Source organism: Cellulosilyticum sp. I15G10I2 (assembly GCF_900095725.1).
Classification (GTDB): Bacteria; Bacillota; Clostridia; order Lachnospirales; family Cellulosilyticaceae; genus FMMP01.
Genome location: NZ_FMMP01000009.1, coordinates 403,700 through 519,042 on the forward strand (window position 1 = coordinate 403,700; position 115,343 = coordinate 519,042).

Annotated in this window: 107 protein-coding genes, 1 tRNA gene and 1 pseudogene (2 of these 109 running past the window's edge); 18 read left to right on the top strand and 91 right to left on the bottom strand. The window is 37.0% G+C overall.

The genetic code is table 11. From position 1 onward, the window contains the following. From BN3326_RS10455 to BN3326_RS10490, 8 genes are all read right to left on the bottom strand, one after another. On the bottom strand, window positions 1-355 hold the 5' end (the start) of the coding sequence (locus tag BN3326_RS10455; protein WP_069999130.1) for an FtsX-like permease family protein. 2,261 nt of this gene lie to the left of the window's left edge; 355 of the gene's 2,616 nt are visible here — the first part of the coding sequence; it begins with the start codon at window positions 353-355; the stop codon falls past the left edge of the window. Further along, the gene (locus BN3326_RS10460; protein WP_069999131.1) at window positions 355-1,035 is read right to left on the bottom strand and encodes an ABC transporter ATP-binding protein; all 681 of its coding nucleotides are present in this window, start codon (window positions 1,033-1,035) and stop codon (window positions 355-357) included. Before BN3326_RS10460 ends, BN3326_RS10455 begins: the two co-directional genes overlap by 1 nt. 103 nt (window positions 1,036-1,138) lie before the next feature. Then, complete coding sequence (locus BN3326_RS10465; RefSeq protein ID WP_069999132.1) at window positions 1,139-2,131, bottom strand: sensor histidine kinase; 993 nt, start codon at window positions 2,129-2,131, stop codon at window positions 1,139-1,141. Window position 2,132: 1 nt separating this feature from the next. After that, on the bottom strand, window positions 2,133-2,810 hold the full coding sequence (locus tag BN3326_RS10470; protein ID WP_069999133.1) for a response regulator transcription factor: 678 nt from the start codon (window positions 2,808-2,810) through the stop codon (window positions 2,133-2,135). 27 nt (window positions 2,811-2,837) lie between these two features. Continuing rightward, window positions 2,838-3,431 (bottom strand): GNAT family N-acetyltransferase, encoded by a 594-nt coding sequence (locus BN3326_RS10475; RefSeq protein WP_069999134.1) that lies wholly within the window; start codon window positions 3,429-3,431, stop codon window positions 2,838-2,840. Window positions 3,432-3,453: 22 nt separating this feature from the next. After that, entirely contained in the window at window positions 3,454-4,050 is a 597-nt protein-coding gene (locus BN3326_RS10480) for a TetR/AcrR family transcriptional regulator (protein WP_069999135.1), read from the bottom strand. Between the two features lie 292 nt (window positions 4,051-4,342). Further along, window positions 4,343-5,125 carry an AAC(3) family N-acetyltransferase gene (locus tag BN3326_RS10485; RefSeq protein WP_069999136.1) on the bottom strand — a complete coding sequence of 261 codons (783 nt, stop codon included), beginning with the start codon at window positions 5,123-5,125 and terminating at the stop codon, window positions 4,343-4,345. A 296-nt stretch (window positions 5,126-5,421) separates the two neighbouring features. Further along, the gene (locus tag BN3326_RS10490) at window positions 5,422-6,339 is read right to left on the bottom strand and encodes a DMT family transporter (protein ID WP_330389701.1); all 918 of its coding nucleotides are present in this window, start codon (window positions 6,337-6,339) and stop codon (window positions 5,422-5,424) included. Between the two features lie 104 nt (window positions 6,340-6,443). Between BN3326_RS10490 and BN3326_RS10495 the strand changes: the two genes are divergently transcribed. Beyond that, complete coding sequence (locus BN3326_RS10495; protein WP_069999138.1) at window positions 6,444-7,307, top strand: LysR family transcriptional regulator; 864 nt, start codon at window positions 6,444-6,446, stop codon at window positions 7,305-7,307. Between the two features lie 181 nt (window positions 7,308-7,488). On the opposite strand, the gene BN3326_RS10500 is transcribed toward BN3326_RS10495, so the two are convergent. From BN3326_RS10500 to BN3326_RS10550, 12 genes are all read right to left on the bottom strand, one after another. Then, window positions 7,489-8,352 (bottom strand): AraC family transcriptional regulator, encoded by an 864-nt coding sequence (locus BN3326_RS10500; protein WP_069999139.1) that lies wholly within the window; start codon window positions 8,350-8,352, stop codon window positions 7,489-7,491. 108 nt (window positions 8,353-8,460) lie between these two features. Further along, window positions 8,461-9,072: a TetR/AcrR family transcriptional regulator gene (locus BN3326_RS10505; protein ID WP_069999140.1), complete on the bottom strand. Its 612-nt coding sequence runs from the start codon at window positions 9,070-9,072 to the stop codon at window positions 8,461-8,463. 13 nt (window positions 9,073-9,085) lie between these two features. Further along, entirely contained in the window at window positions 9,086-9,934 is an 849-nt protein-coding gene (locus BN3326_RS10510) for a nitroreductase family protein (RefSeq protein WP_069999141.1), read from the bottom strand. A gap of 35 nt (window positions 9,935-9,969) precedes the next feature. Then, the gene (locus BN3326_RS21690) at window positions 9,970-10,158 is read right to left on the bottom strand and encodes a hypothetical protein (protein WP_141722894.1); all 189 of its coding nucleotides are present in this window, start codon (window positions 10,156-10,158) and stop codon (window positions 9,970-9,972) included. A gap of 160 nt (window positions 10,159-10,318) precedes the next feature. Further along, window positions 10,319-11,215, bottom strand: coding sequence for a macrolide 2'-phosphotransferase (locus tag BN3326_RS10515; RefSeq protein ID WP_069999142.1), 897 nt, complete (start codon window positions 11,213-11,215; stop codon window positions 10,319-10,321). 111 nt (window positions 11,216-11,326) lie between these two features. After that, window positions 11,327-12,580 carry an MFS transporter gene (locus tag BN3326_RS10520; protein WP_069999143.1) on the bottom strand — a complete coding sequence of 418 codons (1,254 nt, stop codon included), beginning with the start codon at window positions 12,578-12,580 and terminating at the stop codon, window positions 11,327-11,329. A gap of 404 nt (window positions 12,581-12,984) precedes the next feature. Then, complete coding sequence (locus tag BN3326_RS10525; RefSeq protein WP_069999144.1) at window positions 12,985-13,485, bottom strand: HD domain-containing protein; 501 nt, start codon at window positions 13,483-13,485, stop codon at window positions 12,985-12,987. A gap of 34 nt (window positions 13,486-13,519) precedes the next feature. Next, window positions 13,520-13,951: a hypothetical protein gene (locus BN3326_RS10530; RefSeq protein ID WP_069999145.1), complete on the bottom strand. Its 432-nt coding sequence runs from the start codon at window positions 13,949-13,951 to the stop codon at window positions 13,520-13,522. Beyond that, window positions 13,952-14,254 carry a DUF2089 family protein gene (locus tag BN3326_RS10535; RefSeq protein WP_069999146.1) on the bottom strand — a complete coding sequence of 101 codons (303 nt, stop codon included), beginning with the start codon at window positions 14,252-14,254 and terminating at the stop codon, window positions 13,952-13,954. A 226-nt stretch (window positions 14,255-14,480) separates the two neighbouring features. Then, a complete protein-coding gene (locus tag BN3326_RS10540; protein WP_069999147.1) occupies window positions 14,481-15,029 on the bottom strand; it encodes an NADPH-dependent FMN reductase in 549 nt (182 codons plus the stop codon). A gap of 57 nt (window positions 15,030-15,086) precedes the next feature. Next, entirely contained in the window at window positions 15,087-15,932 is an 846-nt protein-coding gene (locus BN3326_RS10545; RefSeq protein WP_330389704.1) for a 2-oxoacid:ferredoxin oxidoreductase subunit beta, read from the bottom strand. 11 nt (window positions 15,933-15,943) lie between these two features. Then, complete coding sequence (locus BN3326_RS10550; protein ID WP_069999149.1) at window positions 15,944-17,599, bottom strand: 2-oxoacid:acceptor oxidoreductase subunit alpha; 1,656 nt, start codon at window positions 17,597-17,599, stop codon at window positions 15,944-15,946. Between the two features lie 363 nt (window positions 17,600-17,962). Between BN3326_RS10550 and BN3326_RS10555 the strand changes: the two genes are divergently transcribed. Further along, window positions 17,963-18,430 carry a 3'-5' exonuclease family protein gene (locus tag BN3326_RS10555; protein ID WP_069999150.1) on the top strand — a complete coding sequence of 156 codons (468 nt, stop codon included), beginning with the start codon at window positions 17,963-17,965 and terminating at the stop codon, window positions 18,428-18,430. Window positions 18,431-18,452: 22 nt separating this feature from the next. On the opposite strand, the gene BN3326_RS10560 is transcribed toward BN3326_RS10555, so the two are convergent. From BN3326_RS10560 to BN3326_RS10570, 3 genes are all read right to left on the bottom strand, one after another. Next, complete coding sequence (locus BN3326_RS10560) at window positions 18,453-19,034, bottom strand: helix-turn-helix domain-containing protein (RefSeq protein WP_069999151.1); 582 nt, start codon at window positions 19,032-19,034, stop codon at window positions 18,453-18,455. 185 nt (window positions 19,035-19,219) lie between these two features. Continuing rightward, window positions 19,220-20,437 (bottom strand): hypothetical protein, encoded by a 1,218-nt coding sequence (locus BN3326_RS10565; protein ID WP_069999152.1) that lies wholly within the window; start codon window positions 20,435-20,437, stop codon window positions 19,220-19,222. A 113-nt stretch (window positions 20,438-20,550) separates the two neighbouring features. Continuing rightward, window positions 20,551-20,624: transfer RNA gene (locus BN3326_RS10570), tRNA-Pro, on the bottom strand. Window positions 20,625-20,826: 202 nt separating this feature from the next. Here BN3326_RS10570 and BN3326_RS10575 point away from each other — a divergent pair. After that, window positions 20,827-22,110: an amidohydrolase family protein gene (locus BN3326_RS10575; RefSeq protein ID WP_069999153.1), complete on the top strand. Its 1,284-nt coding sequence runs from the start codon at window positions 20,827-20,829 to the stop codon at window positions 22,108-22,110. 170 nt (window positions 22,111-22,280) lie between these two features. Beyond that, window positions 22,281-22,688, top strand: coding sequence for a GreA/GreB family elongation factor (locus BN3326_RS10580; RefSeq protein ID WP_069999154.1), 408 nt, complete (start codon window positions 22,281-22,283; stop codon window positions 22,686-22,688). Window positions 22,689-22,756: 68 nt separating this feature from the next. On the opposite strand, the gene BN3326_RS10585 is transcribed toward BN3326_RS10580, so the two are convergent. Continuing rightward, entirely contained in the window at window positions 22,757-23,689 is a 933-nt protein-coding gene (locus BN3326_RS10585) for an oxidoreductase (protein ID WP_069999155.1), read from the bottom strand. Between the two features lie 192 nt (window positions 23,690-23,881). Here BN3326_RS10585 and BN3326_RS10590 point away from each other — a divergent pair, with 192 nt between their 5' ends. The 4 genes from BN3326_RS10590 (at window position 23,882) to BN3326_RS10605 (ending at window position 27,058) form a co-directional block, all read left to right on the top strand. Further along, a complete protein-coding gene (locus BN3326_RS10590) occupies window positions 23,882-24,439 on the top strand; it encodes a TetR/AcrR family transcriptional regulator (RefSeq protein WP_069999156.1) in 558 nt (185 codons plus the stop codon). A gap of 143 nt (window positions 24,440-24,582) precedes the next feature. Continuing rightward, window positions 24,583-24,963: an RrF2 family transcriptional regulator gene (locus BN3326_RS10595; protein WP_069999157.1), complete on the top strand. Its 381-nt coding sequence runs from the start codon at window positions 24,583-24,585 to the stop codon at window positions 24,961-24,963. A gap of 97 nt (window positions 24,964-25,060) precedes the next feature. Next, on the top strand, window positions 25,061-25,663 hold the full coding sequence (locus BN3326_RS10600; protein ID WP_069999160.1) for a class I SAM-dependent methyltransferase: 603 nt from the start codon (window positions 25,061-25,063) through the stop codon (window positions 25,661-25,663). A 3-nt stretch (window positions 25,664-25,666) separates the two neighbouring features. After that, window positions 25,667-27,058, top strand: coding sequence for an MATE family efflux transporter (locus BN3326_RS10605; RefSeq protein WP_069999404.1), 1,392 nt, complete (start codon window positions 25,667-25,669; stop codon window positions 27,056-27,058). Between the two features lie 238 nt (window positions 27,059-27,296). Here BN3326_RS10605 and BN3326_RS21220 read toward each other — a convergent pair whose 3' ends face one another. After that, entirely contained in the window at window positions 27,297-27,605 is a 309-nt protein-coding gene (locus BN3326_RS21220; RefSeq protein ID WP_242875985.1) for a hypothetical protein, read from the bottom strand. Window positions 27,606-27,679: 74 nt separating this feature from the next. Beyond that, window positions 27,680-28,282, bottom strand: a pseudogene (locus BN3326_RS10610) (NAD(P)H-dependent oxidoreductase). A 139-nt stretch (window positions 28,283-28,421) separates the two neighbouring features. Between BN3326_RS10610 and BN3326_RS10615 the strand changes: the two are divergent. Then, a complete protein-coding gene (locus BN3326_RS10615; RefSeq protein WP_069999162.1) occupies window positions 28,422-28,769 on the top strand; it encodes a winged helix-turn-helix transcriptional regulator in 348 nt (115 codons plus the stop codon). A 546-nt stretch (window positions 28,770-29,315) separates the two neighbouring features. Here BN3326_RS10615 and BN3326_RS10620 read toward each other — a convergent pair. From BN3326_RS10620 to BN3326_RS10675, 12 genes are all read right to left on the bottom strand, one after another. Next, window positions 29,316-30,674: a YjiH family protein gene (locus BN3326_RS10620; protein ID WP_069999164.1), complete on the bottom strand. Its 1,359-nt coding sequence runs from the start codon at window positions 30,672-30,674 to the stop codon at window positions 29,316-29,318. A gap of 192 nt (window positions 30,675-30,866) precedes the next feature. Beyond that, entirely contained in the window at window positions 30,867-31,433 is a 567-nt protein-coding gene (locus BN3326_RS10625; protein WP_330389706.1) for a helix-turn-helix domain-containing protein, read from the bottom strand. A gap of 284 nt (window positions 31,434-31,717) precedes the next feature. After that, window positions 31,718-32,182 carry a DUF6530 family protein gene (locus BN3326_RS10630; protein ID WP_171903814.1) on the bottom strand — a complete coding sequence of 155 codons (465 nt, stop codon included), beginning with the start codon at window positions 32,180-32,182 and terminating at the stop codon, window positions 31,718-31,720. Beyond that, window positions 32,179-32,523 carry a GIY-YIG nuclease family protein gene (locus tag BN3326_RS10635; RefSeq protein ID WP_069999169.1) on the bottom strand — a complete coding sequence of 115 codons (345 nt, stop codon included), beginning with the start codon at window positions 32,521-32,523 and terminating at the stop codon, window positions 32,179-32,181. The genes BN3326_RS10630 and BN3326_RS10635 overlap by 4 nt, the downstream gene beginning before the upstream one ends. Window positions 32,524-32,703: 180 nt before the next feature. Next, window positions 32,704-33,405: a transglutaminase-like domain-containing protein gene (locus tag BN3326_RS10640; RefSeq protein ID WP_069999171.1), complete on the bottom strand. Its 702-nt coding sequence runs from the start codon at window positions 33,403-33,405 to the stop codon at window positions 32,704-32,706. A 33-nt stretch (window positions 33,406-33,438) separates the two neighbouring features. Then, the gene (locus BN3326_RS10645) at window positions 33,439-34,161 is read right to left on the bottom strand and encodes a helix-turn-helix transcriptional regulator (RefSeq protein ID WP_207646333.1); all 723 of its coding nucleotides are present in this window, start codon (window positions 34,159-34,161) and stop codon (window positions 33,439-33,441) included. Window positions 34,162-34,248: 87 nt separating this feature from the next. After that, window positions 34,249-35,586 (bottom strand): methyl-accepting chemotaxis protein, encoded by a 1,338-nt coding sequence (locus BN3326_RS10650; RefSeq protein ID WP_069999178.1) that lies wholly within the window; start codon window positions 35,584-35,586, stop codon window positions 34,249-34,251. A 633-nt stretch (window positions 35,587-36,219) separates the two neighbouring features. After that, a complete protein-coding gene (locus tag BN3326_RS10655) occupies window positions 36,220-37,395 on the bottom strand; it encodes an MBL fold metallo-hydrolase (RefSeq protein WP_069999179.1) in 1,176 nt (391 codons plus the stop codon). A gap of 48 nt (window positions 37,396-37,443) precedes the next feature. After that, entirely contained in the window at window positions 37,444-38,787 is a 1,344-nt protein-coding gene (dctP, locus tag BN3326_RS10660) for a TRAP transporter substrate-binding protein DctP (protein ID WP_069999183.1), read from the bottom strand. 71 nt (window positions 38,788-38,858) lie between these two features. Next, complete coding sequence (locus BN3326_RS10665) at window positions 38,859-39,557, bottom strand: TVP38/TMEM64 family protein (RefSeq protein WP_069999185.1); 699 nt, start codon at window positions 39,555-39,557, stop codon at window positions 38,859-38,861. Window positions 39,558-39,565: 8 nt separating this feature from the next. Beyond that, window positions 39,566-40,123 (bottom strand): CDP-diacylglycerol--serine O-phosphatidyltransferase, encoded by a 558-nt coding sequence (gene pssA, locus BN3326_RS10670; RefSeq protein ID WP_069999186.1) that lies wholly within the window; start codon window positions 40,121-40,123, stop codon window positions 39,566-39,568. After that, a complete protein-coding gene (locus BN3326_RS10675; protein WP_069999187.1) occupies window positions 40,120-40,752 on the bottom strand; it encodes a phosphatidylserine decarboxylase family protein in 633 nt (210 codons plus the stop codon). Before BN3326_RS10675 ends, pssA begins: the two co-directional genes overlap by 4 nt. A gap of 282 nt (window positions 40,753-41,034) precedes the next feature. On the opposite strand from BN3326_RS10675, the gene BN3326_RS10680 reads away from it, so the two are divergent. The 3 genes from BN3326_RS10680 to BN3326_RS10690 all read left to right on the top strand — a co-directional run bounded on the left by BN3326_RS10680 (window position 41,035) and on the right by BN3326_RS10690 (window position 44,134). Continuing rightward, window positions 41,035-41,718 carry a response regulator transcription factor gene (locus tag BN3326_RS10680; RefSeq protein ID WP_069999189.1) on the top strand — a complete coding sequence of 228 codons (684 nt, stop codon included), beginning with the start codon at window positions 41,035-41,037 and terminating at the stop codon, window positions 41,716-41,718. After that, window positions 41,696-43,084 carry a sensor histidine kinase gene (locus BN3326_RS10685; protein ID WP_069999191.1) on the top strand — a complete coding sequence of 463 codons (1,389 nt, stop codon included), beginning with the start codon at window positions 41,696-41,698 and terminating at the stop codon, window positions 43,082-43,084. The genes BN3326_RS10680 and BN3326_RS10685 overlap by 23 nt, the downstream gene beginning before the upstream one ends. Window positions 43,085-43,375: 291 nt before the next feature. After that, window positions 43,376-44,134 (top strand): SDR family NAD(P)-dependent oxidoreductase, encoded by a 759-nt coding sequence (locus tag BN3326_RS10690; RefSeq protein WP_069999193.1) that lies wholly within the window; start codon window positions 43,376-43,378, stop codon window positions 44,132-44,134. 129 nt (window positions 44,135-44,263) lie between these two features. On the opposite strand, the gene BN3326_RS10695 is transcribed toward BN3326_RS10690, so the two are convergent. After that, a complete protein-coding gene (locus BN3326_RS10695; protein ID WP_069999194.1) occupies window positions 44,264-44,827 on the bottom strand; it encodes a TetR/AcrR family transcriptional regulator in 564 nt (187 codons plus the stop codon). A 120-nt stretch (window positions 44,828-44,947) separates the two neighbouring features. Here BN3326_RS10695 and BN3326_RS10700 point away from each other — a divergent pair, with 120 nt between their 5' ends. Together BN3326_RS10700 and BN3326_RS10705 are read left to right on the top strand one after the other, a co-directional pair. Further along, the gene (locus tag BN3326_RS10700; protein WP_069999196.1) at window positions 44,948-46,195 is read left to right on the top strand and encodes a glycosyltransferase; all 1,248 of its coding nucleotides are present in this window, start codon (window positions 44,948-44,950) and stop codon (window positions 46,193-46,195) included. A 4-nt stretch (window positions 46,196-46,199) separates the two neighbouring features. Then, entirely contained in the window at window positions 46,200-47,438 is a 1,239-nt protein-coding gene (locus BN3326_RS10705) for an MFS transporter (RefSeq protein ID WP_069999198.1), read from the top strand. Window positions 47,439-47,840: 402 nt separating this feature from the next. Here the strand turns inward: BN3326_RS10705 and BN3326_RS10715 are convergent, their stop codons facing one another. The 17 genes from BN3326_RS10715 to BN3326_RS10795 form a co-directional block, all read right to left on the bottom strand. Continuing rightward, the gene (locus BN3326_RS10715) at window positions 47,841-50,090 is read right to left on the bottom strand and encodes a GH36-type glycosyl hydrolase domain-containing protein (RefSeq protein WP_074463606.1); all 2,250 of its coding nucleotides are present in this window, start codon (window positions 50,088-50,090) and stop codon (window positions 47,841-47,843) included. A 91-nt stretch (window positions 50,091-50,181) separates the two neighbouring features. Continuing rightward, window positions 50,182-51,924, bottom strand: coding sequence for a DUF2264 domain-containing protein (locus BN3326_RS10720; RefSeq protein ID WP_069999202.1), 1,743 nt, complete (start codon window positions 51,922-51,924; stop codon window positions 50,182-50,184). Window positions 51,925-51,938: 14 nt separating this feature from the next. Further along, on the bottom strand, window positions 51,939-53,054 hold the full coding sequence (locus tag BN3326_RS10725; RefSeq protein ID WP_083258637.1) for a glycoside hydrolase family protein: 1,116 nt from the start codon (window positions 53,052-53,054) through the stop codon (window positions 51,939-51,941). A gap of 27 nt (window positions 53,055-53,081) precedes the next feature. Beyond that, complete coding sequence (locus BN3326_RS10730; protein WP_069999206.1) at window positions 53,082-53,933, bottom strand: carbohydrate ABC transporter permease; 852 nt, start codon at window positions 53,931-53,933, stop codon at window positions 53,082-53,084. 47 nt (window positions 53,934-53,980) lie between these two features. Then, window positions 53,981-54,961 (bottom strand): carbohydrate ABC transporter permease, encoded by a 981-nt coding sequence (locus tag BN3326_RS10735; protein ID WP_083258638.1) that lies wholly within the window; start codon window positions 54,959-54,961, stop codon window positions 53,981-53,983. A gap of 94 nt (window positions 54,962-55,055) precedes the next feature. After that, window positions 55,056-56,540, bottom strand: a complete 1,485-nt coding sequence (locus BN3326_RS10740) for an ABC transporter substrate-binding protein (RefSeq protein WP_069999208.1) — start codon at window positions 56,538-56,540, stop codon at window positions 55,056-55,058. Window positions 56,541-56,752: 212 nt separating this feature from the next. Further along, a complete protein-coding gene (locus BN3326_RS10745; RefSeq protein WP_069999212.1) occupies window positions 56,753-58,369 on the bottom strand; it encodes a response regulator in 1,617 nt (538 codons plus the stop codon). Continuing rightward, window positions 58,350-60,176, bottom strand: a complete 1,827-nt coding sequence (locus BN3326_RS10750; protein ID WP_207646334.1) for a cache domain-containing sensor histidine kinase — start codon at window positions 60,174-60,176, stop codon at window positions 58,350-58,352. The genes BN3326_RS10745 and BN3326_RS10750 overlap by 20 nt, the downstream gene beginning before the upstream one ends. A 206-nt stretch (window positions 60,177-60,382) precedes the next feature. Continuing rightward, complete coding sequence (locus BN3326_RS10755) at window positions 60,383-61,174, bottom strand: polysaccharide deacetylase family protein (RefSeq protein WP_069999215.1); 792 nt, start codon at window positions 61,172-61,174, stop codon at window positions 60,383-60,385. A 17-nt stretch (window positions 61,175-61,191) separates the two neighbouring features. Continuing rightward, window positions 61,192-61,458, bottom strand: coding sequence for a DUF6171 family protein (locus tag BN3326_RS10760; RefSeq protein WP_069999216.1), 267 nt, complete (start codon window positions 61,456-61,458; stop codon window positions 61,192-61,194). 2 nt (window positions 61,459-61,460) lie between these two features. Next, the gene (locus tag BN3326_RS10765) at window positions 61,461-62,939 is read right to left on the bottom strand and encodes an alpha-N-arabinofuranosidase (protein ID WP_069999217.1); all 1,479 of its coding nucleotides are present in this window, start codon (window positions 62,937-62,939) and stop codon (window positions 61,461-61,463) included. Window positions 62,940-62,995: 56 nt separating this feature from the next. After that, window positions 62,996-63,850, bottom strand: coding sequence for a carbohydrate ABC transporter permease (locus BN3326_RS10770; RefSeq protein WP_069999219.1), 855 nt, complete (start codon window positions 63,848-63,850; stop codon window positions 62,996-62,998). Window positions 63,851-63,875: 25 nt separating this feature from the next. After that, window positions 63,876-64,745 carry a carbohydrate ABC transporter permease gene (locus tag BN3326_RS10775; RefSeq protein ID WP_069999221.1) on the bottom strand — a complete coding sequence of 290 codons (870 nt, stop codon included), beginning with the start codon at window positions 64,743-64,745 and terminating at the stop codon, window positions 63,876-63,878. An 85-nt stretch (window positions 64,746-64,830) separates the two neighbouring features. After that, window positions 64,831-66,177, bottom strand: coding sequence for an extracellular solute-binding protein (locus BN3326_RS10780; RefSeq protein ID WP_069999223.1), 1,347 nt, complete (start codon window positions 66,175-66,177; stop codon window positions 64,831-64,833). Window positions 66,178-66,293: 116 nt separating this feature from the next. Beyond that, on the bottom strand, window positions 66,294-67,892 hold the full coding sequence (locus BN3326_RS10785) for a response regulator (RefSeq protein WP_069999225.1): 1,599 nt from the start codon (window positions 67,890-67,892) through the stop codon (window positions 66,294-66,296). 3 nt (window positions 67,893-67,895) lie between these two features. After that, on the bottom strand, window positions 67,896-69,716 hold the full coding sequence (locus tag BN3326_RS10790; protein WP_069999227.1) for a cache domain-containing sensor histidine kinase: 1,821 nt from the start codon (window positions 69,714-69,716) through the stop codon (window positions 67,896-67,898). Window positions 69,717-70,048: 332 nt separating this feature from the next. Continuing rightward, entirely contained in the window at window positions 70,049-71,134 is a 1,086-nt protein-coding gene (locus BN3326_RS10795) for an AraC family transcriptional regulator (protein WP_069999229.1), read from the bottom strand. Here BN3326_RS10795 and BN3326_RS10800 point away from each other — a divergent pair. After that, on the top strand, window positions 71,118-72,338 hold the full coding sequence (locus BN3326_RS10800) for a glycoside hydrolase family 130 protein (RefSeq protein WP_069999230.1): 1,221 nt from the start codon (window positions 71,118-71,120) through the stop codon (window positions 72,336-72,338). The two genes, BN3326_RS10795 and BN3326_RS10800, sit on opposite strands and share 17 nt — an antisense overlap. A gap of 481 nt (window positions 72,339-72,819) precedes the next feature. On the opposite strand, the gene BN3326_RS10805 is transcribed toward BN3326_RS10800, so the two are convergent. The 5 genes from BN3326_RS10805 to BN3326_RS10825 form a co-directional block, all read right to left on the bottom strand. Further along, window positions 72,820-73,563 carry a hypothetical protein gene (locus tag BN3326_RS10805; protein WP_069999232.1) on the bottom strand — a complete coding sequence of 248 codons (744 nt, stop codon included), beginning with the start codon at window positions 73,561-73,563 and terminating at the stop codon, window positions 72,820-72,822. A gap of 566 nt (window positions 73,564-74,129) precedes the next feature. After that, window positions 74,130-74,720 carry a hypothetical protein gene (locus BN3326_RS10810; RefSeq protein WP_069999234.1) on the bottom strand — a complete coding sequence of 197 codons (591 nt, stop codon included), beginning with the start codon at window positions 74,718-74,720 and terminating at the stop codon, window positions 74,130-74,132. A gap of 635 nt (window positions 74,721-75,355) precedes the next feature. Further along, window positions 75,356-75,835, bottom strand: coding sequence for a 23S rRNA (pseudouridine(1915)-N(3))-methyltransferase RlmH (gene rlmH / locus BN3326_RS10815; protein WP_069999236.1), 480 nt, complete (start codon window positions 75,833-75,835; stop codon window positions 75,356-75,358). A 123-nt stretch (window positions 75,836-75,958) separates the two neighbouring features. Next, window positions 75,959-77,542 (bottom strand): sensor histidine kinase, encoded by a 1,584-nt coding sequence (locus BN3326_RS10820; RefSeq protein WP_069999238.1) that lies wholly within the window; start codon window positions 77,540-77,542, stop codon window positions 75,959-75,961. 211 nt (window positions 77,543-77,753) lie between these two features. Continuing rightward, on the bottom strand, window positions 77,754-79,796 hold the full coding sequence (locus BN3326_RS10825) for a methyl-accepting chemotaxis protein (RefSeq protein WP_069999239.1): 2,043 nt from the start codon (window positions 79,794-79,796) through the stop codon (window positions 77,754-77,756). Between the two features lie 339 nt (window positions 79,797-80,135). On the opposite strand from BN3326_RS10825, the gene BN3326_RS21995 reads away from it, so the two are divergent. Continuing rightward, complete coding sequence (locus BN3326_RS21995) at window positions 80,136-80,276, top strand: hypothetical protein (RefSeq protein ID WP_171903815.1); 141 nt, start codon at window positions 80,136-80,138, stop codon at window positions 80,274-80,276. An 82-nt stretch (window positions 80,277-80,358) separates the two neighbouring features. Here BN3326_RS21995 and BN3326_RS10830 read toward each other — a convergent pair whose 3' ends face one another. The 16 genes from BN3326_RS10830 to BN3326_RS10905 all read right to left on the bottom strand — a co-directional run bounded on the left by BN3326_RS10830 (window position 80,359) and on the right by BN3326_RS10905 (window position 97,578). Beyond that, window positions 80,359-81,639, bottom strand: coding sequence for a UDP-N-acetylglucosamine 1-carboxyvinyltransferase (locus tag BN3326_RS10830; protein ID WP_069999240.1), 1,281 nt, complete (start codon window positions 81,637-81,639; stop codon window positions 80,359-80,361). Window positions 81,640-81,727: 88 nt separating this feature from the next. Beyond that, a complete protein-coding gene (gene yycI, locus BN3326_RS10835) occupies window positions 81,728-82,615 on the bottom strand; it encodes a two-component system regulatory protein YycI (RefSeq protein WP_069999242.1) in 888 nt (295 codons plus the stop codon). Between the two features lie 54 nt (window positions 82,616-82,669). After that, a complete protein-coding gene (locus tag BN3326_RS10840) occupies window positions 82,670-84,034 on the bottom strand; it encodes a hypothetical protein (protein ID WP_069999244.1) in 1,365 nt (454 codons plus the stop codon). An 11-nt stretch (window positions 84,035-84,045) separates the two neighbouring features. Next, on the bottom strand, window positions 84,046-84,594 hold the full coding sequence (locus BN3326_RS10845; protein ID WP_069999246.1) for a hypothetical protein: 549 nt from the start codon (window positions 84,592-84,594) through the stop codon (window positions 84,046-84,048). 163 nt (window positions 84,595-84,757) lie between these two features. Beyond that, entirely contained in the window at window positions 84,758-86,524 is a 1,767-nt protein-coding gene (locus BN3326_RS10850; RefSeq protein WP_069999248.1) for an ATP-binding protein, read from the bottom strand. Between the two features lie 4 nt (window positions 86,525-86,528). After that, the gene (locus tag BN3326_RS10855; protein ID WP_069999250.1) at window positions 86,529-87,218 is read right to left on the bottom strand and encodes a response regulator; all 690 of its coding nucleotides are present in this window, start codon (window positions 87,216-87,218) and stop codon (window positions 86,529-86,531) included. Window position 87,219: 1 nt separating this feature from the next. Continuing rightward, the gene (locus tag BN3326_RS10860) at window positions 87,220-88,050 is read right to left on the bottom strand and encodes a LysM peptidoglycan-binding domain-containing protein (protein ID WP_069999251.1); all 831 of its coding nucleotides are present in this window, start codon (window positions 88,048-88,050) and stop codon (window positions 87,220-87,222) included. Between the two features lie 92 nt (window positions 88,051-88,142). After that, window positions 88,143-90,068: an S-layer homology domain-containing protein gene (locus tag BN3326_RS10865; protein ID WP_069999252.1), complete on the bottom strand. Its 1,926-nt coding sequence runs from the start codon at window positions 90,066-90,068 to the stop codon at window positions 88,143-88,145. A 159-nt stretch (window positions 90,069-90,227) separates the two neighbouring features. Continuing rightward, window positions 90,228-90,371 carry a YvrJ family protein gene (locus BN3326_RS10870; protein ID WP_069999253.1) on the bottom strand — a complete coding sequence of 48 codons (144 nt, stop codon included), beginning with the start codon at window positions 90,369-90,371 and terminating at the stop codon, window positions 90,228-90,230. A gap of 476 nt (window positions 90,372-90,847) precedes the next feature. After that, window positions 90,848-91,075 carry a DUF2922 domain-containing protein gene (locus tag BN3326_RS10875; RefSeq protein ID WP_069999254.1) on the bottom strand — a complete coding sequence of 76 codons (228 nt, stop codon included), beginning with the start codon at window positions 91,073-91,075 and terminating at the stop codon, window positions 90,848-90,850. Between the two features lie 37 nt (window positions 91,076-91,112). Beyond that, window positions 91,113-91,307: a DUF1659 domain-containing protein gene (locus BN3326_RS10880; protein ID WP_069999255.1), complete on the bottom strand. Its 195-nt coding sequence runs from the start codon at window positions 91,305-91,307 to the stop codon at window positions 91,113-91,115. Between the two features lie 194 nt (window positions 91,308-91,501). Continuing rightward, a complete protein-coding gene (locus BN3326_RS10885) occupies window positions 91,502-92,857 on the bottom strand; it encodes a GntP family permease (protein ID WP_069999256.1) in 1,356 nt (451 codons plus the stop codon). Between the two features lie 294 nt (window positions 92,858-93,151). Further along, on the bottom strand, window positions 93,152-94,873 hold the full coding sequence (ilvD, locus tag BN3326_RS10890; RefSeq protein WP_334292624.1) for a dihydroxy-acid dehydratase: 1,722 nt from the start codon (window positions 94,871-94,873) through the stop codon (window positions 93,152-93,154). A gap of 414 nt (window positions 94,874-95,287) precedes the next feature. Next, window positions 95,288-96,130, bottom strand: a complete 843-nt coding sequence (locus tag BN3326_RS10895) for a hypothetical protein (RefSeq protein WP_069999258.1) — start codon at window positions 96,128-96,130, stop codon at window positions 95,288-95,290. Between the two features lie 79 nt (window positions 96,131-96,209). Beyond that, window positions 96,210-96,908 (bottom strand): FadR/GntR family transcriptional regulator, encoded by a 699-nt coding sequence (locus BN3326_RS10900; RefSeq protein ID WP_069999259.1) that lies wholly within the window; start codon window positions 96,906-96,908, stop codon window positions 96,210-96,212. A gap of 46 nt (window positions 96,909-96,954) precedes the next feature. Next, the gene (locus BN3326_RS10905) at window positions 96,955-97,578 is read right to left on the bottom strand and encodes a sigma-70 family RNA polymerase sigma factor (protein WP_069999260.1); all 624 of its coding nucleotides are present in this window, start codon (window positions 97,576-97,578) and stop codon (window positions 96,955-96,957) included. Between the two features lie 157 nt (window positions 97,579-97,735). Between BN3326_RS10905 and BN3326_RS10910 the strand changes: the two genes are divergently transcribed. Beyond that, window positions 97,736-98,203, top strand: a complete 468-nt coding sequence (locus tag BN3326_RS10910; RefSeq protein ID WP_069999261.1) for a hypothetical protein — start codon at window positions 97,736-97,738, stop codon at window positions 98,201-98,203. A 552-nt stretch (window positions 98,204-98,755) separates the two neighbouring features. Here the strand turns inward: BN3326_RS10910 and BN3326_RS10915 are convergent. The 5 genes from BN3326_RS10915 to BN3326_RS21710 all read right to left on the bottom strand — a co-directional run bounded on the left by BN3326_RS10915 (window position 98,756) and on the right by BN3326_RS21710 (window position 101,890). After that, complete coding sequence (locus tag BN3326_RS10915) at window positions 98,756-99,010, bottom strand: hypothetical protein (protein ID WP_069999262.1); 255 nt, start codon at window positions 99,008-99,010, stop codon at window positions 98,756-98,758. A 422-nt stretch (window positions 99,011-99,432) separates the two neighbouring features. Then, the gene (locus BN3326_RS10920) at window positions 99,433-99,930 is read right to left on the bottom strand and encodes a hypothetical protein (protein WP_069999263.1); all 498 of its coding nucleotides are present in this window, start codon (window positions 99,928-99,930) and stop codon (window positions 99,433-99,435) included. A gap of 332 nt (window positions 99,931-100,262) precedes the next feature. Continuing rightward, complete coding sequence (locus BN3326_RS10925) at window positions 100,263-100,664, bottom strand: HEPN domain-containing protein (RefSeq protein WP_069999264.1); 402 nt, start codon at window positions 100,662-100,664, stop codon at window positions 100,263-100,265. Next, window positions 100,648-101,010 (bottom strand): nucleotidyltransferase family protein, encoded by a 363-nt coding sequence (locus BN3326_RS10930; protein WP_069999265.1) that lies wholly within the window; start codon window positions 101,008-101,010, stop codon window positions 100,648-100,650. Before BN3326_RS10930 ends, BN3326_RS10925 begins: the two co-directional genes overlap by 17 nt. Window positions 101,011-101,218: 208 nt before the next feature. Next, on the bottom strand, window positions 101,219-101,890 hold the full coding sequence (locus BN3326_RS21710; protein ID WP_069999266.1) for a tetratricopeptide repeat protein: 672 nt from the start codon (window positions 101,888-101,890) through the stop codon (window positions 101,219-101,221). 697 nt (window positions 101,891-102,587) lie between these two features. Between BN3326_RS21710 and BN3326_RS10940 the strand changes: the two genes are divergently transcribed. Continuing rightward, window positions 102,588-103,553, top strand: a complete 966-nt coding sequence (locus tag BN3326_RS10940) for a hypothetical protein (protein WP_069999267.1) — start codon at window positions 102,588-102,590, stop codon at window positions 103,551-103,553. A 46-nt stretch (window positions 103,554-103,599) separates the two neighbouring features. Here the strand turns inward: BN3326_RS10940 and BN3326_RS10945 are convergent, their stop codons facing one another. The 9 genes from BN3326_RS10945 to BN3326_RS10985 form a co-directional block, all read right to left on the bottom strand. Then, complete coding sequence (locus BN3326_RS10945) at window positions 103,600-104,064, bottom strand: hypothetical protein (protein ID WP_069999268.1); 465 nt, start codon at window positions 104,062-104,064, stop codon at window positions 103,600-103,602. A 53-nt stretch (window positions 104,065-104,117) separates the two neighbouring features. After that, a complete protein-coding gene (locus BN3326_RS10950) occupies window positions 104,118-105,509 on the bottom strand; it encodes a hypothetical protein (RefSeq protein WP_069999269.1) in 1,392 nt (463 codons plus the stop codon). A gap of 64 nt (window positions 105,510-105,573) precedes the next feature. Further along, window positions 105,574-106,455: an N-acetylmuramoyl-L-alanine amidase family protein gene (locus tag BN3326_RS10955; RefSeq protein WP_069999270.1), complete on the bottom strand. Its 882-nt coding sequence runs from the start codon at window positions 106,453-106,455 to the stop codon at window positions 105,574-105,576. A gap of 45 nt (window positions 106,456-106,500) precedes the next feature. Further along, the gene (locus BN3326_RS10960; protein ID WP_069999271.1) at window positions 106,501-108,360 is read right to left on the bottom strand and encodes a YARHG domain-containing protein; all 1,860 of its coding nucleotides are present in this window, start codon (window positions 108,358-108,360) and stop codon (window positions 106,501-106,503) included. 182 nt (window positions 108,361-108,542) lie between these two features. Then, complete coding sequence (locus tag BN3326_RS10965; RefSeq protein ID WP_069999272.1) at window positions 108,543-109,292, bottom strand: NADase-type glycan-binding domain-containing protein; 750 nt, start codon at window positions 109,290-109,292, stop codon at window positions 108,543-108,545. A gap of 127 nt (window positions 109,293-109,419) precedes the next feature. Then, the gene (locus BN3326_RS22895; RefSeq protein WP_442857206.1) at window positions 109,420-109,497 is read right to left on the bottom strand and encodes an SEC-C metal-binding domain-containing protein; all 78 of its coding nucleotides are present in this window, start codon (window positions 109,495-109,497) and stop codon (window positions 109,420-109,422) included. 287 nt (window positions 109,498-109,784) lie between these two features. Continuing rightward, window positions 109,785-112,808, bottom strand: a complete 3,024-nt coding sequence (locus BN3326_RS10970; RefSeq protein ID WP_069999273.1) for an S-layer homology domain-containing protein — start codon at window positions 112,806-112,808, stop codon at window positions 109,785-109,787. A gap of 555 nt (window positions 112,809-113,363) precedes the next feature. Further along, complete coding sequence (locus BN3326_RS10980) at window positions 113,364-114,458, bottom strand: copper amine oxidase N-terminal domain-containing protein (protein ID WP_069999275.1); 1,095 nt, start codon at window positions 114,456-114,458, stop codon at window positions 113,364-113,366. Window positions 114,459-114,953: 495 nt separating this feature from the next. Further along, window positions 114,954-115,343, bottom strand: the 3' end of a protein-coding gene (locus BN3326_RS10985) for a Wzz/FepE/Etk N-terminal domain-containing protein (RefSeq protein WP_083258643.1). It continues 645 nt past the right edge of the window; only the last 390 of its 1,035 coding nucleotides appear in the window; its start codon lies beyond the right edge, outside the window; its stop codon occupies window positions 114,954-114,956.

Consider the following 115,343-nt stretch of genomic DNA (forward strand, 5'->3'; position numbering starts at 1 on the left):
TAGGGAAGTTCTCAAATCCCGCAGGATTATAGGCCTTCATGAAAAGATACGGCTTATTTGGGTTCTCGCTGCCCTCTAAGGGCGCATAGCCTAGATCTTTTTCTAAAATCAAAGTCTTAGTTGCCTCGTCTTCTTGTATCGCTTCAAGCTGAGTCTTGTTAACATCGTTATAAAGGACGTGCCACTTCCCCTCATTGGCCATCGTCTGCCTTTGCATCAGATCCATAAACGAACTGCCAAGAGCTGCTACAGCGGTAATCATGGCTGTTGAAATAATAACACCAATAATGGTAATGAGGGTGCGTTTCTTATTAAGCTTTAATTGTCTGAGGGTCAGCTTGTTTACAATATTCATCAGCGGATCACCTCATTTTTTGCAATCTGTCCATCTTCTATCACGATCACCCGATCAGCCTGAAGCGCTATACGTTCATCATGGGTAATAACAATAAGGGTTTGGTGAAATGTTTTATTAAACATTTTTAAGAGTTCAATAATCTCAGTACTGTTTTTACTGTCTAGATTACCCGTAGGTTCGTCTGCCAGCATGATGGCTGGATTACTTATGAGTGCCCGTCCTATAGATACTCTTTGCTGCTGCCCGCCTGAGAGCTGGTTTGGCAAATGCCCAAGTCTATTCTTCAGGTTTAATATACCAGTAATATGATTAAACTGCTCCTCATCAACTTTATGCCCATCCAGTAGTAGCGGCAGTGTTATATTTTCTTCTACATTAAGTACAGGAATTAAGTTGTAAAATTGATAAATAAGACCAATTTGTCTACGTCTAAAGATGGCAAGCTGTGTTTCATTAAGCTTATAAATATCTGTATTATCTATAAAAACTTTGCCTTTAGTTGGCAGATCTACTCCGCCAAGCATATGCAATAGAGTTGATTTACCAGATCCTGACGGACCTACAATCGCTACAAATTCTCCCTTTTCTATAGAAAAAGAAATATCATCCAGTGCTTTTACCATCGTTTCACCGCTGCCATAATGTTTTGATAAATGTTCTACTCTTAATATTTCCATTGTAAAACCTCCAAATTTCATTTTGATAACCTAAGTATATCTGTCCGAAATGACTTTGCGGTGACTCGATTGTGACAGTTTAGTCACTTAAGTACTTGCTTGGTTATTTATAAAACTTCATACTAAATTGGGTTCCTTCACCTTTCTTACTCGTAACGCTCACGTCACCTTTTTGGCTCACTACAATGCTTTTTGCCATTGCAAGACCTATCCCTACACTATCTTCACTGGCGTTTTTACCTTTGTAGAAACGTTTGAAAACATAAGGCAGATCCTCTTTGTCTATACCAACTCCAGTATCTGAAATAAGGATTTCTGTATATAAAGGGTTTTCGCTAAAAGAAATCGAGATAACCCCGCCAATTGGTGTATGTTCAATACAATTTTTGACGATATTAATGATAGCTTCTGTGCTCCAGCTGAGGTCCCCAATGAATGCTGCTTTTTCACCGCCCTCTATCACCAGCTGCTGCTCTTTAATCTCCATCGGAATCAGAAGCGGCTGCATGGCTTTTTTGATCAGCTCTGAAACTAACAATTTCTCCTTTTTAAAAACCACTGTTCCGGCATCTATTTTGGAGAGTTTCAGTAAAGAGGTTAAAAGCCACTCCATCCGCTCAAGCTGAATCTCTATATTTTTGGTAAACTCTATTCTTTTTTCGCGCTGTAAACTATCTCCGCTTAAAAGATCTGTCATCACCATCATTGAAGTAAGGGGTGTCTTGAGCTGGTGAGATATATCTGCAAGGGCATTTGCAAGCTGCTTTTTTTCCTCTTTAAGCAGTTCCCCTTGTTTTGAAAGCATCAGCGTCACCTTATAAATCTCATTTTTGAGAATGCTAAGCTCTCCTTCTTCATTATCTCGAATATCAAGGGAATGATCCCCTGCACAAATACAGCGCAGATAACCTGAGAGCCGCTCGATTTCCTTATATCTTCTTAGCGTAAACCAAAAACTGTAGATAGTTATTAAAATAAAGGTAATAAAGGCAATAAGTCCAGCCGTGGTGTTTAAACTAAAAATAAAAACCACGCCCACAGCTGCTATCATAAGCATTACTACAAGAAAAATACGTATTTCTTTGTTGCGCAGCATATTAGTCACCTACCTTATAGCCAAGACCACGCACCGTCTTAATAATCATAGGATTTTGAGGATCATCCTCTAGCTTTTCCCTGAGCCTTTTGATGTATACCGTTAGTGTATTGTCATTTACAAAATTGCCTGCCACATCCCAAATCCCTTCTAGAATTTGATTTCTCGTTAAGACTTGTCCTTCATGGCTTATAAAAGTCAGTAATAAGCGGTATTCTAAAGCCGTCAGATTCACTTCCACACCTTTTTTATAAACCTTAGCATCCAGTGTATGAATGCGCACATCATTTAACTCAAAAATCGTCTTCTGGCTGCTGTCTTTATGATATCTGCGCAGTATAGACTTGATGCGTGAGAGAAGCTCTCTGATACGAAAAGGTTTTGTAATATAATCATCTGCTCCCATATCAAGCCCCATCACTACATTTACCTCATCATCACAAGCTGTTAAAAAAACAATGGGTATGTCCCATTTTTCCCTTGCTATTTTGCACAGCTCATAGCCACTGCCATCCGGTAATGAAAGGTCTAATAAGCACAAATCAAATTGATTTTTATTAAGTGCCTCTCTCCCCGATGCCACATCATTGCACAGCACTGTGGTATAGCCTTCTTGCTGCAAAGAATATTCAAGCCCTGCCCCAATTGTTTTATCATCCTCAACCAATAAGATTTTCAAAGTTTCACCCCGTTTATCCTGAATTTTTTATTTTTGCCATTCCATATAGATTCTTTCTTTAAAGCCTTTAATTTTAGAGTATTTTTCTCGTTTACGTTTAAAATCATTAAATCCCAGTTTTTTATATAAGCGATAAGCATTTTGATTACTATCTATAACCTCAAGCACATAGCGCCTATAGGGCAGTTCTTGCATAACATACTGAAACAGTGCTGTAGAAACTCCTTTTCCTCTTGCTTTTTCTTTTGTGGCAACACATTCAATATAGGCAGTATCATCCGAATAACTTAAGGGTGCATTGAATTCTCTTTTTAACCACCAATAAGCTAAACTCCCTTTTATAAAACCCAGGCTTTTTTTAAAGCTTGCTTTATCGATAACCATACCTCGCTGTTTGCGATTAGCACAAGCTAGCATGCCTACAATCTCCCCCTGTATTTCAGCCAAATAAAAAACCTCGTGACAAAATGCTTTTTTAAAAGCCTCTTTAAGTTTATTTCTATCTTTACTAAGAAATGATAAATCCCTATAATAAGCATCCGCAAAAACACTGGCTGCTTCAAGCCGAACATCTTGGCTATAGTTTAGCATTGGCTTGATGGTAACTATATTTCTTTCCATTTCGTCTTTCCCCCATTCTCTTCTACTTCAATAAAAATGCTAAAACATCTTGTACTTCTGGTGCCTTGTACTTTTCCTGCATAAATAGTTTCATATTGGCTATTCCCTGTATAACAGAATAGAAGAAAAGTGACATTGTATAGGGATCACCACTCTTAAACGCTCCTAGCGCCTGCCCTTTTTTAATGAGTTCTGCTGTGTGGTTAAATAAAAGCAAATCACTTCTTTGCAATTCTTCTGCCTGGGGCAAAGCTTCTCCTTCTAGTAACAAACGGGATACTAAAAGAAAGTAATAGGATATTTCCTTACTTGACTGAATATCTTGAATGACATTGCGAGTGATCTTTCTAAAAATATCAGCAGGTGCAATATCTGAATCAAAAAATTGTATAGTACCGGATAATTCATCAATAGTATTTGTTACTAACTGAGAAAAAAGCTCTTCCTTCGAAGAGAAATGCCGGTATATTAGGCCTGTGCTAATATTGGCATGTGCTGCAATGTCTTTTATGCTGGTCATGGCAAACCCTTTTTGTGCAAACAGTTTAAGAGCCACTGTCTCAATTTTGCCGCGTGTTAATAAGGACATTTTATCATTTTGTTCCTTGGTGCGAGCCACATAATCCCCTCCTTTAAAATGAATTGAACTTATATTCATTTTAAAGGAGGGGATATTATTTGTCAAGCTTACTCCCCTACATAATATCTAAAAAAGGTCGCCAAACACATGCTGAGATTGGCGGTAGTGAACGCTTCAGCCAATATTTCCGGTAATCTCGATATCAGTCCAATTCCACCGGATTTCCACTTCACTCTTAATAGTGGAAAAATTAAAGCCCTTAAGTGTCTATCCATACACTCAAGGGCTTTAATCGTTTCATAGTGTATTCTTAACTAGTTCCTAATACCAACTATGTCCACCATTCTTTTGGGATCTCATCTAATTCTATTAAACAATTAATCTGATGTGACAACACCTTTTTTGTAACCTCAAAGATACCATTGGCATCACATAAAATGCACTTCGCATCTCCAAACCTGACTTGATGTGCTACGTTATTATCATAGAATGCTTGCTCCAATTTACTATAGGCCTCTGATATATGAGCCGTCGTTTGATTGTAATGGCGATACATGTGGCTTTCTTTTAAGCTGCCATCTGGCATTACAATCTTAAAAAGTACTGGTTTTTCTGTAAAACGTTCTGGTACCTGTAAAATCTCTTCCACACCATGAATAAATGTGTTACGCATATGGTTTACGCCTAATAAAAGGATTTTCGCATTTCTTTCTCTTAAGCGATCATAGCATCCACCCACTGCACAGGGCGTTGTTACCTCTTCTTCCCCTTTTACGTATTCTATACTATCCTTGCCATAGGCAGCTACACTATGTGTTGGATGTAATGAACGAATGACGCCCTCTCTCTTCATAAATAAATTGGTTAATATGCCAACGCAGGAGGGTTCCCTCATTGGATCATACGCGTTATGAGCCTCACTCATATTCGCCCAAGTATGTGTAGGCATAATTAATAAGCCTTCGACTAAATATTCCATGAATGCATCAAGTACGGTGTCTGCGCCACCTAAAACTTCACCGATTGATTTCATGGATGAATGAATAAGTACGGTATCTGTAGACTCTATACCCATTTCTTGTACCATATTTTTTAGATCTTGTTTCGTATACATATCTTCCCCTCATTTTCTTAGCATTTATGATGAAATTTAAAACCCTTTAACCTAAGTAACACTAAGTTAAAGGGTTCTTCCTATTACTAAATATACACTGCACCTAAGCATATATAGGAGGACACTTTAATTGCTTCAGCATTGCAAAGTCTTCCATATCTTGAAGTGCCAAAATAAGTGCTTGTCTATCCCTACTCATAATCGACCATTCCTTATATTTATTCTTATAATTTATTATACCTTTAAAACCTAACCTAATCAAGAACAACGCCTTGTAAGAGCAGCACCCATTTTCATCATGCAGCATTGTCTTTACAATATCGTTTGCCGCAGCGAATAGAACGAAACAACTCTCCAAATGCTGCACCGCCTAAAATCAACACACCTCCAGCGATTTGCACAAAACTTAACTTTTCATTTAGTATAACCACTGAAAAAACAAGTGCCGAAAGCGGCTCGAGATAGCCACAAATTGATACAGTCTGCACAGGCAGGCTGCCAATGGAAGAGAAGTAAAAATAACAGCCAACCCCAGTATTGACAACGCCCAATAAAAGTATTGGGATAAAATCCCCCTGCATAATATGAACTGAAACTCCCTGCTTCAGACCTATAAACACTGCAACTGTTATAAAACTCATTATTAACTGATACATGGCATTTTCAAGTCCTGTTATGCTTGCAGCTTTTTTATTAAAAACGACCATAACCGCATATGTAATGGCGGAAAATATACCATAGATTAATCCCCAGGAGGTTCTTCCCTGTGAGAGCGCTTGCCCATTGACACAAACCATTCCAATGATTACAGTAAGAAATCCAAATAGCTTGACACTTGTCATCTTTTCTCTAAATATAAAGGGCGAAAGTATTATGACAATCACAGGACCGCAATAGTACGTAAGGGTGGCTATACTTACACCCATTTGTGCATAAGCTTCATATAAAAAGATCCAGCTTGCTCCCATTGCTATGCCGGAAATTACTAAATACAAACAATGTGATTTGTTTTTCAAAAACTTTACTTTTGGCTTAGACAGTGCAAAGACTAAAATCAGAAATAAACTGCCAATTAAAGTTCGCCAAAAGACGATTTCATAGCTAGTAAGTGAGATATAGCTTGCCACAATTCCATTAGAGCCAAACAAGAGCAATGCCGTTATGTATTTGAAATAGGCATTTTTCGTTTTAACCATCATTTCTTTTCCTTTCAATAGTTGAATTTTGAATGATAAAAGTATATCATATGCCTATATATTACAAAAGCGAATATTTTTCATGATTATCATAACAAAACCAAATAGAAAAGGAAAGATATATGAGTATCCAAAAATATATGGCGTTTGTCAAAACAGTAGAATATGGGAGTTTCACTAAGGCCGCCGATGCACTAAACTATACTCAGTCTGGCATCAGCCGTATGATTAAGGATTTAGAAAGGGAATGGTGCGTCTCTCTTCTCGAGCGAGGGCGCGCCGGTGTCAGTTTAACCTCTGATGGCTTGAAGTTATTGCCTCAGTTAAAGCGCATCTGCAATGAGCATGAAATCCTAATAGCGCAAATCGACGACTTACATGATATGCAGTCCGGCCTGATTCGTATTGGAACATTTTCAAGTGTAGCAACTCACTGGCTCCCTAATATGATTAAGATTTTTAAGAAGGACTATCCAAAAATTGATTTTGAATTATTGCTTGGTGATTATACAGAAATTGAAGACTGGATCTTAGAAGGACGTGTTGACTTCGGATTTTTACGGCTGCCGACAAAATCAGAACTTGAAACGATATTTTTGGAGCTGGACCGCTTGCTTGTAGTAATTCCCCAAGATCATCCGTTCGCTAATGCGGATAAGTTTCCAGTGAATGAGTTACTCACTAGTCCGTTTATGCTGCTCGAAAAGGGGGCCAAGGCAGAAATCTCTGAAATATTTGAGAAACATCATATCGTCCCGCAAGTTCATTTTACAACCTGGGATGACTATGCCATTATGTCCATGGTAGAAAACGGCCTTGGCATCAGCATATTGCCCGAACTCATTTTACAACGTATTCCTTATAAAATTGCAGCTAAAGAGCTTGAAACTCCTGCCTTTAGAAATATCGGCGTGGCTATGCGCGAACAAAAATTACTTTCTATTGCTGCAAAACGATTTTTAGAATATCTGCATTATAGGAAGTAGGAAGTGATACTTTGACATAATTTTCGTGACTTTTGAATTATCTCCGTAGATAATCTGATAGTTTCTTTTATCAAAAACATCAGCTCCCTCTCAGCAATAATCTTGCCGTGATAGGGAGCTGATGCAATATCTCTAATAGATACTTAGAAATATTATAAACTTATATTTGAGCTTACATACTTTATTTCTTACGAACAGGAATCCAAATTTCGCTATAAGCGTACTGCGCTTTATGCTCATTCATTTTCGTAAAAGAAAAGCTAGGCGCATTGATTACTTCGTAGTTTGAAGAAGGCAGCCATTCTGCGTAGATACTTGCCATTGTTTGCTGAAGCGTAGAAGGAAATGGTCCTTCGTTTGGAAAGATCGCCCAAGTATACGCTTCAACTGACACTTTTTCTAATAATTCACTCACCTCATCTTTGGTCGTTAAAACCCCTATTAAATGGGTTAAATCGCCTTCTTCTTTTAAGAAGTTAGCATCGGCATTATAAGAAGCATTAACAACCTCATAAGGTGCTATATCTTGCAGCGCATGCATCTCTTCTCTCTGTTTACTTGTTATGCTTTTTGCAAGCTCTACAATCGCATTATTAACCCCTTCAAATTGCATCGGTACTCGCCTAGTTACCCCAACTAAATTAAACGCGGGTTTGTCTTCAATTCTAAATTCCATAGAAACGCCTCCCTTAACGGTTATGATAAATGAAAGTTTGGGAAATGATTTGCTTATGCCTTTTTTGACTACATCTGAAGGTAAAAAGCCGCTCCACTTTTTAAATGCCCGAGTAAAGCCATCCATTGACTGATACCCGTATTTAAAAGCAACATCCGTTACTTTCTCCCCCTGTAATAAGTCCTTATTGGCTTCTGATAATCTTCTGTTTTTGATATACTCAGTAAGCGTCATGCCTGAAAGATAAAAGAATATCTTTCTAAAATGATAATCAGAAACCCCAGCATATTCAGAAATGATTTCAAGAGATAAATCATCTGTTAAATGCGCTTCAATGTAGTCAATCACATGATTTAATTCTTTTAACATGGTTTCCCTCCTTTTCATATCTCTATCCTATCAAAGAAGCTTTAAGGCTGCTCGACTTTCTTAATACAACAAATATCGTATTGTTGTATGCCATAATGAACCTCTTTCTTACTTTTCAATGCCAAATCGAATCATAGAAAGATAACTGTTTCTCTCTTCAATGAAATGCTGAAGATATGTTTCTTCCAAATCACTGCTGCCCTCCAGCTCTGCCAAATACTTTTCATCGAAATAATCCAGCGTAAGCATGATCAGTCTAAAAGCCTGCTCACGGTCCACACCTACTCTAAGGGGAACTTTGTTAAATAACCGTTTCCATTCTTTTTCATTAGCACTCATCAAAGCGCCGTACTTTTCTTGGATCTCTGCTTTGAGCTCACCAGGCGTGGTGTAAAAGGCTTCTTTGATGATTCTCATTAGGTCAGGATTTTTTTTATAATAATGAAATTTGGTGACACTAACTTTTTCTTTTGCTTCAAAAAAATCATGAGTTTCCATTAGAGTATCGAAATGCATAGCCACTCTTCCCTTTTCGAAACATCTGTCCAAAACACTCAGATACAAATCTTTCTTGCTATTAAAATGGTGAAAAATGAGGGCCTTGGATATACCGGCTGCCTCAGCCAGCATGGTGGTGGAAGTATTAGCATATCCATGACGGGCAAATACATTAAAACAGATGTCTAAAATTTTTTCTTTATCGTAACGTTGTAAAGGCACGGGGTTTATCTCCTTATTCTATTGAAAGTCTCCACACTGCTCTGTCTGAATCTTCATTTACGGTTACCTTTGGAGCATATCCCTTATCAATTAATCCAAGCCAAATATGACATGCACAAATGCCTATATCAACATTTGGGTGTTCCCATTTAAAATGCTTATAGCCAACTGGCATAGCAACAGTAATCGTTTTGAAATCATCCTCAAAGGCAAATTGCCACATTTGCGAGTTGCCAGCAGATGGTGCTTTTCTTCCTAAGTCAAGCGCATACAAAATATCATCTGAAAGTTTATCATAATCATTGGGATTTACAAGCAACTCTTTAACTTCTTTACGTTTAAAACTTGATGTTTTTTTCGTAATTCTGTCTACCAGGCGCAATCCTCCATCTTCATAATAGCCGATGGGTGTGATACATATTGCCCGCCTGCCGGTGGTTATACCTTTTGAATAGCCATAACCCATATTTGATTCTTTTAACTGCTCAGCAGATTGTAAATGAGGCAGCAAACGCTCAAGTTCCGATAGTTTATAGTGCCCGTACCAACAAGTTGAAATCCCTTTGCTCTCTGCAAAAAGAATAAGTAGCTCTCCAATAAAACCAACCTTTGAGATGGAGATACTATCGGTTTCTGCCACAAAGGCAACGTTATCCGGTGGGGATTTCATAATTGTATAAAGCGTTTTGGTTGGATCAGCAGTAAAAAATTTGATCTCAACACTGTGATCGAAAGGAACTGCCATTGCATTTGCAAAATCCTTTATGGATTCAATGATGTCCTTATTAACAGCAGTCATTTTGTAGCTGCGTGCTGATCGCCGTGCATCAATAGTACTTTTTAGGGGAAATGGGATATTCATATTTAGCACCTCCAAATATTATAGGACCTCATCACTTAATCTAACCATCGGTCAATATAATTATACCACTTAGCTGACCAAAGGTCATTATAGAGCCGATTATAAAATGAATGGTAATTCATATCGTTGTACGCGTTGTCTAGCTTTTTAATTTGTATGATATTTTCTTCCATTCTCTTTTCCTCATCTACAAATAAAGAGCCGATAACTGTGATTGCTTTCACATGTTATCGGCTCTGCGCCTTAGCGCCTTTACGCGCTCTGCTATTCCTTTACTTTCTTTTATCCATTATTTTTTTCATGGCCTTGTTAACTTCTTGGTTAGCAGTTTCTTGATAAATATCAGCATAAGTTTTTGAATCTTTGATTCACTAGTCCTATTCTCTAACAATCACTTGCAAGCATGTGTGCAGCTGTCTCATGCATGTCTTGCAGCCCCGACAACTCTGCATATTCAGCGACAGTGATCCCGCTTGTTGTTAGCAGCTGGGCAATATGCTCCTCCATTCTTACCCAAGTTTTACCTCCCGCATTGTCATAGGCGTCGATCAACTTTTTTAGTCCGTCTTTCCCAAAGAGCAGGTAATGGGACATGAAATCTACAGACACATCAGCTATCCCTACTTCTGTCCAATCAATTAATCCCGTAACACAATTATCCTTATTAATCAGGATGTGTCCTGGATGCAGGTCCCCATGTTTTACACCTACATGAGACGGCCAAAATGAGTCTTCGGATAACCACGCTTGCCAGCTGTCCCATAACTTCGGGTTGACCTGATATTTTTCCTTCACTCGTTCCATGCGTTGTTTCATAGCCACTCTTAACTCACTCGCCCCGATCACTTCAACACCAATATTTTTAAATTCATGTTGGGGTAATGCGTGTAAATTTGCCAGCACTTTACCCAATGAGTTATAGTACTCAGCTGGTACATTGGTTTCATCAAAACACCATACATAGGCTTGTTGTTGAGGATCAATAGTCGCAGCCGGAACACCCTTTAACTGCTTATACGCAATGAGCTCTTCTGAATAGATAGACCACTCAGGAACTTGAAAGCTTGCATAATGATTTAGGATATCTAACGCTCTTTTCTCTTGCAGCGCATGTCTCATAGATTCTGGTCTGCGCGGAATCCTTAGTATCCACTTATCGCCGTTTTGAGCTTTAGCATGAGCTACGAGAAAGTCAACTCCTGACCCATTAATTGTTATAGTCTCTTCTAAAATATCCAGACCTTTATCATTTGCTAATTGTTTAATTTTAAGTTTATTCATTTTTATTTCCTCCACATTTTCATTTTATTTTTGTATTCTAAAGTCAAAAAACTACCATATGATCTTCTATATTTTCCATGCAAAACAAATAATACCCTTTGCTTTCTCTTTTTAAATACTGCTATGACTCTTAATAAATATATGACAAATCACTATCATCAATAAAACTGCTGTCAATACTACCAAGTGCACGTTGACCCATTCAAGAGCCATGCCATATGCTAACGCGCCAAGGGGCATGCCTCCTCTGGAGATCATGCTGACTAAAGAAAATACCCTAGACATATATTCGTCTGGTGTTTGTCTCTGTATATAAATCTGCATAGGAACAGATAGCAATATATTAGCAAGACTAAAAAGGCCTAGTATCCCTGCCAACAAAGCAAAATAGAGTATGGTATCATTGCCCAACACAGTTATACTCCTTGGGAAAAGCAGAATAGAAAACATTAACATGCTCCCTAAAAGCAGGCCGCTGCCGATTTTAAAAGACTTAATGATCTTCTCCCCTTTTCCAAACAAAACCCCTACTGCCACACTCCCTAGCAATGCACCTAATATAATGATTGTTTGTAAATAACCGTATTGAGTATCCAAATAGTGTAAATGAGTCTTAAAAAGCAGTGGCACAATCACACCAAAAATCGGTTGTACCACAAAGTAGATTACTAAAAAGAAATAACACATATTACGAATAATATTATTTTTCATAATAAACGCGATGCCTTCTTGCAGGTCACTTACAATTCCCTTCATGCCCGCTATTCTTTGTTGTTTTACATATACGTACTGGATCATCATCTCGCTGGCTCCCGATAAGAGAAATGAGAGGCCATTCATCAAAAAAACCATCGTAATCCCGAAGTTCGCGTATAAGATTGTGCCTATGACTGGTCCTAAAAGAATCCCTAGACTCCTCATAGATGCAACGGCAGAATTGCTTTGTGTCAGCTCTTCTTTCGCAACCAGCCCAGGCAGCATTCCTCTTGTAGCTGGTTCAAACAAACCATTCAATAGAGAAATTACTGTCTGAACTATTAATAATAAAGAAATCCTCATGAATCCTCCATATGAGATGAACCCCAACGCTAGTATCGCCCCTGCACTCATAAGATCTGTTCCTACCATAATCTTTTTTCTATTCATCCTATCCCCAATGACTCCAGCAAAAGGATAAATGACTAGGGCTGGCAGCAGTGTCAAAAAGGAAAACATCCCAATGGTAGCAGCTGAACCTCCTATATCTAGAATATATAGCGGCATAGTTACCATTTGTACGCTGCTGCCTACATCAGATATCATTCTGCCAGCTAAGAACAATACAAAATTAGTATTTAAAAACTTCTTTTTTCTTTTTTTATTCATTACTTCACTCCTGTCTAAAACCCTATGACTTTCTTTACTTTCTCACAGGGAAAAGCCCTCAATTTAAACAGAAAATAAAAAAACACAGGTTAGCTACCTGTGCTCTTAGTAAACGGATAATATACGCCAAAATAGAAACACTTATATTGCTTATAGAAACAAGTGTTTTTACATCGTATATATATTTATTTATCGTTAATAAGGTTTTCTTAAAAATAGGCAGACTAATCCCGATTACTCTACACAATAGGTAGATACTTTAAGTACTATTTAATTAATTACATAAAGTATAAAATCGAGTTCTGAACATGCCACACATTTTTAAGCAACCCTCCATTCTTTTTTTAATCATCATTATCATAACATATCTGCTACGTCCTAGCAAATACAAATAATGGAATGCATCAAGTTGTGTAACCATAGCGTAAATGCGCAGCTTTTAAACCCTTAGTAGTCTTAAAATGCTGTGCTATATATTTTTTCAGCATATCCTTATCCTTTGAAACATCCATGTACGCCAAGTTTTCCAGCAGGTCCGCCTCCCATTGGATTTGAAAATCCAGACCGTCTATTTTTGCTGGTGTGTGATGGTTCCCAACAATAAAACATACTCTATCGGTTTTAACAGAACTGTAGCCTATTTTCTCCAGAATACCTCTTGCAACTTTAGAGCCTTCCTTCTCCTGATAAGTCCCATCCATAGATCCATACTTACGCTGGGCTTCAATTGCACCAATATCATGTAAAATGGCAACTATTGAAATAAGCTCCTTCTCATCTTCTGGGAGATTCTCCCCCTCCATGATATCTTCAGCATTTTTTAATACTTTCAATGTATGTTCAATCCCATAAGGAACTTCCTTAAATACATCCTTCATCGCTTCAATTGCCTTCTCTTTATACATCTTTTCACCTTTATTTAGAACATTATTTTTTATCTCATTCTAAATCCTGAATATTCATTTTTTCTAATTCTTCATTCTTTTTCTGCTTCTCCCTACAAGCCAAATATATCCCCAGCAGAATAATTGTTGGAATGTTAGTAGTTAAAAAAACAGGCGCAGCCATAGCTGCCACTTCCCCTATACTTGGCTTTTTTACATCTTCAATCTTAGTTTCCTCATAAATAATAGTGCCATCTGGTGCCTGAGAAGTTATTGTCGTATGCTCACCCATTGTATAATACATACTGAGTCCTAAAACATTTGTAATGGAAAATAATAAAAATATAAGAGGCAGGATAAGCCCCAGCCACTTACTCTTTCTTCGAGATAAATATATTTGCAGCCATACTGTACCCACTATCAGTATGATCAGTATGAATAGAACAATCAGAATCGTTAATGTTACCGGTATTGTATTACTTGTCATTTACTCTCCCTCCTTTTTAACCTTTTTATATTCTGAAATCAGTATCTTTGCTGTATCAAAGTCCAGCTTTTCTTTGACTGCAAGACGCTTAATGAGGGCGATATAGGGTTCATTTGAGGTATCCTCACTAATTTGAATTTTTTGTATTAGTTTATCCAGTCTGAGCCTTACCGTGGGGTAAGTCACCCCGTATTGACCTGCAATTTCTTTTAAAGAACCCGATGCCATAATGAATTTTTTGATAAAAGCAACATCTTCCTCATCAAGATTGGTCATCCATTCTGGTACAATTTCTATAGGCACACCATCCCCTCCTTTAATAAAATTAATTATATTCTTTAATATTATTAAAGTCAATATTTACTTTTATTTTCATTTTCTTTATCAATAATTTTTTTATAATGACTTTACGATAAAAAAGCGTCTTGAAAGAAGCTTTTTATAGCTCAATCAAGACGCATTTCTTATTCACTATTTTCTATGAGATATTCTTATAACAACTCTTGTTGATACAAGATAATTTATGTCTTTAGGAAATCTTCTCTACCCAAGTAACAAAATCTGCTAAGAAACTGTCAATAAACTTCTTTGTCTCTTCATCACTTAATGCACCCTTTTCATCAATCAACGTGTGGTAAGCCCCGATATATGCCTCAGGCTGAGCAAGGGTTAAAACATTGAGAAAAGCCAGTATCTGACGCAGATGGTGATTGGCACCAAATCCACCGATATTTCCAGGAGATTGGCTAATAACAGCTCCTGGTTTAGCATTCCAAACACTTTGACCATAAGGTCTTGAACCTATATCAAGGGCATTTTTCAACGCTGCTGGAATAGATCGGTTATGTTCAGGTGTGATAAATAACACTCCGTCCAAAGCTTTTATTTCATTGCGAAATGAAGTATATTCTTTGATCTCTATATCATCGTGATCCTGACTATAAAGTGGAAGATTACTGATATCCACTATTTTAAATACATAACCTGAAGGTGCGTGACTTGTGATATAGTCTGCAATACTCCCTGAAAAGGAATTTTTTCTCAAACTGCCTGTGATAATACCAATTGTTTTATTCATTGTAAATTCCTCCTATTTATGTTATAGATTTTTTATAATTATTTATATCATCAAAATTTAAATGCATTCAGCTATTAAATTTTGGAGAAGTCCTGAAGGGGTGTTCCTCTCTATAAGCGGCCCGCCCTTTGCTAATACAGGATGTTTCTGATGAAAATCTGCTTTTTGTTCTTGATAGATAATACCGATAGGAATTTTTTCATCATATTCTAGGGCCTTTTGCAAGGCTGCTGCCTTGTCTGAAAAATCATAGGTCTCATCTAAACGATAAACACGTTTTTTATAATAAGCAAAGGTATTAATTTTATTAAAACTTACGCAAGGCTGCAAAATATCTACTAGTGCATAGCCTTTATAAGAAATAGCCTGCTTCATAATTTCTGTAAGGTGCTCCTTATCTCCGCTAAAAGCCCTTGCCACAAAACCAGCTCCTGCTGCTATTGCCATGAGAATAGGATTAAGGGGCGTATTCAGACTTCCTTCTGTCTGCACATCTGTGATATGTCCTTCTTGTGAAGTGGGTGATGCCTGCCCTTTAGTCAGCCCATAAATCTGATTATCATGGACAAAGTGGGTAATATCCACATTTCTTCTGATGTTATGGATAAAATGATTACCTCCTTCTCCATAAGAATCTCCATCTCCTGTATTTACAATAACCGTTAATTCATCATTAGCAATTTTTGCTGCAACAGCTGGAGGCAATGACCTGCCATGGAGTCCGCAAAAACTATTGGCACTGATGTATTGAGGTGTTTTTGCTGCCTGGCCTATCCCTGCTACTGCCAGTACTTTATAAGGATCTTTACCCAGCTCTTCTAAAGCTGCTTTTAAAGCGTCTAATATACTAAAATTACCACAGCCTGGGCACCACGCTGTTTCATATGTTTGAAAAGTATCCATGCTCATCCCTCCTATAACATTTTTTCTATAATTTCTTTAGCAGTAATCTGGCGGCCATCATATTTAAGAATACTCCTATCACAAGTAATTCCTGTCTGCTCTTTAATTAGATCAGCTAGCTGGCCTGTGGCATTTTGTTCTACATTTATGATCTTAAGGGCTCTAGCAGCCTTTTCTCTCAATACTTTTTGTGGCAACGGATATATATCTCCAAATACTAAAGCACCATATTTTTCTTCTTGAGACTTATTAATAAGTTCAATTGCCTCTTTTAAAGGCCCATAAACAGATCCCCAAGCAACTACAAGCCTAGTAAAATCCTCTGCACCCAAAAATTCTGGTTCTTCTAGTTTTTCTTTTAAAAGCTCAAGTTTTTTCAGACGTTTATCCATCATTTTCACACGTACTTCTGCTGACTCTGTAATCCATCCCTTTTCATCATGTTCATCACTGTCCGCTGTTACAAAATGCTTTACTCTCCCAGGGATTAAGCGCTTGGAAATGCCATCCTCTGAAAACCTATAGCGTAAATACTCTCCTTCTATCTCACTATCTCTTAGTAAATTAACAGTGGGAATGTCTTTTATGTTAAAGGGCTCCACCGTTGCTGATGAATCACCAATATACTGGTCGCTTAAAATGATAACAGGCAGCTGATATTTTTCTGCCATCTCAAAGGCTCTTATAGTCTGATAAAAGGCATCCTTATGATTTCTCACAGCTATAACCATTCTTGGAAATTCGCCTTGTGAAGCAGAGATGACAAACTTAAGGTCACTTTGCTCTGTCCTTGTAGGCAAGCCAGTTACTGGCCCAGGCCTTTGAACATCCACGATGACAAGGGGAATTTCTGCCATACCCGAAAGCCCTAGTGCCTCTACTTTCAGTGCAAAACCGCCTCCTGAAGTCCCTGTCATAGCTCTCGCTCCTGCAAAAGAAGCTCCTATGGCCATATTAACAGCTGCTATTTCATCTTCGGCTTGTTCTACAACAATACCTGTCTCAACACTTTTTCCTGCTAAATATTCCATAATGGTTGTGGAAGGGGACATGGGATAGGCTGAATAAAACCTAAGCCCTGCTGCAAGGGCTCCAAGAGCAAGTGCTTTATTCCCTGATAAAATCATCCACTCACCATATTTGCCTTCTATGTGTGCATATTTTGCTTCTACTGCCTGATAACCTTCTTCTGCAGCTTTTAAATTAACTTCTAAATAGTCTTCTTTAACAAACTGTTTAAATACTTGGTTTACATGATCTAGGCTTTCTCCAAAAAGTTTTAAAACAGTCCCTATTGCAACACTTCCTGCTGCCCTAAAATTACCTAGACTTCTGGCAATGCCCATCATATCTATTTTAATCATCTTTGGGTCTTCTATTTCTGATTGACTGCCACAAAGGATAAAGCCATCTGCTTTTAGTTGATCTTTATGTAATATAATGGTTTCATCATTAAAAGCAATGATACCATCCAGTTCATAAGTATGTGAAAAAATTTCTTCTGATCCAAAACGAACAAGAGAAAAATTATGTCCGCCTCTTACTCTGGACATAAAGTCCCTAATAGTAAATACATTGTAGCCAGATTTTTTGAGTAGTTTTTCTAGAATAGCCGCTGTTGTTTCTATTCCTTGACCAGCCGCTCCTCCTACTAAGATATTATACATGTTGGATCCCTCCTCTATTTTAATTACAGCAAAATAATCATAAGTAAATAATAATAATTATTATTTACTTATGATTATAGCATAAATATTTAAATATACAATATCTTATAAAATATTTTATTCAATTCTTTTAAATGCATGAGTATTATATTTCTTTATCTTTACATTTATAAATTTTTCTTTTATACTTCCTAATAAATATGAGCTAAAAAAATTATTAGATTCTTGAAAGATTTATAGAGAAACAATCTATAAACTTGCGTTATTCATTGATCTAAAGTTGTTTCTCAGAATGATTTCACATCACATATTATCGTGAATAACTAAAATTTAAAGATGTGAAATCTATAGAAAGGCGGTAAAATGAAAATTAAATTCATCCTCCATCTTGATGATTTTATTCCCTATATAGAAAAATTATCAGCTGCTAAAGTTATTGCTGTAGATACAGAAACTACAGGCCTGGATCCCCATATACACCAAATACGTCTTATTCAATTAGCTGCCGAATGTCTTCCTGTACTGGTTATAGATTGTTTCTCATTTCTTCCAGATGGCCTCACAGCATTAAAACATATTTTGTCAAACTCAGCCGTAAAGATATTTCAAAATGCAAAATTTGATCTCCAATTTTTTATGCCACTTGAAATCTATCCACCCTCTATTTTTGATACGATGCTTGCCGCCCAACTTCTTCGCAGTTCTGGGGGGCCTGTTCGTGCCAATTTAGAGCTATTGGCAAAATACTATTTAAACGAGGACTTGAATAAAAAAGAACAAAAAAGTGATTGGAGTAAAGATTTTACATCCATTCACTTGGACGATTCATGATCCTTTATCCCGTGATTATGCATTATTCGCTCACCCACAATCCATGCTGACTACAGTAAAAATAAATTTTTTTACCATACATTTTTGGAAATCGAACTTCTCCACCTTGCTCTGGATATAACTTAATTAAAAGTACTCTATCTCCAAAAACGTAGGCTATAAAACTAAGATAATGTTTCTTATTCATTTCATGCTTAAAGGTAACATAGAAATCATCTTCTACTTCCTCCACAACTATTTTGTGTATATCATCAGCTGGCTTTGGGATAAGTGGCACAAGTTTGCGCCCACAGCAAGAAACTTGTGCTTCTCCTGTTGCACTCAGCATGTTTTCGCAGTTTGGGCACACATAAAACTTAATTTTTCTCATGTTTCCTCCATCTGTATCATTAGGTTCCAAATTGCCTAATAATATCTTCTCAATGTTTACACCTAATACTTCTGAGAGCTCTTGAAGCAAGGATACATCTGGGCAACCTAGGCCTCGCTCCCACTTTGAAATGGCTTTATCACTAATATTTATTGCCTCGGCAAGTTGTTTCTGAGTCATGCCTTTTTCTTTACGTAATCCAAATATTAGCTTTCCAACTTTATTGCAATCCACACTGCTCACCTCCATATATTAAGAATACGCACATATGAATTAAATTTCAATAAACGTTCCGTAGAGTTCTAATGTAATTTCATACCCATTTTCTATATCTCATATGACAGTGTTTGATATGATGAGTTATAAATTAAAAGGCCCCTATACCTTTATTGTGAAAGGATATAGCGACCTTCTTAACCCTATTTATAATGCACTGCCAAAATCAAAAATTGGCTTACAGGTGTATTCATTTGCGTATGCTTTTTGTATTTATTAATTAAAACCTCACTTACTTCATATTTAGAAGCTACTCCAAGTCTTGACTTATACTCCAACTCACCTGTTTGTCTATCATAAACGGCAAGGATGACGGTTCCAATACTAGCATCAATATTTTCGGTTCTTTTTATATCAGGAAATATAATTGCTATTTGCTCATCATCCCTATCACAATTAAAGAGAAAATCTAGCACCTCTGAGTCTTGAGACACCGCTTCCTCTGGAATTGGTAGTAAAACTTTACTTTTTTCTTCAAAAGTATTCATGTCAAACTCATATAGCACCAAGAGATTATTGCTTCCATGATTTATAAGAACAAAAAAGCTACTCTTAGACTTTTGCGCCTGAACAACCTGTGAATTCTGAAAAACTCTACAATTTAAAGACTTTTCTTCCGCAAGGTCATAGACGGCAATCACCGCATCACTGTCTTTTTTAATATTCGTTTCTGCAAAATAAAGGAGATTATCTCGTATCCAAATAGTACTCGGCTTAAATACGAATCCGCTTAGACTATGGGATTTATCTGTTTGTCCGCTCAGTTGTTGCCAAGTAAAACTATAAACAACCTCTTCTCTACTTTTCTTGTTCACCTTGGTTATATAAACTGTGTCTTTTTCCTCTTCATAAGATACAATGAACAAGCTTTCCTTATCAGAAAAGACAGTTGAACAAGGAACTGTGTAGGTATCCTTTACTTTTAATTCATACTCAAAAATGACATTGTATTTCTGATCCAATTCGATAATAAGAATTGTAGCACCACTGTCAGAGTAATAAATGGCCAGAATACCCTCTTCTATGTAGCTTATCTCTAAAAGCTTTTTAGACGATAAGGACTTTAATAAATCATAAGTTTCTTTTGGGACAATATCATTGTAAGATTGCCAGTATTCATTACTCACAAATGTTGCAGAGCCGTCTTCATTCAATTCATAATTACAAACAAAATTATAAACTCCGTTTAAAGTTTTATCGACACTAATTTCTCCCAAAAAAGTTCCCTTATTTAGCAGAATATCGTTTGTAACCTTTGGCGGAAACAAAATTTTATCTTTGCCAAAATCGTATATGATTATCCCTATTCCAACAAAAATCATAAAAGTCACTACCATTAATAAGATCCATTTTTTTTTCAAACTTTCACCTCCCCAAGTATCAATAGGCCTGTCTTTAAGTCTATCACGAATAAAATAAAAAATCAGGCCGAAACAGATATATTTCCCCATCCATTTCAGCCTAATAATTTTAATCGAGGTGACTGGATTTGAACCAGCGGCCTCTGCGTCCCGAACACAGCGCTCCACCAAACTGAGCCACACCTCGTTTCTTATTTATTTTCCTTTATATAATATAAAAAGTCAATAAAAAGCCATCGATTTCTTTCGACAGGTTAATATAAAAAGAAGCCTTTCTAATTAATTTTACTTTACAATTTTCAAAATTAACCCTACTATAGAATATAATCGTTTTTGGAAATTAAAATTTATGATATAAATTGAAATGATAAAAGAAAAGGCGTGATAAAATGACATCTAACAAATCGTTTATTTTAAAAGGTGATATTATTTACAGTAAGAACCCCTGTGAGATTATTACTCATCAAAATGCCTATCTTGTTTGCGTTAATGGCGAAGTAGAGGGGATATATCCTACTATACCAAAGCATTTTTTACAGCTCCCATTAAGCATTCATGAGGGATGTCTTATAATACCTGGATTAGTTGATTTACACCTTCATGCTCCCCAATATGCATTCCGCGCACTTAGCATGCATTTGCAGCTCATTGATTGGCTGGATCAAGTTGCCTTTCCAGAAGAAGCTAAGTATAGTCAACTGGACTACGCAAAAGAATCCTATGAAATTTTTGCAAAGGATTTGAAAAAAAGTGCTACTACAAGAGCTTGCATTTTTGCTACCCTTCATAAAGAATCAACTATCCTTTTAATGGATTTATTAGAACAAACTGGCCTTAAATGTATGGTGGGAAAAGTTAATATGGATAGAAATAGTTCCCCCTATTTACAAGAAAGTACAGCGGAATCTATTACCAATACTTTTGAATGGATAAATTTTGTTAAAGACCGTTATCAAAATACTTCTCCTATTATTACTCCTAGATTTCTTCCATCTTGTACTGATACCTTAATGAAAGAACTCGGTAAAATGTGCAGGGAATTTCAATTACCGCTACAATCTCATCTATCAGAAAACAAAAGGGAAATAGCCTGGGTAAAAAGCCTCTGCCCTACAGCTAAAAATTATTCTGATGCTTATTTACAGTTAGGTGCTTTTGGTGGAGAAACCTCAACGATCATGGCCCATTGTGTTCATTTATCAGAAGAAGAAATAGCACTTATAAAACAAAGAAATGTATATATTGCTCATTGCCCTTCTTCAAATACCAATATATTATCTGGTATTGCACCGACAAAACGTTATATGAACGCTGGACTTAATATGGGGATAGGCTCTGACATAGGCGGAGGAGATAATCTTTCTATTTTTCGTACAATAACAGAAGCCATTAAAGTATCTAAATTACATACCTGCTTAATTGATCCCGCAACACCACCTATTACAAGTATAGAAGCCTTCTATCTTGCAACAAAAGGTGGCGGCAGCTTTTATGGCAAAGTAGGAAGCTTTGAAAAGGGTTATGAATTTGACGCGCTTATCATTGATGAGCGTAGATGGAAGCATCCTCGTGGCTACAGCTTGATTGAACGTTTAGAAAGGGTCATTTATGCTTCTGAGGACAGTGATATTGTTGCCAAATATTGTGCTGGAACTCAAATCATACTTGAGTAACATACGCTGTAAGCATCATCCATTATTGACATTGACTGTAATACAAGCTATACTGGTACCATTATATACTATAGGCATTTCCCTTATTCGCTTTGGGAAGTGCCTTTTGTACTACTTAAAGAATGATCAATAGGATCATCTTAAAAATGTCATTTTAGGAGGATATAGCAATGTCTCGACAAATATTTATAACGCAATCTGACAAGGATAGATTATTAGAGCTAATTTATAAAGCCAAATATGAAGACCTTAAGGATAACTTAGGTCTTCAAGAGCTTGAAGCAGAAATAAATCGAGCTGTTGTCACAAGTGTTGATCAATTGCCAGCTAATGTTATTACGATGAATACAAAGGTCATCTTGCTAATTGAAGATGCCGAAGAAGAATTTACGCTCGTCTATCCAAACGAAGCTGATATTTTGCAAAATAAGATATCTGTATTATCACCTATTGGAACTGCTATTCTTGGTTATAGTGAAGGCAGTGTCATAGAATGGAAAGTACCAGACGGCATAGTACTAATTGAGGTAAAGAAAGTGCTCTTTCAGCCAGAAGCTCTAGGCCTTTATCATTTATAACTGCAAATGGGGCTATCCTGTCAAAATCTATATATATTAATTGTTTTAAATGATCTGAGTTTAAACTATTAAATAAACTTAACGTTTGTTATCTTCTCAGATTCCTCCCAAAGCTTTGAAGCAACTTCAGTATCTTTTGCCTGTGGTGCAATTTTAGCTATCTTAGGATACCCTCTCGTCTCATTCATTCGGGAAGGGCCGTAATATGTACCACCGATTGCCTCTTCCGCTGTGGCAGCATAAAGAGTAGGCCATGCGCCATGAGCTGCTGGCTGAAATAAAATCGGTCCAAATAAACGTCGAATGATGCCTGCCGGACTATTCTTTCCGGCTCCATTGGGGATTAGTTCCGTCCTTGAAATCCCCGGATGTGCACCCATACTGGTAATCCCCCAGCCATTCTTATCACTTCGTCGCTGTAATTCGAGCGCAAACATGAGGCATGCAAGTTTTGACTGCGAGTAGGTTTCCATTGGTTTGTAATGGTGTTCTGATTGAAAATCATCGAAGTTTATAGCTCCTGAGAGGTGAGCTATACTGCTCAAAGTAATCACCCGCGGCTTATTTCCTCTTTGCAGAAGAGGAAGCAACTGTGCCGTTAATGCAAAATGCCCCAGATAGTTTGTTCCCATTTGCAGTTCAAATCCATCTTTTGTAACCATACGGTGAGGCGGAGTCATTACCGCTGCATTGTTTACAAGAATATCTAAACTTTTGCGCTCTGCCCTTATCCGTTCACCAAATGCTCTTATAGATGCAAGATCTGCAAGGTCGAGTTTTTCAAAACGTATATTTCCAGCAGGATTTATTTTATTAGTCTTTCTTATTGCTTCTTCTCCCTTATCCTGATTTCGCCCCGCCAGTATAACATCAGCTCCTGCTCGGGTCATCTCCAATGCTGTTTCATAGCCAATTCCACCAGTTCCTGTAATAACAACAGAGCGGCCTTTTTGTGAAGGAATATCCGCTGCGGTCCAATGACGCTTTATATTTTCTGCCATAATAAATTCTCCTTAACATTTAATAATATAAAATACTGCCAATCTGCTAACTTCATAGCCAACCCTTCACCTATGTGAAACTTTGCACACTTGCGCAACTTATTGATTTGAATTATAATATACTTCAGAGAGCAAATCAACACGATTGACATAAGTTATACATAATTTAAAATGTGTGAAAGTAGGTCTACTATGATAAACACCCGTGAGAATCCAGCATCTACTCGTTCGAAAATGTATTTGACTGCAGCATTACTAGAACTTATGGATGAGAAAAGTTATGAGAGCATATCTATCAAAGAGCTTACAGACAGGGCGAAACTCTCGAGACGTACGTTTTATACAAATTTTGAAACAAAAGAAGACATCCTTAAATATCATATTGATACACTAGTCCGTGAATATATTGAGATACTACAGACATATGAGTGTTTGACACCCAGAGATATAGCTAAAGAATATTTTAGCTTCTGGTTCTCCCATAGAAATCTGCTCTACCTTTTAAAAAAGAACAATATTCCCGTTCTTATTAAGGCTTTTTCAGAATTTTTGAGGGATATGGACTCACTTCTCATCATTAAAGACCGCCGTTTTACGGATAGCGAACTACAATATTACGATGCAGTATTTGTGGCTGGTGGATTGTGGAATCTGCTGAATGTTTGGGTAGAAAATGACTTTGATAAGAATGATGAAGAAATGACTGATATATTTATGAAAATATTTAATAAAATATCAACGGTAATATGATATCCTTTCAATATGCCAAGCAGAAAAACCATAAGGAATAAACAGCCTATGATTAATGTCTAAAATAATGATTGACATAGCAAAATTTGTGGCCTATAATAATAGATAATTACAGTCTGTATTATCTCCAAGGAGGAGTCGCTATGAAGTATACGAAAGCAACAAATTATGCTTTGCATATCATGGTCTATTTAGTTAAGCAAGAAGGTAAAGACAATTTAAGTCTTCAGCCGCTAGCCAGTCACATGAATATATCACCTACCTACTTGTCCAAGATACTCACTCAGTTGGTCAAGGCTGACCTTATTCAGTCTGCCCCCGGGGTCAATGGAGGTTATAGTCTTAGAAAACCTAAGACTGAAATAAGCTTTTATGACGTCATTCAAGCTATTGAAGGCAGCGGAGCACTTTTCACTTGTGAAATGGATGAGAATCATGCTTGTCCTATAGAAAAGGTTATGAGAGATGCAGAAGAAAAAATGGTGAATCACCTTAAAGAGAAACTTATTGATGAGGTTGTGTAAAAAATGAGCTATAAATCTAAGCAGTAAAAGCTGCTCATTTTTTTAATACAATTATAGATAATTACAGTCTGCATTATATTTTATAGGAGGTTTTATTATGAATCATATACATCATCACAATCAACTGGATCAAAAGTTTTTAAACAAAATTGCCTTTCTAGACAGCAAGCAAAGGGAGCGTCTTATCCCACCTGAAATACTTATTAGTCAAATGCCAATTCAAAAAAATCATACTTTACTCGATGTTGGTGCCGGCTCAGGTTTTTTTACAATCCCTATGGCCCAAAGCACCTCTAGCAAAGTGTATGCTATGGATCCTGATAAACGTATGCTCAGCGTGATAGAAGATAAGGCCAAGGAAAAAGGACTTACCAATCTTGAATTAATTCAAGATTATCTTGAAAACTTAAGTATTCAAAATAATAGCATTGATTTTGTTATGGCATCTTTAATACTCCATGAAGTGAATTCACTCACAAACGCACTCTCAAAGCTATTTGAGGTGCTAAAAACAGAAGGTCACTTATTATGTCTGGAATATGAAAAGGACGACAAGGTAATAGAAGGACCACCAATGTCTATTCGTATTGGATCAGAGGAACTTCAAAAAGAATTGTCATCAACTGGCTTTGAAATTGTGAACAAGACTAAAATTAATGATGCTATATATACTGTTTTAGCAGTTAAAAAGGAGATGTAAATGATGGAGGCAAATAAAGATATCCTCATAACCATGCCAGTAAGCAGACTTTTACTTAAATTTTCACTTCCGGCTATTGGTGGTATGATTGTAAATTCCTTATATAATTTGATGGACCGAATATTTGTCGGCAGGATTGGTGGTCTTGCCATGACAGGAATAGGATTAAGTTTGCCGTTTATGATGATGCTGTCTGCCGTAAGTTCATTGGTTGGAATAGGCGCCTCAGCACTCATTTCTATTAAGCTTGGAGAAAATAATAAGGATGAAGCAAAAGGCCTGCTTGGTAATGCCATAACACTAGTCACTGGCTTGATGCTCTTAATGACACTTTTAGGACTTATTTTTAAGATACCTATACTTAAAGCATTTGGTGCCAGTGAAGCAACTCTGCCTTATGCAGTAGATTATATGACTGTCATTCTCTATGGTGCCGTATTTCAAGGCATTGGAACAGGACTAGTAAATGTGGTAAGAGCTGCCGGACATCCAGTCAAATCAATGGTAATTGTATGTGTTGGAACGGTCATTAATATTATTTTGGATCCCATTCTCATTTTCACGCTTGATATGGGCATTTCTGGTGCGGCTTGGGCAACAATCATCGCTCAACTCGTAACATCTGTCATGGTCCTACAACACTTCCTCAGTAAAAAGAGTCAAATAAAAATTGTAATGAATAAACTAAAGCTCCGCTTGGTAGCTATAAAGTCTATACTAAGTATTGGATTTGCGCCATTCGCGATGCAGTTATCCTCAGTTGTCGTCAGCATCATATCCAACAACGCACTAAAAATATATGGCGGTGATGCTGCTATAGGGGCAATGACCATCATCAACGCTGTGATGGTCCTATTCCTTATGTCGGCTATGGGGGTTACACAAGGGGCTGCACCCATCATAGGTTTTAATTTTGGTGCTAAACGTTTTGACAGGGTTAAGCAGGTGTTAAAGCTCGAGCTGATTGCTGTCTCATCGATCTGTACCATAACATTTATACTTGTTCAAGCTTTTCCTGTAATGCTTTCTGGCATCTTTACCAGTGAGCCTGAGCTTATTGCAAAGGCAAGTACTGGCATGCGTCTATTTTTATTAATGCTTCCTCTTATAAGTGCACAGATAGTGGGCGCAAGCTACTTTCAAGCTATTGGTGAAGCAAAAAAGGCAACATTTTTAGGCCTTTTAAGACAAGTGTTTTTACTGATCCCTCTACTACTCATTTTACCTCATTTCTTAGGACTAAATGGTGTATGGGGAGCAGGTACTCTGTCTGATCTTATCTCTAGCCTCATTGCCATCGTCTCTTTAAAATCAGCATTTAATCACTTGAGCAAACTCGAAAATGACTATCGATCAGCTCATATTATTCCATTGCAACAAAATATTGTCATATAATCAGAAAGAGGCTAAATTCAGTCGCATGGATCGACCAAACTTAGCCTCTTTTTATGAAATAGAAAAGTTCGTCTTGCTAGCAAGGTACCAAACTCTCCTATTTTGCACAGCTTGCATATAAAAATCGCCCATAACCTATTTCTGCTGCATTTTTCATTAATTCCCCTTTTAACCAAAGTGCAATATCGACAAAGGACCTATCTGCTAATGGCCATTTAGCACACTGCTTTATATAGTATTATAGACTATCTGGATATACCACCAAACCATGTTTAATACAATAAACATATAGTTTGCCACCATTAGTTATTGGGAATCTACAAGTTGGACTTTGCTCTGGATACAAACGATTCAAAAATACTCTGTCACTTTTAACATAAGCCGCAAAGGAAAGATAATGTTCTTTGGTCATAGGATGATCAAAGGTAATAAAGTAATCCGTATCTATTTCCTCTACTGTGCTTTTGGGTGAAATAGATGTAGCTGTAGGTAAGATATGTTCTAATTTTCTCCCGCAGCAGAAGCTAGAGGCATTTCCTGTACTCACCAGAATATTGCCACAGGAAGAACAGACATAAAAACGTACATTCTCAATGTTGCCGCTGTGTGCTTCATTTGACTTTATTTATACTTAGAGATATATTTAATAAGATCATTTGCACTTTGTTCAACCTCTTCCCTACTGATTTGAAAAGAAGCCCTAAAAACAGCAAAGTATGGCAGTGCAGTTGCCCCAATATGAGCTGTAGTGGCTTTAAACGGTATGATAATTTCATCTACTGAGAATCCTACTGAGCCTGTATGTGAGTAACTTTCTTCCTTATCCCCAATTGACATTGCCATTCCAATCTTTTTTCCTTTTAGCTTATCCCCATTTGAACCATATGCCCATCCGTGAGTAAAAACATCATCCAGCCATTTTTTTAATAAGGGTGGGTAACTGTACCAATACACAGGAAACTGCAAAATAACAAAATCACTACTCTCTAATAATCGCTGTTCTGTTTCAATATTAATATTTCAATCAGGATATTCCTCATAAAGCTCATGAATAATAATGTCGTTTGGGTACTTCTCTAATTCCTCTTTCCATCTTTTGTTTACATTTGAATGACTAATATCAGGATGAGCTAAAATTACAAGAGTCTTCATTAAAATCACTAATCCTTTCTTTTTCCTATGATTTTCACCTTTACTTAAAATCCGCCGAACCCATTGGATCATTTGAAATTAAGTTTATAATTATTATCTGCTAAAAAATATTTACTGTAAATACACACAATAAAGTCAGTAAATACTTACTTTAAAGTGTGTATTACTATGGATTAAGCTGATATAGTATAATTAAGTTGGAGGTGGTATTTTGAAGCAATATAATTTAGGAATTGAAGCAACTCTTGAAATCCTTGGCGGCAAATGGAAAGCTTTAATAGTATGTCTGCTTATGTCCGGTACCAAAAGGACCAGTGAACTCGAACGCCTTATTCCGGATATCTCTCAAAAAGTACTTATACAGCAGCTTCGTGAATTAGAAAGAGATGGGATCATCGGAAGAATAAAATATCCTCAAATGCCTCCCAAGGTTGAATATTATGTTACCGAATACGGCAAAACAGCAAATAAAATTATTGATGTAATGTGTACCTGGGGGCGAGAAAATATTATGCTCAGAAAAAAACAGGGAGAAGATATTACTTTATTAGAAAAATAACCAATTTATAGTTTTAAAATCCTTATTTTGCTGGTCTTTGTTATAGCCTAGATAAATAATCATACAATTTTTCCATGGTCAAGCTGATTTCCTTATTTTTCACAAATGCAGACAAAGCTGTAATTGGAGGATTCTCCAACAAGCTAATAATAGGCTCAATCGGCTGTTCAAAGGCTTCCATTGTACCATTTGTTTGTACGGCCCCCGGACGGATTGAATAAAATATACCCCTGTGGTAATCAAAGGGGAGGTGGAATGAATAAATCCCCCTAGCTTTCTATGAAGCATTCCCTTTTACTTTATGCAAAGTATTCCTTAATACAGCTGCCCAAGTAAAATTTTGTTAGTTAAATTCCAACAAAGAACTCCATACAAAAAAGTAGGTTTAATCCCTATCAAAGGATAAACCTACTTTCTTATCAAATATTTCCTGCTTATTTATAACGTCATTCCATAACATAGTGGATTGATTCCGCAGTAATAGTGTTTGCGTGAAAAGCTAGCCAGCAGACATTACATCCAAAAACCCGAGTGGTGCCTGGTACCCTAAATAAAAGATATTATACCTAAAGAAGCTAAAATATTCGTTATAACTATTAATATCGGTATAGATATCATTGTTCTAAAAATAAATACTTTGATTACATCCCAAAAGCTCAAACCTATTTTGCTTTTAACTAAAATCATTCCAGTCTCAGACATAAATACTAACTGAGTAAATGCTAATACGCCAATAAAAAATCTGGAAGCTTCAGAAGGTGATCCACTGGTAAATAAAGCTGGTAAATACATATCAGCAAACCCAGCAACCGATGCAGGGGCCATGACTGCTGCTACCTCTTTACTATATCCTATTAAAGTATATAAAGGTACAAGTGGTGCACTAATAATATTAAAAAACTCGGTATATTCTGCCACTACCAGTGCTAATGTTCCCACCGCCATAATAATAGGTAAAAAACCAACATATATATTTATAATATTTTTTAACGCATCAATGATTACTTTTCCAATCTTGGCATCTCCTGCCTGCTTTATAGCAGACTCATATGCATGATTAAAAACAGTTTTACCTTGTGGAATTTCAATTCTATTTGGAGTTACTCCTTCATAATAAGTTGGGGGAAATTTCTTAAGCGGCATTCTTGATGTAATAAAAGCCAATATAACTGTTACTAATGCAATAGATCCATAAAATATTGGGAAAATATGTCCAAAGCCTAGTTCTTCAGCTACTGCAGAAGCGAATGCAATCCCTACAATAGAAAAACTAGTTGCTATTATATAAGCTTCTCTCTTGTTATAGTATCCCCTTTGATATTGGTTGTCCGTTACCACGATACCAATTGTACCATCACCAACAAAGGAAGCGATAGCATCGATAGTTGAATAGCCTGGTACTTTAAATAACTTTTCAACTACAGCACCTAATAAAATCCCTATAAACTCAACAATACCAAAATGTGTTAATAATGGAAGAGCCATAATCCCAACAAAGAATGTTATATAAAGTGTGGTTAAAAGACCATCCGCTCCTGCCATTAGCCCCCCAGTATTCCCATCTAAAATCACGCCCGCAAACCCATAGTTTGCAAACCAACTATTAATTACCATAAGATATAAGAATGAGCCAAGCACTCTTAATATAGCGTTCAAAGGTGATGTTTTAAACACAGAATTAACAAACTTACTTTTTGAAGAGTAAAATGCAAAAAGTACAGTGGTAATTAATACGATCCATGCGCAAATAATCGTAAATCCAATAAATAACTCCAGTGTATTATCCGTAACAAAATTCACTATATGTGAAATAGCTATCTTACTTTCTCCATTAATATTAAAAGGCATGAGAAAAAAAACAAATCCAAAAATAGATAAAAATATAAACTTCAACTTATCTATCATATTTACACCCTCCATTTTGATTTAACTTTGATGCACATCCTGTAGAATAACATAGACTATAGAGGGTTGCAATATTTTTTCGTATATTTTGTCGATATTTAGTGGAGGTATTCGAATTTTTTGCAGCTTGCATATAAAAACCTAGCGGGACCTATCTGCTAATGGCCATTTAGCGTCCTGATCCATATAGCATTACAAACTATCTGAATATACCACCAAACCATGTTTAATACAATAAACATATAGTTTGCCACCATTAGTTATTGGGAATCTACAAGTTGGACTTTGCTCTGGATACAAACGATTCAAAAATACTCTGTCACTTTTAACATAAGCCGCAAAGGAAAGATAATGTTCTTTGGTCATAGGATGATCAAAGGTAATAAAGTAATCCGTATCTATTTCCTCTACTGTGATTTTGGGTGCAATAGATGCAGCTGTAGGTAAGATATGTTCTAATTTTCTTCCGCAGCAGAAGATAGAGGCGCTTCCTGTACTCACCAGAATATTGCCACAGGAAGGACAGACATAAAATCGGACTTTGTCAATGTTGCCGCTGTCTGGTTTGTTTGAAGTAATCTCGCCTTCCATCATCTGTGTCATATCTACACCGAAAATAGCAGATAGTTCCGGCCACAGAGATAGGTCTGGGCACCCTAAACCACATTCCCATTTGGAAACTGTTTTATTTTGAATACCTAACGCATCTGCAATATTTTTCTGTGTAAGTTTTTTCTCCTTCCGTAGACCGGCAATCAATTTCCCTATTTTCACACAATCCATAGATGCACCTCCATTTTTGCTTAGTATAACATACTTACAAAAACCTTGCGATTATTTGTACTAGTCTTGCTGGGAGCTGTTTTAAATCGGTTATATCCAATGTGTTTTCAGCGCCGTAAAGCTCACGGATAGCCTCTTTATCCTGCCCAATAGTAAATTTAAGCTGCCATCAGGTTCTAATGCGGAATTAAGGGCCACAAAACAGCAGCATCTCGAATCACTGTCGGTTCCTGAATCTCTATGATCCATCCATTTTCATTTCAATAGCACCCCAATTCTTCTAAAATATGGGTCAGTACCCGTTGTCGTTCACCAATCAATTCCCCTAATTCATTCAGGCTCTTCACAAATGTTTTAATACTCTCATTGATGTTTGGGTTATCCATACAAACCTCTATGGGTAGTACACCACCTTGTACCCCCATTCGTTCTACAGTTGGATTTTCTGGGTCGTATAAAAGCGGAAACCGATATGCCTCTTTAAAATAAAGTAATGTCCTGCACAAAAGGATCATTAAGTCAAATACTTGATGTATAGGGATCTCCTGTGCCAAATTTAGTTCCCCATTCTTATCCTGTTGCCAAATCTGTGCTGCAATCTGCATTTTTTTATTTTCTTCCAGTATTGGCATACCTAAAGTCAAACTTTTGATGTCAGAGTGATAGGCATTTCTGCCGTCTATATGGTCATAACTTTTTGACATCATAACTGTTTGCTCATTCATCTCCATATCCTCCTTGCATTAGGATCAGCTGCTAAACACTGCTGTCTTAAACTTTCTAATTCTGCGGTATGATCTTTGTGTGGATCATCATACTTTAATACTTTGATCACTGATAGTTCAAAGCTTTCTTGACCATATTTGTTCCATAGTTCCTGTAATCGTTTATTGGGATGCAAGTTGGCTCCCAACTTTACACTCGTGCTATTAAAGTCCGCTTTTGTATCTTTAGAAATACCTAAGAATACTTCACCCGTTTCTTTACATCTGTATGATATGACGCCCATTTCAGGACACCTGTTTTTATAAGCTTCTAAGAGTTCTTTTTTTCTTTTTATATCCACTTTGATCACCTCGACTTTATTATATATCTAGTTGCTCTATAAAAAAATCCACGCTCCGTAGATCAAAGAAATTCTTTAATGACTCGAAAAGATTAACAAATTAAAAACGCCGATCTGAAGGGGGCTCCCTCAATCGACGTTACGTCTGCATGCGCATTTTTCAATAGATAGTATATTGTTTTATTTTGTATTACGAATTTTTTGTAACCTTCTATTTATCTTTTTAGAAAATATTTTACTAAATAGAAACTGTTTTACTGGTGAAGAAATATTACTATGCTTTTCAAAAAAACTGTCTGGCGAGTCATAAATACCCAGATCATCTGTAATAGCAGCACTTTGACTGTAAGTATCTTTTCCAGTAAAACAAAAACTTTTGGCACACTTATCTTTGACTGCTATTGCATAACCATAATAGCCATTTTCACGTTTTTGTAGTTTCTCTTTTACTGCATTGTAGAAATCTTCATCAGGAATCACACCCTCAAGCGCTATCCAACTGTTATTATAAAATACTTCTACCCATGTATGAATGAGTTTACCAGGTGCTAACCAATAGGTTAATCCAACCAGCGCGCCCTTTTGCATACCTTTATCAATCAAAAACCCATGTACTCTTGTTGGTACCCCAACTCCTCTAAGCAGGCACATAAGCAAAATCGCCTTAGTATTGCATTGACCAAATCCCTCTCTTAGAATCTCTGAAGCCTTTAACTGGTCTTTTTCATTATAAGCAAAAATAATTTCATCTTTTACAAAATGATATATTTGCCTGATCTTTTCAAACTCATTCTTTTCATCCCATTTTCTATGGGCTATAAGGTGTTGTATCTTTGGATGACTATAATCTAATAAATAGGTTTCACCTAGGTAATCTTTCATATTACCGCCTCCTTTTATTAAATTATAAAATATCTAGTAGGTTGATACTTTCAAAAAAACGCTATCTTTTTCTAATTCTCGTGCCGACATCCCTAATGTTTTCTTACATACTGCCGCGAAATGAGAAGGACTATCAAACCCAGCCTCAAGAGCTGCCTCAGTAATACTCTTCCCATTTAATATATAAAACATTGCTTTTTGCAGCTTATGTAATACAATATACGAACTTAAACGCATTCCAGTTTCTTTTTTAAATAAATGTGATAATCGACTTTGAGATAAAAAATAATTTTTAGCCATATCATCCATGCTATGCTTAGTTCCTAAGCAATTTTTAATTTGCCTGATCAAGCTCACAATTCTTTCATCCATACTCATATCTTTTTGAATGTCTATATTTATCGTTTGCAAAAACTTTAAGAAAAACTCAAGATAGGCCTTCTTCTCTACAATAGGATAATATTGATAAAGTAAGTCTCTCACTAAATCTATTGTTTTTTCATCCATGATGTAATAGGCCTGCCCTTTCAAATATTTTTCCATGATTTGTTCAGCAATAACAGATGATGCATCTATTAAAAGTATAATCTGTGTATCTTGATTACTATAGAAGATGTGACTTTCATTTGATTTAATGATTATGCCTTTACACATTATTTCTCTTTCAGTAATCCTCACCTTAAACGCCTTATAAAAAGATACAGATATTTGAAGCATTGCATGGCTATGATGATCGGTATCCACTCGATTCGTCATTGCAGCGATATGATCGTTTCCTGCGTATATATACATTCTACTCTCCGCCATTTCTTTATTCTGCTTAGTTTCCTGTAGCAAAATAAGCTAATTGTTTTTCACTTGTACTAAACCTTCTATTGCTATCACGTCTCCCTTTTCATTAAATACAGGGAACTCTGTTATTTCTACCATACACTTTGATTTATCTTTCTTAAATAGCTCCAGTTTGTATTTAGGTTGTTGAATACCCTTTATTGAAAGTTCAGTATGTTCTGTTCCTTGCATATTTATAGGATTATCGGTAAGAAAGCTTTCAAAATTCACCATAAATTCTTCAACAGTATAACCAAGTACATCTTCTACAGATTTTGTTACATATTCAAATATTCCTTCTGTATTATGTTTATAGAATATATAGCCGTATTCTCCACTGGTACCAGCTATATTCCTCATCTGACTTACTATATGTTTTGCTGCTTCGGCGGATTGTTTAAACAAACGCTCAGCATTATTAGAAACTAACTTGCTATTGTCTATGTTTTTTAATGCCATTTCATCAACACTTTCAGAAGACGCCAGTATTTCTTGTGTTCCTGCTAATTGTTCTTCTGTAATACTGGCAATATCCTGAGTAAATTCGTTAGCAGATTTTATTTCATTTACAATGACATTAATTTGCTCTTGAACTTCATCTATTGATGCCATCATCTCTTCAAATACTTTATCTGTTTCTTTAACTGAAACTTCAACCTGACTCATGCTTTGTCTATTGGCGGTCGTATCATCTATTGCCTTTTGTGATATCTTTTCTACATTTAATATTAACCTCTCTATATTTTGGGTTGCACCTGTAACATCTTCAGCTAACTTTCTTATTTCTTGTGCCACTACTGCAAAACCTTTTCCATGTTCTCCTGCTCTTGCAGCCTCAATAGATGCGTTTAAGGCAAGTAAATTTGTCTGATTTGCAATGTTTTCTATAACCTGTATTATATTTCTAATTTCTGTAGTAGAATTTCCTACCTCTACCATTGTGTGTGATAACTCAGATATTGACCCCATTACAGTACTAACATTTTCATCTGTTTTTTTAATAGATTTTTTCCCCTGCTCTGACATCTCTACCATATGAGTAGCTTTGTTTCCAACAACTTCACTTTTTTTTGATATGCTCGCTATTATATTAGAGAGGTTCATAATACTGGTCGTAATTTCCTCAGTTCCTTTTGTAAACTCCTTAATTGTTGTAACTAATTCTGACATAGCTTCAGACTGACTTCTGGCATTAACTTCCATCTCTTCTGCAGATTCATTGGTAGAACTTACTATTTGATTAATTTCTACTATAATATGGGTCATTTGATCCAATAATTCTTTAATCCTATGATTCTTTTCCATTATAATTATATCTTTTTCATTTCTTTTTTTATTAAACTTAAGCATAATCCACACCCTTTTTCTCTAGTTTTTTATAATATCTTATCTTAATCTTTAAATTTTAAATTTTTATTTGCTATTCTACTTTTCATACCTTGTAATGGGAGTTTTTGGTACAAAGGTTGCTATCCATGAAATAACTTCCATATTAATTCAATTAATCTAATATAATCATTTTACATGATTATATTTTCAAAGTAAACTTGTGCCAAGGAGATTTAATATGGTGGTTCCCTTGAAAATAGAACAAGGGGAATTATTGAAACTTACCATAAAATAAGAGAAGCTCGTTTATAGTATGTACTTAAAAACATAATCCACGCTCTGCCCACCACATAAATGTATATAAATAAAAGCTGCCAACCAGGGGATAAATCCCTTAGTTGGCAATGAATCTTACCTTATATTAATTAATTCTCTGTCAATCGTTATACTGTCTACTTCCTCACTCAAACAGACGCCTCTTATGCCTAAAATGTTACATGCTTTTATTCTAAACTATAAAATTTACTATTTTATAATAGAAATCTTAAGAATTCTTAAAATAAAAGGCAATCTTGCTAATGCGAGGTCTGCTGAAACCGACGCACCGGAAACAATCGACGACATACCGTACATAAATTCCCAATGTAGCAGGAATCAACGCGTATTGTCAAAATCCAGCTCCCACCATAAAGAAAGAGGAATTTGCAGATCTGAATCTAATCGAACAGTTTCTCCAATTTCAGGCGCTATGATATTGACGTCTTTTTTTTTCGCCTCTATTATCGCTCGTTCTATCGGTTCTTTCCAATCATGATTTGCTAAGGTGAATGCCCCCCAATGCATTAGCATCATGTTCTTGCCACCCAAATCAAGATTGGCTTGGATTGCTTCTTCCGGTGTCATATGCATATCTGGCCACTCTCTGTCGTACTGAGCGCCTTCAATCAAAGCCATATCGAACGGCCCATATTTTGTGCCGATTTCATTAAAATGCGTTCCGTACCCTCCATCGCCGCTGATAAACAGTCGTATGTTGTTGCTTAATATGACCCAACCGCCCCACAAGGTGCTATTGGTATTAAGCTGCCTTCCAGAGAAATGTCTAGCTGGTGTCAACGCGACGGTTAACCCCTGATGTTCCGTTTCCTCCCACCAATTAAGCTCCGTGATTCTTTCCGAAGGAATGCCCCAGCGAATCAAGTGGACGCTTACACCAAGAGGAACAAAGAAATGTGCCACCTTGCTTTTTAGTTCGAGAATCGATGTGTAATCAAGGTGATCATAATGGTCATGGGTAATCAAAACAGCATCAATTGACGGCATATCATCTAAAATGGTTTCCATTATATCTGGATTGTAAGGATACCTTTTCGGCCCTGCAAAAGATACCGGCGAGGCAATCGGCCCCAACACAGGGTCAATAAGCAGCTTTTTGCTATCAATACTGATCAGAAAAGTTGAGTGTCCAAACCATGTAAGGCTATCCTCATCACTATTTATCACGTTCCAGTCTATTTCAGATACAGGAATCGGAGCTATCGGCTCAAGTTCATTTGCCGCAACCGCATTACCTTCATTTGAAACAGGGGCAATTTTAGAATCCAAATCTAAGAAATCCCAAAAGCTCAGCTCTGAAGATTCAGAACCTTCGTTAAAAAATCTCCCATTGGCGTAATTGTCATATTGCTCGAACAGCACCCTTTGTTCCTTCGACGGCTTACCACCCAAAGTCGGATATACATCCAAGAACAGAACAATCCCGATACATACTATAAGTAAAAAAATGAGAACATAAATTATGATCTTTTTTACTTTTTTCATCTTTGTCATAATTTCACCTCTTGCTTACCGTACTCTAATTTGCTTTGCCAGATAATTTTAAAAGAAGAAGTGGTCATCAAATTTCAAAATCAATCTTTCAAACCTATCTGTAGCTTCTCTGGCTGGCAGGTTATTTTTAGACATCGCAGCAAACCATACATCCCAGGCTTGTTGCGCAACTGTTTTCCACCTAGCACTTTCTCTTGCAGGAAGAAGATAATAGTTATGCTTAAGATCTACTTTTGCTTTTTTGATAGTGTTATTCACAAGTTTTTCCATTGCTGAGTTTATATTTCTTGCTGCTTCTTCACTGCAATCATCTACAACTCTTTTCAGATCAGCGGGCAGGCTTTCGTATCTGGCCTCGTTCATTGCCAGCCAATAAACAGGAGCGTAGGTATACACCTGAGTTATATACCTAGTGGCATCCCATAATTGTAAGTCGGAGATGCTGGTCAATGAAAGCAGATAACCATCCAAGATATTATTTTCCATACTTTTCCTTATTTCTGTGTCAGGTACGTTTACAGCCTGTACCCCTGCAAGCTCCATAAAGTCCGTATTAGCACCAGCTGGTACGCTGAGTCTCATGCCATCTAAGTCGTCAAGGGTCTTGATTGGCTTATTGTTGGTTCCGATTGCTGCACCGCCCCCTGAAACCTGCAGGGCAAACAGATGAACATCGTTAAATTCATTCTTGAGGCTATTGTATTCATTATAAAGATAATCAATGGCTTGTGCGCCCTCAAAGACATTTGGTACAGCAAGCATCGGCAGCGTGGTTAACTGGGTGAGCTGGTGAATTTCCGGAGTTTGGGCGCAAGTATTCCAGCCGATATCGGCCAGCCCATCGACAACGGCAGAATAGGTGTCCAGCCCTTCCACAAGGGTTTGATTAGCATATACTGTAATCTTCAGTCTGCCGTCGGATTTTTGTTCCATAGCATCAGCCCAAGCCTTAATCTCTTTGCCAAGTTCACTATTCGACAGATTGGGATGGGCCAGCTTCAGTTCAATAACATCCTTCCGTTGGGTAGTGCTGGTAGCATCTTTTGGTTGATTAGCACCGGTAGTATCTTTCGGCTGGTTAGTGCCGCTAGCATCCTTCGGTTGATTAGCGCCCATAGCATCTTTCGGCTGGCTAGTGCCGCTAGCATCCTTCGGTTGATTAGCACCGGTAGCATCTTTCGGTTGGTTAGTGTCGGTAACCTCTTTTGGTTGGTCGGTACCAGCAGCATTTTGGGGTTGACCAGCATCGGTGGCATCTTTCGGTTGGTTAGTACTAATAACCTCTTTAGGCAGGTTAGTGCCAGAATCGGTAGGCTGCGTGCTAGTGCAACCTACGGCAAGCAAAAATACCAACAGGATTCCAAAAACAATTCCTAAGGGTTTTTTAAACATAATTTGCCTCCTTTATTCTTTTTAATATTGAGTATTTGTTCGTCTTGCTTTCCCATATTACAGTCCTTGAATTAGCTCCCCCCTGTAGGCTTCTCCAGCCTGCCCAGTATTCTTTTTCTAAAAGCTAAGCCCAGTAGTAGTAAAATTGCCGTTATTCCAATTACTATATAAATGTAGTTGTAGTTTTTTTCATGAATATTCGAACCAATGGATGATGTAATAAGTATCCCAGGAATCTTTGCAACCGCAAAAATCACTAAAAACCTAACAGGTTTTATAGAAGTTAAGCCTGCCAGATAAACCAAGGTATCCTTTGGTACTCCTGGAAGCAAGAAAAGAACAAACAGAAGAATTTCTGTCTTTTTACTTTCCATTAAGAATTTAAATTTATCCATTTTTTTAGGTGAAACAAAAATATTAACAAGGGGATGTCCTATGTATCTGGATAAATAAAATATAGCTATACTGCCTATAATGGTCGCACTAAATAATAGTACAAATGAAAGAAGTGTTCCATAGATATATCCTCCGGAAATTTGAACGGCGTCACTGGGTATAAATGGAATTACCATCTGCAATATTTGAAATCCCATCAAAATGAACATTCCTAAATTTCCAGAAGACAAAATAATTGTCCTTAAATTCTCTACATTAGTGAGTAAATCAATTAATTGTGCTGAGTATTTTATGGTGATAAAAATCATGGCTGAGAGGAAAAATACTGCAAGAAAAGCTTTCTTAATAATTAAATTTTTTTTTGATTTATCCATAGATACCTCTAAATTTTCTTAAGCCGAAATTTACTGACCATTAGAAGTGATAACAAAATAATAACAACTGCTACTACTATCGAATGAATAATAGTATGCCTGTTGCTCATTATTTCAAAATGGTAGTAAATATTGAACATAGTAAGCAAGACAGCTGCAATAGGGATGGGAAGCCCTCTATAAAAATCATCAACGGTGGTTATGTTATACCTTGCCAATCTGTAAGCCCCAGCAATAGGGAATACCAATATGATCAAATAACCTACAAAACCAAGTTGAAAAAAATTAAGTTTCCACGCTATGATGGCAGGAGCGATTCCAAAGGACACCATATCCGAGAGCGAATCTAATTGTTTGCCCAGCTCAGAGGTTGCATTCATCTTTCGAGCCAAGGAGCCGTCAAATCTGTCGGCTATCGACGCAGCCAAAATTACAAAGGAAGCGGGTAACGAATAGTAACCATACGTACCGCTAACACTCATTAAGATAGCAATGACACCCAAGGTTAAATTAACTAAGGTTATTAAATTGGGTATATTGTTCTTTATTTTTCTCATATTTTTCATTTCATCACCCCTATAATAGTGGAAGCGCCTTTGACCTTATCTCCAGGCTTAACCTTAATTTCAACATTTGATGGAACTATAATCTCGGTACAGGAGCCAAACTTAATAAGTCCGAAGCGCTCTCCTTTTTCAAGGACATCCCCTTCTTTAACCCGGCAGACGATGCGTCTGGCAATGAAACCCGTTATTTGGTGAACTATTATCTTAATGCCTTCTCCTTCAATACCAATCGCATTACGCTCGTTGATTTCTGACGCATGACCTTTAAAAGCGGGTAAAAACTTACCGGGCCTGTATTTGACATACTTTACTGTACCGGCTATCGGACTTCGGTTTATATGGACATTGAACAAGGACAAAAATATGGTAACTTTAATAGCTTCGCATTTCATAAAGTCGTTTTCAACTAAAGGAGTAATGGCCATTACCTTGCCATCAGCCGGAGAAATGATATGGGTAACGTCCTGGGAATATCTCCTATGAGGATCACGGAAGAAAAAAGTGATAAAAACTGTCAAACCCAAACCTATGACTGAAACAGGTTTGTAAAGAACAAACAGGAATGCTGTAAACAAAAGACATCCGGCAATATAAATAAATCCTTCTTTTTCAATAAAAAATTTTCTCAAAATAAACCTCCTTTCACTATAGAATCATAAGCAGGAAGCACGCAAAGCTCCCTTGAATGCTATTCTATGTAATGGAGCTGATAATCATCTGATTTTAACCTTAGAATTTGCTTATAAAAAAAGTACTTATATTATAATTTGCTTATAAAAAGCACCGTATGGTAGAACGAATACAAAGTCTGATATATAATTTAAGAATGAAAATAATTTTACGATGAATATTTAATATAAAGAGCGTTGTAATAGCAATGATATTCAGGTAATTTCAAAAGGAAGGAAGCTATGCAGATGCGAATATTAATAGTTGAAGATGAGGCGGAAATTTCCCGCTTTTTAAGGTTAGAATTGAAATATGAAGGTTACGAGATTGAAGTGGCATCTGACGGGAGAACTGGGCTTGAACTTGCTCTAAACGAAGGCTTTGATTTAATCCTGCTTGATGTGTTGCTCCCTGAACTTAATGGAATTGAGGTCCTCCGCCGTCTGCGCCGTGAAAAGCATACACCAGTTATCATGCTCACAGCGCGGGACACTGTAGCGGATAAAGTAACGGGGTTAGATACCGGTGCGAACGATTACATTACAAAACCCTTTCATATTGAAGAACTGCTCGCGCGTATCCGCGCTATTACGCGTACAGGCTCGTATGAGGCTGTTGATTCAAGCGTTATTAAAATTGGCGATCTGACCTTGGATACGGTACAAAGACTCGTTACACGCAACGGGAAAAACATCGCACTGACAAAAACACAGTACGATCTTCTGGAATATCTGATGCGCAATCGGAACGTGGTAATAACGAAGGAGCAGATACTGAACAAAGTGTGGGGTTATGATTTTTTTGGCGACAGCAATGTTGTAGAGGTATATATCCGGTATGTCCGTACAAAAATCGGTGATACAAATAGTGATAAGATAATCGAAACGGTGCGAGGTGTGGGATATGTTATACGAGAAAAAGCTTAAAATAAAAAAAGGCCCGTTATCCAAGCGGTTAGCCAGAACATATGCCTCATTCTTTGCCGGGCTATTGCTTATATTAAGTGTTGCTTTATTTTTTTCTTTATTCAGCTTTCTGATCAATCGTCAAGAACAGTACATTGTCTCTACAATTGAACTTGTTTCCGAACAAATAGTGACGGAAATCAATAAGGGAGATAGCCTTGATCAAAGGACGCTGGTTGAATACAACCTCAATGGGAACTTAAATATGCTGTTCACGAATAAAGAAGGAAATGTGATCAGCCGCGTACAGAATTTCCAGGCTGACGAGGCAAGGCTGTTGCCGGCAAAAGAAAGTCCCAGGCTTCTGCTGCTGGATGGGAAACAGCTGATACTTTGTTATGAGCATTTTGTCGGTGATGATAGCACCTCATATGGTTCCTTATATTTTGTTCTTAACATGCAAACAGAGCTTGAATTTTTGAAAATGCTGGCTTTTCTGCTTATTGGTGCCAATGTCATCGGTGTATTGGCAGCGATCTACGTTGGATGGAAAACAAGCCGGAAAATGCTAGCACCTATTGATCACATGATTTCCGCCGCAAATACAATCAACAGCCAACGTCTGAACAGCCGGCTTGACGTACCCGAGGTGGAAGATGAACTACAAAAGCTATCCTTCACACTCAACAGTATGCTTGACCGCATAGAGGAAGCCTTTCACCTGCAGGGGCGTTTTGCTGCCGATGCTTCACACGAGCTGCGTACGCCGCTTTCCATATTGCAGGGAAACGCCGACCTGCTGGAGCGTTGGGGACGCAATGATCCTGCTGTGCTGGATGAGAGTATTGCATCAATCCAAAAGCAAACGACCTATATGAACAAGCTGGTAGAAAACCTACTGTTCCTCGCCCGAGGCGACAGCGGCATGCGGCAATTGAAAAAAGAGGTGTTTGACATCGGCTTGCTTCTGCATGAACTGGTGGAGGAACAATCCTCCATCGATGATGCACACCATTACCATGTAGATGCTCCCACCGGCATCATGCTGTTTGCGGACCGCAACATGATCAAGCAGCTTCTCCACGCGCTTATCGATAATAGTGCTAAATATACCCCTTCGGATGGGTGTATTAACCTGTCCTGCTCTGAGCAGGCCGATAGTATTTCCATTTCAGTTATTGATACGGGAATTGGTATGGAGCCTGAGCATCTTGCTCATGTGTTTGAGCGCTTTTACCGTGTTGATCAGGCACGCTCGCGAACAACCGGCGGTATGGGGCTTGGGCTTTCCATCGTTAAAGCCATTGTGGATGTTCACAGCGGAAAGCTCCATGCGGATAGTGAAAAAGGAAAAGGCACACGTATAACGGCTACCCTTTTAAAATAACCTATATATTAGCCAGATATTGAACACCAAGCGTATCCCATGTATTGCCGTTCTTGATATAGTGCTATTTATATAACACGTAGAAAAATTCGGATTATTATTTATTTGGATTTAGATGATTGATTTAAAGCATAAAATAACATATAGTAAGTATATAATAAATTTAAATAATTATCACGTAAGCGTTCACGTAAGCCAACGCACTGTCTAACCTATCTGGTTGGAGAGTGCGTTTTTTCGTCTCTCCAGCAGATATAAATGAATTTTAAATTTTAAGGAGAGATGTAAACTATGAGCAAAAAAACAGTTTTAGTCACCGGTGGAAGCCGAGGATTGGGCAAAAATATGGCGGTTAAGCTCGGCCAAAAAGGTCTGAATGTAATTATCACCTATCACAGTAAAAAAGAGGAAGCTTTGCAGGTGGTGGAAGAAATCCAGAAAACCGGTAGCAGGGCAACAGCTCTGAACCTAAATATCGGCGACGTCCGGTCCTTCGATGTATTTTTTGAGCAGGCTGCAGAGTTGATGAAAATGACCTTTAACACAGATCAATTTGATTATTTAGTCAATAACGCGGGCGTTGGTATGAATGTTCCTTTTAAAGATACCACCGAAGATCAGTTTGATGAGCTGATGAATGTTCAGTTTAAAGGCGTTTATTTCTTTACACAGAAAGCACTGAACTACCTCAGTGACGGCGGAGGTATCATCAATATCTCAAGCAGATTGGCACAGGCGAGTATGCCGGGATACTCCGCGTATGCATCCATGAAAGGGGCTATTGAAACACTCACGCGATACCAGGCAAAAGAACTGAGTTCAAGAGGCATTCGAGTAAATGCAGTAGCTCCTGGTCCCATAGCCACCGATTTTGCAGGCGGTATTATCCGGGATAATGTTCAGTATAACGCGCATGTTAAAGCAGCTACGGCACTTGGACGTGTCGGTGAGCCAGATGATATTGGAGGAGTAGTTGCATTTCTTTGCACGGAAGATGCACGCTGGATTACGGGGCAACGAATTGAAGTTTCCGGTGGAATGAACCTCTAAACAACAAAATAGGGTAGAAAGATAATAATATTTCGCAGAAAAAATAAGAAATACCCTGGGGGAAGTTTCCTATAAAAAGGAGGTCCTAGTTTCTTTCAAGTTGCAACCACTTTATCATTACTCATTTAGTTATTTTGATAAATGCTTGATAACACCATTCTCCATAAGATTATGCATTAAAACAATCAAGTCCTTTGCAGGTAATATTTTGTCCTGGTTAAACCAATAACTCATAATGCCAATCATACCTGACAGAACATACTCCAAAACAAAATCAAATTCTATAGGATTTAAACCATGTTTTTCAGAGAATCCTAGCTTAAGTATAGGCTTTGTTGAGTTTTTAAGTTTGCTTGCAAAAGCAGGGTCACCGTTATCGCTAAGTAAAACAGAATAATATTTACTATTTTGCTCGTATAGCTTCATAAACATATCTAATGGCATACCTATATTTTCATCTGCCATAATAATCGGCGGTAACTCCTCCAATGTAGGTATTAAGGATTCTTCTATTTGATCAAGAACATCGTATATATCTATAAAATATTCATAGAAAGTTCCTCTATTGTAGCCCGCTTTCTGGGTGATTTCTTTTACAGTTATTTTCTCTATCCTTTTTTCACAGTATAACGACCAAAAGGCATCAATTAGGTTTTGCTTAGTCTGAGCCCTTAACTCTGGTTGTTTATTCATTTTTTCATCTCCTTAAAATCCGACGTTCACTATTATATTGTCGGTTGATGCTTAGGATAAACATGGTATACTGTAATCATACAACAGGTTGTTGGATTACACAACAGGAGGATAAAAAATATGATTACAATACTTTGTGCCGGATCTAGAGGAGATTTTCAACCATATATTGCACTTGCGCAACAACTAAAAAAACTGGGTAAGGATGTTCGCATCACTGGAAGCAAAAGTTTTGAGGGCTTTATTCGCAGCTATGGAATTGATGTATATCCCATAGCTGCAGATATCGCAACTCTAAAGATTGATCCAAAGCTGTTAAAGGATGCTGGGTCATCTGATAATCCTTTAAAAATGCTTCTAACTTTTAACAAAATGAAGAAATATGGAATTTACATGGTAAATGATTACTACTCTGCCTGCGAGGGAAGCGAATTAATCATCTATCACCCCGGCTGTACCATTGGCTACTTTGCAGCACAGAAATTTGGTATTCCTTCTGTTTTGGCATCTCCCTTCCCAATGCACAAGACCAAAGAATATCTATCAGTGGTGATGTATGGAAAAACAAAATCCAATGCAGTGACCAAAAAATTAAGCTATGCTCTAATTCAGGGAATGCTGTGGATGGCCTCAAAGAGCTCTGTAGAAGGTTTCTTGAAGGAAAAATTTTGTAAACTGCCTGATAATTTTGGCTGCCCCTTTGAAAAACATACAGACAAAAAACATCCAGCCCTTGTCTCATGCAGCAACTTCGTTTTCAAAAGACCTGATGATTGGAACAAAAACATTCACCAAAGTGGCTATTGGTTTGTTGAGGAGCCTCATGAGTATACCCCAAGCCATGAGCTTGCAGATTTCTTAAAAGCTGGTGAAAAGCCTGTATATGTCGGGTTTGGAAGCATGACTTCTTTAGATAAACATGGGGATTTAGCAAAAATGGCAGCTGAAGCCATTGTCAAAAGCGGAAAGCGTGGCATTATTTGCGGTATGGGAAAACCAGCAAATTTGCCTAAAAGCATTATAGCCATTGATAGTATTCCCCACACCTGGCTGTTTGAAAGGGTTTCAGCAGTATGCCATCACGGAGGGGCTGGCACCACAGCAGCAGGATTTAAGGCAGGAGTCCCAAGTATCATTGTACCTTTCTCCAATGACCAGTTTGCATGGGCTCACAGGTCCTATGACTTAGGAGTTGGTGCAAAACCCATTCCTAAAAAAGAATTATCCTCAGATAGACTTGCTGATGCAATCAAGTTTGCTTTAAGTGATAAAATTGTTGCAAACGCTAGAAGCCTAGGCAAAAAAATAGCTTCAGAAAATGGAGCCGTGGAATGTGCAAAAATTATTGTAGAGTGTCTAGAGGGGTGATGATATGAAGTCCACTCAGAATTGGAGAAAATCATTTTTTACAATATATATAGGTCAGGGATTTTCCTTATTGAGTTCCAGCGCTGTACAGTTCTCAATCATTTGGTGGATTACAATGGAAACAGGTTCGGCTATGGCACTAACAATTGCAAGTGTCATAGGCTTGCTTCCACAAGCTGTCATTGGTATCTTTGCAGGGGTTTGGATAGACAGGTATAACCGTAAAAAAATAATGATTATAGCTGATAGTACTGTAGCATTATCAAGCTTGCTTTTAGGATTTTTATTTATCATAGGCATTAAGTCAATTGTATTTGTTTATATCGTTTTGTTTATCAGAGCCTTGGGAGAAACCTTTCATAAGCCGGCACTCCAGGCTGTTATTCCCCAGCTCGTCCCTCAATCAGAACTTACAAAAGCAGGGGGCTTGGGACAAATGATTAACTCAGCATGCTCTATGGCGGGGCCTATGCTTGGTGCCTTTCTAATGAGCATAACATCTCTTCAATACGCATTACTTGTTGATGTTTTGGGAGCGATTTTCGCAGTAATAACCTTATCCTTTGTAAAAATTCCAAAATATACAGTAAACAATGGAAGTCAACTAAGCTTCATCAAGGATATGAAACAGGGCATTAATGCTATTAAGTCAAGCAAGGCATTGCTCCGGCTTTCCATTCCCATGCTGATATCCACCGTTATTTTCGTTCCCTTAGGAACACTGTTGCCCCTTATGGTTAAAGAATATTTCAATGGAACGGCCTGGCACAACGGCATTGTTCAAACCTTATTTTCCAGTGGAATGCTGATTGCAGCTATGGTAATAGGCATTACCGGGGGCCTAAAAAAGCAATTCTTTATGATTTCACTTTCAACGGGTTTATTAGGTATCTGTGCATTAATTGGCGGTATTTTACCAGCACATTTATTTTGGGTGTTCTGCTTTGTTGTATTTGTTATGGGAGCGACGGGCATGGGTTTCAATGTTCCCTTTACTTCCTACATTCAAAGAACTGTTCCAGCAGAAAACTTGGGGAAAGTTATCTCTCTTGTTACAAGCATTATGAGTTTCGCTGCGCCTATAGGCATGTTCATTGCAGGCCCTATATCAGAAATCATCGGAGTAAGTAGCTGGATGTTTTATGCAGGAATAGTGATGATCTTTGTGGGCATTCTATGTTATTTTCTGACCAGAGAGTTTGATAATCAATTGTATAACGAGGTTATGTCAAATGAAAAGTAAAATCTTAAAGAGTATTTTAATCCTAATTCTTTTATCAGTTTCTCCTTTTGTTGTGTTATCTGTAATAGGCATGCTATACGTTCTGTTTCAAATGATAGGAGGTGTCTCCTTTGCACTAGGGGTTCAGTCATTTATTAAGTTCATCTACAGTCTTGTACCTTTCTTTCCCTATGTGACAACGATACCAATAGTAATAGTTTTAGCTATGTTACTATTTAAAAGCAGAGCAAAGTAGTAAGATCTACATTAGCTGGTTTGTATTTGAATTAGAGATTTACATTAGTTTTAGTCTCTATATAATGCATATCATTTTTCGAGATATTCTTAGAAAAGTCGAGAACTCCACTTTTTACTTGTTTGTCAATAAAATTAAATCTCTATAAAAATAAAGACCGATCAAGGCTACTTATGGCTGGCTACTACGACTTTTACCCTATAACCCCTGTTATCTTCATATGGTAAGATATCCCCTTGTATTTCCTCGCCATCTACTAAAATCATTTCTTCTTTTCCTATCATCAGCTCGATATTGTATTCGGCCTTTTTAAATTTTCGGCTGACAGAAAGACTATCCCAGCCATCTGGCAGGCATGGCTTTATTTGGAGGCCTTTGACTGTGGCTTTAATACCTAGCAGCTCCTCAATAACTAACATAAGCATCCAGGCTGCCGTTCCCGTATTATAGTGTAAACTAGAACGTCCAAAATGAGGTGAATCCTTCAGACCATAATAATAATTGGGTAAATAGACAGGTAACTGCAGATTTTTTTCCGGAGGATTCTCAGCGCTAGTCGGAAGGGTTCGTCGAATCACATCATAAAGGGCATTCCCATCTTGACGTACTGCCTCTGCAAAGGCCATGAACATAGACGCATGGCAATAAACAGAACCATTTTCTGTGGTACCCGCCTTCTTTACGCTAATTCTCCCCCACCGGCTGTCCCACTCCTTAAAAGGTGGGTCTATCAATAAAGGACCAAAGGGTGTTTTTAATCTTTCTATAGACTGTAAAAGTACTTTTAGGCGCTCTTCATCTACAAGACCTGCTATTATCGCCCAACTCTGAGTATTTAAAAATAAACGGTTATGATCTTTTTCATCCCCGTAAGCTATGCCATTATCATCAAAGCCTGCCGCATACCAAGCACCGCTCCAGCAGTGGTGGTTAACATCGTCTACAAGCTTATTCTTTAATGTTTTTAACAGCGTCACATCTTCAATAGATTGTTCTTTTGCATATTCTAAGAACTGATTAATACTGTAGATAAGCGCCATAGTAGACCAGGCAGATTCGCCTTTACCCGCTCTTCCCACCCCGTTAATAGGATCATTCCAATCGCCGTCTCCAATTAAGCATAGGCCGTGTTCGCCAAGTTGTTCTCCCATATACCTAATGGCCTTATAAAGGTGCTCATATATAGTGCCATCTCCACCATCTGCATAAGGTATTTGAACATTCATCAGGCTAATATCACCATTTTGGCGGATCAGTACACAAAGGCAGATCACAAGCCATAGCGGTCCATCTGTGTGATTTAAAAGACATAATCCTCTAGGCTTCGTCCCATCCGTAAAATGCCATTGTTGTATAAAGCCATCCTTTCTTTGCAGTGCTAGAACATCAAACATATATTTCTTTGCTTCTTCCGGATCGACCAGGGTATACCCCATCGCATCCTGGAGGCGGTTTCTTGTTGGACAATAGGTCGTTCCTCGGTTTTGTCTGGTTAATAATGTGACTTGTTTTTTTAGCCAGAAGTTGATGAGGTGGTTTAAGTTGTCATCCGGTGTTGTGATGTGAAACCTGCCAAGCTGCTCTTCTTCATGCTGCTTGGCGCTTTCCCACATCTCTTTAATCCCAGCCTTATCTAACTTGCTCTTCATCTGCAGAATTTGCTCTTTATTTTGAGCGGCACCTAAAATAAGATGAAACTGTATGGTACCTCCAGCATCTATACTATATACATGTTGCATGGCACCGCAAAACTCCTCTGCTTCACCCTCAACCTGGCTGCATCTTTTATTTTTTACTGCATCTGGCACCACGTCGCTATCGTCGCATCCAAAAAACTTTCTTTTGCTCATATCCCATGACGCTGGTGGTTCATCTGAAAAAAGGTAGAAGTGGCTCAACTTTTTTTCAACGGCTTCTTTTTCTTCATAAAATGTATGATATGGAAAAGCATACTTAACAAGAATATGATTTTCCTCATCATACGTACACGCGCCCCCCATCACCCCATGATCATAGAATCCAAACGCCGAAAAGAAAGAAATATTTCTTCTCGTTTCAGATAGGTTAGTCAGGGAGACTGTCCATATTTCATTGCAGCCGCCCTTTGGTACAAAGACGTGGATTTTGCTTTTAATCTGTTTATATGTCATACATAATTCTGAAAAACCTAAGCCATGTTTACAGGTAAAATAATCATAGGGTTTTCTAAGGGGCACATGGTTAGGATTCCAGACTTCCTTGGTGTCATGGTCATACATATAAAAATAACGATAGCCTGTCATACAAGGCTGGCGGTTATAATGCGTAACTATACTGCTTTCCCCTTGTAGCGTCTGGCTTACTGCCATATGGTAGGTGTCATTAAACAAATAATTTGTCCAAACAGACGGCGTGTAGGGTGTTCCTATTTCATACACTTGCCCATTTTCTATAAATCTTCCAAGCTTCAGAGCAATCCCTCCTCATTTCCTTCACCTCTCACTTAAAGCCTTCATCCATGATATTTTTTTATAAATCGTGTTTCACACCTAGTGAATCTTTTTTAGCAATAGATGTTATAACTTGTGTTACGACTTCTGTTATCCCTTTTTGGACTTGATAAATGACGGCTGGTATTTTTGTCCTAGGCGTCATTAAATTGGTATTAGGTGCAACATGAATAATCGTGCCACGCCCCTCTCCTTCTACACTTACCACCTCACAGCAGCTCCAGGTGTTTTTGACACAGGCCAATGCACCTTCTATCTTCTCAGAAACATTTACAACCTCGCCGCTGTCCACTGCAAAGCCGCAATCAAATGCCCTGCATGCTATTTGGCTGGTAATGATGTGACGGCGTCTATGACCCTTTTCTGTTAAAGTGATCCAAGTTTCCACTTCAATGCCTTCTATTGGGGACCATAAAGTGCGCACACCGTTCTCTTCAATTTTGGCGTCCTTACTCTCTCTCCGAATAAAGATACTTCCATCAATTTCAAAGGCCAGCATACTATCTGTTCCAGCCAGTTCAATAGTTTCATTAGAATGAGCGACACTAAAGCCAAATTTAGAGGAATAAGCAAATTTACCATACTTTTCTGGGAAGTGCCCGAGTGGCGGCCTTCGGTAGATCCCTGTGGGAAATAACACAGCATGATTTGTCATACGTTGCATCAGCACATCACCATAAGGAAGATGCTTCTTGTTTTCTAGAGTCGGCATGCCTTTAGGCTCTGTATGCCAGAAAGAATGTGCACTTGGAAGTGCAAGTATCACAAAAGCTTTTAATGCCCAATAAGGAGAACCTGGTGCATTGTAGATCTCTGCCATACGCAGGTTAGGATAATGATAGCCTATAGTAAGAACACCATCCCGGTCAAAAATAGGCTTCTCCATCCAATAGGTCATATGCCTCACAATAAGTCCTTTTATAATGCCTAAGTCTAGTCCATCAACATGTAAGTCCGCAAAAACATAGGCGCCCCAAAAAGCACATTGAGCAAAGCGATAAGTTTGTGAACGCCCATAAGGTATTGCAGCTCCCTCTTCATCAAACCAATATATAAAGTCTTTGGCAAACACTTGGGCTCTTTCTCTAAAACGACTGCATCTTTCTACGTCAACTTCATTATTCAATTTCACATAAATTAAACTGTAGAAATGAATCGCAAAAGATATGTAGTAATCTTTTCGGTTTGTCTTGCCGTCTTGATACCAGCCACCGCCTACATAAAAGTCTTCTATTCGTTTCAACCCAGTTTCTAGCCTTTCTGCATCATAAGCTCTGCTTAGTTTCTTGAGGGCAGTATTAACTAATATCTCAAAAAACCACCAGTTATTATCTGGGTACGTATAAGCGTTAATCTCTTTAAGCCAATCTGCAAGATTGTTTTTTTCACCTTCACTTAAAGGTTCCCATATTTTATCTGGTGCCAATAAAAACCCAAAAGCTAGTGCAGCCATTTCTACAAATCGCTGGTCTTCGTTAAAAAATCCTCCCCAATAGTTTTTATTAGCTTTATCGGTACCCACTGCGATGCCCGCTCTATAGATTTCCTCAAATCTGTCAGTTTCTCCACCGCCAGCCCAGTATGGGGCAAGACCCCACAGCGGCCGGGCGAAAGCTTCAAATAAAACGGTCGTATGATCGTAGTTTGCGCCTGTACTTCCTAAATCTAGTCCGGCCTGATCAGGACTATACAACTTTTCCAAGGGATTAAGTACTCCCATGAGCAGATTCTGAAAATCTTCTTGAGTATGTAATGCCTTCATAACTACCTCCCCCTTTACCATAATGATTTGCCGCCAAGCAGGCGTGTAATCGCCTCAACAAAGAAAAAATCACCATAGATAATAGGAATGTGTCGTCCAATATTGCTGTGATAGCGTTCGGTACCCATTTGCAAGATAGAATCCTGCTGATCATCCCAGTTGCAGAAGTTCTGCTCCATTGCCATAAGGAGTCGATAAGCCCCATTATAATAGGTATTTTTCTCAAACTCTTCGACTAGGTCACCTATCTCCAATAAGCCACATGCAGCGATTGCGCCTGCTGTGCTGTCATAAATAACAGGCTCACTTGGGCTTCTAAAATCACACTTTGGCAGCCAATCCTCACTGACACACGCCATAAAGTAATGAGCAACCCGTTTAGCTGCTGCAAGATAATCTGTATTTCCTGTGTAGCGATAACTTAATGCAAAGCCATAGAGTGCCCACGCCTGGCCTCTAGACCAGGATGAACCTTCACTATACCCCTGTCCTCTTTCTTCACCAATGGCCCCTCCATTTATGGGGTCATGTACAACGATATGTTTGACACTACCATCTTCTCTTAGATGATTAGCCATAGTCATATCAGCATGAGCCTGCGCAATATAAGAAAACCTTGGATCCTTACTTTCTAAAGAAGCCCAATATAATAATGGAAGATTCATCATCGCATCAATAATGGACCAACCTAGCTGATCCTCTCCATTCCAGGCACGGATAAACTGCCCTCTTAAATTAAAACGTCCTGCCAATACGTTAGCCGCATACATAGCTCTTGTTTTAGAGTCTTCATTTTGACTGAGTCTAAAAGAAGCACCGCTGGATATATGCCACATAAAACCTACGTCATGATGAAGTTCATCATAGCGCTTTAATGCCGTATCTAACAGCCGCTCTCCTTCTTGGGCAGATTCCTTATATAGCCCCTCTCCTGTTTTAGCGTACATCATCCACATCATCCCAGGCCAAAAGCCATTGGTCCACCAATTAGGATCTTTTTGTGACTGGTCATCATACTGTCCATCAACAACTGTATAAGGCAGTTTCTGATTATTTCTCTTGGCTGTTAGTTCTAACTTCTTTTCTATCTTTTTCCATATGGCTTCACACCATTTATCTCTATTATTCAAAACTATTCCTCCTATTCAATCTCCTCTTTACATTTTAACTGCACCTTCTGTTACACCTGCAACTACCCATTTACTTGTACAGATATACACAATAACGACTGGTAAAATAGCTAGACTTGCCCCCGCTAATAAGAGTCCCCATTCTGTCGCAGCCTCCCCTGTGGAATCTTTCAGCGCAATGACCGCCACTACAAGGGGCTGTATTTTAGTATTGGTAAACGTCATGACATATGGCCAGAAGAAGTCATTCCAAATACGGTTAAAAAAGATAACTGAGAAAGTTCCAATCAAAGGTTTACCAAGGGGTAGCCCCATATAAAAAAAGCGCTGAAATAAATTACATCCATCAATTTCTGCTGCTTCATCAATTTCTTTTCCTTGGCTTCTGAAATAAGCCTCAAAAATAAATACTTCTGCACTAGATGTGGTAATGATCCCGAGCAAAATAGAAAGGCGAGTTCCTGTAATGCCTAAACTCCGCATAATTTCTAGCTTAGGATAAAGTGTCATGGGCCCAAGCGCCACAAACATCGTGCCTAATATAAGCAGTCTAAGTATTTTTTTACCTGCAAAATCCTGCCTGGCTAAGCAAAATCCCAGTGCACATACATTAAACATAGAAATAATTGTCCCTGCTACTGAATAAAAAATACTATTGCCTGTATAGGTAAAAAACTTGGCTTCTTTAAAGGCACGGACATAATTACGCCATACTACTTCTTGTGGAAAAAAAGTATTACCTGTAAGAAGTTCAGAAACAGGTTTTAAAGAACCCATGAAACTATATAAAATAGGATAAATAACAATTCCACTGATAACAAACAAAAAAGCGTAGATTAAGCCATGACTTACTATTTTTTTAATAGAAACACTTTTCATATCATATCCTCTCTTTCATCTTGGCAGATTTAAAGACCTCATCTGCTTTAATCATATTGCAATTTTTTACTTAATTTCATATACACAGCTGTAATAATACCTACGATCACGGCAGAGACCACCGCTACCGCTGCACCTAAACCGTATTGAGCTGTCGTACCGCTTGGGAAAAACAGATTATAGATGTAGAGAAAAGTTAGTTCCGTCCCATGATTAGGCCCGCCTTTAGTTAAAATAAAATAAGAACCCATAGATTTTAAACAACCAACAAGAGAAAGCATAATAATGACTTGCCCCATAGGTCCCATCATAGGAAGCGTAATATATCTTAGCTGCTGAGATGCATTTGCCCCATCAACTGACGCACTTTCATAAACATCTTTAGGAATATTAGTGAGTCCTGCAATAAAAAAGAGCATGTTTAATCCAAAGAATATCCATACGTCCGCAAGAACCCCTGCCAAAAAGGCACTATTCGTATGGGCAAGTATAGAAAAATGCTTCGTAATGATTCCAAGATCCGCTAATTGCTTCGAAAGTATGCCGTTAAATGGATTGAGGATGATGCCAAAAACCATAAAAATAGCAAAGCTTGGAAGAATCTGAGGCATATAAAATAGTGTCTTAAAAAAAGTCCGTCCTTTTACTTTGCTCGTTACAAAAAGTGCACAGAAGAAAGCAAGTGGAATCTCTATCGTTGTTTTAATAAGTGCATAGGATAAGGTTCTCCCCCATGATGTCCAATAAAGTAAAAAATGACTGTTCCTATTTTCCATCATGTCTTTAAAGTCAAATAGTTTTCTAAAATTATCAAAACCCACAAAAATAGGCATTGTCGTACCATCATAATTATATAAGCAATATTTTAACGCCCAGATGATCGGATAGATTCCCATCATGAAAAAAAGAATCAATGTGGGCAGAAGTAAAATATACACTGGCATACTCATCTTAATCCTTTTCGCAAAATGTATCATTTTCTTGCTGACATAGCTTGAGTCTACCGCCCTTTTTATTTCGTTGATCATATTACTCACCCTTCCTTATAAAAATAGTATTTAACTCATCATAAAAAGGGAGAAGAATAATCTCCTCCCTACATCTAAGCATATCTATCATGTATTATGGTTGAAGAGCCTTCCATTCATCTGCTGACAAGTATTCGATCTGTTCTGGGTCAATAGGCTTTTTAGCATCAAAATTCTTCACTGACATGATTTTCCCTAGGAAATCTATTTTTACACGCGATGCCGCTGACTTTTCTTCATCAATTTTGGCCTGCTCATAAATTCCTTGGTTATAGCGTTTGCTTAATTCTGCCAGTGATGAATCAATGTCCATACTTGGCACAGCTATCAGCTGCGCAACAGTAGTTGACTCGTTGTCTCCTGTAAGCTGAACACCTAGTACTACTTTAGAGGTCTGCACCATATCCTCTGTTGGGCTATACTGTACCCATTGTTTATGCGGTGATTCTGGTTTATCTTTAGCTTTTTCTAATGCCCATGGTAAAATAGACATATCTGTTGATTTAGAAAGCATTTCAGATTGATAGTCTTCCTCCAACATAAATTGTACGAGTTTTGCTGCCGCTTCTTTATTAAGTGAAGACGCAGAAAGGAAGTAGTTTGCCATATCTCGGAGGCCTAAGGCACCTTTATTCTCTCCGTCTATAGCCATTGGCCAATCCATAACACTCCAGTTACACGTTGCTGCAAATTGATCATTAATGGCTGCACAATCCCATGATACTGAAGGTATCATGCCTATTCTTCCTGCTGCAAACTGCGCACGAAGACCATCATTATCTAATGTTTCTGCCCCTGGGAATGTTACACCGTCTGAAACCATTTTACGGAATAGCTCTATATAAGGTTTTGTGTAGCTAAAATCGTACGTATTACGATTAAAATCATAGCCTATTTTATAATAGCCCTCATAAGCTCCTATGGGTTCTAAAATAAACGGAATGGCTGAGCCTGCTACTGAACTGCTTAGACCAAATCCATAGTAATCTCCATTTCCTTTTTCAGTTATTTTTTTGGCACTTTCATAAACTTCATCCCATGTTTTTGGCAGTTCGGTGATGCCTGCCTCCTTAAATAAATCTTCATTGTATGCCAGTTTATAAGTTCTCGCCCCCCATACAAAGGCATATGTATTGAAGTCTCCATCTACGCTGACTTTATAAGAATAGGGATCGATTTTTTTCTTAAAATCATCTTCTAGGTATGCATCCCATGGCTCTATCCACTTATTACTTAATGCTTCTGTTATATCTTGAACGCCATGCATAACATCTGGTGCTTGACCAGATAAAATAGCAGTTTTTAATGCGGTCTGCCATTCTCCTGTTTTCAACACAACCTCAACTGTAATATTATCTTCATTTGTCTGATTAAACTTCTCAATCATAGGCTCAATCGCACTCATAGAACCTGCTGTCCATGTAAAATACTGTAATTTGATTGGATCTTTCTTTGTACTGCTCTGGGCCGCTTTATTTGAGTTAACATCATTTGCAGATGGTGATGGCACCCCACATCCTGTTCCTAATAATGTGGCTGTCATAGCTGTTGCTATTATTTTTTTTGTAATCTTCCTCATGTAAGTCCCTCCTCATTTATTTATAATCCTAGTATATCAACTTTGCTGTATAAAAAACTTACTCTGCATGTAAGGAAACTTACAGGGCTTCAAACTTTCCTATTTCACAAGAAAGTGTGCAAAAAACGCACACGCTTGTGAAACAGGAAAGTTTGGTCCCTTGCAAGCAAGACGCACTTTCCTATTTCACAAAAACAGGGTATCACACACTATTATTGTGCAATACCCGTCTTTGAATCTCTATTTTTATGCATCTTCAACATATATTTTTTATAAATCTGAGAAAAATATCTGCCATCACTATAGCCTAGTGCATACGCAATTTGGTTATGATTGTATTTCTTCTCCTTCAAAAGTTCTGTAGCTTTTTCCATTTTGGCTCTAATAACATAATCCTTGAAATTTTCACCGCTTTCTTTAAAAAGATAGCTCAGATAATTGGGACTAATATAGACCATATCAGCAACTGTAATAAGGGAAATATCTTTATCAAGATTATTTTTTACAAACTCTTTTGCATTTTCGATGATCCCCTGATTACGGGATTCCCTGTTAACATTAATGGTATTGATAAGTTTTGTAATCGTCTTTATAAAATGCTTTTTTATATAGGACAGAGTCATAGACTCATCCCTTTTAAGCGCTTTTATCAAGCTCTCTTGGTATTTGCAGAAAGGCTCGCTCTCATCGCCTAGGGTCCGCATGGTACGAAAAATGCCATGAGCCAGCACAATAAGTTCATCTCTTACAAAAGTAGAACCTTTATTGACATACTGCTCAAGCTCATTAAAATATCTATCTATCGTTTCAAGGGTCTGACTTAGATTGCCTGAACGTATATTAATAAGAATATCCGCTTCAATTTGTTCTAAATAATAAGGATTTGTATCACCATGGGTTTCAATATCTCCAATATAGATAATACTATTATTGCCCATAAAAAACTTATAAGTGAGCGCTGATTCTGCTTCTCGATAGGCCAAGCTCATTTTTGTGATGTTTTGAATAAGCCTGCCTATACCTACACTAACTGTTCTGTCATATCGCCTTAGGCTTTCTTTCTGAATACGGATCGCCTTACCTGTAAGGTACTTTAAAGCATCCTTTATCGGCAGCTTTTCATCAAAATTTAATAAAATAACAACACGATTTTCGATATTTTGGAATACACAACAAGTATATTCTTTTTGAATAATTTCTTCGCAAAGTTCTTTTAAAAGCATACCTCTAATCCCTAAGTCTTCTATTGATCCCGCTTTATCATCTAGCTCTAATAACATCACAGCAAGATTTTGATCTCTTATAGTTATCCCCAAAAAGGCTAACTGACTATTTAATTCATCCACATTTTCCTCACCTTTACTAACAAGCTGATTTAAATAATGATCTCTCAAAATAGGCATACTTTCTTCCAGCTTTATTTTTAACTGTTCTGTTTCTTGCTGTTTTCTTCTCTTCTCTTCGATTTCTTCCTTCAGTTTACAAATAACTCCCACGATATTTTCTATTTTGGCAGGTTTAAGTAAATAATGGCTGGCCTTATAGTCTATAGCACTTTTTACATACTGAAATTCTTCATGCCCCGATAAAATAACTACTTTTATTTCTGGATATTTTTCATATAAATACTTAGTCAGTTCAATCCCATCCATAAAAGGCATCACTACATCAGTTAAAACAATGTCAGGCTTATTCTTTTCAACCATTTCTAATGCTTCTACGCCGTTTTTGGCCAAACCAATTATTTCTATGCCGCGATTGCCCCAGTCACCTACTTGGCTAATACCACGGCGTAAAATATCTTCATCTTCAACTATGATCATCTTCATGGTTTCTGTCGCCTCCTCCATCAGAAAATTGTGTCGGAAAAGTTAGGAGTACACGGGTTCCTTTTGAAACTTCTTCATCAAATTGAATACCATATTGATCTCCTGCATAAAGAACAATCCGCTCCATAACATTGCCAATAGCATATCCCATATTTTGCTCCGACTTTATATTGCGGCTATTTATTTGTTGAATCATTTCACGCTGAAGGCCTATGCCATTATCTTCGATCTGAAAACATATTGCTTCCCCTTTATTTTCTACTTTTATATCAATATAGCCTTTATAATTAATACTTTTAAAACCATGAATAATTGCATTTTCAACCAGGGGCTGCAGTATCAGTTTAGGAACCCTCATAGAATATACCAAAGGATCAGCTTCAATATGATAATCAAAGCTGTTGTTAGACCGTACCTTTTGTATTTCAATATATTTAGTGATATGATCGAGCTCCCGCTCAACCGTTGTAATATCTTGTCCTTTATTTAAACTTAGACGAAAAAAACCTGCTAAATCAGAAATGAGATCAGCTATATGTTTATGATTATCCATCATAGCCAACCAATACACTGTATCTAGCGTATTATATAAAAAATGGGGATTAATTTGAGCTTGCAAAGCTTTAAGTTCTATACGACGCTTTTGTTTCTCTACAGACCGTATATTTTCTACAAGTTCAGAAATTCTTTTTAGTAAAACATTAAAATTTTTACTTAAGTCCGCTATCTCATCATTGTATTTCGGAACAAAACTTGCAGTTAGTTGATTTTCTAAAGCATTATCCATGGACCTTCCCAGCTCACGGATAGGCTTGACCACTGAATTAGATATAATCGAAGCAATAAGCATAACAAGAAAAATAGCGCCAATAAAAATATAACTCGCTATGACACGGACATGTCCTGCTTTTTGATAAAGTATATTTTGATCATAGACATAGATGATTTTCCAATTAGCATATTCTATCGTCCTATAATAGACGCTAATTGACTTTCCTATTTTATTCGTTTCAAAAAAGCCTTCACCCTCATTAATATTCTTCATAAAAACTGCTCTATAATCCTCAAAGGAAGACTCATTTATTGATCCGCTCTCAATAATGGGTTCTCCTTCTTCTGAAACAATATAAATAAGCGTTTGTCTTTTCTCAGATTCTTTTTCAATAATTTGCTTTAAATAATTTTTCTTCAAATAAAACATAAGCGTCGTATAATCCTGATCATTTTGAGATAAGTACCCGGGATTCAACGATGTACCACCCGTACTTTTTTCCGCAGTATAATAAAAAGAACGCAGCACACAGATGTTTTTCAGTGTATCTCCTATCGCTTGATATTGAATCACATTTTTATTTTTCATTACATATTCATGGTAAATAGACTCTTGAAACGCATTGTAAGAAAGCTTTGGTGTATGACTATCAGAAAAAACCTTCTGATGGTCCATTACCATTAGTATCGAGTCTACTATATCATTATTGCGCAGCCGAATGTCATTAAAATATTCTCTATATTGAATTTCTACAGCTAACCGATCTGCTAAGCTGCCATTTAAGTTTTTACTTTTAATATACAAGTCTTGAAAAGCCAGATTATCAAATATATCCACAAACTCTTGATTAATGTTTTTAATGCGGAAACTAATTTGTTTTTCAATATAATTAATTGAATCTTGCAATATGACGTGCTCGTTATTTTTGAGACTGGCCACAATATAATTGTACGTAAAATACGATAAAACACCTATAATAAAAAAACTAAATAACGTATACAGAAAAATCATGCGAAATTTAAGGGAACGATTCATAAAAAGAGTTTTAGTTAAGTGTATATGCCGCATCTATAAGTATCCTCCCCGAAGCAAAGTATTCATTATTACAAAATACCTCTTTATTTTACCATGTTTCCTACAATAAACTTACTGTATTTGTATAAAAACTTAAGTATTTTGCCATCAGTTATATACTAAGCTGCAATTAACTCTCTTAAGGATACTTTGTCAATACCATTTCATTAAAGACTGTTTTTGCCTGGTTTTACTTCTATGTTTTTATCTCCATGCTTAAGCCATACTGAATATGCTGAATTATTCAGGCAGATAGTTTCTTCAACGTTAAATGTAAGATTTCTTACGGCTGAAAGATAGCCTTCAATTTCTAGATTAGTTGCATACCAAACATCACTCTGAAAGGCTATTTTTTTACAAAACGCTTCTATTATATGCCAGTTTTGGTCCTTTTCAAATTCAAAACTATGTCCCCATATATAAAATAATGGGCACTTCATGTAATCAGGTGGATTAAGAAATATTTCTGCCTTTTCAAGAATGTTGTCATTATGATGACACGTTGGTCTCCAACGCATAAAGTCTCCTGGGATAGCAAATGATTGGGTTGACTCCACTGTTCTTGCATAGCGTATACCTAAACTTTGCAATCTTTGAACTATTTCATCAGAATATTCACCAAAAGCATACGACATCCCTAGTACAAGCTCCCCCGACAGTTGTTCGAGGCTTATACGGTCATCCCATATTTCTTTGATAAACTGAGTATTTGAAATGTGTCTTAAATACTTATGACTGACACCATGACAAGAAACTTCGTGCCCGCTATAAAGCTTTCTTAATTCTTCACCTGTCACGAAACCGTCTTGATTAAGTAACCCCGAGTTTAAATGAAATGTTCCTTTTACACCAAAGTAATTAAAAATTTCTACTAATTTCCGATCAAATATTTGTCCATCATCATAACTAAAAGTTAATGCTTTTGTCTTTCCCTGCGGATATAAAAATTCAATCTTCATATTTACTCCCCCCGTCTTCAGCCTTGTTTATGCCATTTTTCACCTTTGGGATGCGGACAATTCATTCTCTTTTTAATCGCTCTAACGATTACAAAGCAGCCGCAAAATCCACACAGCCCATTAGTGAGACTCTCACAACTCTCACATATAGCAAGTCTTTGTTCATAGATCTCCTGCGGTACTCTCTCTTCCTCACTCAGGGAATCTCTATATGTTTTTAGTGTACTTAACAGCTGCTCCTCATCTTGCTCAAATACCTTGCAGCGTTTACAGATGATTTCCATCTCTACACACCGCTAAAAGTTAACTGTACTATACTGCATGGCGGCACTTCCATCTTGAAACCATCTTCTGTAAGCTGAACCGACTCAAAGGCTTCTAACCTAACCTTGTTTGGCTCTTCAAAAGTATTATGTGCATCCATCTTTTCAGATAACACACGCCCTTTAACTGCTTTAGCTTTAAATCCTAGTAATTGGCCTTCTACTGCCTTAACTTGGTCTAAATCAGTGTTACAAACTGTAATATTAACTTGCCCTTTGTCATCAATAGAAGCTGACTCATACAAGTCTTTGATGCGATATGCGTTACTGCCGATATCCTCTGTACTAATAAAGCTCTCTAATAAAAACGCATCTTGATGCACTTTATATAAGTCAAATACATGGTACGTAGGGGTAAGAAGCATCTTTTGCCCTTCTGTTAAAATGATTGCTTGCAGCACATTAACAATCTGAGCAATATTAGCCATACGTACACGTTCTGCATATTTATTAAATATATTTAAAGTAACACCTGCAAGGATAGCATCCCGCATAGTGTTTTGCTGATATAAAAAGCCTGGATTGGTTCCTGGTTCTACTTGGTACCAGCTGCCCCACTCATCTACTATTACCGCAATACGTTTTTCTTTGTCATACTGATCCATAATATGGATATGTCTATCTAGTAACTCTTCCATAAAAGAAGCTTCTTTTATCGTATGATAATACGCCTCTTCATCAAAACCTAGAGCTGGCATCTTATGGTCCCACCCTCCTGGAATAGTATAATAATGAAGTGTAAGTGCATCCATATAGTTAGCCGCTCTCTCCATAAGTACCTTAGTCCAGTTATAATCACTACCGTTCGCTCCGCAGGCAATTTTATAAAGCTTATTTGAACCATAATTTCTTAAATACGTTTGATATCTGCGATATTCGTCAGCATAATATTCTGGCCTCATATTACCGCCACATCCCCAGTTTTCATTGCCAACACCAAAATACTTGACCTGCCATGCTTTTTCCTGTCCGTTACTTTTACGCAGCTCTGCCATAGGTGAAATGCCATCAAAAGTCAAATATTCTACCCATTCTGCCATTTCTTGTACTGTGCCGCTACCTAGGTTGCCATTGATATACGGTTCACAGTCAACTTGTCTGCAAAGCTCCATGAACTCATGGGTTCCAAAGCTATTGTCTTCTACAACACCACCCCAATGGGTATTAATCATTCTTTTACGGTTCTCCTTAGATCCTATACCATCTTTCCAGTGGTACTCATCTGCAAAACAACCTCCCGGCCATCTCAGCACAGGGACTTTAATATTTCTTAGCGCCTCTACTACGTCTATTCTCATGCCGTTTATATTGGGTATACTAGACTCTTCTCCCACATAAATGCCCTCATAAATACATCTGCCTAGATGTTCTGAGAAGTGTCCATAAATATTTTTATCAATTTTAGATTTTCTATCTTTAACATTTACAACATATCTTATCATTAGCTTTTCACCCTCGTTTTGAATTTTTTCTAGCTGCTTTTATCTTTATCCTTGAACTATCCTTTTACAGCACCTGCTGTTAAACTATTTTGTACCTGCTCACTAAGTAAAATATAAATGAGTATTGTGGGAAAGGTCGCAATCACAAGTCCTGCTCCAATCTCTCCCCATTTCGTTACATAATTTCCTACCATGGACATAATGCCTACCGTAAGTGTTTTAAATTCTTTTTTATTGATGAAGGTAACTGCAAACATAAGTTCATTCCATGTTGAAAGGTAGGTAAAAATAGATACTGTTGCAATAGCTGGCTTGATGAGCGGCAGTATAACTGAAGAGAATATTCTGTAGATACTACATCCATCTATTGCTGCTGCTTCTTCAAGCTCTTTTGGGATACCGCTTAGAAAACTTCCTAATATAAATATTGCCATCGGAATTCCAAAAGCCGTATAAGGTATGATAAGCGCCCAAAACGTATTAAGCAGCTTAAGATTTTTAAGTACCATAAATAATGGCAATAGTGCTGCATGAATAGGAATCATCAGCCCTAATAAAATAATCATCAGCGTTATATTGCTCAGCTTCCATTTCATCCGGTAGATTGCATAGGCTGTCATAGAAGCTAGTAAAACGACTAATACGATTGTGACTGTCGTTACAAATACGCTGTTAACGAAATATTTCATAACGTTAGCTTGAGATATTGCACTTCCATAATTCTGAATACGCCATATCTCAGGAAGTCCTGCAACATTTCCGCCAAATATTTCATTGTTGTCTTTAAACGAAAATAAGATTAACCATATCAAAGGGTATATTTGTATCACTGCAAATAGTACAAGAAAGATCTGCAATGGTATTTTTTTTATATCTCTTTTGTTAAATAAAGATGCCGATATGCCATTCATAAAAATAAACCTCCTACTATTTAATTTAATCTAGTTTCATCATCTTATCAATAAGTACAGTAAGCACTAAACACTCCAAAATAATAAAGACAGATATCGCACTACCATAACCATATTGAAAATTGTTAAAAATAGTAGTATACATCAAGGTACTTGGCACTTCTGTAGAATAAAATGGTCCGCCATTTGTTAAAATATAGATCAAATCAAATACTTTTAAAGCCCCAATAAGTGAAAAGGTGATACAAACCTTTAAAATAGGTTTTAAAAGCGGAATTGTAATATAGAATGCCGTTTTTATGGATGTGGCGCCATCTATTTCAGCCGCTTCATAAATATCTGTAGAAATAGATTTTGCACCTGCGTACATAATGAGCATATGATAGCCTACATATTGCCACAATATAGGAATGAAAGCACATACTAAAGCAGTATTCTCCTGTCCAAGCCAATCATTCATCAAACTATCAAGCCCAATAGATTGAAGTAATGTATTTAAGAGACCATAATCAGCATTATAGATTTTAATCCATAACTGCCCAATGACAACCGTAGAAATAATAACGGGTATAAAATAAACTGTACGATAAAATTTCTCAAATCGTACCCCGCCAGCAAGAATAAGTGCCAAAAAAAGTGAAATCGGCAGTTGAACCACAATAGAAACTGCTGCAAATAACAATGAATTGACAACCGAGTGTAAAAATCTTCCATTTGAAAACATGCTCACATAGTTTTGAATACCAATAAAGGTGCCTTTCCCTATCCCATCCCAATCTAGTGTACTGTAACTTGCCGAGATAATAATAGGGATAAATATGATCGCTAAATATAAAAGAAGTGTGGGAACAACAAAAATACATATTGCTTTTTTATTTGATAGTATCGAATCCATAATATCCCTCCTTTTTAATAAAGCATGTGGTTAAGAAAATATTCTTTACTCACATGCTTTATCCTAAAATAATTTGACTAGCTTATTACTGTGCACCTTTTACTTTGGCCATCTCTTGACTAAATACTTCTGGCGTAATTTTCTTAGCCAATAATTGTGCAATAAGGTCTTTGTGTACTTCTGAAGATTCAGCTGGAAGAATATTATCCCACCATTTAATAAATGATGTAGCTGTTGACATTAACTCAGCTGCTTGTTTTGTAAGAGGAATAAGAGAAGAGGTATCTAAACCTGTAGTATCCCAACATGGAAGTCCTGAATTTGCAAGATAAGTTCCTTGATCCATTTTTTCGCTTAAATAAATCAAAAATTCGGCTGCTTCTTTAGGATGTTTTGTGTTGGCATTAATGTAGTAACCATCTACACCTCCGCCATAGAACTCAGTTACATTTCCTGCGCCATCTTCAAATATTGGAAATGGTACTGCAACAACTTTTCCGCTGGTTGCTGCACTTGGATCTTCAATAGCAGCATTTACCCAGTTTGCTTGGAACAACATCGCACCTTTTCCTTGTGTAAATGCACCGATCATTTCATCATAACTCATACTAAACATACTATCATTAAATGCGCCTGCATCAACAAGCTCCTGCATTTTTCTAGCTGCTTCTACAAATTCAGGTGAATCAAATTTTGCAGGGTCTTTCATTGCCGCCATGCTCGCTTCATTTCCAGCCTGACGCATAGCGATAATATCAAACCAATACATACCTGGCCATCTGTCTTTTTCTCCAAGAACAATAGGAGTAATATTAGCTGCCTTTAACTTTGCCACTGCCTCTAACAACTCATTATATGTAGTAGGTATTTTAGCTCCTGCTTTTTCAAATAATTCTGTATTGCAATATAAGCTGGCGATAAATGTGGTAGAAGGCAGACTATATGTTTTGCCATCAAATACACAACCATTAATTGTCCCTGGAACTAATTTAGACTTAATATCATCTGTAAGGTATTCATCAATTGCTAACATATTCCCAGCTTTAACATAAGGTTCTACGAAACTTCCGCCCCACATATAGCTTAAATCAGGTCCTTCATTTGCTGCTATTGCTGTTTTGATCTTGGTCTTATATTGTTCTCCAGTAACACCATCTTCTTCAACGATAACATTAGGATTTGCCGCATTCCATTCTGCTATGGCATCTTTAATCAATTTTGAAGCTGGATCAGTCTCTGCAACAGATTGATGCCATACTGTCAGCTTAATAGGTTCGGATGCTGGTTTTTCATCCGTCGCCTTTTCGCTTACAGTCTGATTACTTGCATCCCCCGATGAACTAGTACTTTCAGATTGTGCGCATCCTGCTGAAGATGCCATCATTGTCCCTAAAAGTAGCACGGATAAAAGCTTCATAACTGTTTTTTTCATATTATTTCCCCCTACCGATTATTTTTATTTCTCTTATATTCTAAATAAAAAACAGCTTACTCTCCATTCAATATCCACACATAAACATTCAAAAATCAATCATTTTTATGCAATAATTATATTTTCCTAAATTCATTGATTGAAAATCCTGTATATTTTTTAAATAAGATACTAAAATAGTGTGAATCTCTTATCCCTACTTCTTCACCAACTTGATAGCCTTTTAAATGGGTCTCTCTTAAAAGCTTTTCGGCTTTTTTCATTCTAACTTCTGTAAGATATTCAACAAACGTCTGTGACGTCTGCTGTTTAAATAACCGTCCTAAATGCCCCGAACTGATATAAAAGGTTTTTGCTACACCAGAAAGAGAAATTTCTGGGTTATTCATGTTAGCCTTTAAATAATCTTTTACCTCTTCAATGAGTGTATAAGCTTTATTGTTATTTGTCTGCTCTATAATCCCTGTGATACTGCCTATAAATTCACGCATATATCCTTTGAGTTCCGGAAGGTTGTCCACCTTTAAAATTAAATCATTGATTCCTATATCATGCTGCCATATCTCATCCATATTCAGCTTTTGTTCACTGATAATATGCTGACCTATTGAAAAAATATCAAAGGCCTCAAGCCGCATCTTGGTCATTATCTCTTTGTCATAACAACCAGGTACATTAAATAACTGATCTAAGATCATAAGCGCACTTTCTTTGGCTCCTGCATGCATAAATACGTTCAGTTTTTCCATTTTATTTCTATCACTAGCATATGATTGACTGCTCATGCCCCCAATATCCTGATAGCTTATCACCTGATTTTTACCAACAAATACCGTGCAGCTGAGTGCATCTATTGCTTCTTTATAAGAACACTTAATATACTCTAATCCATTTCGCCTTGTACCTATACCAATACCCACAAAACATTTTAACCGGGTTATAATCATTCCTTTTAATATCTCGCAGCATTCTATAAGCTCTATCTTGTCATTGTTAGATAAAATGACAATTCTTCTGCGATTGTCTAAAAATACCAAGATGTGGGCATCTGATTTGAAAAAGCTCTTGATAGCGTTAGTACACTCTATTGAAAGTAAAATTTTGCTTTCTTCCTTTTGTTCATTCTTTATAGAACTGCTTAATTCAACTACGGCAACTTGAAAACTATTGTATGCACTATTAATAGGAATTTTAAAATAATCAATCTTCTCGGTGATTTCTTCTAAACTAAGGTCTTCTGATAATAGTTCGCTTAAAAATTTTTCTCTTAAGATAGGCAGGCTTTCTGCAAGTTGCTCTTTTAACTTATTATATTCTTTAATATGTAATCTTTCGGCCAGGATTTTTTCCTTTAGCTGAGCGAGGGTTTTCATAAGTTCATCTGAGTTAATAGGCTTCAAAATAAAATCTGCTATACCCAATTTGATACTGCTTCTTGCATACTCAAATTCATCATAACCTGTTATAACAACTATTTTAATATGGGGATACTTTTCAAAAACTATCCTGCTGAATTCTATCCCATCCATTGAGGGCATGCAAATATCTGTAAATATAATATCTGGAACTAATTTGTCTATCTGTTCTAAAGCCTCCTTTGCTGATCCTGCCTCTCCGACCGCTTTCATTCCCAGCTCGTCCCACTTAATCTTTATTTTAATAAGATTTCTAATAAGATGCTCATCATCTACTATAAGTACCTTCAGTATCTCCACCCTTTAGTCCTCCTCTTCGTTGTCATTATGAACGTATAATATAATCTCTGTCCCTTCGTGCGGTTTGCTTTTGATTTCAAATGCATTTTTGCCATTATAAATAATACGTATTCTTTCTAGTGTTCCTTTTAATCCAAAACTTCCCGTGCCTTCTCCCAGCTTACTATTAATAATAGCATCAAGTTGTTCCGGCTTTATACCTACGCCGTCATCTTGTACCCAAAGCCTTACCACGCCCTCTTGTTTATCTGCCCCCACCGTTATTATCCCATTTCTATTAAGTGGTCTGATGCCATGATACAACGCATTCTCCACAAGTGGCTGCAAAATGAGCTTGGGTACCTTATAGTCTAAGCACTCTGTATTAATATCGTATTTAACAGTAAATAAATCAGGATATCTTACCTGTTGTATTTTAAGATAGTTTTTAACCATATTGATTTCTTCCCCAATGGTTATGATTTCTTTACCCTTACTGACACTGGCCCTATAATAATTGCCGAGTGCTTCAACTAAAGAGCTGGCCTCCTCCGTACACTCAGAAAGAACTAGGGAATTGATGGAATCAAGCGTATTGTATAGAAAATGTGGTTTAATCTGAGCCTGCAGCGTATAGAGCTCTGTTTTTCTAATAATCTTTTGTTCTTCAATGACCCGGCCAATTAATTTTTTTATTTCCATAATCATGATATTATAGCCCTTGCAGAGCCTCTTAAATTCACGACTTTGTGTTTTTACCTGTACTTCATTAAATACCCCTTTTTCTACATCCTTCATTGAATTGAGCAAGTCCTTAATAGGGGTTGTAATCAAACGTGATATGCTCACTGCACTTATAAATAATACAATACTATTAAATAATATAATGACAAATCCTACTAAACTCATCACAGCGTTTTCTTCGAAGAGCTTCGCAAATGGCATAATACTTACAAGCTTCCAGTTATACTTATTTTCTGAAACATAGGAAACAAGATACTCTGTTTGATCGATTTTTTTCATCTTAGTCGCCGAGGTTGTATCTAACCATTCATTTGCTGCCTGAATAACTTGACTTTCAAAATCAATAAACTTATCTTGTTCTACTTGTTTAGCCTCTATTTTCCCAGTATTAAAGTTACTAATAATGACCTCATTGTGTTCGTTTAAAATGACCACATTATTTTCTTTTTTTCCTGCTAGGCTGCTAAACGCCTGACTAAATGCTTTTTCTGGGATATTGATGACTAATATACCAAGTGTGTCTGTAGTGTCCATATCTCTAATAAGACGAATAAGCGAAACATAGTTGTCCTGAGTGTTATGAAACGCTATCCCCCCTCCGTTAAGCCTTAAAATGTATCCGCCCTTCTTTTGTACCACTTCCTTATACCACTCTGCATATTTGATTTGGTCAGATTGGAGCGTTGGCAATATTTGAGCGCCCACAGAATAAATATTATTTGTATTATCAAATACATAAACCGACTTAATTAAAGGTATTGCTTGAATAAATTTATATAAATAATTACTTACTTTTGATTGCACATTTAAATCCGAATAAACATTCCCCTTGCGAAGTAAATTTTGAAGGTCACTGTCAGAGAGAATCATCTTAGAGTAACTGTCTACATTATTAATCATTAGGTTAATATTGGATTGAATAGAATTTAAGGTTTGAATAGAAACTTCGCTTACCTTCTTATGGGTAATATCTAAGTAAATTTTATTAAACATCCAGCTGCTCAAACAAGTTGAGACAACAATTAACCCAAAATAAAACATAGAAATTTTCAACCCTATACTTAAGTTGTAGAACTTGTGTTTTATCTTTTCTGACAGCATAGTCCATCCCCTTTTCTCACAAATACACCCTAATCTTCATCCAGTATTCAAAATACTACAACTCTATTATACCAACTTAAAGTTTATTATTACCACCTAAAAATTAAAGTTCCTAAAAGACAAAAATAGGTCTCTTAGGAACTTTATAAGTTAAAATACTACAACATCCATAAATACTTCCGCAAGCCCCTGATTGAGATCATTCTCCTCTGTCAAGTCAAGTACTGGATAGCCATCAATAGGAGGTTCTTTATTATGCAAGTTTTAAAACATCTTTTTAGTCATAATTAAACACTGCACCTCAATTTTATGTATAGGGGGATGTTATAAACTTATTTATGGCTGCTACGGTATTTGCCCGGAGGGGTTCCATAGTATTCCTTAAATGCTTTGTTGAAATAGCTCTGACTTGAAAAACCTGTTTTAAAAGCTATATCTTGTATGAGCAGGTCCGTACTTAGAAGGAGATGTTTTGACTGCTCTAGCCTGCTCGCAAACAACTTTTCCTTAAAGCTCATAGCATAGTATTCCTGCAGGATGCGGTTCAGTTGTCGGATACTTGTGCCAATAGCACATGCCAACTCCTTTCTAGATAAGGGCCTATCTATGTGTTCAAAATATTTGTCTATGATATACCTTCTAGAATCGTTCAATATTTTCTTAGGAATGGAATAGGTTGACTTTTCCTTGGGACTGTAACAGCGAAGAGCGTTTAATATAATTTGCGAAATGAGGTTTTGAATATAGGTGTAATGCCCTACACGTTGATTTTCCATCTCTGAAATAAGCTTCTCAAATAACTCAGTTGTAGAAAACTTATCTTTTCCGAACCAAAAATTTGTGCTAAGAAGCCGGTTAAGAATGTCATCAATTTCTTCTTGTAAATATAATTTATTTTTGGTGCGAGGCTGCTTTTTCACTTCGAATTCAAAATTGATACAGTATTCACCCATAGGATTCTGCTGTTCTGCTTTTTGGTCATGGAACACACCGGGTCCAGTAAGGTAAAAGATACCGGGTTCAATATCGTACAGCTTATTGGATACCCTCAGTAGACCTCTGCCATAAGGTATAAAGTGCAGTTCATAGCTGCTGTGGGAATGGTTGCCGTAACCCCATCCTGGAATAGGTGCCTCATAGTTGATACAGAAGACGTTAATGATAATGTTTCCTAAAGGAATTTTGATATCCAGATCAATGTTATGCTGTGTTGTTTGTTTCATAGGTTCGCTCCTTAGAAATGATAAATCAATCATATAAAACATATTCTGCATTGTTGTGCCTTTTCCTTTAAATTTTGGGCCATAAATAAAAAACAATGTCCCAATTACTGATATTCTATTTGGCGGAATAGATTTATCATTTTTATAACAATCAAATTGTAAAAGGAGCAGTAAACTTATGAAACCAACATTCACTTATTCCCCCGAACCAGCTTTAGAGCCCAGAGAGAGCTGCCCCTGGGCTAATACCATGGTGCTTAATCCTGCCATTGTCAAAGACCCAGAAACAAAAAGCCTCCATATGCTTTTCCGTTCCACCGGACCTTGGCCTCACAAAAGGATGAAAGGCAGCAGGCTTGACCCTTATCCGATCTTTTTAGGATATGCCAAAAGTGAGGATTTGGGTAAAACCTGGGAGGCTGATTTTTCCAAGCTCGCATTAGCACCGGCAATGGCATACGAACCCGATAAAATTTATATTACTGATGATGAAGGCAATCGGGTAGTTAACTATAGCAATGGCTGTATAGAAGATCCAAGAATTTTTGAAGTAGAAGGACAATTATACGTGTCAGCAGCATGTCGTATGTTCCCACCTGGACCGTACTGGAAGAAGGATGAGGTAGGAGGAATAGAAATTCGGTTTGAAAACATGCCCGCCTGGGCCAGAAAACAAGGAAATCATTTTGGAAAGGCTGCTTATAAAAATGATACTACTACGGTTCTTTTTAAGCTAGATTTAGAGAATCTAAAAAACAAAGACTATGAAAATGCCTTTTCCTATGTCTGTAATTTGACAGATCCTAATGTGGATGACAACAGGGATGTATTCCTATTCTCAGAAAAAATGATGATCGATGGAAAGCTTCAGTACGTGATGCTCCACCGGCCTCACAATCCTGAATATTTTGAAGCAGGAAAAGGATATCCCAACCCCTCTATGATGCTGGCAGCAGCTGAAAATATAAAGGATTTGGCTACTTCGAAGGCTACCCATAAGTTCTTAGCAGCAGGCATGTTTGATTGGGAAAAGGAGCGGATCGGTGCCAGTTGGGCTCCTATAAAGTTGGGAGATGGAGAGTGGCTTTTGCAATATCATGGTAAGACCTATCCGGGGTATGGTTATACCCAGTCCTTTATGATTTTGAAGGAGAAAGAAAATGACTTCCCTGAAATTATTCATCGGTGCTCTGATAGGCTCATGTATGCGCAGCAGAAATGGGAGATGCCGGATAAATTCATTTGCCCCTGTCTATTTGCGACGGGAGGCGTTGTAGTGGATGATACACTTATCATCAGCTATGGCGCTGCAGATCAAAAGGTGGGTATTTCTTGGGTGAATTTTAAGGATGTAGTAGAGTACGTGAGACTATTTAACAGAGATGGTAATAAGTTTTAGAAGAAATATTAATAAATCAAACATCTCACTTTAGGAATGCTTAGTAGTTACCAGCTACTAAGCATTCCTATATATATCACTTATTTATGGTATGGTTCACCGTATCGTTGTATCGGCGGTTTTTACACCTATCAATCTAGCAAGCAAGGACCGTCGCCTTCTCAAACCCTTAATTTCAAATTCCGAATCACCTATATGTGACAATGACAATCGAACTTGTGTCATAGCTACAGTATAGCCTCAACGGGGAGAAATCATTAGTATTAGTTTATGGTGGTGCAGGTAACGCGTGAGAGTTCTGAATGGAACGTAGTAAAATGAAGAATCTTTAAAATGGCTTAAATTCTTAGATTCTTCGCTAAGCCCAGGAGGACAATCCAAACTACACAGCATATTATTCGACTTTTTCAGTGGCCTCGAAACATCCCCAAGTCTTCTTTCAGGAATTATTCAGTTCATTTTTTAGCAGCTAAATTTCCTTTTATAATCCAGCCTCAAACTTAGCTTCATCATAACCATAGTAATATGTATTGTCCACCGTCACATAATGTTTATCATTATGTATTATTACGTGTATCACTTTGATTACTTTGCCATTTCGTTCATATGACCACTTGAAATGCTTTGTACCTACTGTATGAGTATAATAAGTACCATCATCTTTTGAGGATGGTTCCCCTAAAATCTGTATAACCTCGTACTCTGACAAGTCATGCCTTCCATTAGATAAACCTGTGGCTTTTAAATTCATAATCCTATTTTCTCGTATTAATTTGTCCTGCTCCATTTCATAAGCCGAATGATCATATATAACCTCGTTATTAGAGAATATTTTATCCATTCTATATCTATATTTACTGTTGCCAGCATCAACATAAATAGTATAAATTCCTATTGGCACTCTATACTTTTTGATTCCTGGAAACTCAATTTGATTAATTGAAAGGCGACTAAATTCTCTAGTAATCATCTTTTCCACGTCTTTAAAGAATCTTACCTTGCCTTGCTCGTCCATATCATAGTATACACCATTTACTTTAATATAAAACTCTAGTCCCTCCTGCTTAAGTTTGCCTTCTTCAATTACCTCGTGTTCTCTCATAATATTACTTACAATTTCGCTAATACCTCTTTGATAAACATAGTTTCTCAAAAATCCTATAATAATTAAGGACAGAACACAAAAACTGATCATTACCAAGTCCTTTCTCTTTAACTTTTTCACATAATCCTCCATAACTTCACTCAATTTTTAGATTCAAATCAATATTTCCGTGATTTATGATACTATTTAACCTCAATAATCCTATATATAACTATCCCCCCTTCTATTAAAGCTTGGAGATACCTTTTATTCAGTTTTCCTGAACTTAAGCATATCCCCGGAGGCCTTTATCTATGAAAATACTGGTATGACTGATATAGGATTATCTACGTTGGACAACAGCTAGTCATTCCATAATACTATACTGGACCCTATAAAATTACCAAGGATAAACCCATATTAAAGATAACATGGACTTACCCTTTTAATTTACAAGCTTATTAAGAAAACTATAGCAGATTATTTTTTATATGTTAAGTTGACCCTTGTAGATAAACTAGGCTTCTACAAATCGATTTCTGCCATGAGCAGGCAAAAAGATTTCTTTTCTATAGTTCCCTGACTATATAATATAATAGATCGAAACCCTTCTGTTTGATTTTATTTCGTATGTTTTCTACAACAATACTGACCTCAACTAAAAAATATTAATAATCTTATATAAGTACCTATTCTGATTAATCAGTCTATATATCAATATTTCCCTTTGATTTAATAATAAAGGATGAGAAAACTACAAATATTATTAGCCCAATTATAAACCCTAATCTAGTCATGAAGTCTCCTCCTTCACCAGGCCCAAACCATGATGTTCTTGAAAAAACACTATAAGCTACTATCAGAATCCCTATAAGACCACCGAGTCCTAAGCCTAGAACCATAGATAAAATAAAGGTTAGTAACCCTTCTAAGAAAGTAAATTTTTTTAGGCTTTTTATTTCTTTCTCTCTTTTATCCGGAGTGTCTAAATGATAATAAAATTTGTCGGGAACTTTTCCCCATTTACCAAATCCATAGTAAATTTCGCCATATTCTATGTATCTATTTTTTCTTTGCTCTTTATTCGGAATAGGAAACCCATCATTCGCTTGATAGTCATTGTAGCTATAATACTCTAATATATAGTATATTATAGATGCCTGAGGCATGCTTTGCATCTTCGGTTCTGATGATGCATACGCCCCGTTACCTTGAGACTTATTTATACTTCTAACTACCTCTGTAGCAAACCTATGTGAAAAGCTTCTAGCCCCCCATTTAATGGGATGTCTTCGCATGTCCTTCACCCCGTCTAGTCAGATTTTTATTTCGTAATGATTATTTTTATCTTTATTCTTATTATTTCTACAAAACTCTCTAAATTCCTTCTTATTTTAATACAATGCATACCTAGACCTGAATTATTCATGATAATTCATTAAATAGTGCTTCACACTCCGAAATTACAGCATTTTTAATTATTTTTTCTTTCACCTAAAAATTGAAGATCAAACAATAGAAAAATATTCTAACTTTGATAGAATGAATTCACCACAAACCATCCACAAAAAGGAAAAACTCTTTATGTTTAGTTTATGTGTACTTCAATCAATGGTTAGCAAGTAATTTCAGTATTCGGAAGCTGCCTGTGGAGTGTTTCGTTAAGAAAATCTTACTGGTTTTTTCAAACGGTATTTAGCTCGCACTGTTTGAACGAAGTGAGTTTGCGGCGTTCGTTTGAAAAAACCAGTTAGATTTTTAGAAACGCGCAACTGAGCAGCTGGAGAATGCTGAATTTATTTGCGGATTCACCCGATACACAAAAGAACTAATTTATACAGTTCCTTTACTTATGATACGGTACCGTACCACAACACCCCAATTAATCATTCTAGACTTCACTATTATCAAGGCCTACAAGACCAAACCTCCCCTATTTATGGTAAGGTTCCCCATTATTAATCCGAAAACACCTATAAATCTGCTCCAGCAAAATAACCCTTACAAGCTGATGCGGGAAGGTCATCTTTGAAAAACTGATTTTCTCATCTGCTCTTTTTAAAACACCATCAGATAAGCCCAGAGACCCTCCTATAATGAATACGATATGACTTTTGCCCCTTACACCTAAATCTGCAATCTGATCCGCCAGCCCCTCTGAACTATACATCTTGCCTTCTATCGCTAGAGCTATCACATAAGCGCCTTCTTTAACATGCTTGAGGATAGCCTCTCCTTCTTTATTTTTAATCTCGAGCTCTTGTTTCTCACTTAACCTTTCTGGTGCCTTTTCATCAGGAACTTCTTTTATATCAAGCTTACAATATTTCGACAGCCTCTTTACATATTCTGAAACTGCTGCTGCTAAATACTTTTCTTTGAGTTTACCTACACAAATGATATCTATTTTCATACTGTCTCTCCTCTAACTGTCCTATCTCTCTACCCTCTATCATAAGGCAAAGAACTCCCTCTGTAAACGCACCAGACTTATAAAACTGAATAACTATAGTGCCCTGACACCATGAGTTATTCTTTAACCGCAGTGACTAATAGAATAGATATCTGAAAACTCTACACTGATGCGTTCAATATGGTCTTGTTTTGTAGTCGTGCTGTATTGCACTTCCTGGCTTTCAGTCAGCCTGAACGGCAAATGTATGATAAACGTTGTCCCTATCCCCTTTTTACTTGCAAATTTGATTGTTCCCCCGTGCATTTCAACAAGAGATTTTACAAGGCTCAGTCCTATTCCACTGCCCTCATGCTTTCTTGTAAACATCTCATCTACTTGATAAAATCTGTTAAAAACTTGACTCTGTTTATCATCCGGCATACCATTTCCTGTATCCTCAACTTTAATGCATAACCCATTATCCTTATTATGGACATTAACAAATATAACGCCGCCTTTCGGCGTGAATTTTACAGCATTTGAAAGCAAGTTTAATAAAATTCTCTCTATCTTCTCATCATCACAAGCCATTATTTTTTCTTCTATATCTGTATCAAATATAAGTTTGATACCCTTATTTTCAATATACTCAGATACAGAGAGCGTGATTTCTTCAATAACACTTATGATATTGCAGTTTTTAAGATGTAGCTTGAAGGCCTTAGCATCAATTTTAGAAATATCTATGAGATTATTTACAAGCTTTAATAATCTATAACAGTTTTGTTTCATAATAGCTACACTTCGTACCACCTTTTCCTTACTACGCATATACTCTTCATCACCAGTATATAAATCCATTAATTGTACAGAACCTAAAATGACATTAAGCGGTGTGCGCAGTTCATGAGAAATATTAGAGAAAAACTCTGTTTTTATTTGATCATTTTCTAATAATTGCTTGATCATTTGCTTATTGTCTAAGATGATCTGCTTAAGCAGGCCAGTCTCCTTTTTCTCTGTAACATCTGTCATAACGCTTACTATTCCGATAGGTAGTTCATTCTCATCCTTAAAGATAGATTTATTAAAAACAATATTTCTTAAGCTACCATCAACAAATCTAACAACGTCTTCATAAGTTTGATCACCTAGATCTTCAGCAAGCTTTAAATCCATTTTTTCATATATACTAGCTAATTGAGACTCCTCTAAATCATATACAGTTTTACCCACGCCTTCACTGCCACTTATGCCTAAAATGTCTTCTAAAGCACGATTATAGTGTATGTATTTGAAATTTAAGTCTTTGAAAAAAATAGGGCTTGGAATACTATCCATTAAACCTTTAAATAATATCAGTTCTTTCTTCAGATCTGTTTCCACTTTCTTTCTTTTTTCTATCTCATGTTCTAACTCCTGATTCCTATTTTTAAGACTCCGTGTAAGATTTCCAAAATAAAATGCAGTTATATAATATAATGAAGAGCCTAAAAGTGCGTTGACCATTGCTCTTTTATAATCTACATTTATATTAAAAATGAGGTTGCCAGAAGCCAATATTATGCACAGTGTAGCGGTAGCCAGACCCGCTTTTAGGCTTATTTTTGTACTGCTTATTATTATAAAAGTAACACCTAAAATTCCTTTAACTGATAACGGAATAAAAGGTAATAAATAGACAGTAAATATCAGCAGATAAAATAAAAAATAATATTTTTTCATAATATTCCCCTTTTTTAGTTAATCCCACTTAATATTACCATAGTATATTCAACTTGCACATAACTTTCGTTAGCGACTTTCGACACCAAAATATGTCTTGATGTCTTATTTTTTACTTATATATCTACTAAGAGTCCATATAATTTTTATTACTGTAATACACAAGGGACAGTTATTTAAATAACTGTCCCCTAAATGTCCTCTATTTATTTTAATACTTAAATAGTGCAATACCTTCTTGCATTTCTTCTGCCAGTTGTGCCAGTGACTTACAGGCATTAGCGATTTCTTCCATTGCTGCCGTCTGCTCTTCTACAGATGCTGAGGCCTCCTGGGTGCCTGCTGCATTTTCTTCTGATATAGCCGCCAGGTTTTCTATAATACTTACAAATTGATTTTTCTTTTGCTCCATATGTTTTACTGAAGTGCTGGATTTATCAACCACTGTCTTTATTTCTTCTACTGTATTAGCAATTCCCTCATATTTATCACTGCTGTTATCAACATACTGTACTTGTTCATCAAGTATTGCTGCTACATTTTCCATTGTTACAACGGCACTCGTTGAGTTGGTCTGCAGACTTACAATAACCTCATCTATTTCTTTTACAGAATCTGTAGATTGCTCGGCTAGTTTCTTAATCTCTTCTGCCACAACGGCAAAGCCTCGGCCTGCTTCACCTGCTCTTGCGGCTTCAATGGCAGCATTAAGCGCTAATAGATTAGTCTGCGCTGCTATATTATTAATGATCTTAGTAGCCGTTCCTATCTTTTCAACACTATTATTTGTTTGTAAAATAACCTCATGTACCGACTTAATCGCACTGCTAGTTTCACTTGTTTTATTTGTCAACTGCTTGATGACATCTATTCCTTCATCTTTTAGCATTCTTAAGGTGCCTATTTTTTTGTTTATGGCTATCATATCTTTTAAATCTTCTTCAATAATTTCACTTAATTCAGTCGCAGCCATTGCTCCTTTTTCAGTATCCTTTGCTTGGTCGTTTGCACCTTTAGCCATTTCTTCAATGGTCTTAGCTACTTCGTTTGCAGCTATGGCTGATTGGCTACTTGTGGAGGTTAATTGCTGTGAGGCAGAAGCCAGCTGCCCAGAAGTATTGGCTATTTTTTGAATCATTTCCTTAATAGACTCTTGCATAGTTTTTATCGCACGCGCAATCTCTCCAAGTTCATCCTGTGCATGAAGGTATTTTTCTGGAATTTGCGCTGTAAAGTCTCCGGAAGCAGTTGTATTTAGATATTCCTTCGTTACATTAAGTGTCTTTACTACATAATTACACTTTTTAAAGAGTATGTATCCTAATACAGTAAAGATTAATAAGCCTAATAAACTTACCAAAATATAGTTTTGGCGTACGGCAGAGTTCATCATTGCCATGGAAAGACCTACATTGATCGCTCCAATATGCTCGCCACCAATCACCACAGGCATTAAAACATCATATACCATAACTTTTTCAGCTTCATAAAAGTACTCTGATGTATAGGGTTTGCCATCTACTGCTGCCATTTTACTGCCTTCATCTGTAAGAGTGATACCTATTCTGTCTCTATTGCTATGGGCAATAGCCTGTAAATCTTTATCTATAAAAAGTGCATAGACTACATTATTATCCTGTGCTGACTTCTCAACAATATTTTGGTAACTGAGCTGATCAGATAATGCTTGTATTTTATTAGCTATAATTCCCACCTGAATAATCTCGCCCTTTGGACTTTTTAAATAGCCGTACTTATAATAGTCCTCGCTGGATAAACTTTTTCGAATATTCTCCATTAATTCCGGTTCATTCTCTCTTAAAATGATTTGAACAAAATGGTCTTCCGGCGCGATCCAACCTAGGTTATCCTTTGGAAAATTTGAAAATATGACTTTTCCATCGGTATTAAATACATTGATTTCATCAGCATCCAAATCCTTGCCAATCTGTATCAGTAGTTCATCCGTTAAATAGTCCTGCTGTGTAATAATACTCCTTCCCACAGCTCTGATATTATCTTCTATCATTTCATTAACTGTTCTTGATGAAAGCGTAGAAATTTCTATTTGGTGCGCTACCTGATTAACTATTTCTAATCCATCTTCTCTCATTTGCTCAAGCATACTGTTTCTTATCAAATAGGAAGATACGCCCCCTATACCCAAAACAGCAATAAATACAAGAATTAATGGGATGACGATCAAATTTGTCCGTATGGACTGTTTTGTTCTTTTTAACTTTAAATCTTTCATGCTTTCCCTCCTTATTATAGTAATATTTTCTATTTTCAGTCACTATATTTTAGTCATTATATTTTATCTCAACCAGTTGATTATAATTGTAGCACCATTAGTTTGTCAATATTTATCTTATTATGGAATATTTTATGTAATTTTGTTATTTAATATAAAATTACTATCACATCACCTAGCGCCTGTTATTTACTATTATTTTTGGTAATTAATCCTCTTAAACCACTATTACTTTACATAAATAAATAATAATTATGTCAATTTGCAATGTATATTTTTATAATTTCTACATACACTAAAGGCGAATATAATTCTTACAACTATTCAGGAGGCTATACGATGCACAAAAAATGTAAAGATGCGAATGATAATGCGTGGGCAGCATCTCACAATCTCGAATCAAACAACCAGTCAAATAATAATTCAAAAACAAAAAAATCCGATAAAGATAACGAATGGGTATCAACTAATAAAAACTAATGCAATGTAAAAAGAGGCTACTCAAAAAGTTTAATAAACTTTTTAAGTAGCCTCTTTTTACTATTTATTTTTAGCCTTCTTATTAACAGTCTTCTTCTGTGACTTTACTAGGTCTTCTTTGTATATCTGCACCGAGGGCTGCTAGTTTTTTTTCTATGGTCTCGTAGCCTCTGTCAATATATTTGACATTTGTAATAACGGTCTCGCCGCCTTCTGCTCTTAGCCCTGCTATGATCATTGCAGCTCCCGCACGCAGGTCTGTTGCTGCAAGCTTTGCACAACTAAGCGTAGATACACCTTCTACCACGGCCATACGTCCATCCACTTTAATATTGGCGCCAGTACGTGTTAATTCATCAACGTATTGAAAACGATTATCCCAGACACCTTCTATGATTGTACTTGTTCCTTTAGCTACACTAAGGAGTACTGCCATCTGTGGCTGAAGATCTGTCGGAAAGCCAGGATGAGGCAGGGTCTTAACATTAGTGGCCTTTAAGATCTCTGGTGCGATGACTCTTACATAATCATCCCCCTCTTCGATCTCAATACCCATCTCTATCATCTTAAGACTTACTGAATACATATGCTCTGGAATAATATTACGTACATAAACATCGCCCCCAGTAATAGCAGCGGCCATCATATAGGTCCCAGCTTCAATCTGATCTGGGATTGCTGAATACTTGCCGCCTGAGAGTCTTTCAACGCCTTTAATACGGATCACATCTGTCCCTGCGCCCTTAACCTCTGCCCCCATCATATTCAAGAAGTTGGCAACATCTACCACGTGAGGTTCTTTGGCTGCATTTTCGATAAGGGTCGTCCCTTCTGCAAGTACGGCTGCAAGCATAATATTAATCGTCGCCCCCACACTTACTACGTCTAGATATATCTTTGTACCCACAAGTCTGTCTGCATAAGCTTTAATCATGCCATGTTCTATAACAACCTTTGCGCCTAATGCTTCAAAGCCTTTAATATGTTGATCTATAGGTCTAACCCCGAAGTTACAGCCTCCAGGCATGGCAACTTCAGCTTTTTTAAATCTACCCAAAAGTGCACCTATTAAATAATAGGATGCTCTTATATTCCCTATATAATCTTGAGTTGCATTATAATCATAAACAGTAGAAGCATCTACTTTAAGGGTATGCGCGTCAATAAACTCAGTAACTGCACCCAATCCTTCCATGGCTTCTTTTACTTTTATAACATCATCTATATAAGGTAAGTTTTCTATTTCACTAATACCATCTACTAAAAGAGCCGCTGGCAAAATAGCTACTGCCGCATTTTTAGCTCCATTAATGGTTACATCTCCAATAAGGCGTTTACCACCACGTATACACAACTCGCTCAACCTGAACACCTCTTAATAATTATTTATAATCATCCCACATACTTGATACCACATTATATTATAGCATTAAACCCTTCAAATAAAAAGTTTATTTTATTTCTTTGTTAGTATAAGCATTAACAAATAACGGCTCATTTAAACCATCGATTGAAATCTTATACGTGGGTACAATCTCCTGCTGCAGAATATCCATCCCTTCTGCATTAAGTGCGTGGTATCCTAATACGATGTTGGTAATGCGAACTGGTTTTTCAAGATCTAAATTATCTTCAATGCCAAATAAAACGATATCTATAGGATAAATAGTATATCTTGTATTAATAATTCTTAATGATTCAATGTTGGCCATATGCATAAACGCCTCTATTATCCCGTCCTTAGCAATATGAAACGTAATATAACTATCAAAAATAGGAATGTTTTCAAATCGAGGATAATAAATCAGCACAGTCTCTTCTTCTTGGCTTATAACCTCAACAAAGGCGTTCTTAAAAACTTTCTTAAGTCCCGCCTTGTGAATAAATCGCCAGCTCATACTTTTAGCCGCTCTTAACTTGATGGGTTGATCCGCTCTAATATTTGCATTGCGGTAAGTAATATTATCTCCTGCAAAAGTAATAGAGGTGCCATTTCTCGTATAGATTCTATTAGGCTTCTTATTACTATTGCTGCTATTTTCAGTGGAAATAAGAATATCTTCAAGATTTGGAGAAAGAAGCGACTTAACGATTTGTTCCCTGGCTTCTGTGGTGCTTTCCGGAATAATAATGGCCCCTTTTCTCTGAGGAATAAAAACTCTAGGGAGCGGCACATCAATGCTGATATCTCTGCTACTTAATATGGATGTAATATTAGTTATTCTGTCTCTACCTAGCACATAAGACGTTGTAATTCTAATAACATTCATCATTAGTAATAAGATATTAATTGCCAAAAACACTTGTATCAGCCTCGTTAATACCTTGCCCGCATTCATCCGCCACGCCTCCTTATCCTCATCTTATACCTTTAATATAACAAGTTAATCCCCCTATGGATAATACCAACGCCCTTCATAACACACCAGCCAATTAAACTTTAATTTTCCTTCGGTCATATCCATAATATAGCGGCACTGCAGCGCATCTAACTGCCCCGCATTATATTTATCTTTAAGATAGCGCTCATACATACTATCTATAATTTCATCAAAACCTCGTGATACCTTGTCCGTTACCAAGGCTGCGCCATCATAAACGTCTATATCAAGAATGCTCCATTTTCCTCTTACCACTTGATTATTTTTTATAGTGATTTCAAGTATATTATCAAGACCTAGTTCCTCTTTAACTTGATGGGTCAGATGTACACTAAAGCCCTTATACTTATAATTAAACTTATACGTATAAGCTTCTCCATGGTTTACTATCTCACTTAAGTAAATGCCTTCTTTTAGAAACTCCGGTATCCCCCGACAGTCTTCTATAAACTCCATCACCGCAATAAGCCTCTCAATTCTAGATAATCTTGTTTCCTGGCTTGCTGATGTAATATTAAATTCCAGCGTTCCTTCAGGCTCATATTTTACAATAGCCCCTATATTTTCACTAAAAATAACACTCCCATTTTCTTTTTCATCCACAGCCTTAAGTAGAGGATTTGAAAAAAAAGAATTGACATAGCCTTCTAAAAGCTCTATTTTTTCTTTTCCCTCTTGGGCTTCTATTGGATTACTTACCTTGAGTATTTCATACGTAATAGGATTTTCCTTTGTAATAAAGGGCAAAAAACTATTGCCTTTTATATATTGCCTCTTATTAGAAGTGATACTTGGCTGATAGCCTATAAGCTCCCTTGTAATATCCGGATCATTAAACCGTTCTACCATCTTTTGGTGTCCCTGAAGTCTCTTATAGATAATAATTTTATATATGCTCTGTAAATCATCCGTAATAAAATAAAGATTTGTCTTATGATCATTATAAACGCTCATATCTATAAAAACCTGTTGCATCGCAAGATCATCTTGTATTCTATCCATGCCGCTTCCCACAAGTTCTTGGAGATTAATCCCAAGGTCATACTCGTAAAGTATACCTTGCCGGCTTAAAAGATCTTCGTACGTTATAGAAGCCTCTTTTTCTAGTTTGATATTTTTTTTATTTGCGGCTATGAGATTTGTAAACTCCTCAATAAGCACATTGTATTCTCTTTTGCTTTCTTCTATTTTATAGGCAAGTTTACCGGTGCTGACCCACATTGTCTTTGGCTGAACTAAAATCATATTATGTAGCGTGGCATTTTTGCCTAAAAAATTATGGCCTGACATATCGCCAAGCCATAACGTTACCATTTGCCCTATACATAATACAATAAGCATTGCCAATACTGCAATTTTTATGATACTTTTTCTCATTTTATCACCTGTTACTTTAAGGCATTTGTTTTGATTGTACTGGTTAATCCTGCATCTTTAGTGCCTGCATAAACACGCATGTTCTTAAGAAGTTCTTTTGTTTCTTCAGATTCTCTTGTAATATAAAAAATCATCTGTAGTTTATCTTTTTTGTCTTTTTCATTCGTATAAGTTAATACCACTTTATTTTCACCTTCAAGAAGCTCTATAAGCTGATTAAAAGTTTCTGTAATCCCTACAGTATTAAGCGTGTAGCTGGTTACATTTTTAGAAAGTGATAGGTTATCTGTTTTTGTATTGTAAACTTCTATTACGATATCTGTACCTTGTTTGGTCTCCCCCATAATATTCATCTTACTTTCAAAGGTGGAGGTACTCGCTTTTGCAAGTTCGGAGATTCGCACATATTTATCTTCACTTACGATAATATCAACTTTTTTGTCATTCTTAATAACTGTCTCTACTTTTACGTTAGATTCATCTGAAGCATAAATTGTCCCGCTAAATAAGCCAATACTTACAAAAGCAAAAAACATTATAAGATATTTTGATATTTTCACTTGGTCGAATCCCCCTTTCCTTATAGATATATTATATTCTCTTACATTATAGCTTATTATTATTACAAACTGATTACATCGTAATAACGTTTATTTTACAATACGGCTCGAAAAATAGGACGAGTTTGTGAAAAAAACAGATACCTGTCAAACCGCTTATTCCCTAAATAGCAGAAGGCATAAAATGCAAGGTAACCGTTGTACCCCGTCCGACCTTGCTGCTTATCTTGATCGTACCGCCATGGAGTTCTACCAGTTCTTTAGCGATAGATAACCCAAGTCCTGTCCCTCCCATTTTCCGAGATCTGGCTTTATCAACCCGATAAAACCTTTCAAAGATCCGATCTAAATCCTGCATAGGAATACCTATCCCCGTATCTTTAATACAAATGGCAATATCAGAGCCCTTAAAGATCTTAATATGAATAGTTCCAGGATCTATACTATACTTAATCGCATTTGAAAGAATATTATGGAGCACCTGCTTGATTCTGACGCCATCTCCATCAATAAAATAATCCGCTGCCCCATCTGTTTCATAAATCAGCTTATGCCCTTTTTTATTAATATGAATCGTCTGTGCTTCAATCGTTTCTTCTACTAAGTGCTTAATATCAAGTTTTCTAAAGTTCAGCTGAATTTGATTATTATCAATCCTTGATAGTTCCAGAAGATCATGAACAAGTGTTGTCATACGATCTGCTTCTTTATCCATAACGCCGAGGAAATTCATAGCCAACTCTTTATCATCAATAGCCCCATCCATTAGGGTTTCCGTATAGCTCTTAACAGTGGTCAGCGGTGTTCTAAGCTCATGGGATACATTCGCCACAAACTCTTTTCTCATCTGATCAAGCTTTTGCTGCTTCGTTACATCCTGCATCACAACAACGAGACCATCCGGCTCGTCTTTTGCACTGACATAAGGCGCAAAATGCATACTAAGGTACTTACCATTAATCACCAGCATCTCTTCAGCCACCACAGCCCCTTCACCTTCTATTAATTCATCAAAAGATACTTTCATGCCGAGTTTAGGAAAGATATAATCAAAACGATGGTTCATATTAAGTGCCCCCAGCATCTCATAACAGATGGAGTTTGTATGAATCAGCACCCCTTCCCTATCAAAAGCCATGACCCCATCGGCCATATGTTCAAATATCTTTTCCAGCTTATTTTTTTCGCTAATAATAGCTTCCATTGTATTACCAAGCTGCGTCGCCATATAGTTAAAACTCTGGGTAAGTTCTCCGATTTCATCATTGGATTCTATTGGAATACGCTTAATCAGATCTCCTGCTGCAAGCTTCTTTGCACTTGTTGTCAGCTGCTTAATAGGGGATGTGATCATTTTTGAAAAAGCAAAACCAAACATCCCCGTAATACTCATTGCAACAATTGCACCTAGGGAGATGGTTTTCATGACTTCTTCCATATTCTCATACACCCGCTCTATACTTGCCGAGACATAAATAACTGCTGTGATCTCATTTGTTATAGGGTCATTAACCGGTCTTGCATGATCTGTATATTTAGGCCCAGTTCTTTTGTTTGCAAAATGCATAATCCCTGCAGTAGCCGGACGCCTCGTATTGATTGCCCGTATAACCACTTCTGATTTAACCGTATCACCGACTTGCAGATCCGCATTGGTGCCAAGCGTTACCCGACCCTGCGGATCTAAAATATAAATATGATTCTCATTAAGAATAGGCATCTTATTTTTAATATCTTCTGAGTTAGAAATGCCCGTCTGCCAGTTAAGACGTACTTCCATCTCTGCTGCGATTTTCTCAAGATCCGTCTGAATACTTTGGTAGTCTCTTTCTTCGATTTTATAAACGATAAAAGTACCAATAACCATCATTACAATAACTATGACAGATAAATAAATCATAATGATTTTTAGCTGTATGCTTGTTCTCATAAATTTAACCTCTAAAATAGTATCCTATCCCTCTTTTTGTAAGTACATAACCTGCTTTTGAGGCATCATCCTCTATTTTTTCTCTTAAACGTCTTACTGTAACATCAACAGTTCTCACATCTCCGTAATATTCATAACCCCAAACCTTTTCTAAAAGATGTTCTCTTGAAAAAACTTTTCCCTTCTCAAGCCATAAAAATTTGAGCAGTTCAAACTCTCTTAGGGTCAGCTCCAGCGGTACCCCGCCTTTAGAAACTTCATATTTAGACAAATCCATGCTCAAATGATCTTCAACTAAAAGATTTGCATCTCCCGCAGCCACAGCTGCAGCGCTGCCCACTCTTCTTAGATTTGCTTTAACCCTTGCAATAAGCTCTCTCATGCCAAAAGGCTTTGTAATATAATCATCCGCCCCGAGCTCAAGCCCCAATACCTTATCTATTTCTTCAGCTCTTGCTGTAAGCATAATGATCGGCGTATTTTTAGTCTGCCTTACTCTTTTACACACTTCAAAACCATCCAACTTTGGCATCATGATATCAAGCATAATAAGGTCTGGACTTTTCTCATTAATCACCTGAAGACCTTCTTCGCCGTCATATGCTGTATAGACCTTATAGCCTTCTTTTTCCAAGTTGTATTTGATAATGTCTGATATCGCTTTTTCGTCTTCTATTACAGCTATTATCTGCATGCTATGCCTCCTTCTCAATTTCTTTATTTTGATCTTCTGCGCCCTCTTCTTGTGTGTCTTTTTCAATAACAACAAGAGGCAGAAGCGGTTCATTTACTTTTGCTTTTATCATTTCCCCTATTCTTAATACGTTACTTTCAGAAAACTTAGGGTTTTCCTTGATAATATTTTCTGTTGTAACACCTAGTTTATCCGCTACCAGCCATAAACTATCCCCACTTTTTACTTCATATTCTACTATTTTGGGCGTAGTTGCCGTACACTTTTCTACAAGCAGATCATGATTTATAAGATCAGCTTCCTTGGCAAAAACTTGCTTTGTCTCTACTTTTTTACCAAAGTCAACTTCTACGTCCTTATTGCCATAGTAGGCTTTTTTTAAGGACTCTTTAAGTACCTCCAGATCATCATCAGATGCAACAATCCCTATAACTTTTCCATCTACTATTATCTCTTTAAACGCAATAAGCACATTCATATTTTTTCTCATATAAGTAATTAAATAGCTTGGATCGATATAATCCCTTTTTTTAGCCCGATACTTTTTAAGTTCTACTTCCTCTTCAAATTTAACCTCTGTACCATAGAGGCTTTCAAGCTGGGCCGCAACGGTTTCTTTCGCAGTATCAAGTATTTTTTTCTCTTTAATAGCCCCTATACTTTTGCCTTGTATCATCACTTGATAAGCATTAGGTCTGAATCCTAAAAATAATCCGATCCCTATCGCCACAACTACAGCCAGTCCTATTATTCTGCTACTACTCCTGGGTCTTCTGCGTCTTCTCCTGTCTGGCTTTAAGGCAATTACTTTTTTGCTGTTTACCCGCGTCATATAGTTCTCCTTCCCTGGCCTTTCTAAAAGTATGTATTAAAAATGTTGGGGCGACACGCTATTTATGCCACCCCTCTATTTCACCTATTAATTTATTCTATTATTAGGACTTTTTCTGGAACAGCATCATCTAAATATTTATAAGTAATAACGACTCCCATCCCTACATCTAACAATGATCTATGTTCTGGTTTACCTCTTAGCTCTATTGGCACTCCCGCAGAGGTTTTCACTCTTTTTATGACTCTGCTCGTTTCTGTAAGAGGATCATAATCTACAAGTACATCTATGTATTCTATGTTGCTGCCTATCGCTTGAACCACGCCTGCATATCTTACGCCGCTTGTCCCTCTTTGAATCACCAGTGATACGACTTCCTTACTTTCGATCAAGAGTTCTACATTCTGTCCAAGTCTGACATCTCTTAATGCAACTTCTGTTCTTTGATTATTATCGTATATTTCTGTCGTATCGCTGATAATAAAAGTCTGAGCACTTTCACTTGTTTTTATCGTAACCTGTGGCACCGCTGCGATATAAACAGAACTTACTTGTCCAGTGATAGTTGCCTTGGTCCCTGTAGCTATCACCTCTATAATACTTCCTTCTTGTCTAACAATCTTAATCTTATCCCCTATTTTTATATCTCCAAAAGCTGCTTGTTTATTATTTCTTGTCACTGCAACCTTTCTATCAATCACTATGTTGGTTGTTCTTGTTCCTTGTTTAAGAGAAAGGCCATGTCCTTCTGCTCTAAGTGTCTTTGCTGTTACCTCACCATCAGAAAGATCCGCTATACCACTGCCTGTTGATCCAGTCTGGATCTCTATCTTCGTAATAGTATCTGAGAGTATCGTCGCTCTTACACTATCTCCTAACTTAAGTTCATTTATTGTAACACTTTCTTGGCCGAGCATAACAATACAATTGGTATCTACAAAATAATTTTTGGTACTTTCATCTGCAAGTAATAGGGCAAGATCGCCGTTTGATCCGATTCTTGTAATCGTTCCTGTAACAGTCCCAGCACCATTTGCAGCACCTGTACCATTTGTGACACTTTGAAGCTTCATGCTTGTTATGTACTTAACGTTATTTTCTGTAGCGATCACTACAGCTGCCTGAGACTCAAGTGGTATACTTGCTATTGCGACTTCTTTTCCGCTAAGATCAGTGACTTTTGTTGTGTTTTTGATCGCATAGTAATCTGTTTTGCCGTTTTGCTCAAGGATGATCCAGTGTTCGGTATCTCCTTTTGGTATGATCTTTGTTACTTTTGAGAAGCTGCTTGCTGCTGTTTGTTTTTCTTTATATGTAAGGGCATCTCCTACCATTTTGGCACATAATGCTCTTGTAACTTGCGCATTTGCATTAAATAATCCTTTGGCATCTGGATTTACAAGACCAATGGCTTTAAGATAAGCTATATGAGGCTTATTAGCCTGTAAGATAAGCGCCTCATCAGAAAAACCAGCTGTTGTATAAGTTGTTTTAGCTGTCTCTTCTTTACCTAAGAGTCTTACAATAAATACTGCTAGCTCCTGTTTTGTTACAACTGGCTTAACTTCTTTTTGATCTGCACCTTTAGACACAAATTTATCAAGTTCCGATTTTTGAAGATAGCCCCGGCCGAGTAAATAAGCAATTTGTTCATTATAGCGTTTATCCCAGCTGGTAAACTTAGTTTCATAAACTGCTATAACTGGTTTCTGAACTGCTGAATTATTTATAATTTGCTGTTTAAATGTAGCATCTATATTTTGATTGACATTCACATCTACATAACCTGTTGCTTTAGCCAGTACATCGGCTGTTTCAAAGAAGTTCATTGCTGCATTTGGAAGAAACTCTCCTGCACTATTTGAAAGCATAATGCCTCGTTTTTGCATGTCTGTAATATTCGTGTATGCCCAATGGGTCTGTGACACATCCTTAAAAGTTGCCGCTAGTGTGTTTACTGTACTTAATACTAAAACCCCCACAAGCACAACTGCTTTTGTGATCATTTTCTTATTCATTTTGTCTAACCCCTCCTTAGTCTCCTTATGAATCTATACCTTGTCCATCATATAATCTATTTTATGATAAATTGGGATAAAATACAACTTATTTCCAAATAAAGTTATAAAAAGGATGTACCACTTTGCGTGATGCATCCTTTTTGTAACTTTATGCTTCTATCTTTTTTCTTCAAGTACTGCTGTAAGCTTGGAAATACTTGTTGCAAGTTGCTCCATTTTGCCTTCTAGCCTTACCAAAAGGTACATTGAGAGGACAATAGGGAAGCCTACGTTGCCAACTTGGACCAAGAGCTCTTCCATAGAGGGGGTCTCCTTTCCTAGAAATTTTGATATTTTTATCTGTAGGTTACGGGTCGCAGGGAGAGTTTAGGATTTTCCAGTTGCTCGCTTGCGTAGTTCTAAAAATCTAAGTACCCTCTTCAAATGAACAGTCGAAACTCGCGAATTATAAAATTTGTAGACAAATTTTATAATTGCTGCTCAAACAGTCTCCTTAAAGACCATTTGAATAGGCTACTAAGATTTTCTTTACGAACTACTCCAGAGGCAACTTCCAAACCCTAAACTCTCCCTGCTAGGCTATGAAATATTTAAAGAAAAATAGTTTTCGATCAGTCCACCACTGTCAAAACGCCTTTGATCTAAAGCCCCCTTGCATATCTTACCGGACTTCGTCAACTTTCTTTGCAAAAGCTTTTACGAACGGCGTTATGCCCCTTTGCTAAAAAATAAAGCAGGGCAGGCTTTAGGGGCCGCCCTGCTCTATTTTGGGGTGATTATATGAGGGAAATGTTTTCAACTTGCTGTGTCACGTATTTTGCTGTAAGTTTTTCAGTTACAAGATCTCCGTCGCCGTAGCCGCCTGCTGCTATCATTGTATCCATAGCTGTTGAGATATCTTGCCCCGTAATCCCGTTGCTTGGTTTTGTAATTGTTAAACTTACTTCTTTATTACCTGCTGTTTTAAAGGTAAGTACCAGTGATTTTTTTGTAATCTCTGCCATTTGTATGCCTCCTTTCATGAAATATTGGGTTTATAGCTTACTCAGCTATAAGGATTGTCTCTACTACTTTGGTAAGGTTTGTCACTTCCTCTTGCTGCAGACTCGCTACCGCGCCGCCTATTGCATAGAGTGCATCGTCGGTTGCACTTTGGCTGCAGTTTGAGACTGTCTGCGAACCTTTGTTAAGCTTTAAGATGAGCTTAACACCTTTTACTTCTGCTGTTACTGCCATATCTTTCACCTCCTTTAGTGGTTATTCACTTTATATATGTTACGAGGAGGCATGTTTCCCTAATGAACAAGGAATTTTTTTAGGGACTATTTTTGGGGACGGTTCTTTAATATTGGGATATAAAAAACTGATCTATAGGAATTATGTGTTCCTATAGATCAGTTTTTATAATCTTTTTAATAAATTTTAAACTTTTAAGCAAAAAGAGAAATAATAAGTGCCGCTATAAAGCCTACGCCTCCTACGAGGGTTTCCATTACTGTCCAAGATTTTAGGGTTGTTTTTTCATCGATATCAAATAAGGATTTAACCAACCAGAAGCCTGAATCGTTGAAGTGACTCATTACAGTTGCACCGCCGGCTATAGCTGAAACCATTGCTGCCAGGTGAAGTTGTGAAAGGTTTGCGATCTCCGGCATAGAAGCCATAACGCCCGCTGCCATTGTCATGGCTACCGTTGCTGAACCTACAGATATTCTTACAAGCGCTGCAACAACAAAAGCTACGACGATAAGCGGCAGGCTGCTTACAGCTACTAGATCACCGATCATCTGTCCAAGGCCTGAGTCTTGAAGCATCCATCTGAGGACTCCACCACCTGCTGTAACAAGTAAAATCATACCTGTAGGTGCAAGTGATTTTGTCATAATCTTTTCGAGTTCTTCTCTTGTATAACCATGCTTAACCCCTAGTATAAACATTGCAACAAGGGTAGCTATTGTTAATGAAATAAAAGGTGTCCCTATAAACTTAAAGAATGGTGCTACACCGCTAAGTGCAGGAATAACTCCTGAAACTGTATTTAATAAGATAAGTACAAGTGGAATAAAGATAATCGTAACTACCGTTATAAATTTAGGAAGTTTTGATTCATCATAATCTGGTGTATCCGCTATACTTTTAGGTACAGGCACATATATCTTACTGCCTATGTAATTACCAAATATAGGTCCTGCTACAATCATCGCACAAGTTCCGACAACAAGACCCACAGCAATAACAAGCCCTAAATCTACATTTAACATGGTCGCCACAAGTACTGGCCCTGGTGTTGGCGGAATAAAAGCATGTCCTACCGCAAGACCTGCAAGAAGCGGAATACCATAACAAAGCGCTGATTTCTTAGTACTTTTTGCGAGACTAAATGCAAGAGGAATCAATATAATAAGCCCTGCATCAAAAAACACTGGCATTGAAATAACAAGTCCTGTAATACCAAGCGCCCAAGCTGCTTTATTATCACCAAACTTCCTTACCATAGTGAGTGCAATACGCTGCGCCCCGCCCGATATCTCAAGAATAGCTCCAAACATCGAGCCAAGACCTACAAGCAGCGCAATCCCCTGCAAAGTACTGCCAATACCCTTTTCAATCGTCGCCGTAATCATCGGATAAGGCATACCTACACTTACCCCTATCACTACCGCACTAATAATAATCGCAACAACCGCCTGCAGCTTAAAGACAATAATAAGCAGCAATAGTACCGCCATCCCAATCACTGCCGCCATAATAAGTCTCTCTGGCGACGCTATAAACTCCTGTGCCATAATAAATCCCTCTCCCTTTTAATTATTTTAGTTAGTTTCAAGTCTTTATTCTTAAATCATTTTCTTTCACTCTAAAGGGTAAGAATACTCGCCAAGTGAAAGTATATATGGAGGCTTCTCCGCAGGATTTTTAGAAAACTCTTAGAGAGGGTGTCTCATCTGCTCTTAGCCCTACTGTTTGAGCAAATAAGCGCCTTTCTTATTTGCGAGTTTAGGGCGTTAGATGAGATGCCTGAACTTAGAGTTTTCAAAAATCCGAGGACCAAAGCCGGAAGATATACTTTCACTTAGCCCTTACTTCATATAGCCGCCCTTCATAGGGGATACGGCGTGTTTTGCAAAGATATTGAGTACACCCGTGGCATACTTTTCAGCTCTAGGCTTCCAAAGCTTTTGACGCTCCGCAAGTACAGCGTCTACTTCTTCTGGCGCAAGCGCCACACCTTTAATTCCGATAATGCGCAGGATTCTTTTTTCAATATCTATCTCTATTAAATCATCCTCTTCGACGAGTGCGATAGGGCCGCCCTCTGCAGCTTCCGGCGATATATGTCCAACAGCTGGTCCTCTTGAGGCACCTGAGAATCTGCCGTCTGTGAGCAGTGCAACCTGTGTGCCTAATTCTTCATCTGATGAGATTGCCTCCGTGGTATAGAACATCTCTGGCATACCACTGCCTTTTGGCCCTTCGTACCGGATGATAACCGCATCGCCCGGACGGATGACTTTCTTAAGTACCGCATTAAGCGCCTCTTCTTCTGAATCAAAAGGTTTTGCTTTTAAGATCGCCTTATGCATCTCTTTAGGTACCGCACTATGCTTAACCACAGCCCCATCCGGTGCAAGATTGCCTCTTAAAATCGCTACCGTACCCTTTTTCCCAATCGCCTCTTCGAACGGACGAATAACATCTGTGCGCTTAAGCCCCGTTTTTTCAAGATAGCTGCTGCACTTTTCATAAAAACCATTCTGTTTTAAGTCTTCTAAGTTTTCACCCAGCGTCTTGCCTGTTACCGTCATCACATCCAGATGAAGCATACTTTTGATCTCTTCCATAACAGCCGGAACGCCCCCCGCATAATAAAAATACTCTGCTGGCCACTTGCCTGCCGGGCGGATATCTAATAGATAATGGGCATTTTGGTGAAGGGTATCAAACATCTGTGCATCAAGCTCCAACCCAAACTCATGGGCAATCGCCGGTATATGCAGCAACGAATTGGTAGATCCCGAGATAGCAGCATGCACCATAATCGCATTTTCAAAAGACTTCATCATTACCATATCTCTTGGCTTTAAGCCCATTTTCGCAAGCTTAACCGCTTGTTCACCAGCTTGCCCTGCGATAACTTTCAAGTCTTCACAAGTGGCAGGCATCAATGAACTCCCTGGCAGCATAAGCCCCAGAGCTTCTGCCATAATCTGCATAGTAGCAGCTGTTCCCATAAACGAACACGCCCCACAGGATGGACAAGCCTGATGTTTATATTGTGTAAGTTCCTCTTCTGTAATTTCACCACGCTGGTGCATCGCACTATAAGTTCCGATCTGTTCCAAAGTTAAAAGATTAGGCCCCGCTTCCATGACGCCTCCGGTAATCATTATCGATGGAATATTTACCCTTCCGATCCCCATCAAGTGTGCCGGCATCCCTTTATCACAGCTCGCTACAAATACCGCCGCATCGAAGGGTGTCGCCCCTGCATGAATTTCAATCATGTTGGCAATCATATCCCTTGAAACAAGGGAATAGTTGATCCCATCGTGCCCTTGTGCAATCCCATCACAGATATCTGTTGTAAAGTAACGCGCAGCCTTGCCACCCGCCTCATTAACCGACGCAGCCGCGGCATTTACAAACTCCAGTAAATGCGCACTACCCGGGTGACTATCTCCAAATGTACTTTCTATCATAATCTGCGGCTTCGCTAAGTCTTCCACGCTCCATCCCATACCTATTTTAAGCGGATCCATCTCCGGAGCTATTTTACGTATTTCTTGACTATTCATAGATATCCTCCCTTTTATAACGCTCAACTATAATGTCGTTTATGTATACCCAAAACACGTCTGATGTATTTTATACAGACATCATATCACTTATCCTTTATAACGTCAATATTTTTAGTTAATTTTAGCGTTAATCACTAATAAAGATTCATTTTTATATACTATTTAACTAATTTTATTCTTTCCAAACTTCAAAATACATCTCACGTATCAGACGTTAAAAGTATAATTTTTTATCTAAATCTTGATTTTTCAAGTCAAAAAGTCATCAGACGTATACATCTGATGACTTTTTGACTACCTATAATTTTCATTACTTATATTTTATCGCTTATACTTCTTGCAAATTATACTTTCTTTTAGCATTGATACCTTTTTTGGCAGCATTTACCCTATATTTAGAACAGCTTATTATACTCATTACCCTAGGAAAAGTGCTGTACAATCATCGCTCCTTTTTAGCCTTGGGAACTTCTCACACTCCGGATCCGCAGCCTGAAGCTCGCATAATTCAGCATAAGCCGCTTGCAGTCCATTAGCACTTACAAAGCTTATCAATTCCCTTTCATTCCGAAACTTATAAAATACATCTTGAATCTGGGAGAAGCCATCTGACATCATTAGTACTTCCATTTTATCTTCAACAGGGATTTGCCCTTGAAGTCCATGAGCTATAGCTTCTTTATCAAATCCTAAAATCCAATAACCCTCTTTTGTATTTTTAAGCTCTCTATTTTTTCTAAGAAGAGGCATCAGCTCTTGTCTGATCTTAGAAAATTGCAGCCCCTTCCGCTGCAGCTTTTTCAGCTCCCGAACAGCAAGGCTGTCAAACTTACCGATCTTATCATCTATCAGATAATGCACCTGTTCCCCCAAGCTTATCAGAATGCTGCAATCTCCTAACACAAAGTATTCAATCACCCCGTCCTGACATTCTCTTATCAGCGCAATAGCTGCCGAAGGCATTCCCAGATTGCTTATATGTCTCGCATCTGCAAATGAATCATATTGCTTTTTTATAAAAGCCATCCCCTCACTAAGAATATCAGGTATACTTCTGGTACAATCCAAAATCTTATCTCGCAAATATTTATCCCACTGCGACACATACCACTGTGCATCACTGGCCCCCGTTGTTACTTTATGCGCCACAAGCCCTGATGAGCCATCCAATATCCAAGCAGCACGCCCCCAGTAAGTCCCTATATCTTCATTAACATCCGCCTGTGTTTTTGTTATTCTACCTCTCAGCCCAAGCCCCATCCCATCTCCTCCAAATCCTATTTCCCCTCCGCTATGATTTTCAACCTCTACTTTAAAGCAAGCATTTTTATCACGCTTACTAGTAGTCCCTCATACGCTTTTCTAAATTTCTGCGGTTATACGCCAAATGCAGCAGCATTGCATCATGAGCTTTATTAGGCTGACGGCTTTTTATCGCCTCTAAAATCTCTCTATGGGTTTGTATTGTCTCTTCTTTAAGCATACTGTGTGTGAGATCTATAAAGAGTGCAATAGCTGTATTGATAATCGGAATAAGATTGGGCATCACCAAGTTTTTGCTGCTGCTTGCAATACAAGTATGAAACTCTACATCTTTAGCCACATGATTTTCTCCCGCACGTATCAACATCTCCACCTCTTCACACAGCTTTGTCATCTGAGCTATATCCGCGTCCGTTGCATTCATCGCTGCTAAGGATGCAATACGAGGTTCTATCATAAAACGAATTTCAATTAAATCCAGCGCCAGCTTATGCTTGTCCTTAAAAAAGGTTAGCCCCAGCGGGTCATCTGCAACGCCAAGCTTCTGAGAAATAAACGTCCCAGCCCCTCGTCTAATCTCCAAAATATTCCGAGATATTAAAGCCTTAATAGCCTCTCTCACAGTACTTCGACCTACCCCGAGACGCGTTGCCAAATCATACTCATTAGGGAGCTTGTCACCTACATTTAAATCTTGATCTATAATAAAATTAAGAATCTCCTCCGAGACAGTTTCTGCAAGAGATCTATTATTTTGACTTATCTCCTCAGTCATCCTCCCACCTCATTTCTAACTCTTATTATATCCAACATTCTAAGAATTACAATAAGTTTCTAAGTACTTTAAGCGCCTTTCCCTTGCGAAATTCTGCGCTCTTATACTTAAGTGCCACCTCCCCCGCTATCTGCTTAAGAGGCACATCGTGCAAATAATACCTGGTCACAATAAGTTGATCTATCGCATCCATACAAGCCAGTGCCCGAAGTATTTCTTCAACTAAAAGTTTATCTTCAACCTGCTTAGCCAGATCTATTTGTTCATCCGGCTTTTGTGTAACCTGATAATAAGCCTCTTCATCCAAACTCAATATTTCTCTTTTCTTACGGTTTTGATTTGCCCGCCATCCATAGAGCTGTATTTTATAATAACTCTCAAAAGGCACACCTAAATCTTTATCAAACTTGTCCAAGCATTTAACAAGCAGTAAATAACACTCCTGTTCTAAGTCTTCCTTTTCATAGCCAGAAAGAGAAGTCTGTCTCACAAACTTTTTCCATAAAGGGGTAAGTTTTATCCACCATTCATAAGAGCTTTTTAACACTCTCTCATCCATGTCTAACCTTTCTTGCTGCAGCTCCTTTTTGTATTTGCGCAGCTCAAGAATAGCATGTATGACTAAATGGATAAAATGAGGTGTTTCGATTTCTATAACTATACTTTTCAAAACTCCCCAACAAACTACCCACTTCTCCTATATATTTAAATAGTTCTACCACTATATTCCATTTCATACTCGTATTAAATAAAAATTTAAATATTGAAAAAACTCTATACTTAATATATAATAGAACATATGTTCGATTAACAAAGGAGGATCTTCTATGCTCTACATTCAATTCGCTGCACTTATCCCTTTTTATGACGCCTATGGTCAAAATTCAACGTGCGTTTTACTTAAAGATGGTGGAAAGGAATACTTTAACTGTTCCGTTAAAACTTATATAAACAATATGCTCTACGAACTTCACCTTGATCCAAAGGCCGTAAGCTTTTGGACTTCTAAAATAATCGGCACCAAGCTTAATACACCGCTTATCATCGACGAATCTCTGGTGCTACTGCCTGTTAAATTTCGCAAAAGCATCGGCAAACAAGATGGCTGCTTTGGCTATGTCAATCAGGCTTTTATCACCGCCATAGATGATCATAGCCTCACCTTATCAAGTGGTGAAACAGTACCGACCTTGTCCCGTAAATCCTATATTACAAAAAAACAAAAAGACGCAGCTCTCCTTAGCTACGCCTATACCGATTATAAAAAACAATATGAATTTATGTGGAAAAAATAAGGCGCAGCACCTGTAAACTGCGCCCAAGCTTTTTTAACCATCCGACCGATTTGTTAACATTCTGCACTTACCTATTAACCCCCATCAACCACCTACTTACTCAGACTCCTAAATGCCTCCCTCTACCCTAAGAGAAGTGCTGACCTTGGCTCATTTGTTCTTTCAACATTTGGCATCTCTATGCCTTAGCCGGCAGCTCCCTTCTCTTATACGTATCCCCATGTAAGCATTTATCGTATTCTGCACGCTGAATTTTGTCCTTGTTCTTTAAATGTATCATGCACTATGTTGTGCTATGTACTATATACTGTATACTTCTCCTATTATTTTTAGTTTATGATTCTTAAAAGATGCGCATTCGTAGTCCTAGTCTATGTTATTGCTTTACATACTTGTATCTTTTTAGCTGCACTCATCCTTTAGTGCACGTTTTATGCTTAAGTATATAAAATTTTGATATACTGCCTTTTATAATGTATTGTGTGTCTCATAGCTATTCTAGTTTCTTAATTATGCCGATTCTCTCTTGTTCTAACTTACTATTTTAAAAATCTAACTTGTATCCAAAAGCCAAGTGCCATGCAGGTCATTTTCATTTTGCTTTTTAAAAACATAGTCTACAAATGCCTCCCGTACCTTAAAAGTCCCATCGGGACATACTAGGTTCTGAAGAACATGTCTTTCTTTGGTTTGTTCGCCAACAGATTCAGCTTCAGTATGCATCACTTCTGTCCGCAATATTGTAACAAACATGCCTATAAGAGGCAGTACAAAAAAGATCGTCCCAAACAAAAACTCTATTAGCATATCATTCTCCCCTATCATAGTTGTTTTTATGAATAACCATATACTCTACCTGTGTTATTTTTACAGATAAACAGAATTGTATATTTATTCATAATAGTTATATATATACAATATAAGTATTTTTAACTTACTTATTATATTTTTTAAATTTGCTTTTATCTTTTAACTTTTTTCCACTGCCCGGCCGGCTGTAATATAGTTATACACCACATATTTTATAAAATCAACCCTTTTTTCTAATTTTTTCCAATTAGTTTTTGAGGATTTAAAGCCTTTAAGCTAATCTCCTACTTGCATCATTCCATGCATTAATATTCACTTTACCCCTTGTTTAACCAAAACAGCCTCAAGTACTAAAAGCTTTAACTAAAAGCTTTAGCACTTGAGGCTGCTTTGATAATTGATCTAGGATTTATTTGGGTTTATTTAGCTCTGCTATGGATAATTTCTACTTTTACATCTTGCTTTTCATAGTTATCTGTTAAGATATCCAGTTTATTCTCTATACGTTCAAAGCGCTTTTCGTGTTGTGTATAACCATCAAATAATGCCCCAAATTTGTCATCCATCTTATTTTCAATTCTGATAACATCCTGTTTGAGGCTGGTCACATCCTGCTTTAAGATAGTTACATCTTCTTTTAAGCTCGTCACATCTTGCTTTAAGATAGTTACATCTTCTTTTAAGCTCGTCACATCTTGCTTTAAGATAGTTACATCTTCTTTTAAGCTCGTCACATCTTGCTTTAAGATAGTTACATCTTCTTTTAAGCTCGTCACATCTTGCTTTAAGCCACTTACATCCTGCTTGAGCCCCGTCATATCTTCTTGTAAGATACTTATGTCTTGTCTGATCTCTCTAAAACCTTCTTGCATTTCTGTATAAATCTTACTCATAAACTCAAATACTTTATCTTCCACCAAGGTCACTCTCCTTATAGATATCCTCTGCCACATTAAACGATCATTATTACCAAACATATGAGTAAGCCATTCTCATCCTTCTTATCTCTATCATCATATCACGTGGCAATCATTATTTCAATGTAGCTTTTATCGAACATATGTTCTATATCAAGTATTGTCTTTATATTAAGATACTATACATACTTATTATAAAAAACGCACTTTCCTATTTCACGATAAAATCTCATTGAGCTTACCTCAATGAGATCTTTTATCAAATATTACCTTGCCAACTCTATCAATATGTTCCTTTAACTCTTGAGCCAAAGATAACCACTCATAAATGTTTAATAAGTTTCCAAGCTCCTTATACGATCTACTTCTTGTTTAATACTATAGACAATGCGTTTACATTCTTCAAAATCTTGCTTTGAAACAATATGATAATCAGGGCCTGGATATCGCGTATCAAAATAATAGTTGCTTAAGTAAGCTAGATCCTTCATATCTAACTGGATAGTAGTAAGCGTGTTTTTTAGGGCCCTTCCTAATGTTTTTAGAGAATGAGTTCTTAAAATTTCTGTTATATCTTCTTCTATATAAAACTTTTCAATAAGACTTTTTAATAGTTTTTCTACTATTTGCTGACATAATGCAGCTGGCTGATTGTAGTAGCCCACATCCCCTATAGCTTCTAAATAACCAAGATCATTACGTGCGATATCATAATAACTATTGCCTGGTTTCATCGTCTATTCCTCCTCTCCAAATAACGATCCTATCCCGTAGTATATTCTCACAAAAAATACTCTCGGTATTATAAAATGTCTCATAATCACAAATCAGTACATCAATACCCCATTCTTTCGCTTCTTCATAAAGTTCTCCCTTTTCTATAGAATGCGGCATAGATGTATAGAGCACGTATACATCTATATCACTGGTTGCTTTACTTTCATGGCGTGCATAGCTCCCATATATCCCTATCTCAATAGGGTTTGTCTCTATCAATTTTGGCAAAAACCCTTCCAGCTTCTCTTCCTGACGCTGACGAAGTAATTCCTTTATTTTTAGGAGCTCTTGCGACGTATCCAAAAACATCTCCCCCTCATCTTTACACTTCTATTTTCTTTTAGTATACCCTAACTTTTTCTCTCATAAAAGCATTAAAACTATCTTTATTCAAAAAGTTTATTTTCTATTTTCTTTAGGGAATCTCTTTTTCAAGACATATATCATATTAGGAATACATACATACCAAATCAGCATGTGCCTTATGATACTACCAAAGATCTTTTAACAGTTATTGACCACAGCATTTTTTATATTTTTTTCCGCTATTGCAGGGACACTTTTCATTTCTGCCAATCTTATGTACCGTGCTTTGCAGTTTATAGTTAGGTATACCTATAGGCTCTTTTTGTAAAACATTCCAACACTTTTGCTTGCTTGCGACTGCCTTAAAGTACGCATTAAGCTTATTAGCCTGATCGACTTTATCCCGCGTATACTTTAACTTGTCCATCATTTCTTGAACGGCTAAGCTATCCTCTACGAGCTTAGCCGCAAAAGACATAATCGTTTCAGCACCTTCGATATGTTCTCTACCGAGTGCCTCATCAGCTAAACGCATAAGAATATCCCCTACCCCCTGTTTGATCTTAGGATATTTCACAGCTTGCTTGTAGGCTCTTTCAAGTACAACACAAACATCTTGTTCAAGTTCTTCCTTACATTGTTCCTGTAAATCTGCTGCCAGAAGGTTTAGCCGAAGTGATACTTCAAGCTCCCTTAAAGCTTTTTTATGCCAGCCCCGCATCAGATAAGCCGCGCCGAGCTCCTCTCTATAGAGCGCCTGGTGCGGATAGTTAAGTACTAGTTCTTCTAATAGTTTAATAGCTTTACCTCTTCTATCGTTATGTTGATAAGTTTTAGCCAAAACGTATTGTTCTCGGCTCTCTGCTTGTTTTTTCATTAGTTCACCTTTCCATATTTTCAATATTTTTCCAATATGTTACAAGTGTATCATATAATGTAAAAGAGTTCAACTTTTCATTCACCTTCTTATTCTATTATGGTATTTCAAGGAGCATAAGTAAGACTGCTTTCTGATGCACTATAGGTATATCCCCTATGATATCCGGGCATACTTAGAAAAAACTACGAAAAGGAGTCCTATTATGCATCATATTCTATTTATTTTACTGCTCATTCCGCTGCTGTCCGGCCTATATTCCTTGGCATCTCCCGTGACTCTTTTATGCAGTGTCGTACTATTAGTCTTCTTTGACCTTAAGAGAATCAAAGAAGTTTACTCTATCCTTTTTACTGCTGCTCTATGCTTCTTAGGGTTATTAGTACGCGTGTGCTATCTCCTTGTTTCCGAGCCGCCTTTAGCCATTCTTATTGATCTCACATGCAATATGCTCACCTGCAGCCTTACATTGGCAGTATTTATACTGATTAAGTTTATGATCTTTACTTATACACAGGATTAGGCAGGTTATAAATGTAACATTAACACAACCAAATAATAGATTATCATTATATCAAGCGCCTATGCCGTACTTAATGTTTATTTTCTATTTTCTTTAGGGAATCTCCTTTTTCAAGACATATATCATATTAGGAATACAAATTTATAGCAAAGATAAAAAGGAGAAATGATCACTATGTCTACCAAACACCTTAAATATTGTCCAGAACTCAACACCCTAATAGGAAGCGTCAATGCAACAATTGTCTTATTACAGCTAGAATATTGGTTTACAAAAATGGCAGCAGATCGATTTTATAAATTTCTAGATGCCTGCTCGCACGAACTCTATATGCCAGGAGACAGCTGGGTAGAAGAACTTGGCTTTAGCAAAAATGAATTTCGTACAGCTTTTTCAAAGATCGGCAAAGTCTATCAGTCTAAAAAAGCTTTTCAAGCAAGTAAGGATCTCTTTAGCGGCAAATACTACGCATCCTACTACGACCGAAGACGCGGGCTTACTTACTATATCCGAAATAATGCAAAATTAGATGTACTGTTTAAAAACACTTCCACCAAAAACTCAGCTTCTGACAATAAAACCACCGAATCCAAAAAACCAGCTTTACAAAAAACAAAAGATGAAACTTCTGCAAATCCAGAAACTTCATCTCCATTATCAGTAAATAACAACAAATTATTAACATCAGTAAAAAATACATACATACCAAATCCAAATGTGCCTTATGATACCATCAAGGATCTTTTTAACAGTTTTTGTCCTTCTTTCCCATCACTTACACTTCTTACGGACAAAAGAAAAGCTATGCTCAAAAAACTATGGTATAGTCTCGGACAAACCCTTGATCATTTCAAAAAAGCTTTCACACTAGCTGAAAATAGTGACTTTCTAAGCGGTCGTATTGGCTCATGGAGAGCCAGCTTTGATTGGCTTATTCAAGAGGATAAGTTTGTGGCACTTTTAGAAGGCTGCTACACTAACCTCCATGCCAAAACGCAGTGTCTAACAGCACCAACTCCCAATGTTTCAAAACCCAATCAAAAATTTACAACGATGTACTCCCACAATTGGGATTTTGAGGCGCTTGAAAAGCTTGAAATGCAGCATATTGATACTCAGCTTGCTATGATGGGGTTTTGAGAGTGTCATTGTCGAAACGTATTACTCTCAACTGTTTCAACCTATCTTACTTAACATCCTCGATGTACCATTTCCCCTCTTTTTTAAACATATAGAAAGTGCCGGTAATTTCTTTGTGATTACCTCCCTGCTGTAAAGTCATGCGTGTTTTTACTTCCGCTTTATTGTCATACTTTTGTACATCGAGCGTATCAATTGTTAGTTTTGCCTTAACATCTCCATACTCAGGTTGATCCCGCAACACACTATCAGACATCTCGTAAATTAAGGGTAGCGTATCTAAAATAGCATTGGGATCCACCTCCATAAAATTGCCGACAAAATTCAGCCCCGCTTTTATTCCCCGTGAATAAGCTGGATCAAAACAATCAAGCATCTCATTAACATCTAGTTTATTATACGCCCTCTCAAATTTTTGGAGCGTTTTTTCTGGACTGCTGGCAGAGATAAAATAATAGAATACAGCCGCTATCACAACACTTAAAATAAATACTATATGTGTTTTTTTCATTTTCGCTTTATGATATATCTCTAAAAACTATATCATAGCCCTCCCATCCTATCTTATTCTTTTAATAAACTCATAATTTTATCTCTAGCCAGTTTTTCTTTTACTGCCCCACTGCCATAGAATCTTATAGATTCTAATTTACTGTTAATCTCTTGCATTATTTTCTCAAATTTTTCATCACTGAGTTTATGTTTATAACTAAGTATAATCTCTCTTATTTCAGCTAAACTCGCATTTATGGGTATCTCAATTTGAAGCTTTTCTTCTATTTCCTCTTTAGTCAGCATAACTTTATCGAACTGTCGCCCACATAACGTACACGACTTAGCATCAGTTAGATTTTGATTGCCACATACACATAGCCAGTTATTGGCATTCGAAATTGCATAGCAGATTGCATCAATCCCAAAATAACGTCGATAAAGACTGAGATCTTGATCATCTATTGTGATCATTGCTTTTCTCTCATTGGTCTTCCACTGCCCGCCATCGATGTACCTCAGCCTGCTAATTCCGACCTCTACATACCCAACATGCTGAAGCTGCTCTGTGCTAATCGGAATAAAAACAAACGCTTTTTTTTGTTCATCCATAGTGATTTGCGATTCTATATGTGAAAAAGAAAGTTCAGGTATCTCTTCATCAAAATAATTAAGCATTCTCACTTTAAATTCTATAGCCCAAATAGACTGATCTGTTTTATTTTGCAGACCAATCTTTACTTTAGCTTCCGTGATCTGCCCACTTTGATAAACTTTTATAAACTCACTTTCAAGTATCACCAGTGGACACTCTATATCAATGTATCTGACAGGCTGAAAAGTCGATTTAACCTCTTCTGGTTCACTGACTTTATCACTCGTATTTTCTGTCAAAGTGTCCAAAACTTTTTCAGTGCCTATATTTTTTGTGGCTTTACTATCATTCCCATCTAGGCAATCACGCAAAAAGGATTTAGCTGATTCTAGTAAATCATGGTTATTGCCGTTATTTCGCTCTGACTGTTCTATATTAGGCGCCCGCTCCCCCTTATCCATTATCCAGTAATCATAAATAATAACTCCAATAATAGCTAGATTTAATAAAAACATAAGATAATAGCCAATGCTCATATCAACCTCTGCATAAGCCTGCTTCGCCTTATCATAAATAGTTGACTTTGCATATATAAGGAGCAGAAGTCCAGTCCCCCCCGAAATAATAGCTGCCATCGTTTCATATGCCACTAATTTCTTTATTACGATAACCAGTAAAGCAAGCGGCAGTAAAAATAACAGGATCATCAGAAAATTACCATCGGCATGCCGTCCCATAACTTCTTTGCCAAAGGTTAGATCTACGCCACTTATGTATATCTTTTCATCGCCACAAGATACAGTAAAAAGCGGAAGTAAAAATATAACTAACGAAATACTCGAAAATATCTTTAATAATTTCGACTTCATAATGTGCCCCCTCCATTTCCAATTTTTATTTTTAGCTATGTGAATTTTTATTTAAACGATCTGCCTAATGCGTTATAAAATACTCATCTAAACCATCTGCAATACCTTGAACGATTTTTCCTTGGTATTCATCTGAAGCCATTAATAAATCTTCTTCTGGATTTGTCATATAGCCCATTTCCACAATCGTTACAGGCACTTTGGACCAATTAATGCCACTCATCGTATCTGTCTCCCAAACCCCTTGGCTGGCAGCTTGAGTAGTTTTCAAAAGATGATCTAAAATAGCCGTTGATAAGTCTTTAGATTTCTGATACATATCACCGATATAGGGATTCTGGGGTGTAGAACAAATGGTCATCACACCATTTACGCTACTGCTCGCCGCCCCATTTGCGTGTATTCTGATAAAGGCCTCCGTCCCTAAACTATTTGCCATTTGGGCTCTTTCTTTATTACTTATATCTACATCATTTGTCTCTCGAATCATATGTACTTCATAGCCTCTATCAATAAGCTCTGCTTTTAAAGCCATGGCCACGATTAAATTTAGCTGATACTCTGCCAAGCCACTTCTACTCCCATATGTTCCCGATGCAACCTTTGCTTTTGTTTGCGACGCCCCTGGGCCAATAGGCTCCTGCTCGCTATTGCCCTTTGCCTGATGTCCTGCATCAATAGTTACAATTCGCTTCTTGTCTTCTGGCTCTTCTAAAGCCAAATAGTCCTCCTCCAAAGCATTTTCTTTGTCAGGGACCTGGCTGTCTTTAGGTACATCATCCGTTTCTCCCCATTCTTCTGACACAGGCTCCTGAAATGCTTCGGTTACTTCCGTTTGATTTTCTTGTATGGCAACTACGCTGTTATTCGTATGCGCAGTACATGCTGTAAGCCACCACACCACACACGCTGCATATAAAATCACAAGTCCATTGAACTTAATCATAATTTAATTCTCTTTTCTAAATAAAATACTCCTTTTAAAAATGCATTAGTTAAAGCCCTGCAGATTTTCATAATCCCTGATAAAGTATGCATTGGCTCTTTCATAATCATTAAATAAGCTTTCTTTAAAGTCATTTGGCTGGGTAGTAGGTTTATACCATGCCCTTCTATCAAAATATTCCTGCAGCTTAGCATCTACAAACATCCTTCCTCTGCGGGCATAAATTTCATTTCTGGCAAGCCGTAACTGTTCTTCTGTTAATAATTTTAAGTCTGCAGCTGTTAAATATCTTTTGTCACTATCATAAATAATAAAATCATTCACAAAAAGTTGTGCAGATGACTTTATCCCTTCCATCAGAATAGCTGGTATATAAGCATATTCACTTCTCGCACCGATATCATGATTTAAGTAATTGATATAGATGTTTCTTTGTACTATCATATCTTTGGCCGTGGTCGTTTCATACTCTAATAAATACAACTCTTTTTGCTGACGATAAATTGCCAAGTAGATATCCTGCATTGAATTGATCGAATTAATGTTGCGATAAAAACCGCCTGTATGGTCAGCGATATACTGCAAGTTATCAGTATCCATACCCGCTCCTACCCCAATAATAAATAGGGGTATATTGTAGCGCATCGCCAGTTCTGCTACAATTTGCGGTGTACACAGACTGGCGTTATCCTGCCCATCTGTAAAAGCAATAATACATTTTGCACCACTTTGTATAGCCGTCTGATTAATGGCAACATAAAGCGCATCATAGAGTGCCGTCCGATCTCCTATTTGCATACTATTAACAGCACGCATCACTTCCCTATCATCAGAAGTAAATGGAATATCCGAATGAACATGATCCGCAAAGCTAATTAAAGATACCTTATCTCCTATATTAAATTGAATACTGCTTATAAAGTCTTTTATAATATTTTTAGCAAAAAAAAGAGGCTCACCCTGCATACTTCCGCTCACATCTGCTACCATACTAATATTAACGCCCTCTACTTCATTAAGTTGTACAGCCTTATTAATCTGCTTTTTAATATAGCCCGCATCACCCTCAGGTTTTTCTGATAAATAAAAGTATTGTAGTTCAAGGTTATCTAAAGTCTGGTTCGTTGACTGACTTTGCAAACTTAAATAAATCTTGATCTTTGGATATTCAGATACATCTACTTGACTGACTTTAATAATATAATCCGAACCCCTCATAATCATATTCAAAAATGCATCCCATTCCCTAAGCTTACTCATGGCTTTAACATAGTTTTCTTCTACTAAGAGTTTATTGATAGCCACTTGATAGCCTTTTATTATATCGAGTTCTCCTCTATACACCCCTGGCGTACTCATATTTTCTAATTTATTCTTTAAGATTGATGTTTGCTTCTTACTTTCATCTTTCATTTTTATTTTTAAAGATTCCAAAGAAGCCAGGGTTTCTTCTGCTACCTCAAGTTCCCGCGCCTCTATAGTTTTATTAAGTTTTTCAAGCAAGTACCTGAGTTCACCCGCCTGCTCATCATTCGCTATATAAGTATCATACAAATGATCATATGTATCTTTTGATGCCACTAACTTCATCCAATACGCATCGGCTTGTTCTACTTCGTTTTTGGCATCGTCTATTGTATCAACCATTGCAGACTCATCTACTTTATGACTTAATGCATTGGTCGTTTTGTCTTTACGCTCAAGTGTATTACCTACCATTATGGTTATAAGTGTCAGAATACCTACGATGCTTAGTGCAATAAGTACTTGCTTGATATCTTTCTTGCTGTGATTTTTTTGATGCCAAACAGTCTCTTCAGTATTTAATTTCTCAACTTGAGTCCCACAGTTTTCACAAAAACTACAATCTTCTCCTAATTGTTTTCCGCACTTTTTGCAAAACATTCTGTTCTCCTTCCATCACCACTTTACTCACTCGATTTTTACCAATTCCCCCTCCTGATCTACCTGTATAATATATTCATTGAGATAGTATAAAATACTACAATCTTTATAGCGCAAACTCAGGGCATTTTACACGAACACCTCGAAGTGCTTGAGAACCAGTGACATATAAAAAGTGGGTTTCAAAAACCCACTTTTGTCATATGTTGTATTTTGACTTGATTGGCATCGCTAAGAATCGCACTTAAAGGATATTTATTAAAGCGTATTTCACTCATACATAAATCATTATGACGTGTTCCTTTAAAAACTTCCTTAATAATTATTTTTATACCCGTAATATTTTTAAAGCCCACATCAAACTCTTGTAATCCAAGGATCCCATCCAAAAGATATATCTCTTTACTTTCACCATTTGTAGCGATGATTTCCAGTCTTGCAATTCTATTGTTTTTATAATATAAGTCTTCATTTTTTGTAAAACCATTTGTTAGTTGTATAGTATCTAAATCAAACTGTTGTTCATTATCAATTGTAATCCATTCCCCAACGCCATCACCATCTGCCCCCTCTACCCAAACAGTAGTAAAATCACTATCACAAAGAGCAAGCGGTGTATAGATGATAGTATTATTATTAACTTTTTCACTAAATATAGACGAAGCTTCTATCGTAAAAGTTAATTCACTTAAGTTGTTATCTATTTTGAGTACTTCTTCTTTAGCCATATTGCCTTTAGCAACATCATCCATAAGATTAGAACTTTCTTGGCTCACCTTAGTATTATTTTCAGTATCCGCTATTACAATTTCTTTAATTGTAGTTTTATCTTTTTCATTGTGATCTTCTGTAAACGCTATAGCAGTTAAGCAACTAAGTGCTATAAATAAGCATATTGTGATGATTAGTTTTCTGGAATCACGTATTTTCATCTTAATATCTTGTATCGTGCAAATATCGCAGCAAGGGCACTTTACATTATCCTCTCATACTCTATTATCTATTTATATTATCTTTATGGTTATAATATAAGAGAAAACCTCTATTACTATAAAATATTTAATATTTTTTATCACTGCTACACGGACACTTCTCATTTCTTCCAATCTTATGTAAATGTTGCCTTACTGTATTCATTATAAAGCCCACCTATAGTTTCTTTACCTAAATAATAGACAGACGGCGTCACTACTTCATGAATCACTATCATAGAATCTGTTGTTACGAGATTACCTATTGCTCCAGCTAGATTATATGTTGGTATGTCCTTAAGATTAACAACTAACTCTGTTTTAATTTATTGTTAAAGTATTTAATATAAGATAGATTGATCAATAGGCATACAAAATTCTCTTCTTTCTGGACATTTACTGATCCACTCCATAACTTAAAAACAGCCTCCCTAATAAAGGAGACTGTTTGTACTATTTATTGATTAATCCTGACTCAGTTAATAAGTTTCTAATGGCAGTTAATGCCTCTGCATGGGTGAGCGTTCCTTTAGGTGTAATAGTATCTTCTGTCCTTCCATTAAATACCCCTGCGCTCAGTGTTTTGCTTACTGCTTCATAAGCCCATGTGGCTACTTGCTTTGCATCTTTATATTGCAAAATTCTATTATTACTACCTTCTGGCAGTCTAACTATATCCATAACCTTTGCGTACATGGTCATGGCTTCTTCTCTGGTGATGGCGGCCTCCGGTTTGAATGTCCCGTCAAGGTAGCCTTGGATGATCCCCCAATCATTTGCTATAAGAATACTTGTTAGATGCTTGCTTGTACCAATATCCGTAAACTTATTCTCAATGAATAATCCTTCTCTGTATAACCCCGACGCTCTTACGATATACTCTGCAAATTCTGCTCTTGTTACTGCTTTGTCTGCTACAAAGTTTTCATGGTCTACCAAGATAAGCCTTGATGCCATATCATTGATAACTTTCTCCGACCAATGACCTTTGACCAAATCAACAGCCACCGGGTTCCCGATTACTGCGTAGGTGGAGTTTGTAAGTGAATTAATGCTTGCATACCATTTACCGCCTTTTTCAAATACTACTGTTGGTACGTGGCTGTAAGAACCGTCCTTATTAAAGACAATACCTGTCGTAATATTACTGGGGTCGATGCCTTCTGGTATTTCTATAATGCGTTCTGCAAAACTGTTAAACCTATTGATTTTAAGTTCCTCAACTTTACCATCTGCAGAAGTTATTCTTGCTGTGATTTCAAATTGCACAGGCTCAAATACAATGGTATGCCCAGATGCTTTTGCTTGCTCTTTTAGCGCTTCTATTTCCACCGATGTTATTTTGTTAATGCTGACTTCCACATCAATCGATTGTAAGTTGTCTAAAGAGACACCCATAGTTTGGGCTGCTTTTTCAATGGTGAAGTTTTCAGCATCTATCCGATACTCAATTTTTTCATCTTTGACTGAAAGTTTAAAGTTATTGTCTTCCATCTTTTTAATAACTTCGCCGGTTAATGCTACTCTTATTGTATCCCCTGTGTTTAAAACCGGCACAATGACTTCATTGTTGCCATTATTTATTTTGATGGCTTTTTCGATATGGTTATTCATCTGCTGCGAATCTACTACAACCCTGACTTCTGTTCTCCCATTTATTTCCGTTCTGATTTCTGTCCCTGATTTTTGTATTTCATTGTTTATAATCATTTCTATGTCATTTGATACTGATGGTAACTGTAATAGTGGCAGTGGTGATGAAGATGATCCAGAACTGCTGCCCCCTGTTGATGGTGCTCTATATGCCTCTACTATAACATTAACACTTGGACTTGCATTAAATCCTGTTTTCGCTGCATAGCGCATAGGATACGTTCCCGCTGGTAATCCTATAATTTCCGTTGATGTTACAGGCAGCCACGTACCACTTGAGCTTAACTTATATTCCATGCCTGTTGCTGTCCCTGTTATCTTACCATCACTATTGGCTAAAGATGTAGGTGTTACGCCTATCAGTCCTGTTGGAACTGGCTGATCTAGATTTTCTGTTGGTGGTATTACTGGTGGCGCATCCGATACAACTACATCCACACTTGCCTTTATATTGTTCGGATTTGAAATATTGTTCCCCACATTAAATGTTCCACTAAAAGTATATGTACCTGCAATGTTTCCATTATACGCTGGGGTTCCACCATCCCACGTAATAGCTGCACTTGTGGTTGTATTGTTCAAATACACAGTCCCACTAACTGGTAAATTAACTTCATTTAAACTCGTCCCCTTGGCTACTTTAATTTGGGGAATACTTTCTGCATTTATGACTAAAAGTATGTTATTTTTAATAGATAAATTTGAAAAATCATCTAGTTCATATACGCTCCCAGTAGTTGATATACTATTAATTCCAGTAGTTGTTATATTATTGATTCCAGTTTTCGCATAACTCACTTTAAGACTATTATCCAAAGCTGCTACACTCTCGTTCAAGGTTAAAGTAATGCTTGAACCTGATACCACAGCATTTATTACTTGTGGGTTTGAAGCCGCGCCACTTACCAAAAAGGCCGCCGGATCTGCATACCCATCAGACATCTCTGTATTCATAATTAAACCAATGTGCCTCGTATCAAATGTCTCAGCATTTCCAACAATTTTATGTGTAGAATTATTTGATTCTGTAAAATAGATGTATCCGCCTGCATCAACACTTATACCCCAAGGCGCAAACGTTCCTGTACTAAAAGTCGCCACTTTGGTCCCGTTTTGACTTATCTTTTCAATTGTTCTACTGCCTGATGCGGCTACATAAAAGAACCCATCTTTTCCTAGAGCAACCCAACGGGGTAATGCTATATTTGTTATAAAATCACTAACAGTTGCATCTGGTGTAATTTTTATGACCTTATTATTACTGAGATCTGCAACATACAAATTGTCATCTTCATCAATGGTCATGCCAATAAGTGAACCTGCCCTAAGTCCAGTTGCAAATTCTGAAAAATCTGTACCATCTGTATTCATTTTGTAGATTTTACCACTCCAGTAGCTTACAACAAATAATTTACCTTCGCTGCTAAGTGCAATACCCGTTAGATAATCATAAGAAAAATCTCTGGTAAGTGTCGTATTGCCGCTTGAGTCAACTTTTATAACCTTCGAACCATTGTATTGTGCCACATAAAGGTTTCCCGCAGCATCAAATACCATACCGACAGGCTGACTTATCCCCGATACAAAAGTCGTCTTATTTTGTCCCCCTCTATCCATCTTAATAATTTTGTTGCCACTATATTCCGCAACATAGAGCCTATCATCTTGTCCAATGACAATGTTAACTGGAAAATAATGACCTGATGAAACCGGTATGCCTGAATAAGGTATCGTTGCAGCATATGTAACAGATGGAATAGTGAGGCTTATTGAAAATAACATCATAAAAATAAGTAGTATGCTAATCCTTTTCTTTTGTTTCATTTTGTAACCCCCTCTTTTATCTAGAAGATATGTTATACACGCCTCCATTACCAGAATTCTCACGGTATTATAAATTTAACCTTCTTATTCTATTATAGCAAAAAAAGTCAATATATCTATATAAATGTTGAATTAAACACCTTCACTTTAACGCGTTTATTACAGGCTCAAAAGCAGAGCCTTCGTTTTGCAAGTATAAACCTACTAAAGATAAATTTCTGTTATCATTGCCCCAAAACAAAAAGCAGCAGCAACCTATAACCTATTCTATTCGATAAAACTCAAGGCGTACTCGGTAACTTAGCGAGAGATGAGTCTCGAGCTTGCTCATAATGTTTTTTGTTTCGACCAGAGAAGTCAGCCCAATGATAATCATATTAATGAAGATAATAGCCAATAGCGTATTATTATCTCCAATCATTGAATTAATATCAAATCCCATAATCAATTCTCCTACACGGTCTTAGTAATATACGGTTTAAATGATAACGGGTGCCAATTATCTTGGCACCCGCTTTACTTATAAATATCTTGTATCCTTTTTAAAATGCTCTGTTAATTAGTATTAATAGTATTAATATAAAGTTTGTCATCGTTTGTATAAACTCCTAGAGAGCTTCCAGTTGAGCTGTCTCTGATGCCTCCCACTATGCTATCATATGAACTATATTGACGCTGTATATCTTCTTTAATTTTTTTAAATAAATTTTCCAATTCACTCTTATTATCTGCGCCTAGAACATTCCATTTCCCTCTGTAATCTTCCAAAGTTCCACTTGGTCTAAGTTCGGTAGTAAGTGTAAAAGTAAGAATATCATTTTTCACTCCTAGCTCTATATCGCCAATAGGTATACTAAAACCTATAGTGTTAATCACATTATATTTTTTTTCTAATTCTTTTTCAAAGTCTTTTAAAGAAAAATCAGCGGCTTCATTATATTCATATGCACCCGCCTTACTATATTTGAATGAAGCTCTTTCAAGATCGTTTTTATTATCTTTAAGCGTCCCTCTGATTTCCACTTCTTTATGTGCAGCTGAAATGTCATAACACATTTCTTTTATAAATTGTTTGAGTTCTTCACTCGTTATTTTATCAAAATCAGCTTCATCATAGCGACTGTCATAAGTTACAGTTAGCTCAAGTCTACCTGATACAATCTGTAGATCATATCCCCAACCTACATCATAAGTATTTTTATAATTGGTTTTTATCTTATTTAAAGTATTAACGATGGCCTCTGTTGTTAAATTTTTATTATTACCACCTGCACCTGTTAAAGCTTCCAAATCTTTTTTTGCCATCTCTAATTGTTGTCTAAGCAAAGCATTTTCATAATTAATCGCAGCAATTTGCTCATCAGAATATGTAGAAGATTGTTGTCCATTAATATAGACCGTATTATTACCCCAGTTGACATCTGCTCCCATAATTTCACCAATGGCACGGAGTGGCACATAAGTTATGCCCTCAACCATAAAAGGTTCAGTCTTCAAACTTTTAATCTGACCATTATAAGATATCTTTATATTATTATAAACAGCTTTCAAAGTTTTTGTCATATTTGCAGCCTGCAGGGCAACTCCCGAAAGCATAATACCAAGTCCCAAGGTCAAACACAGCATTTTATTAGTTTTTATTCTTTTCATAATACCCTCCCTCTAAAGATATAATTACACATTATGTATATTTAAACATAGTATATCTAAAATTTACCAATATTTCAATACTTTCATTGCTATTAGCTACATTATTAGTTTCTATCGGTATACCATCCATAACATTAGGATACACTTAAAAAATACTAAAGAAAAAAGGAGTCCTCTCATGCGTAATAATATCTTCATATTACTGCTTATCCCACTATTGATTTGCCTATTTCTTTTAGCTTCCCCCATTGCTCTTTTATCCAGTATGTTACTATTAATTTTTCTTGATCTTAGAAAAACAAAAGAAATTTATTCTATACTTTTTACTGCACTACTATTCTCTTTAGGTTTATTGGGAAGAGCATGTTATTTAGTCATCTTACAAGGATCCCCTATTCCATTTACCGCCTTATTGCGTAGCTTACTCACCTGCAGTCTCACCCTAACTGTATTTATACTACTCAAGTTCATGTTTTATATTTATAATGAGAACAACTAACTAATATATAATAAAAAAGGAGTCATTATGACCCCTAATCCTTCTTTAACCATTCCTTTATCAAAACTATCACAATACCTAACGCCCCCCCAAACTATACCGAAGGCCACATTGAGTACATTCTTAGGACTTGTCTTTTGGCTAGGCGATACAGGAGGCGACGGTAAATAAACACTGGTTTCAACTATACCTATTACACTTGATTTGAGGCTCCCAACTTCACCTGTCTTATAATAGTTTTCAATAGTTTTCAGTTCACTGTCTAGTTCTTCTAAATGTTCATTGTAGAGCCTCATAATATCCTCTATACTATTAATAGTTTGTTTAAGGATGATGATATCACTTTGTACTTGTGTATGGTTAGGATTATTTATATTTTCAACAAC

Coding starts and splice junctions, on each gene's coding strand:
- BN3326_RS10460 (WP_069999131.1), bottom strand. CDS start 1,035: ATGGAAATATTAAGAGTAGAACATTTATCAAAACATTATGGCAGCGGT.
- BN3326_RS10465 (WP_069999132.1), bottom strand. CDS start 2,131: ATGCTGCGCAACAAAGAAATACGTATTTTTCTTGTAGTAATGCTTATG.
- BN3326_RS10475 (WP_069999134.1), bottom strand. CDS start 3,431: ATGGAAAGAAATATAGTTACCATCAAGCCAATGCTAAACTATAGCCAA.
- BN3326_RS10485 (WP_069999136.1), bottom strand. CDS start 5,125: ATGTATACGAAACAAGATCTAAAAAATATGGTACAAGAAATGGGTATA.
- BN3326_RS10495 (WP_069999138.1), top strand. CDS start 6,444: ATGAGTATCCAAAAATATATGGCGTTTGTCAAAACAGTAGAATATGGG.
- BN3326_RS10500 (WP_069999139.1), bottom strand. CDS start 8,352: ATGTTAAAAGAATTAAATCATGTGATTGACTACATTGAAGCGCATTTA.
- BN3326_RS10510 (WP_069999141.1), bottom strand. CDS start 9,934: ATGAATATCCCATTTCCCCTAAAAAGTACTATTGATGCACGGCGATCA.
- BN3326_RS10515 (WP_069999142.1), bottom strand. CDS start 11,215: ATGAATAAACTTAAAATTAAACAATTAGCAAATGATAAAGGTCTGGAT.
- BN3326_RS10520 (WP_069999143.1), bottom strand. CDS start 12,580: ATGAATAAAAAAAGAAAAAAGAAGTTTTTAAATACTAATTTTGTATTG.
- BN3326_RS10525 (WP_069999144.1), bottom strand. CDS start 13,485: ATGTATAAAGAGAAGGCAATTGAAGCGATGAAGGATGTATTTAAGGAA.
- BN3326_RS10530 (WP_069999145.1), bottom strand. CDS start 13,951: ATGACAAGTAATACAATACCGGTAACATTAACGATTCTGATTGTTCTA.
- BN3326_RS10540 (WP_069999147.1), bottom strand. CDS start 15,029: ATGAATAAAACAATTGGTATTATCACAGGCAGTTTGAGAAAAAATTCC.
- BN3326_RS10545 (WP_330389704.1), bottom strand. CDS start 15,932: ATGGATACTTTTCAAACATATGAAACAGCGTGGTGCCCAGGCTGTGGT.
- BN3326_RS10550 (WP_069999149.1), bottom strand. CDS start 17,599: ATGTATAATATCTTAGTAGGAGGAGCGGCTGGTCAAGGAATAGAAACA.
- BN3326_RS10555 (WP_069999150.1), top strand. CDS start 17,963: ATGAAAATTAAATTCATCCTCCATCTTGATGATTTTATTCCCTATATA.
- BN3326_RS10575 (WP_069999153.1), top strand. CDS start 20,827: ATGACATCTAACAAATCGTTTATTTTAAAAGGTGATATTATTTACAGT.
- BN3326_RS10580 (WP_069999154.1), top strand. CDS start 22,281: ATGTCTCGACAAATATTTATAACGCAATCTGACAAGGATAGATTATTA.
- BN3326_RS10585 (WP_069999155.1), bottom strand. CDS start 23,689: ATGGCAGAAAATATAAAGCGTCATTGGACCGCAGCGGATATTCCTTCA.
- BN3326_RS10590 (WP_069999156.1), top strand. CDS start 23,882: ATGATAAACACCCGTGAGAATCCAGCATCTACTCGTTCGAAAATGTAT.
- BN3326_RS10595 (WP_069999157.1), top strand. CDS start 24,583: ATGAAGTATACGAAAGCAACAAATTATGCTTTGCATATCATGGTCTAT.
- BN3326_RS10600 (WP_069999160.1), top strand. CDS start 25,061: ATGAATCATATACATCATCACAATCAACTGGATCAAAAGTTTTTAAAC.
- BN3326_RS10605 (WP_069999404.1), top strand. CDS start 25,667: ATGGAGGCAAATAAAGATATCCTCATAACCATGCCAGTAAGCAGACTT.
- BN3326_RS10620 (WP_069999164.1), bottom strand. CDS start 30,674: ATGATAGATAAGTTGAAGTTTATATTTTTATCTATTTTTGGATTTGTT.
- BN3326_RS10630 (WP_171903814.1), bottom strand. CDS start 32,182: ATGAATGAGCAAACAGTTATGATGTCAAAAAGTTATGACCATATAGAC.
- BN3326_RS10640 (WP_069999171.1), bottom strand. CDS start 33,405: ATGAAAGATTACCTAGGTGAAACCTATTTATTAGATTATAGTCATCCA.
- BN3326_RS10645 (WP_207646333.1), bottom strand. CDS start 34,161: ATGACGAATCGAGTGGATACCGATCATCATAGCCATGCAATGCTTCAA.
- BN3326_RS10650 (WP_069999178.1), bottom strand. CDS start 35,586: ATGCTTAAGTTTAATAAAAAAAGAAATGAAAAAGATATAATTATAATG.
- BN3326_RS10655 (WP_069999179.1), bottom strand. CDS start 37,395: ATGACAAAGATGAAAAAAGTAAAAAAGATCATAATTTATGTTCTCATT.
- dctP (WP_069999183.1), bottom strand. CDS start 38,787: ATGTTTAAAAAACCCTTAGGAATTGTTTTTGGAATCCTGTTGGTATTT.
- BN3326_RS10665 (WP_069999185.1), bottom strand. CDS start 39,557: ATGGATAAATCAAAAAAAAATTTAATTATTAAGAAAGCTTTTCTTGCA.
- pssA (WP_069999186.1), bottom strand. CDS start 40,123: ATGAAAAATATGAGAAAAATAAAGAACAATATACCCAATTTAATAACC.
- BN3326_RS10680 (WP_069999189.1), top strand. CDS start 41,035: ATGCAGATGCGAATATTAATAGTTGAAGATGAGGCGGAAATTTCCCGC.
- BN3326_RS10685 (WP_069999191.1), top strand. CDS start 41,696: ATGTTATACGAGAAAAAGCTTAAAATAAAAAAAGGCCCGTTATCCAAG.
- BN3326_RS10690 (WP_069999193.1), top strand. CDS start 43,376: ATGAGCAAAAAAACAGTTTTAGTCACCGGTGGAAGCCGAGGATTGGGC.
- BN3326_RS10695 (WP_069999194.1), bottom strand. CDS start 44,827: ATGAATAAACAACCAGAGTTAAGGGCTCAGACTAAGCAAAACCTAATT.
- BN3326_RS10700 (WP_069999196.1), top strand. CDS start 44,948: ATGATTACAATACTTTGTGCCGGATCTAGAGGAGATTTTCAACCATAT.
- BN3326_RS10705 (WP_069999198.1), top strand. CDS start 46,200: ATGAAGTCCACTCAGAATTGGAGAAAATCATTTTTTACAATATATATA.
- BN3326_RS10720 (WP_069999202.1), bottom strand. CDS start 51,924: ATGAAGGCATTACATACTCAAGAAGATTTTCAGAATCTGCTCATGGGA.
- BN3326_RS10730 (WP_069999206.1), bottom strand. CDS start 53,933: ATGAAAAGTGTTTCTATTAAAAAAATAGTAAGTCATGGCTTAATCTAC.
- BN3326_RS10735 (WP_083258638.1), bottom strand. CDS start 54,961: ATGATCAACGAAATAAAAAGGGCGGTAGACTCAAGCTATGTCAGCAAG.
- BN3326_RS10740 (WP_069999208.1), bottom strand. CDS start 56,540: ATGAGGAAGATTACAAAAAAAATAATAGCAACAGCTATGACAGCCACA.
- BN3326_RS10745 (WP_069999212.1), bottom strand. CDS start 58,369: ATGAAGATGATCATAGTTGAAGATGAAGATATTTTACGCCGTGGTATT.
- BN3326_RS10750 (WP_207646334.1), bottom strand. CDS start 60,176: ATGAATCGTTCCCTTAAATTTCGCATGATTTTTCTGTATACGTTATTT.
- BN3326_RS10755 (WP_069999215.1), bottom strand. CDS start 61,174: ATGAAGATTGAATTTTTATATCCGCAGGGAAAGACAAAAGCATTAACT.
- BN3326_RS10760 (WP_069999216.1), bottom strand. CDS start 61,458: ATGGAAATCATCTGTAAACGCTGCAAGGTATTTGAGCAAGATGAGGAG.
- BN3326_RS10765 (WP_069999217.1), bottom strand. CDS start 62,939: ATGATAAGATATGTTGTAAATGTTAAAGATAGAAAATCTAAAATTGAT.
- BN3326_RS10770 (WP_069999219.1), bottom strand. CDS start 63,850: ATGAATGGCATATCGGCATCTTTATTTAACAAAAGAGATATAAAAAAA.
- BN3326_RS10775 (WP_069999221.1), bottom strand. CDS start 64,745: ATGGATTCGATACTATCAAATAAAAAAGCAATATGTATTTTTGTTGTT.
- BN3326_RS10780 (WP_069999223.1), bottom strand. CDS start 66,177: ATGAAAAAAACAGTTATGAAGCTTTTATCCGTGCTACTTTTAGGGACA.
- BN3326_RS10790 (WP_069999227.1), bottom strand. CDS start 69,716: ATGCTGTCAGAAAAGATAAAACACAAGTTCTACAACTTAAGTATAGGG.
- BN3326_RS10800 (WP_069999230.1), top strand. CDS start 71,118: ATGAAACCAACATTCACTTATTCCCCCGAACCAGCTTTAGAGCCCAGA.
- BN3326_RS10810 (WP_069999234.1), bottom strand. CDS start 74,720: ATGCGAAGACATCCCATTAAATGGGGGGCTAGAAGCTTTTCACATAGG.
- rlmH (WP_069999236.1), bottom strand. CDS start 75,835: ATGAAAATAGATATCATTTGTGTAGGTAAACTCAAAGAAAAGTATTTA.
- BN3326_RS10820 (WP_069999238.1), bottom strand. CDS start 77,542: ATGAAAAAATATTATTTTTTATTTTATCTGCTGATATTTACTGTCTAT.
- BN3326_RS10825 (WP_069999239.1), bottom strand. CDS start 79,796: ATGAAAGATTTAAAGTTAAAAAGAACAAAACAGTCCATACGGACAAAT.
- BN3326_RS21995 (WP_171903815.1), top strand. CDS start 80,136: ATGCACAAAAAATGTAAAGATGCGAATGATAATGCGTGGGCAGCATCT.
- yycI (WP_069999242.1), bottom strand. CDS start 82,615: ATGAATGCGGGCAAGGTATTAACGAGGCTGATACAAGTGTTTTTGGCA.
- BN3326_RS10840 (WP_069999244.1), bottom strand. CDS start 84,034: ATGAGAAAAAGTATCATAAAAATTGCAGTATTGGCAATGCTTATTGTA.
- BN3326_RS10850 (WP_069999248.1), bottom strand. CDS start 86,524: ATGAGAACAAGCATACAGCTAAAAATCATTATGATTTATTTATCTGTC.
- BN3326_RS10855 (WP_069999250.1), bottom strand. CDS start 87,218: ATGCAGATAATAGCTGTAATAGAAGACGAAAAAGCGATATCAGACATT.
- BN3326_RS10860 (WP_069999251.1), bottom strand. CDS start 88,050: ATGACGCGGGTAAACAGCAAAAAAGTAATTGCCTTAAAGCCAGACAGG.
- BN3326_RS10865 (WP_069999252.1), bottom strand. CDS start 90,068: ATGAATAAGAAAATGATCACAAAAGCAGTTGTGCTTGTGGGGGTTTTA.
- BN3326_RS10870 (WP_069999253.1), bottom strand. CDS start 90,371: ATGGAAGAGCTCTTGGTCCAAGTTGGCAACGTAGGCTTCCCTATTGTC.
- BN3326_RS10875 (WP_069999254.1), bottom strand. CDS start 91,075: ATGGCAGAGATTACAAAAAAATCACTGGTACTTACCTTTAAAACAGCA.
- BN3326_RS10880 (WP_069999255.1), bottom strand. CDS start 91,307: ATGGCAGTAACAGCAGAAGTAAAAGGTGTTAAGCTCATCTTAAAGCTT.
- BN3326_RS10885 (WP_069999256.1), bottom strand. CDS start 92,857: ATGGCACAGGAGTTTATAGCGTCGCCAGAGAGACTTATTATGGCGGCA.
- BN3326_RS10895 (WP_069999258.1), bottom strand. CDS start 96,130: ATGGGGCTTGGGCTGAGAGGTAGAATAACAAAAACACAGGCGGATGTT.
- BN3326_RS10900 (WP_069999259.1), bottom strand. CDS start 96,908: ATGACTGAGGAGATAAGTCAAAATAATAGATCTCTTGCAGAAACTGTC.
- BN3326_RS10910 (WP_069999261.1), top strand. CDS start 97,736: ATGCTCTACATTCAATTCGCTGCACTTATCCCTTTTTATGACGCCTAT.
- BN3326_RS10915 (WP_069999262.1), bottom strand. CDS start 99,010: ATGCTAATAGAGTTTTTGTTTGGGACGATCTTTTTTGTACTGCCTCTT.
- BN3326_RS10925 (WP_069999264.1), bottom strand. CDS start 100,664: ATGAAACCAGGCAATAGTTATTATGATATCGCACGTAATGATCTTGGT.
- BN3326_RS21710 (WP_069999266.1), bottom strand. CDS start 101,890: ATGAAAAAACAAGCAGAGAGCCGAGAACAATACGTTTTGGCTAAAACT.
- BN3326_RS10940 (WP_069999267.1), top strand. CDS start 102,588: ATGTCTACCAAACACCTTAAATATTGTCCAGAACTCAACACCCTAATA.
- BN3326_RS10945 (WP_069999268.1), bottom strand. CDS start 104,064: ATGAAAAAAACACATATAGTATTTATTTTAAGTGTTGTGATAGCGGCT.
- BN3326_RS10950 (WP_069999269.1), bottom strand. CDS start 105,509: ATGAAGTCGAAATTATTAAAGATATTTTCGAGTATTTCGTTAGTTATA.
- BN3326_RS10955 (WP_069999270.1), bottom strand. CDS start 106,455: ATGATTAAGTTCAATGGACTTGTGATTTTATATGCAGCGTGTGTGGTG.
- BN3326_RS10960 (WP_069999271.1), bottom strand. CDS start 108,360: ATGTTTTGCAAAAAGTGCGGAAAACAATTAGGAGAAGATTGTAGTTTT.
- BN3326_RS10965 (WP_069999272.1), bottom strand. CDS start 109,292: ATGAAAATACGTGATTCCAGAAAACTAATCATCACAATATGCTTATTT.
- BN3326_RS22895 (WP_442857206.1), bottom strand. CDS start 109,497: ATGAATACAGTAAGGCAACATTTACATAAGATTGGAAGAAATGAGAAG.
- BN3326_RS10970 (WP_069999273.1), bottom strand. CDS start 112,808: ATGAAACAAAAGAAAAGGATTAGCATACTACTTATTTTTATGATGTTA.
- BN3326_RS10980 (WP_069999275.1), bottom strand. CDS start 114,458: ATGAAAAGAATAAAAACTAATAAAATGCTGTGTTTGACCTTGGGACTT.